Raw genomic sequence first — 109,234 nt, forward strand, 5'->3', positions numbered from 1 at the left:
CGTTGATCCGCGAACTCAAGCAGCAGGGAAAGACGAAATACACCGGCCTCACGCATTACCGCGAGGACGGCCAGGCGCAGCTCGCCGACGAGATGCGCAAACACAAGCCCGATTTCATCCAGATCAACTATTCGCCCGTGTCGCGCGGCGCCGAGCAGACGGTGTTCCCGCTCGCGCAGGATCTGGGCTGCGCGGTGATGATCAACCGCGCCTTCGAGGACGGCCGGCTGATCTCGCAGGTGCGCGACAAACCGCTGCCGCCGTGGGCGAATGAGGTTGGCGCGGATTCGTGGGCGCAGCTGTTCCTGAAGTTCGTGCTGAGCCATCCGGCGGTGACGGTGGTGATTCCCGCGACGTCGAAGGTGAAGCACCAGGTCGACAACCTGCGTGCGGGCACGGGCGCGCTGCTGGACGCGAAGCAGCGCCAGGCGCTGATCGCGGCGCTGGCCTGAGCGCGGCGGCGGCATGGACTGGCGAGCGCGCATCGCACGCACCTTCGGCATCGCCGAGGGCGAAGCACAGCCGGTGCTGACCGGCGCCACGCTGTTCTTCGTGATGTTCGCCGGCTATTTCATGTTGCGGCCGGTGCGCGAAACGATGGGCGTCGCCGGCGGCGTGGACAACCTGCAATGGCTGTTCACCGGTACGTTCCTGGCGACGCTCGCGGCGATGCCGCTGTTCGGCTGGATCGCGTCGAAAGTGCCGCGCCGGCGCATCCTGCCGTGGACGTTCGGCTTCTTCGCGGTGAACCTGGCGCTGTTCGCGATCGCGTTCCAGCGCGATCCGGAGAACGCGTGGATCGCGCGCACGTTCTACATCTGGATCTCGGTGTTCAACCTGATCGCGATCTCGGTGATCTGGAGCGTGTGCGTCGACCTGTTCCCCAGCGCGCAGGCCAAGCGCCTGTTCGCGCTGATGGCCGCCGGCGCGAGCCTGGGCGGACTGGTCGGGCCGCTGCTGGGCATCGCGCTGGTCGGCCCGATCGGACACGCCGGCCTGCTGTGGCTCGCGGCGGCGCTGCTGCTGGTGGGCATCGGCATCGCGCGCCACCTGCAACGCTGGCGCGACGCGCAGCCGGTACGGGACGAACTCACCGCGCAGGCGCGCGCCCGGCCGCTGGGCGGGCATCCCTTCGCCGGCGTCACGACGGTGCTGCATTCGCCGTACCTGCTCGCCCTCTCGCTGTTCGTGCTGCTGCTGGCGAGCGTGACCACGTTCCTGTACTTCGAACAGGCGCGACTGGTGGAGCTGAAGTTCCCCGATCGCGAGGATCAGACGCGCGTGTTCGGCACGATCGACGCGATCGTGCAGAGCCTGACCATCCTCTCGCAGTTGTTCATCACCGGCCGCCTGGTGCAGCGCCTGGGCCTCGCGGCGCTGCTGGTGATGGTGCCGGTGGTGATGATGCTGGGCTTCGTGTGGCTGGCGTTCGCGCCGACCTTCGCGGTGCTGGCGGTGGTGATGGTGGTGCGGCGATTCGGCGAATACGCCTTCGTGCGGCCGGGCCGCGAGATGCTGTTCACCGTCGTGCCGATCGAAGCGAAGTACAAGGCGAAGAACTTCATCGATTCGGTCGTGTATCGCGGCGCCGATGCGGTGAGCGGCTGGGCGAAGGCGCTGATCGACATGCTCGCGCAGCAGCCGGCGATCGCCGCGCTGCTGGGTGCGGCGATCGCGCTGGCATGGGCGCTGACGGGTGCCGGGCTGGCGCGGGCGCATTCGCGCGTTGCGGAGAAGGATGCGCTGCCGAAGGGGATCGATGTGGCGGGTGAGGGGATTCGGCGCTGAGGATTGCGTTGTCGCAGAGCTTCGTTCCAGCCGGGATGACGGTGAGGTAGCGGGCCGGTGCGGGCGTGCCCGCGCGTCATCACCGCAACCGCGCCATCGCCCGCACCGGAAACGTCCCCGCTCCGCGCACCTTCGGCGGCATCGCGCTGAACTCGAAGCCCTCGTCGGGCAATGCGCCCAGGTTGCACAAATGCTCGACGATCAGGATGTCCGCGCCGAGCAGCACCGAATGCACCGGACGCGACTTGCCGCTGGTGTCGTCGATGTTCATCGAATCGATGCCGACGAGCCGGACGCCGCAATCGCGCAGGTACTCCGCAGCATCCTGCGTGAGGAACGGATGCTCCACCGCGTACGAGGCCTCGCGCCAGTACGCGTCCCAGCCGGTGTGCACCAGCACCGCGCGACCGCGCAGCTCGCGCTCGCGGAACCAGGAGGCGTCGATCGCGCGCACCTGCCGGTGGTCCGCGCGGATCACGATCGCGTCGAGATCGCAGAACGCCTCCGGCCCGATCTGCGACAGGTCGTGCCCGTGTTCGTAACGATGGAACGGGCAATCCAGGTACGTGCCGGTGTTGGCGACCATCTCGATCCTGGCGATCTGGAATTCGGTGCCCGCCTCGTACACCTCACGCGACTTCCCGCGGCTGAGGTAATCGCAGATGCGCGCCGCGGGCAGGCCGGGATACGTGACCAGCCCATCCTCGATGACGTGGCTGAGTTCGAAGTAGCCACGGCGCGCGGGCGCGTCCTGCGCCTTGCGCTTGTGCGGCTCGACGATGATCTTCCTGTTGAGGATGCGCGCGGGGCCGACCATCAGCAGCCGCAGGTCGCGCACGATGTAGTCGACGAGCGCGGCGTCGTCGATGTCGTCGCCGTCGATGTCCAGGCGGAAGTCCTGCCCCTGGATGCCACCGCCGTTGGTGAACTCGATTTCGAAGTCGAAGACGACGCGTTTTTCGGTCATGGCTCATACCGCCGCGAAATGAACTCCCACTCCTGCGAATGCAGGGGTGAGGAGGAAGGTTTGCGCCCCAGTGGCGCGCGTCCCGACGATGGCCATCGGACCATGCCCGATGGCCGCGGGGCCGGGAAGGGATGCACAGCGCGGGTGCCTCGACGCAAGCATCAGCATCGCTGCATCGCACGCCCTACCCTCACCCAACCCCTTTCCCGACGGGAGAGGGGCCAGAACCATGCTCACCGGGAAGCACGCTGGCTGAACGCCACGCTCCCCAGGATCATCGCCCCGGCGATGCCCATCTTGATCGTCAGCGGCTCGTCCAGCAGCAGCCACGCCCACGCGACGCCGAACACCGGGATCAGGTACGTCACGGTCGACGCGCGGCTCGCGCCGATGCGGGCGATCAGCCGGTAATACATGACGAACGCCAATCCCGTGCAGACCACGCCAAGCATGCCGGCGGAGAACCATGACTTCATCGGGATCGGGTTCGTCGGCCAGTACGCGATGGCGAACGGCAGCGTCAGCAGCGCCGAGGCGCCCAGCGTCGCCGACGCGACCGCCGCCGGCGGCAGCCCGGTCAGATGACGCCGCACCAGGTTGATGCCGATGCCGTACAGGAACGACGCCGTCGCGCCCGCCGCCACCGCCCAGCCGACCTGGTCGCCGCCGGCGGTCTTGTCGCCGGCCAGCACGACCACGCCGAGGAAACCGGCCACCAGCGCCACCGCGCGACGCGCGCCGATCTTCTCGTGGAAGAACAGGAAGCCCACCAGCGCGGTGAACAGCACGGTCATCGCATTGGCGATCGCGCCGATGCCGGCCGGCGCACGCTGCGCGGCCCAGGCGAACAGCAGGAACGGCACGGCCGAGTTGATCGCGCCGATGATCGCCAGCTTCGGCCACAGCCGCAGCGGGAACTGCGCGCGTGCGCGCCACAGGAACGGCAGCAGCACGAGCGAGCCCAGCGCCAGGCGCACTTCCACCAGCGCCAGCGCGCCGAAGTCCTTGGCGGCCACGCGCATGAACAGGAACGAGGCGCCCCAGATCGCGCCCAGCAGCGCCAGTTCGAGCGGGGTGAGCCAGCCGCGTTCGCGCGAGTCGGGCAGTGCGGGAGCGGTCACAGCGGTGTTCATCGCAAAACCTCGTGGGGTGAGGATGTCGGACGCGGGGTCAACCCTGCGTGGGGTGGTAGCAGTGCGCGATCGATTCCGGGCTGCCCCCGGCGGCCAGGAACGCGGCGTCGCCCAGGTTCAGGCCGATCAGGCGCACGCCGGTTTCGGTGTGCGGGCGGTGCCGGCTGTCGGGCGCGAAGTACACGTAGGTGCCCGGGCCGAAGCGCGCGTCGCCTTCGATCACCTCGCCTTCGATGACGTAATACGACTCGCCCGTCTCGTGGTGGTCGAACACCGGCCACTGCGCGCCCGGCGCCATGTCGACGATCCACACGCGCACGCCGGGGCCGGCGGGAAGGTCGCGGCGCGTGCAGCCTTCGCCTATTTCGAGCGCGGGGATCGCGTCGACGTTCCAGGCCTGCATCGGCACGGGCGCGGCGACGCGTTGGATGGCCTCGGCCTCATACGCGGTGTCGTCGAAGGCGATGTCGTTTCGGTCCATGGGGGCTCCGCTGCATCGCCCGGGCGGGGGCGGGCGATGGGATCTGGGATCGGATGGGAAAGCAGGACTTTTGCCGGAACGGCTATTTTCGTTCAGCCGCCAAGCCTTACAAGCGCATACTTTCGCGGTCAGACACAAACAGGATTTGAGGCTCACATGGCCCTGCGCGCGGACTGGCTGCCGGCCCTCACGGCGTTCGAATCGGCGGCCCGCCACCAGAACTTCGCCCACGCCGCCGAGGAACTGCACCTCACCGCGAGCGCGGTCAGCCACCACGTCCGCAAGCTCGAGGCGCGGCTGGGCGTGGCGTTGTTCCAGCGCCATGCGCGCGGGGTCTCGTTGACCGTGGAAGGCCGCCAGCTCGCCGACGCCGCCGGCACCGCGCTGGCCGACGTGGACGGCGTGCTGCGCAGCCTGCGCGGCGCGCGCGAGGACGAGGGCCGCGTGCGCATCACCACGCTGCATTCGCTGGCCTACACCTGGCTGCTGCCGCGCCTGCCGGACTTCGCGCACGCGCACCCGGGCGTCCGGCTCAACGTCGATACCGAAATCGCCCTGACCCGTTTCAACGACGGCGGCCCCGACCTGGGCATCCGCCACGGACCCGGCCACTGGCCCGGACTGACGGCGCATTTCCTGATGGACGAATCGCTGTTCCCCGTGGCCTCGCCGGCGTATGCGGCGGCGGCCGGGATCGCGTCCGCGCGCGACGTCGCCGCGCACCCGCTCATTGCCGACCACGCGCGCCAGGGCTGGCACGACTGGTTCCGTGCCGCGCACGTGCACGGCGCGAAGTTCGAGGAGCGCTACACCTTCAGCGACACCACCGACGCGATGAAGGCCGCCGCCGAAGGGCTCGGCATCGCATTGGCGCGGTCGCGCATCGCCGTGCCGTACCTCGAACGCGCCCAGCTGGTCCGCCTGCCCGTGCCGGCGATGCCGGCGCGCTGGGGGTATTACGTGGTGTATCCGGCGCACCGGCGATTGCGGCCGGCGGCGCGGGCGTTCGTGGACTGGCTGCTGGGAAGCCTGCCGCGGTGAGTCGCCCAAGGCCTTTGCAGCCCGGGTAAGCGAAGCGCACCCGGGTGGGCGTATCCGCGTGGATGCGCAGGAGCATCCCGGGTGCGGCTTCGCCGATCCCGAATCCCGGAAAAATTTTTCCGGCCCCGTGTCGATTTCCCCCGCGCTCCTTCGTCGTCTCCACAAGAGCGCGCAATTCCGCGCGCGAACATGGAGAGACGACGATGAAATTCATGGTGATCGTCCATGCCACGCCCGAAAGCGAAGCGGGCGCCCCGCCGAGCGCGGAACTGATCGAACAGATGGGCCGCTACAACGAGGAACTGGCCAAGGCCGGCGTGCTGCTCGATGCGGCCGGGCTGTACGCCAGCGCGAAGGGCGCGCGCGTGCGCTTCGACGGCGACCGCCGCAGCGTGATCGACGGCCCCTTCACCGAATCCAAGGAGCTGGTCGCCGGCTTCTGGCTGTTCCGCACCGCATCGCTGCAGGAAGCGATCGAATGGGTGAAGCGCTGTCCGAATCCGGGCTGCGGTCCCAGCCAGATCGAGATCCGCCAGGTATACGAGGACGGCACCTGCGGCGGCGAACTCCCGGCCGAATCGCACGCACGCAACGAACGCATCCGCGAGCACCTCGAAGCCCGCGCACAGTGAACCCCACCAGGAACCCGGACATGTCGACCCAGATCTTCGTCAACCTTCCCTGCCACGACCTCCCCCGCTCCAAGGCGTTCTTCGAAGCCATCGGCTACCAGAACAACCCGCAGTTCACCGACGACAAGGCCGCCTGCATGGTGGTCAACGACAGCATCCACGTCATGCTGCTGACGCGCGAGTTCTTCGGCACGTTCGTCAGCAAGCCGGTCGCCGACACGCGCGCGGTCGTCGGCGCCATCAACTGCATGTCGCTGGACAGCCGCGAGGCCGTCGATGCGATCCACGACAAAGCGGTGAAGGCCGGCGCTAAATCCGCCGGCGACGCGCAGGACCACGGTTTCATGTACTCGCGCGCGTTCGAGGACCTCGACGGCCACCATTGGGAATTCGTGCACATGAGCGGCATGCCCGACGCCGCCGCCTGATCGTCCACCCGCACAGGAGACATGCCATGCGTTTCATGATGCTGATGATCCCCAGGGGCTACGAGGACGCGAGGCCCGGCACGATGCCGCCCGCCGACCGCGTGGCGGCGATGATGAAATACAACGAATCGCTGCAGAAGGCCGGCGTGCTGCTCGCGCTCGACGGCCTGCACCCGCCGTCGATGGGCGCGCGCGTGAGCTTCGAGGGCCGCCGGCCGCACGTCACCGACGGCCCGTTCGCCGAGGCGAAGGAAGTGCTCGGCGGCTACTGGATGATCCAGGTGAAGTCGCGCGAGGACGCCATCGCATGGGCCTCGCGCTGCCCGGCCTCGGAAAACGAAGTGATCGAAGTGCGCCAGGTGCAGGAATTCGACGACTTCCCCGCCGACGTGCAGGAAGCCGCCGCCGGCTTCGAACAGATGCTGCAATCCCAAAGCAACAAGCCCAACCACTGAGGAAGACCATGTTCAAGATCATCGGACTGATCGTAGTGATCGTCATCGTGGCCGCGCTGCTGTACGCGACCACGCGCCCCGACACCTTCCGCGTCGAGCGCAGCATCGTGGTGAACGCGCCACCGCAACGCGTGTTCGAGCAGTTGAACGACTTCAACCGCTGGCGCGCGTGGTCGCCGTTCGAGACGCTGGATCCGGCGATGAAGCGCGAGATCGCGGGCAATCCGCAGGGCGTCGGCGCGGTGTACTCGTGGGACGGCAATTCCAAGGCGGGCGCGGGGCGCATGGAAATCGTGGAATCGGTGCCCGCCTCGGCGGTGCGCATCCGCCTGGATTTCACCCGCCCGATGGAAGCGCACAACACGGCCGAATTCCTCATCGCCCCCGAAGGCGACGGCGCCAGCCGCGTGACCTGGGCGATGCACGGCCCGCAGCCCTACATCGGCAAGCTGATGTCGCTCGTGTTCAGCATGGACCGGATGCTCGGGAAGGATTTCGAGCGGGGGCTGGTGAGTTTGAAGAGCGTGGCCGAGGGCAAGGGCTGAGCCCGCGATGGGCTGTCGAGCCCCTCTCCCGACGGGAGAGGGGTGGGGCGAGGGGCAACGAAGCGTCAATAGAAACCGCCCGTGCACAGCCGCACTGCCGGTCCCGCGCCATCGCTCCGGTGCTCTTCATCCGCCCTCCGGGCAACCTAGACGACGCCTTTCGCACTTGCACCGTCGTCGCACCGATGCTCTCATCCGTCGCCATGACGGCGACCGACATCCATCGCACCATCGATGCCGTCTGGCGCATCGAATCCGCCCGGCTCATCGCCGCGCTCGCGCGCATGCTGCGCGACGTGGAGCTGGCCGAGGAACTGGCCCAGGACGCGCTGGTCGCGGCGCTGGAGAAATGGCCCGAAAGCGGCGTTCCCGACCAGCCCGGCGCGTGGCTGATGGCCACCGCCAAGCACCGCGCGATCGACCGCCTGCGCCGCAGCAAGCTGCAGCAGCGCAAGCACGAGGAGATCGCGCGCGAGCTGGAGGACGAACAGGCGCACGCCGACGACGCGCACCTGGACGCGCTCGACAATCCGTTCAACGACGACCTGCTGCGCCTGGTGTTCACCGCATGCCATCCCGTGCTGCCGACGCACGCGCAGGTCGCGCTGACGTTGCGACTGCTCGGCGGCCTCACCACGGACGAGATCGCGCGCGCCTTCCTCGTGCCCGAACCGACCATCGCCCAGCGCATCGTGCGCGCCAAGCGCACCCTGGCCGAGAAGCAGGTGCCGTACGAAATGCCGCGCGGCGAGGAGCTGAACGAGCGGCTTTCCTCGGTGCTCGCGGTGATCTACCTGATCTTCAACGAAGGCTACGCGGCCACCGCCGGCGACGACTGGATGCGCCCTGGCCTGTGCGAGGACGCGCAGCGGCTGGGCCGCATGCTCGCCGAACTCATGCCGAACGAGCCGGAAGTGCACGGGCTGGTCGCGTTGATGGAAATCCAGGCGTCGCGCTCGGCCGCGCGCATCGGGCCCGACGGCGACCCGGTGCTGCTGCTCGAACAGAACCGCGCGCGGTGGGACCAGTTGCTGATCCATCGCGGCCTTGGCGCGCTGGAACGCGCGCAGAAACTCGGCTCCGCACGCGGCACCGCGCCCGGCGGGCCGTATGCGCTGCAGGCGGCGATCGCGGCCTGCCATGCACGCGCGGCCACGGCGGAGGACACCGACTGGGCGGCGATCGTCGGCCTGTATGGCGCACTCGCACGCATCACGCCGTCGCCGGTCGTCGAACTCAATCGCGCCGTCGCGCTGTCGATGCTGTTCGGTCCTGAATCGGGCCTGGCGGTGGTCGACGCGCTGACCGGCGAGCCCGCACTGAAGGACTACCACCTGCTGCCGGCGGTGCGCGGCGATCTGCTGAGGAAGCTGGAACGCTGGAGCGAGGCGCGCGACGAGTTCCAACGCGCCGCGCAGATGACCCGCAACGCGCGCGAACAGGCGCTGCTGCACCGGCGCGCCGCCGAATGCGCGGCGGCGGCCGGTGCGGACGATGCGACGGCGGTTACTCGGCCGTCATCGAAACGATCGGCTTGAATCCGCCCCAGAACATGCGGCGGCCATCGAACGGCAGGGACTTGGGATCCATCCCGGCCAGGCGCGGATCCTTCATCACCTGCGCGTTGATCTTGTCGCGCGCCTTGCGCGACTTGTAGACGATCCACGAGAACACCACGACCTCGTCCGGCTTGAGCTTCACCGCCTGCGGGAACGAGGTGGTCTTGCCGGGCTGCACGTCGTCGGCGACGCACTCGTGGTATTCCAGCGCGCCGTATTCGAGCCAGATCTTGCCCGCCATGCGCGCGAGCTTCTTGTAGGCGTCCACGTTGTCGCGCGGGACGGGAAGGACGAATCCATCGACATAGAAGGCCATGCGTTCACTCCTGTGGTGGCGGCGGGAAGCCGCAGGATGGGGAATGGCGTGTTAGCGGAAGGTTTTTCTGCTTCTGCTCCCTCCCCCGGCTCGCAGGGGAGGGTCGGGGAGCGGTACGAAGCCGCGAAGCGGCGAGCCTCACGGCGTGCGCGTGGCTTCGACCTGGATGCGCAGCGAGACCGTCATGTCGAACCCGTAGTCCTTGCCGGCATCGATGCCGAACGCATCGCGCTGGAAATCGCCGTACGCATCGGCGCCGCACAGCTCGCGCTTGTTCAGCGGATGCGGGATGCACTTGAAGCGCCCGATCGTCAGGTCCACCGGCTTCGTCACGCCGTGCAGCGTCAGCTCGCCCTTCACGCGCGTGGGCGCGCCATCGCGGAAATCGGCGAGCGTGCCCTTGTACGTGGCCTGCGGGAACTTCGCCGTATCGAGCAGCGTGTCGTTGCGCGCGTGCTCGTTCATCGCGTCCAGGCCGTAGTCGATGCTCGTGGTGTCGATGACTACATCGACCGTGCCGGTCTGCGCCTGGCGATCGAGGGTGATCTGCCCGCTGCTGCGGTTGAACTTGCCGCGCCACACGGAAATGCCCATGTGGTCGGCTTCGAAGCTGGGGAACGTGTGGGCCGGGTCGATCTCGTACACGGCCGGCGCGGCGGTCGCCACGGCGGCGGTGAGCGACAGCGCGGCGGCGAGCAGCGCGCGCGGGAACGGGGGGCGGCGGGTGGACATCGGGTGGCTCCTCGGGGTCGTCGTGGCCGCGGCGGTCTGGCGGCCTTCTTGGGTTCGACGAATGAGGAATCGGGAAATCGACATGGCCGCCCGAAGCACGGCGGTCGTTGCAGCACGAGGCTGCGGCCTATTTCCCCCGCCCCGCCCTGCGCGCCGCGGCGCGCGCCAGCTCCGCCCATGGGCGCATCGCCTCGGCGGATTCCAGCGCCTCCCCGGGCACGGACCAGTAGCTCATCGTGATCGGCTCCGCCTGCCCCAGGTAGACGTACGGTTCGCTGCCGGCCGCTTCGAAATGCAGGCGCGTCTCGGCATCCACCTTCAGGTAGAACGCGTCTTCCATCACCACGCCGATCAGCTCGCCGTCGAGGTACACGCCATGCCCCCCGAACATCGCACGCGAGGTCACGCTGCCGAGTGGATCGAGCAGGTCGTGGAGGTGGGCGAGCAGTGCGTTGGCCATGGAAGTTGCTAAGAACGAGAAACGAGAAACGAGGAACCGGGAATGAGGAGTGAGAAACAAGCCGTCCCACCCGTTTCCCGCTCCTGTCCACTCGTTGCTAGAACCGATGCCACAGGCGCACGTACCACGAGGCGCCATTGAGGCCGAACTGCACGCTCTCGTAGATGTGGCCGTTGTCGGTTTCATCCGGGTTCTGGCGCGTGGGGAACTTGTCGAACACGTTCGCGCCGCCGACGGTCAGCTTGGTGTTCCCGGCGAAGGCATAGGTGAGGCTGACGTCGGCCGAGGCCTTGCTCGCGTAATGCTGGTTCGGCACGCCGGCGGCGGTGCCGGAGAAGGTGCCCAGCTCCTGCTCGCCGAAGTAGATGCCCTTCACGCTCGCCTCCCACGCGCCGCGCGCGTAATCCACGCCCAGTACCGCCTTGCTGCGCGGCGCGCCGTTCTCGATGAACAGGCGGTCGCGTTCGGGCAGCAGCACGTCCTCGCGGCCCACCAGCGCCGGCGGCGTGTTCACCTGCGTCACCTCGGTCTTGCTGTAGTTCGCGCCCAGGTACGTGCTCCACTTCGCGTCGGCCCAGTCGAAGTCGTAGTTGACCGTGAGGTCGGCGCCCTCGGTGCGCGTGTCCACCGCGTTGAAGAAGAAGCGCGCCAGGCCCACGTCCATCGCTTCCAGGATCGGCCCGATCGACGGGTCGCTGGTGTCGAAATCGCCGCTGAGCACGACGCGGTCGTCGATGTCGATGCGGTACAGGTCCAGCGTCATCGACACGTTGTCGCGCGGCGTCCAGGTCAGGCCGAGCGTCGCGCTCTGCGAGGTCTCCTCGGTGAGGTTCGGCACGCCCGCAAGCCGCGCGAGTTCGCTGTCGTTGGAGGCGATCACCACGTCCACCGGCTCGCCGCTGATGAAATCGGTGATGGTCGAGGAGAAGTACTTCTGCTGCAGCGACGGCGCGCGGAAGCCGGTGCTCACCGAACCGCGCAGCATCACCGTGTCGGTCGCGCGCAGGGCGGCGGCGATCTTGCCGTCGAGCGTGCTGCCGAAGTCGCTGAAGTCCTCGTAGCGCACCGCGTAGCCCATCATGAAGCGGTCGGTGTAGTTCACTTCCACGTCGACGTAACCGGCAGTGCTGTCGCGCGACTTGTCGGTGACGTCCCCCGGCTGGAAGCCCGGGAAACCCTGGCTGCCCGGATTGCCGCCCTCGCCCGCGCCGTCGTAATCGAGGTACGAACCTTCCTCGCCTTCGCGGATGCGGTAGCGTTCCTCGCGCTGTTCCAGGCCGAAGGCGATGTTGACGCCGGCCAGCAGGCCGTCGAAGTAACGCGACACGTCGAAGTTGCTGGTGTTCTGCTGGAACGAGAAACCGCCGGCGTCGAAGCTCGCCGGGCTGATGCCGGCGCCGCCGTTGAGCAGGTCGAGGTTCGCGAGCGACGCGTTCAACGTGTTGTTGATCGTGTAGCGCAGCTCGTTGTAGCCGTAGGTGTGCGACAGATCCCAATGCCACTGCGCGATGTCGCCGCGCGCGCCGATGATGCCGTAGCGGTCTTCCAGCTCGCCGTCGATGAAGGGCACGAAGCCGTCGGGATACATCGCCGCCGAGTTGCGCGAGGGAATGTCCTCCGAACCGATGCCCTCGCGCGCGAACGCGGCCGAGGACGCATCGCGCGACTGCATGCCGGCGGTGAAGTACACCTCGGCGGGCGCATCCCCGAGCGGCGAATCGCCGTTGAGGTAGACCGTGCGATTGGTCACTTCCGAGTCGCCGATGATGCGCGGGCTGCCCTTGGGCACGGAGCGGTCGGAACGGCCGCGGTCCTGCCATTCGCCGGTGACGGTGAACATGCCACCGGTGGCGAGTTCCGCGCCGCAGTACGCGCTGGCGAGCCAGTTCTCGCCGTCGCCCCGGGTGTATTCGCCGTAGCCGGCGACGGCTTCGCATCCCTTGTCGCGCTTGAGCGAGATGTTCATGACGCCGGCGATGGCGTCCGAACCGTACTGCGCGGCGGCGCCATCGCGAAGGACTTCGACGGAATCGACCGCCATCAGCGGGATCGAGTTGAGGTCGGTGCCGGTGTTGCCGCGATTGCGCGCGCCGTAGATGTTCACCAGCGACACGGTATGGCGGCGCTTGCCGTTCACCAGCACCAGGGTCTGGTCGGAGCCCAGGCCACGCAGCGCGGCGCCGTCGATCAGGTCCGCGCCGTCGGCGCCGGTCTGGCGGGTGGAGGTGAACGAGGGCGAGGCGTACTGCAGCGTCTGCGCGAGGTCGAACTGCGCGCCTTCCTCGACCGCCTGGTCCATCGGCAACACGTCCACGGGCGACATGGATGCCGTGTCGGACGAGCGCTGCACGCGGCGAGAGCCGAGGACGGAGACGGTTTCGAGGGTCGTCGCGCGGCCGGTTTCCTCGGCGCGCGCTTCGGCGGCGGTTTCGGGCTCGCCGGTGACCGGCGGAGCCTGCTGGGCCAGCGCGGCGCTGCTGCCGAGCAGCCCGCCTCCCAGCCAGAGTGCGGTGGTCACTGCGCGGAACAGACGGCTGCGGTGCTGGCTCATGGGCACTCCCGGCGTTGGCGTGCCCTGAGCCTATAACGAAATGTTAAGAATTTGCCAATTTTGTTTTGTCGGTTTGCGGAGCGCGGTGTCCGGACAAGCACCCGGATGCGCGATCGGGCCCCGGGTGCGCGTCGCTTACCCGGGCTGCAAGGGCAACCGCGCGTCGTGACATCCGCCCCATGACACCGGCGACAATGGCCGGCCCTCCGCCGCCATCGCCACACCCGCATGACCCCGACCCGCAAGGCGCAACTGCAAATCCATTTCTGCGTGCTGCTGTGGGGGTTCACCGCGATCCTGGGCAAGCTCATCACCCTGCCCGCGCTGCCGCTGGTGTGGTGGCGGATGTTGCTGGTGGTCGCCGCGCTCGCGCTGGTGCCGCGCGTGTGGCGCGGACTGCGCGCGATGTCGCCGCGCACGATGCTCGCCTACGCCGGCATCGGCGCACTCGTCGCGCTGCACTGGCTCACCTTCTACGGCGCGATCAAGCTGTCGAACGCCTCCGTCGGCGCGACCTGCATGGCGCTGGGCACCGTGTTCGTGGCGATGATCGAACCTTGGCTGACGCGCACTCGGTTCTCCAAGCGCGAACTCGCGCTGGGCCTGATGGTGTTGCCGGGCGTGGTACTGGTGGTCGGCGGCGTGCCGGCGGGCATGCGCGCGGGCATCGCGGTGGGTGCGGTGTCGGCGTTGCTGGTGGCGGTGTTCGGTTCGCTCAACAAGCGCATGGTCGAACATGGCGACCCGCTCACCGTCACCGCGCTGGAACTCGGCGCCGGCGTGCTCATGCTGACCCTGCTCGCGCCGCTGATGCCACTGTTGTTCCCGGCCTTCGCCGGCCCGCTGCTGGTGACGCCCAGCGCGCACGACGTCGCGCTGCTGCTCGGCCTCGCATTGGCGTGCACGCTGCTCCCGTTCAGCCTGTCGCTGGTGGCGCTGCGCCACATGAGCGCGTTCGCGCAGCAGCTCGCGGTGAACCTGGAACCGGTCTACGCCATCGTCCTGGCCGCGCTGCTGCTGGGCGAACAGCGCGAGCTGACGACGCTGTTCTACGTGGGCGTGGCGATCATCCTCGCCGCCGTGTTCATCCATCCGCTGCTGGGCCGGCCGCACCCGGTCGATCCGGAGGTGCTGGGGACGGCAGAGGCGAAGGGCTAGGAACGAGTGAAACAGGAACGAAAAACGAGTGAAGGCGCCGGCCGCAACTCGTTTCTCGTTCCTCGCCGCCCGTTTCTCGCTTACCCTGCCCGGAACTCCGCAGTCGCCCGCCGCCCATGTACCTCGAGCACTACGGCCTGACCGAGCCGCCGTTCTCGATCACGCCGGACCCGCGCTTCGTGTTCCTCAGCGAACGCCACCGCGATGCGCTGGCGCACCTGCTGTTCGGCATCACGCAGGGCGGCGGCGGCGGGTTCGTGCAACTCACCGGCGAGGTCGGAACCGGCAAGACCACGCTGTGCCGGTTGCTGCTGGAACAGGTGCCGGAGAACGCGCGCGTCGCGCTGGTGCTCAATCCCCGCGTCACGCCGGTGGAACTGCTCGAATCGATCTGCGAGGAACTGCACATCGACCTGGACGGCCGGCGCGGCAGCACGAAGGCGCTGGTCGATGCGCTCAACGTCTACCTGCTCGATGCCTACGCGCAGGGGCTGCGCGTGGTGCTGGTGATCGACGAGGCGCAGAACCTGTCGGTCGAGGCGCTCGAACAGGTGCGCCTGCTCACCAACCTGGAAACCCCGACGCAGAAGCTGCTGCAGATCGTGCTGCTCGCGCAGCCGGAACTGCGCCGCATGCTCGCGCGCGAGGACCTGCGCCAACTCGCGCAGCGCATCACCGCGCGCTTCCACCTCACGCCGCTGGATGCGTCGGAAACCGGCGATTACCTGCGCCACCGTTATCGCGTCGCCGGTGGCACGCGGTTTCCGTTCGACGGCTCGGCGCTGAAGCGCATCCACGCGCATTCCGGCGGCGTGCCGCGCCTGATCAACGTGATCGCCGAACGCAGCCTGCTCGCCGGTTACGCGCACGACGTGGCGATGCTGGATGCGCGCTGGGTCGATCGCGCGGCGGCCGAAGTGCTGCCGGCATCGAAGCCGCGCATGCGCTGGACGTGGATGTTCGCGCTGCCGGCGGGGGCGGTCCTGGCCGCGGCGGCGTTCGCCTTCGCCGGCGGATGGTGGACGCGCGCGCCGGTCCGCGCCGACGCCGTCGCGAAACCCACGCCCGCGCCCGCCAGGCCGGTCAGGGTCGCGGCGATGGCGCCTGCGGACACCACCATGCGCCTGGACGCCGAAACCTTCGCCGCCGCGCTGCGAGACGCGCCCCTGCGGCAGGGCGCGACGGGCGTGATGGTGGAGTGGATCGCACGCCGCCTGCGGCCCGCGTACCTGCCGGCCTCGACCGCGCCGGCGGTGTTCGACACGACGATGCAGGACGCGGTGCGGCGTTTCCAGCACGACGCCGGCCTGGTCGCCGATGGCGTGGTCGGCCCCGCCACGCTGATGGCGCTGGCGGCGCGGGACGACGCGCCGCAGCGGCTGGGCTCGCTCGACACCACGTCTGCGCAGGGAGTGAAGTGACGCGATGTCGTTGATCCTCGATGCCCTGCGCAAATCCGAAGCCGAACGCCGCCGCGGCGAAGTCCCCGACCTGCGCGCGGAACTCCCGCCGCCGGGCCGGCCGCCAGGTGGACCGCGCGGTCGCGGGCCGTTCTGGTTCGCCGGGATCGCGGCGCTTGTCGTGGTGATCGCGGTGGCGTGGTGGTTGTGGGACCGCCCCGCGTCCGCGCCCGAAAGCGCGCCCGCGGTGACGCAGGACGAAGCGCCCGCGCCGACGGCGATGACGGACGTAGCGCCGCCGGAAGTCGCCACCCTGCCGCCAACGAACGCGCCCGCGCCGGCGCCGCTTCCCAGACGCCCGGTGCCGGGCGCTCCGCCGGAACCGGTGCAGCCCGTCGAAGGCGACGTGTATGCCGGCGCGTCCGACATCGCGACGGTCCGCCCGACGCCGCCGCAGACCACCGCACCGGCCACACCCTCCGCGCCGGAACCGGTCGCACCCACGGGGACCGTGGATCGCTACGAGCAGGCCATCGCGAATGCGACGCCGGCCTCGGAACCGGCGCGCGCGCCCGCAGCCGTGCCGGCACCGGTCGAGCCGATGCCCATGCCGCCGCCCGCCACCGGTGCGCCGGTCGGTCTGTCGGACCTGTCGCCCGGCGAACGCGAGCAGTTGCCGGCGCTGAAGATCAGCATGCACATGTTCGGCCCGACGCCGGCGCAGCGCTTCGCGATCATCGACGGGGCGCGCGTGGGAGTGGGCGATCGTGTCGGCGAAGCGGTGGTGGAGGAGATCGCGCCCGATGGCGTGGTCCTCAACTGGCACGGCCGCCGCCTGTCCCTGCCCCTGCGCTGACGGTTGCGCCGGGCGCGGCGGCAGCGGACCATCCGCCTGTCCGACCAACCCGGGGTACCGCCATGAACAGCAGCACCCAGCAAGACATCGGCAAGCTGATCCTCCGCATCGCGCTCGGCGTACTGGTTTTCCTGCATGGGCTGAGCAAGCTCGAAGGCGGTCTCGACGGCATCTTCAAGCTGGTCGAAACGCAGGGCTTCCCCGCGTTCTTCGCCTACGGCGTGATCATCGGCGAGGTGATCGCACCGCTGCTGGTCATCACCGGTTTCTTCTCGCGCATCGGCGGCATCCTGATCGTCATCAACATGCTGTTCGCGCTGTACCTGGTGCACCTGGGCGACATCGGCCACCTCAACGAACAGGGCGGCTGGGCGATCGAACTGCAGGTGATGTTCCTGGCGACCGCGGCGGCGATCGCGCTGCTGGGACCGGGAAGGTGGGCGTTCAACCAGCGGTGATCGCACCGCATAGTCGGCCGAAAAACACCGGGCTCTTGTAGCCCGGGTAAGCGAAGCGCACCCGGGTCGGGGGAAGCCGCGAGCTCCCGGGTGCGCTTCGCTTACCCGGGCTACAAAAGCTGGATGACGGCGGCGGTTCGCCTTACATCCGCCCCACCCGGAACTTCCTTCCCTTGATCTTCCCCTCGCGCAGGCGCGTCAACGCCTGCGCCGCCTGCGCGCGTGCGACCGCGACGTACGAACGCGTCGGGAATACATCGATCTTGCCGACCGCATCGGCCTTCAAGCCGGCGTCGCCGGTCAGCGCGCCGAGGATGTCGCCGGGGCGCAGCTTGTCGGTGCGGCCGGCGTCGATGCGCAGCGTCACCATCGCCGCGGGAGGAACGTTCGACGGCTTGCCCGACAGCGGCGTCGCCTTGTACCAGGCGAGCGGCGCGCCCTGTCGTTCCTCGATGGCGGACACGCGTCCCTGCTCGCGCGGCCCCACCAGGGTCAGTGCGAGGCCGTCGCGGCCGGCGCGACCGGTACGGCCGATGCGATGCACGTAGGTGTCCGCGTCGCTGGGGACGTCGAAGTTCACCACCATCGCCAGCTCCTTCACGTCGAGCCCGCGCGCGGCGACGTCGCTGGCGACGAGCACGTTGCAACTGCGGTTCGCGAAACGCACCAGCACCTCGTCGCGATCGCGCTGCTCCATGTCGCCATGCAGCGCCAGCGCGGTGAAGCCGTAGTGCGAGAGCGAGCCGGCCACCTCGTCCACGTCGCGGCGCATGTTGCAGAAGACCACGCACGATTCGGGCTTCTCCTGCAGCAGGAGCGCGGCCAGCAGCTGCGTCTTGCGCGAAGGGTCCACTTCGTAAAACCGCTGCTCGATCGCGGCGTGACGTTCGCCGCCTTCCACGGTGACTTCCGCCGGATCGCGCAGCATCGCGCGGCTGATTTCGCGCACGGAATCGGGGAAGGTCGCCGAGAACAGCAGGCCCTGGCGCGAGGCGGGCGTGGCGCGCACGATCTCGCGGATCGGCTCCTCGAAGCCCATGTCGAGCATGCGGTCGGCTTCGTCGAACACCAGCGTGCGCAGCGCGGACAGGTCCAGCGCGCGCTTGCGCAGCAGCTCCTGCAACCGGCCCGGCGTGCCGACCACGATCTGCGGCGCGTGCTGCGCCAGCGAATCCAGCTGCGGCTGCAGCGGCATGCCGCCGCACAGGATCGACAGCTTCAGGTTGGGGATCGCGAAGGCGAGCTTGCGCAGCTGGCGGCCGACCTGGTCGGCGAGTTCGCGCGTCGGGCACAGCACCAGCGCCTGGGTGGCGTTCGCGGCCGGATCGAGCCGGTGCAGCAGCCCCAGGCCGAACGCGGCGGTCTTGCCGCTGCCGGTGGGCGCCTGCGCGATGAGGTCGCGGCCGTCGAGGATCGCCGGCAGCGCATGCGCCTGCACCGGCGTCATCCGCGCGTAGCCCAGCGCCTGCACGCCCTGCAGCAGCGCGGGCGTCAGCGGGAGGCGGTCGAACGCGGCGTCGGGGGCCGCGGAATGGGGAGACTCGGTCATGCCGCCATGATCGCAGCTGCCGGCGTGAATGCGCCACGCCGCGGCGATGACTATGCTCGCGGCATCGGCCAGAAGGCTCTCCGGGGCGCGCCATGGACACGACCGCCGTCGCCAACGACCCGCAGTTCGCGCACATCCGCATCGTGCTGGGCATCGTGCTGGGCCTGGCGCTCACCACGCTGCTCAAGGGCATGGCGAAGTTCGTGCAGCATCCCGGGCGCGAACGCATCTACGGCGTGCACCTGGCATGGGCGCTGTCGATGTTCATCCTGCTGGTGCACTTCTGGTGGTGGGAATTCGGCCTGGTGCGCGTGCACCCGTGGAGCTTCACCTCGTACGCGTTCCTGATCCTCTACGTGGTCGTGCTGTTCCTGCTGTGCACGCTGCTGTTTCCCGACGACCTGGCCGACTACAGCGGCTGGCGCGATTACTTCCAGTCCCGGCGCAGCTGGTTCTTCGGGATCATGGCCGCGCTGTACGTGATCGACTTCATCGACACGCTGATCAAGGGCAAGCCGTATTACGAGCACTTCGGCATCGAATACCCGATCCGCAACGGGTTGCTCGTGGTGCTGTGCCTGGTCGCGATGAAGGTGTCGAACGAATGGTTCCACCGGGCGTTCGTGGCGTTCGCGATCGTCTACGAGCTGTCGTGGATCTACCGGCTGTACGATTACCTGCCATGACCACCGACACCGCCGCGCCCTGGTTCGTCTACCTGCTGGAATGCCGCGACGGCAGTCTGTACACCGGCATCACCACCGACGTCGCGCGCCGCTACGCGCAGCACGTGGCCGGCAAGGGCGCGCGATACACGCGATCGCGTCCGCCGGTGCGGTTGCTGGGGCAGTTCCCGCATCCGGACCGCGCATCGGCCAGCCGCGCCGAACACGCGATCAAGCAGCTTCGGCCCGAGCAGAAGCGCGCGCTGTGCGCGGGCGGATGAGCGGCGTATCCTGAGCGCCCTCGCCCGCCGGCCCGATCCATGCAGCACATCGATTTCGAACTCGACCGCGACCACGTCGAACTCAACCAGCTGCTCAAGCTGGTGGGCCTGTGCGACAGCGGCGGCGCGGGCAAGGCGATCGTCGCCAGCGGTGCGGTGACGGTGGACGGCGAAGTCGAGCTGCGCAAGACCTGCAAGATCCGCGCGGGCCAGGTGGTGGTCGTGGACGAGGTGGAAATCCGCGTGGTGCAGGCGTGAGAAGCGAGAAGTGAGAAGTGAGCGAGTTGTTCCTCCTCGCTTCCCGCTCCTCCACACTCGCTCCTGCTCCACTCACACGAGCATCGAAAGCAGCTTCTGCAGCAGCTCGTCCATCGGCATGACCAGCAACACGAGCGGCAACAGCGGCAGCGCCGTCGCGCCGACGAACTGCAGCAGGATCCAGCGCTGCACCGGCACCGTGCCCATGCGGTTGGCGGTGGCGTAGACGGCGGTGAGATCGGCCAGCGCGGAGGAATCGCCCGCGTTGAGGATCGGCGCCGCATCGCGCCGCGCGCGTCCCAGCCAGCGGTTCTCGAATTCCTCTGCCGTGTCGGTGCCGAGCGCGCCGTACGCCAGCAGGCTGTTGCGCTTGAGCGCGGCGAGTTTCGGCGTGAGCAACAGCAGCGGCGCGAGCAGGAGCGCGATCGCCATCACCACGTAGGCGCCGAGCACGACGTGCAGCGCGCTCAGGCGCACGCCGAGGTAGTCCATCTCCACCGCGCAACTGCCGGCGACGAGCAGCCCGCCCGCGAACGGAAGCACCAGGAACGACGCGTGCGCGTAACCGAGGAAACCGACGCCGCCGCAGCCGTCGGGATGTGCCGCGTGCAACGCCAGTTCGAGCCGCGAGAACCGCGCCAGCAGGCACACCCACAGCGTGAAACGCCACAGCCACAGCAGCACGAGGAAGCGGAACACCGGGAAGCCGACCCACGTCAGCCACAGCCCCGCCGGCGTGAGCTGCGCGCCGTCGTTGCGCCAGCTGGTGACCTGTTCGTACAGCGGCAACGTCGGCGCGATGAACGCACCCGAGACGGCGATGGCGAACAGGAGCAGTTCGGGCCACACCGCATCGCGCCAGCGGCGCAGGCGTTCCAGCGCGCGCTCGAACTTCGCCTGGTCGCCGGGTTCCACCAGGCTGCGCAGATGGTCCAGCGCGCGCCACATGCGTTCGTCGGCGAGCGGCGCGGCGAGCACCAGCGCCGGCATCGCGATGGCGAAGCGTGCCCAGACGTTGTAGTCGCGCCCCAGCGGCACGGTCGCACCGGCGAGCAGGCGCCCATCGAGCGCCGACAGCACCGCGACCGGCACCAGCACGACCATCAGCAGCGCGAAGGCGATCCAGGGCGCGTAGGCGCGCTCGGTCCACGGCGCGCCGCCGGCATGCGTGAGCCGGTACAGCAGCCCTCCGCGCATCAACGAGTAACGCTCGTCCATGGCGCTCCCACGTCTACGGGTGGATTGCGGCGAACAGTAGCAGGCGCGGGTGGAGGGCGTGAGAAGCGGGCTTTTCCGCGGCCTTCCGTCAGAACGGCTTGGCGAGCACCAGGAACACGATCGCCACCAGCAGCAGCACCGGCAGTTCGTTGAACCAGCGCAGCGCCCTGGACGACGGCAGCGCGCGGCCCGCGTCGACGCCCTTCAGCCAGCGCCCGGCGACGGTGAAATGCACGAGCATCAGCACCACCAGCGCGAGCTTCGCGTGCAGCCATCCGGCACCGGGACCGACCATCGTCGGAAAGCCCGGGAACACCCTGTAGCCCAGCCACAGCACCAGGCCGAACACGAAGGCCATTCCGAACATCATATGCCCGAAGCGGTACAGCCGCCGGCCCATCAGCACCAGCCGCGCACGCACCGCCGGTTCGTCGCCGGCTTCGGCCAGGTTGACCAGGATGCGCGGGAGGTAGAACACGCCGCCCATCCAGGCCATCACGAACACGAGGTGGGCGGTCTTGATCCAGAAATAGGCCATGGGTTCCTCGACGGGAGCGGATTCGCGAACGGCGCATAGGATTGCACAGGGTGGAGGTGCTCGAGCCGCCGGCGTCGCGGTGGTCGGACGGTAAAATCCGGCCATGAGCAAACACTACGACCAGGCCTACTTCGAACGCTGGTACCGCGATCCGTCGAAGAAGGACCACGCCGTCGGCAGCGCCGCGCGGCTCACCCGCAAGGTGGCGCTCGCCGTGGCCACCGCCGAATACCATCTCGAACGCCCGATCCGCACCGTCCTCGACATCGGCTGCGGCGAAGGCGCATGGCGCGCGCCGCTGCTGAAACTGCGGCCGAAGGCGTCCTACCTCGGCTTCGACAGCAGCGAGTACGCGGTGCGTCGCTTCGGTGCGCGGCGCAACGTGCATTTCGCGCGCTTCGCCGATTTCGCCCGGCTGCGCCCCTGCCCGCCGGTCGACCTGCTCGTGTGCAGCGACGTCATGCATTACCTCGACACGCGCGAACTCGATCGCGGCCTGCCGGGCGTGGCCGAGTTGTGTGGCGGCGTCGCGTTCCTGGAAACCTTCACCGGCGAGGACGAGACCGACGGCGACGACGTCGGCTTCCATCCCCGGCCGGCGCGCTTCTACCGGCAGCGCTTCGCGAAGGCCGGCTTCGTGCCGCTCGGGTCGCACCTGTGGCTCTCCCCGGCGCTGTCGGACCGGCTGGTCGCGCTGGAACGACCCGCCTGAACCGCCCTGCCCGAGCCGGACGCCGCCTGTTAACCCGCCGCGCCGGCCGTTCCGCTATGCTGCGCCGCAGCATGCGGCCCGCCCGGGCCCGCCACGGATTCGAACCGATGCTCTACCAGATGCACGAACTGGGCCGCGCGTGGATGGCCCCGATGACGTACTGGGCCGAAGCCTGCGCCAAGATGTTCGGCCAGCAGGGCGGCTGGCTGTCGTCGCTGCCCGGTGCCGCGCAGACCGCGGCCGGCTGCGAGCTGCTGTACCGCATCGGCAAGGATTACGAGAAGCCCGAGTTCGGCATCCATTCCATCGACATCGACGGCACCGTGTATCCGGTGATCGAGCGCGAGATGGCGCGCAAGCCGTTCTGCCGCCTGCTGCGCTTCAAGCGCTACGCCGACGATGCCGGCAACCTGCGCGACCTGAAGGAACAGCCGCCGGTGCTGGTCGTCGCGCCGCTGTCGGGCCATCACGCGACGCTGCTGCGCGACACCGTGCGCACGCTGCTGCGCGACCACAAGGTCTACATCACCGACTGGATCGACGCGCGCATGGTCCCGGTGGCCGACGGCGAATTCTCGCTCGACGACTACATCGCGTACGTGCAGGACTTCATCCGCCAGATCGGCGCCGACACGCTGCACGTGGTGAGCGTGTGCCAGCCGACGGTGCCGGTGCTCGCGGCGATCTCGCTGATGGCCGCGCGCGGCGAAACCACGCCGCGTTCGATGGTGATGATGGGCGGCCCGATCGACACGCGCCAGAACCCGACCAAGGTCAACGACCTGGCCACGCACGAACCGCTGTCGTGGTTCGAGGACAACCTGATCCAGCACGTGCCGGCGAACTATCCGGGCCACGGGCGTCGCGTGTATCCGCGTTTCCTGCAGCACGGCGGCTTCCTCGCGATGAACCCCGAGCGGCATTTCCAGTCGCACTGGGACTTCTACATGCACCTGGTGAAGGGCGACCTGGAAGACGCCGCCGCGCACCGCCGCTTCTACGACGAATACAACGCCGTGCTCGACATGCCGGCCGAGTACTACCTGCAGACCGTGCGCGTGGTCTTCCAGGACCACCTGCTGCCGCGCGGCGAGTGGGACGTGGACGGCGAGTGCGTGGACCCGTCGAAGATCCGGCGGACCGCGCTGCTCACCATCGAGGGCGAACTCGACGACATCTCCGGCCAGGGCCAGACGCGCGCCGCGCACACGCTGTGCACGGGCATCGCCGAGGCCGATCGCGAACACCTCACCGTGCAGGGCGCCGGCCATTACGGCATCTTCAGCGGCCGACGCTGGCGCACGCAGGTGTACCCGCAGGTGCGCGATTTCATCGCCCGCCATGCTGAACGAGGCGTTCCGGAAGCGACTTGACTCATCGGCCCGGCGCCCTGAGAACATGGGTTTCCCCCGAACGAGGAAACCACCATGGACTGTCCCGTCTGCCGTGGCGTGAAGCTGGCGATGACCGATCGCCAAGGCATCGAGATCGACTACTGCCCGCAATGCCGTGGCGTCTGGCTCGATCGCGGCGAACTCGACAAGCTGATCGAGCGTGCGTCGGCCGATACGGCTCCGCAGGTAACACGTGCCGCGCCGCCTCCGCCGCCGGTGCACGACCCGCGCGGCCATGGCCATCACGACGATCGCTACAAGAGCGATTACAAGTCGGACTACAAGTACCGCAAGAAGAAGAACCTTCTTGGGGAGTTGTTCGATTTCTGAGCGGGTGCGGCGCGAGGCGTCGCGGTCGCGTATGCCGTTGCCTTGTCCGTTGCAGCCCGGGTAAGCGAAGCGCACCCGGGCAACGCTGCGGTGACGCCTGACCCGGGTGCGCTTCGCTTACCCGGGCTACAAGAGCTGCGCTACAAACGCGAGCGCACCTCACGCCCGCAGCTGCGTGAACTCCTCCGCCGTCACCGGATGGCCCAGCCAGTAGCCCTGCGCGAAATCGCACCCGCGTTCGCGCAGGATCGCGTACTGGCCTTCCTTCTCCACGCCCTCGGCCACCACCAGGATGCCCAGCGAATGCGCCATCGCGATGATCGCCGTGGTGAGCGCCAGGTCGTCCGGGTCGCGCAGCACGTCGGCGACGAAGCTGCGGTCGATCTTCACCCCGTCCACCGGCACGCGGCGCAGATGACTCAGGCCGGAGAAGCCGGTGCCGAAATCGTCCAGCCACACGCGCACGCCCATGCCGCGCAGTTCCGACAGCAGCGCGCTCGCGTGCAGCTCGTCGCCGATCACCGCCGTCTCGGTGAGTTCCAGGTGCAGCAGGTCGGCGGCCAGGCCGGTGTCGCGCAGGCAGGCCGATACCACTTCCGGCAGGTCGCCGCTGCGCAGCTGGCGCGGTGAGACGTTCACCGCGACGAACATCGGCTCCGGATCCCTGCGCGTCTTTTGCCACGCGACCGCGTCGGCGCACGCGGCGTGCAGCACCTGCGGACCGAGCGCTTCGATCAGTCCGCTCTGCTCGGCCACGTCGATGAACACCGACGGCGCGACGAAGCCCAGTTCCGGATGGCGCCAGCGCAGCAGCGCCTCGGCGCCGATCATCGCGCCGTCGACGAGGCGGAACACCGGCTGGTACACCAGGCTCAGTTCCCCGCGATCCCATGCGCCGCGCAGTTCCTGCTCCAGGTGCACGCGCCGTTCCACCGCCTGGTTCATCGCGCGACTGTAGAAGCGGAAGCAGTTCTTGCCGGCGACCTTCGCCTGGTACATCGCGATGTCGCCGTTCTTCATCAGCGTAGTGCCGCTGGCCGCGTCCTCGGGGAACAGCGTGATGCCGATCGACGTGCCCAGGAACACCTGCCGCCCCTGCACGTCCACCGGTTTGCCCAGATCGACCACCAGCGCCTCGGCGAGCTTCGTCGCCAGCGTGCGCACCTCATCGTGCGGATCGTCCGCGGCCTGCACGAGGATCACGAACTCGTCGCCGCCGAAGCGCGCCAGCAGCGCGCCCTCGCCGCCCACGCGCGCGACCGCGTCCTCGATGCGGTGCGCGCATTGCAGCAGCACCTCGTCGCCGGCGTCGTGGCCGAGCGTGTCGTTGACGCGCTTGAAGTCATCGATGTCGGCGAACAGCAACGCCAGTTGGCGGTTGTTGCTCTGGCCCAGGCGTTCGTCCAGCGTTTCGCGGAACGCGAGGCGGTTCGCCAGTCCGGTCAACGCATCGGTGTAGGCCATGCGGCGGATCTCGCGATCGTGCCGCGCCAGGCTCAGGCTCATGCGGTCGAACGCGCGCATCAGGTCGCCGACTTCGTCGTTGCGGCCGTCGGCGGGCGTGGTGGTGTCGAAGTGGCCGGCTTCGATTTCCTGCGCCGATTCGGCCAGGCGGCGGATCGGCCGCACCAGCAGACGCTGGATCAGCCATAGCGACAGCGCGCCGAACACCAGCAGGCCGGTGCCGAGCAGGCCGATCCAGATCACGTGCCGCTGGCCGAGCGTGTCCAGCCGCCCGCGCAGCGTGCCGACCGCATCGTCCTGCAGGCGCCGCATCGCCTGCATGTCGTAACCGATGCGCACGCCGCCGACACGCTGCTGGCCGATCAGGATCGGCATCGAGACATCCATGACCTGGTCGTCGAACTGCGTGTGAAGCGCGCGCGATGCGATGACTTCGTCCGCCATCGCATCGTCCATGCGATGGCCGTACGGCGCGATGTCCTCGCTGCCGTCGTGCACGACCTTGCCGTCGCGGTCGAACACGATGACGTAGCGCACGTCCGGCGCGGCCAGCGCGGAACGCGCGAGCGCGCCGACCGCGTCCAGGTCGGAGTAATACAGCGGATTGGTCAGCGCGCTCGCGAGCTGCGCGACCGCGACCTCGCCATGGCGACGCAGGTTCTCGCCGATCATCGTGCGCATCGCCTGCCGGCTGACGCCCTCGACCTCGCGGCGCATCTGTTCCTGCCGGTTGAGCAGCAGCGCGACCAGCGCGAACACGACCAGCAGCGCCACGCCCATCAGGACGAGGAAGCGCGCCTGCAGGCCCATGCGCAGTTTCATTCGACCTCCGCGCGCACGCGGGCCACGCCGTCGGAGATGCGGTCGAGCGCCCTGCGCGATTCGGCATCCACCGGCATGAAGCGCGTGGTGTTGAAAAAGCGCATCAGCGCGTCGCCGGCGTCCGGATCGCCCGCCGCGTCCAGCAGCACTTCGCGCAGGCGCGCTTCCACGCGCGGATCGAGGCCGTCGCGCACCATCTCCACCGCGCGCGGGTAGTCGGCGGTCGCGCCGATCACGGTCAGGTCGTCGCGGAACGCGGGCGGCATGCGCTGCGGGTTCGCCCAGTCGAGATTGCTCATGACGCCGACGTCGGCCAGCCCCTTGTGCACCCAGGTCGAGATGTTCAGCTCCGACCAGGCGAACAGGTAGCCGACCGCGTCGCGCTCGATGCGGTCTTCCGGGGAGAGCAGGATCTCCAGCGCGAAGCCGCGCCGCAGCAGTTCGGCCGCCGGTACGAAGTAGGCGCTGGTGGAACTGGGGCGCTGGAAGGCGATGCTGTGGCCGCGCAGGTCGTCCAGCGAGGACAGCCCGCTGTCGCGCCGCGCGAAGAAGATGCTGTGGTAGTGGCTGACGCCATCGCGTTCGGTCAGCGCCAGCGTCCGCGCGCCGCCGCGCTGGCGGAGGAGCATCGCGGTGCCGGTGGTTTCGGTCACCCAGTCGACCCGGCCGCGACGCAGATAACTGGCCATCTGCTGCGAGTCCTTGGCCATGAGGATGCGGCCCTCGCGGATGCCGACGTCGGCCAGGCGCGGCACCACGTAGTCCAGCAGCGGCTTGAGCTGCTCGTAGTGTTTCTTGGGATCGTCGCTGATGCGGCCGAGCACGAGCACGCCCGCGTCGTCGGCCGCCTTCGCCGGAAGCGCGACGGCGGCGGTGGCCAGCAAGCACAGGATCAGCAGGACGTTACGGCGCAGGCTGGCGATCAAGAACGACGATCCATCGGGATGCCGCCGGGCAGCGTAATCGAAAGCCCGCCGGGCCGGAACGGCAAACCGACGGGCGTCACGCAGATCAGCGTTTTGATCCGGCGAGCATCGCCATGCGCTGGGCGTCGGCGAGGATGCCGCGCAGGATCCGCACCTCGCGCGCGTCCAGCCCGGCGCGCAGGTAGAGCCGGCGCAGCTTGCGCATCGCCGATTCGGGCGCGCGGCCCTTGTGGAAATCGATCGCGTCGAGCGTCTGCGCCAGTTGCGCGAAGAAGCCTTCCATCTCGGCGTGCGAGGCGGGCGGATCGCGGCGTTCGCCGGCTGCGTCCATGGCATCGCCCGACGACGCGTCCAGCAGCGCCAGGCGCAACTCGTAGCTGAGCACCTGCACGGCGGCGGCGAGGTTCAACGAGCTGTAGTCCGGGTTGGCCGGAATGTGCACCGACGCATGGCACAGCTGCAGCTCGTCGTTGGTCAGGCCGGTGCGCTCGCGGCCGAACACCAGCGCCACCTCGGCGCCGGCCGCGGCCTCGGTCACGCTGCGGGCCGCCGCATCGCGGGGCAGCAGTTCCTCCAGCTGGACGCGCCGGCTGCGTGCCGTGCAGCCCAGGACCAGGCGGCAATCGGCGACGGCGTCGGCCAGCGTTTCGCAGATCAGGGCATCGCCCAGGACGTCGTCGGCGCCCGCGGCCAGGGCGTAGGACTCCTCGTTGGGGCGCCTTTCCGGCGCCACCAGGACCAGGCGCGCCAAGCCCATGGTCTTCATGGCGCGGGCGGCCGAGCCCATGTTCCCCGGGTGCTGGGTGCCGACGAGGACGATGCGCAGGCGCTGCGCGGCCGGATGGGAAGGATTCACGGATCTGGATTCGGAACTCATGGCGCGCAATGGTAAACTCCGCGCCCCGGCCGCAGCGCCGGTGCCGCTCTTTCACCCCCGCCAGTCCATCCTCTCCCCGTCCCCCGAACGAGGCCCTTCGCCCATGCAGAAACCCGCCGTCACCCTCATGGTCAAGGCCGCCCGTGCCGCCGGCAACGTCCTGTTGCGCCACATGAACAAGCTCGACGCGCTGAACGTCGTCGAGAAGGACCGGATGGACTACGCCAGCGAAGTCGACGGCCTGGCGGAGAAGGAGATCATCCGGGAATTCCGCCGCTCCACGCCCGACTACGCGATCCTCGGCGAGGAAAGCGGTTCGATCGGCCATAACCGCTTCACCTGGGTGATCGACCCGCTCGACGGCACCAGCAACTACCTGCACGGCATTCCGCATTTCTGCGTGTCGATCGCGCTGGTGGAGAACGGCGAGCCGATCCACGCGGTGATCTTCGACCCGCTGCGCAACGACCTGTTCACCGCCAGCCGCGGCAGCGGCGCGACGCTCAACGAGCGCCGCATCCGCGTGACCGAGCGCAAGGACCTCAATGGCGCGATGGTGCTGACCGGCTTCCCGCCGCGCGAGCGCGCGCGCGTGTCCGCGCAGCTGAAGACCATCGACAACCTGCTGCTGGAGGCGGAGGACATCCGCCGCACGGGTTCGGCTGCGCTGGACCTGGCCTACGTCGCCTGCGGTCGCGCCGATGCGTATTTCGAAGCCGGCGTGAAGCCGTGGGACATCGCCGCCGGCGTGCTGCTGGTGCGTGAGGCCGGCGGCAAGGTCACCGACTTCCGCGGCCGGAGCACCGGCCCGATGGACAACCGCGGCCTGGCGACGCGCCAGATCGTCGCCGCGAACCTGAAGGTGTGCGACGCCCTGCAGCAGAAGATCGTCAACACGGGGTATGCGGCGGCGTTCGATCAGGCCTGATCGCCGCGCGGTGTCGCATGCGTCACGGAGAAGCCGCGCGATGCGCGGCTTTTCTGTTTCGTGCGGGGGGAATGGCCGCGTTGCGTCCTGCGACACCCGCGCCTTGCTGTTGTAGCGCGGGTAAGCGAAGCGTACCCGGGACGCGCGGCAGCCTCCCCGCGTGCGCTTCGCTTAACCGTCATCCCGGCGAAGGTGAAGTACTGCGCCGGAGACGGGATGCCCAATGCGAGGAGGCAGTGCGCACGCGTTACGGGGCGACCCGCACGCCACGAAGCCGGATTCCGTCCAGCCACTCCCGCACCCGCGCGATGACCCGATCGGCATGTTCCCGGTGCGGCACATGGCCGCAGCCCTCGAGCTTTTCGATCTCCGACGGCCCACCGCACAGCGCGACGATACGCTCCGGATGTCGCATCGAACCGAATTCGTCGCGATCCCCGCGCAATGCGAGCAGCGGGCAGCGCACGCGACGCAGTTCCCCGTCCAGCGTCCACGTCGCGAAGCCGGGGGCCAGCCACGTGTCCGTCCACGCATGCAGCACCCACTCCGCCTTGTCGCCGTGGTAACGGCGCAGGCGTTCGATGCGCCCTGGCTGCGCGAAATCCGCCTTCGCCGCGACGATGCCCTGCACCGTGCGGTCCTCGACGAAGGCCTGCGCCGATTCGGTGACGACACCGTCGCAGTGCGAGGCATGCGCCGCCGCGCACGCCACGGCCATGCCGCCGCCGACGCTGTGGCCCAAGGCGATGAAGCGGTCGAGCCCCAGGCTCTCGCGCACGCGCGCGAAGGTGGTCGTCGCCTCGCGCGCGATGAAGTCGGCGGCGAGCGTTCCCGGATGCGGATCCGAACGCCCGAAACCGAGGCGGTCGTAGGCGATCACGCGCCGCCCCGTGGCATCGCACAGGCGTCGCGGGAAATCGCGCCAGGTCTCCACGCAGCCCAGCGAATCGTGCAGCAGCACGATCGGCGGCCGCGCTTCGACGCTGCCCGTCTCGGGTTCCCATCCACGGCAGAAGACGCGGCCTTCGCCCGTGTCGATCAGGACGTCGCGGTGCGGTCCGCTCACAGCGCTTCGTTCGCGTCGTGCGTCACGAGCGCGCGCCGAACCATTCGCCCAGCGGCACCAGCACCTGTGCCTCGCGCGGGCGTTGCAGCAGCGGCTCGATGAGCGCGTCGTACTGCACGCGATACGGCTTCATCTGGTTGCGCAGGAACGCCTCGACACCAGGCTCGGCCCAGCGCTCGTACAGCGTGAACTGGTTCGGGTCGGACGCATCGACGTGCAGGTGGCAGGAGACGAATTCAGGCTCCTTCGCCATGGCCTGCGCGATGTCGTCGAACGCGCGCCTCCATGCGTCCACGCATTCGGGCTTCACGTGCAGCTTCACGTAGAAGACGAGGTCGTCGTTGGCCATGCGGGGGGCTCCGGTCGCGGGAATGGCCCGATTGTCCCGCAGCCGCGCTTTGCCTTTCCAGCCGGCTCCGGCACGCCAAAGAGAAAGGGCCGCGATGCGGCCCTTTCCAAAACCACGTTGCGATGGATCCGTTACGGCCGGCGCGCCAGCGCCGCCTCGTCCTTCGCCTTCGGCATGAGGTCCTGCTTGCTGACCTTGAACGGCCCCAGCGACAGCATTGGCACCGCGACGAAGATCGAGGAGACCACCACGACCACCGCGCCGATCATGTGCGTCAGCGCCAGGCCTTCCATCGACGAACCGCCGTACAGGTACAGCGCGAACGCCGACAGGAAGAACATCACCGCCGTGATCACCGTTCGCGACAGCGTCTGGTTGATCGAACGGTTCAGCACTTCCATCGAGTCCACGCGCAGCGTGCGGAAGTTCTCGCGCACGCGGTCGAAGACCACGATGATGTCGTTGATCGCGAAGCCCATCACCGACAGCAGGCCGGCCAGCACGGTCAGGTCGAACTCGCGGCCGGTGCCGTAGACGTAGGCGGCGGTGACGATCAGGTCGAAGAACGCCGTCAGGCTCGCCACCACCGCGAACTTCCATTCGAAGCGGAACGCGATGTAGATCAGGAAGCCGATCAGCATGAACAGCGTGGCGTAGATGCCGTCGCGCACCAGGTCGGCACCGACCTGCGGGCCGACGAACTCGCTGCGCAGCACGCGCGCCGGGTTCTCCGCGGTGGACACGGCCTTGACCACCTGGTTGGCGATCGAGTTGCTGCCGGTGGCGTTGTTGCTCTCGCCATGCGGCTGCAGGCGGATCATCAGGCCGTTGCCGCCGCCGAAGGCCTGCACCTGGGCGTTATCGAAGCCGGCGGTGGCCAGCTGCTCGCGGACGCTGTCGACGTCGGCCGGACGCTCGAACGTGGTTTCCACCAGCGTGCCGCCGGTGAACTCCAGCGCGTAGGCCTCCTTGCGGAAGCCGAACGTGGCGATGATCACCAGCGATGCGACGAACAGCAGCACCGTGATCGCCATCGACACGTAGCGCGTACGCAGGAAGTCGATCCTGGTGTCGTTCGGGATGAGATGAAGCGGGAAAAGTTTCATTGTTTCGTTCTCACCCGGTCAGATGGCCACGGACTTGAGCTTCTTGCGGTTGCCGTAGATCAGCTGCGCCAGCGCGCGCGACACGGTGATCGCGGTGAACATCGAGGCGAAGATGCCGATGATCATCGTCAGCGCGAAGCCCTTCAGCGGGCCGGTGCCGAACACGTACAGCGCCACGCCCACGATCAGGCCGGTGAGGTTGGCGTCCATGATCGTGCCGCCCGCCTTCTCGTAACCGGCCGCGATCGCCGCCTTCGGCGGTACGCCGTGGCGCAGCTCTTCGCGGATTCGCTCGTTGATCAGCACGTTGGCGTCGACCGACAGGCCGACCGACAACGCCAGGCCGGCGAAGCCCGGCAGCGTCATCGTCGCGCCGAACATCGACATCACCGCCACCACGATCAGCAGGTTCATCAGCAGCGCGACCGAGGTGATCACGCCGAACATGCGGTAGTAGATGGTGAAGAAGGCCAGGGTGAACACGAACGCGTAGACGACCGCGGTGATGCCGCGCTCGACGTTCTCCGCGCCCAGGCTCGGGCCGATGATGCGCTCCTCGACGAAGTCCATCGGCGCGGCCAGCGAGCCGGCGCGCAGCAGCTTGGCGAGGTTGTCGGCTTCGGTCTTCTCCAGGCCCGTGGTCTGGAAGTTCTTGCCGAACACGCCGGCGATGCGCGTGGGCGACAGCGCTTCCTCGCGCACGCGCACGCCGCGCACTTCCTTGCCGTCGACCATGGTCACGGTGGGGATGCGCTCGATGTAGACCACCGACATCAGCTTGCCGACGTTCTCGCTGGTGAAGTCGAACATGCGCTGGCCCGCGATGCTGTTCAGCGTGATGTCCACCGCCGGCAGGCCGTTCTGGTCGACGCCGACCTTGGCGTTGACCATCTGGTCGCCGGAGGCCAGCACGCGCTTGCTCAGCAGCACCGGGGCGCCGGTGTCGCGGATGGTGAACAGCTTGGCGCCCGGCGGCACGCGGCCGGTGGTCTTGGCGTCCATCGCGTCGCCATCGACGACCGCGCGGAATTCCAGCGTCGCGGTGGCGCCGATCAGGCGCTTGGCCTCGGCGGTGTCCTGCACGCCGGGCAGCTGCACGACGATGCGGTCCTCGCCCTGGCGCTGGATGATCGGCTCGGCCACGCCCAGCTCGTTCACGCGGTTGCGCAGCGTGGTGATGTTCTGCTCGATCGCGCTGGAGGCGATCAGGCGCAGTTCGGCTTCCGGGATCGTCACCACCACCGTGTTGCCGCTGACGTCGTAGCTGAGCGTCGGCATCAGGCGGGCGAGTTCGTCGCGCGCGCGCCCGGCGGCGTCCGCACCGGCCTCGGCGGCCAGCGTGGCGACGATGGTGTTGTTCGGGCGACGCTCCACCGACTGGTAGGCGATGCGCGCGTCGCGCAGGCTGACGCGCATGTCCTCGGCGTAGGCGTCCATGCGCTTGTCCAGCGCGGCGCGCTGGTCGACCTGCATGACGAAGTGCACGCCGCCCTGCAGGTCCAGGCCCAGCACCATCGGCTTGCCGCCGAGGTTGGCGAGCCAGTCCGGCACGGTCGAGGCCAGGTTCAGCGCGACGGTGTAGTTCTCGCCCAGCGTGGTGCGCAGGGCGTTGTTCGCCTTGCTCTGCTCGGCCAGCGAGGTCAGGCGCACCATCAGGTTGTCGCCCTCGATCTCCACCGAGCGCGGCGTGACGCCGGCCTTGGCCAGCTCGGCCTTGACGCGGCTGCGCAGGGCATCGTCGAGCTGGCCGCTACGGTTGGCCGTGATCTGTACGGAAGGATCCTTCTGGTAGGCGTTGGGCAGTGCATACAGCACGCTCAGGCCCAGGACGAGCAGGATCAGGAAATATTTCCACTTAGGAAATTCAAGCATCGCGGCATTCCGCGCGCGCCGGCCGGCGCACGCTCAGGTGGGATCGGGAAAGCGGCCTCAGGCCGACTTCAGGGTGCCCTTGGGCAGCACGTTGGCGATGGCGCCCTTCTGCACGCGGATGCGCACGTTGTCGGCGATCTCCACGGTGATGAAGTTCTCGCCGATGTCGCTGACCACGCCGGCGATGCCGCCGTTGGTGATCACTTCATCTCCCTTGGAGAGCTTCTCCAGCATCGCGCGGTGTTCCTTCTGGCGCTTCATCTGCGGGCGGATCATGAGGAAGTACATGACCGCGATCAGCAGGATCGGGAACAGCAGCGACATGCCGAAGCCACCGGCGCCGGGTTGCGGGGCGGCCTGCGCGTAGGCGGGGGAAATCACGAGGTCGAGCAGATTCATGACGGTCGTCCTGATCGAAAAATAGCGGGGGATTATGCCACGGGGCGGCAGCCGGGCCCGGTCCGGCCGGCAGATCCGCCCCGTCCCCTGCCCTGCGCCGCTCCGCCCGGGCCCGGGCGGATCGCCTATTCCGGCGCCCGCGCGGCGTAGAAGGACTCGCGGAAGGCGGCGAAGGTTCCCTGCCCGATCGCCTCGCGCATCTGCGCCATCAGGCGCTGGTAATACCGCAGGTTGTGCAAGGTGCCCATGATCGGCCCGAGCATTTCGTTGCAGCGGTCCAGGTGGCGCAGGTAGCTGCGGCTGAAGCCGTTGCGGCAGGTGTAGCAGTCGCAGCCTTCCTCGATCGGGCGCAGGTCGCGCTCGTATTTGGCGTTGCGCACGCGCACTGTGCCGAATGAGGTGAAGTAATGCCCGTTGCGCGCGTTGCGGGTCGGCATCACGCAATCGAACATGTCGATGCCGCGCGCGACGCCTTCCACCAGGTCCTCCGGCCGGCCCACGCCCATCAGGTAGCGCGGGCGGTCGGCGGGCAGCTGCGGGCAGGTGTGTTCGAGCATGTGGTTACGCTCGGCCTCCGGTTCGCCCACGGCCAGGCCGCCGATGGCGTAGCCGTCGAAGCCGATGTCCATCAGCGCGCCGGCCGAACGCGTGCGCAGTTCGGGATACACGCCCCCCTGGACGATGCCGAACAGCGCCGCGTCGTTGCCCTCGTGCGCGCGCCGGCTGCGTTCGGCCCAGCGCAGGCTCAGTTCCATCGAGCGCCGCGCGACCTCCTCGGTGGCCGGGTACGGCGTGCATTCGTCGAAGATCATGACGACGTCCGAATCCAGCACCTTCTGGATGCGCATGCTTTCCTCGGGGCCGAGGAACACCTTGCTGCCGTCGGTGGGCGCGGCGAAGGTCACGCCCTGCTCGGTGATCTTGCGTTTGTGCGCGAGCGAGAACACCTGGAAGCCGCCTGAATCGGTGAGGATCGGCCCGTTCCACCGGGTGAAACCATGCAGGCCGCCGTGGTCGCCGATGACGTCCAGCCCCGGGCGCAGGTAGAGGTGGAAGGTGTTGCCCAGGATCATTTCCGCGCCGAGTTCGCGGACCTGCTCGGGCAACACGCCCTTCACCGAGCCGTAGGTGCCCACCGGCATGAAGGTCGGCGTTTCCACCGTGCCGCGCGGGAAGGTCAGCCGGCCGCGGCGCGCGGCGCCGTCGGTGCGCAGCAGTTCGAAGGACAGGCGGCTCATGCGTGCGCTCCTGGATTCGCCGGGAACAGCAGCATCGCGTCGCCGTAGGAGAAGAAGCGGTAGCGCTCCGCGATGGCGTGGTCGTAGGCGGCGAACACGCGCGCCTTGCCGGCGAAGGCGGAAACAAGCATCAGCAATGTGCTCTCGGGCAGGTGGAAGTTGGTGATCAGCGCGTCCACCGAACGGATGCGGTAACCGGGCAGGATGAACAGCCGGGTTTCGCCGGCGTAGGGATGGAGTTCGCCTTCGTGCATCGCGCTTTCCAGCGCGCGCACGACCGTGGTGCCGACCGCGATCACGCGCCCGCCGGCCGCGCGCGTGCGGCGGATCTGTTCGATCAGCGCGGCGCCCACGTTCAGCCATTCGCTGTGCATGACGTGCTGGTCCAGTTCGTCCACGCGCACCGGCTGGAACGTGCCGGCGCCGACGTGCAGCGTCACGTGCCCGAAGTCGACGCCGCGCGCCTTCAACGCATCCAGCAGCGCCTGGTCGAAATGCAGCCCGGCGGTGGGCGCGGCGACGGCGCCGACCTCGCGCGCGAACACGGTCTGGTAGCGCGTGTCGTCGTCGTGGCCCGCTTCGCGCTGGATGTACGGCGGCAGTGGCAGGCGGCCGGCGTGCAGCAGGTATTTCTCCAGCGATTCGGCGACGTGGAAGTGCAGGCGGTAGAACTCGCCCTCGCGGCCGAGCACTTCGGCCTCGCCGCCGGCGTCGAGCGCGATGCGCGCGCCTTCCTTCGGCGACTTGCTCACGCCCAGCTGCGCGCGCACCTCATGGCCGCCGAGCAGGCGTTCGATCAGGATCTCCACCCGCCCGCCGGTGCTTTTCTGTCCGTACAGGCGCGCCGGGATCACGCGGGTGTCGTTGAACACCAGCAGGTCGCCGGGTTGCAGCAGCTCGGGAAGTTCGCGGAAGACGCGATCCTGGAAGCCGCGATCGAAGGCGTCGCCATGCGCCGGCGGAACCACCAGCAGCCGGCTGGCCGAACGCTCCGGCAGCGGCGCCTGGGCGATCAGCTCGGGCGGCAGGTGGTAGTGGAAATCGGATTTCTTCAAGGCGTGAGGCCGGCGAGACAGGCCGGTCGGAGTGCGGGCGGGATTCGACATTGTAGAAGGAACCCTCAGCCGCCACGCTTCGCCTGTCCGGGCTGCAGGAGCGGATACCGCGGGCGCCGGCGTCGCCGCGCATCCCGACCCTCACCCCACTCCCGGTGGGAGAGGGGCCAACGCCGCACGCCCTGCCCGGCTCACGACCGCCACGCCATTCCTGCACGAGCGCTCAACCGGCTCTCACCGCTCGAACTTCGCCGAAAGAACAATCGCCGACGTCGTCCGCTCCACCCCGTCGATGGCGCCGATGCGGTCGGTCAGCTCGTCCATCGCCTCCACGGACGGCGCCACGCCCAGCGCCACCAGGTCGAACGGGCCGCTCACCGAATGCAGCGCCCGCACTTCCGGCATCGCGTGCAGCGCGGCGGCGACCGACGGCGCCCGCTTCGGCAGCACGGTGATCATGATGTGCGCGCGGATGTGCCCGCGTTCGGCGGCGTCGTGCACGCGCACCGTGTAGCCCTGGATGACGCCCTCGCGCTCCAGGCGCTCGATCCGGCTGTGCACGGTGGTGCGCGACAGCTTCAGGCGTCGCGCGATGTCGGCGGTCGAGGCCCGGGCGTTCTCGCGCAGGACCGAGAGCAGCTGCTGGTCGGCGTCGGTGATCTTCACATTCCGCCCTCGGATTTCGTCGAAACGACGAAATTATCCATAATTTCGTACAAATCCGCACTGTCGATCGACGAATTAATCCAGATAATGGACGGGTTGTCGCCAGATTCGACCCCGGAGGACCCCATGGCCGTCATCGACCGTCTCGCCCCCCTGCGTGCCCACGGAGGCCGCCGCCGTACCCATGGACTGGACGACGCGACCATCGCGCGCTTCGCCCACACGCATGCCGAACTGATCGAGGCCATCGAGGCCGCCGAGCAGGAATACCAGCGCGTGAAGGACGAATTCGCCGACCTGCTCGACCTCGACGAGGACGCGCAGGTGCACGCCGTGCAGGGCGGCTACGTGAACTTCTATCCGGACGACGCGGTGAACCCGTACGTCGCCCTCGCCGCGCGCGGCCCGTGGGTGGTCACGCTGAAGGGCGCCGTGCTGCACGATTCCGGCGGCTACGGCATGCTCGGCTTCGGCCACGCGCCCAAGCACGTGATCGCCGCGATGGCCCGCCCGCAGGCGATGGCCAACATCATGACCCCGTCGCTCTCGCAGCTGCGCTTCGACCGCGCCCTGCGCGCGGCGATCGGCGCCGAGCGCGGCGGCTGCCCGTACGAGAAGTTCTTCTGCCTGAATTCGGGTTCCGAATCGGTCTCGCTCGCCGCGCGCATCGCCGATGCGAACACCAAGCTGATGACCGACACCGGCGGTCGCCACGCCGGCCGCACGATCAAGCGCGTGGTGGTGAAGGGCAGCTTCCACGGCCGCACCGAACGCCCGGCGCTGTATTCGGATTCCTCGCGCAAGACCTACCTGCAGCACCTGGCGAGCTTCCGCGGCGAGGATTCGCTGCTCACCGTCGAGCCCTACGACGTCGACGCGCTGAAGCAGGTGTTCGCCGATGCCGACGCGAACGGCTGGTTCATCGAGGCGATGTTCCTGGAGCCGGTGATGGGCGAAGGCGATCCGGGCCGCAGCGTGCCGCCGGCGTTCTACGCCGCCGCGCGCGAACTGACGCGTTCGCATGGCGCGCTGCTGCTGGTGGACTCGATCCAGGCCGGCCTGCGCGCCCACGGCGTGCTGTCGATCATCGACTACCCCGGCTTCGAGCAGCTCGATCCGCCGGACATGGAAACCTATTCGAAGGCGCTCAACGCCGGCCAGTACCCGCTGTCGGTGCTCGCCGTCGGCGCGCAGGCCGCGCAGCTCTACAAGAAGGGCCTGTACGGCAACACGATGACGACCAACCCGCGCGCGCTCGACGTCGCGTGCGCGGTGCTGTCGCAGGTGACGCCGCAGCTTCGCGAGAACATCCGCGCGCGCGGCGCCGAGGCGATCCAGAAGCTGGAGAAGCTCAAGGGCGAACTCGGCGGTCTGATCACCAAGGTGCAGGGCACGGGGCTGCTGTTCTCGTGCGAACTCTCGCCGCAGTTCAAGTGCTATGGCGCCAATTCCACCGAGGAATGGCTGCGCGAGCACGGCATCGGCGTGATCCACGGCGGCGTGAACTCGCTGCGCTTCACCCCGACCTTCACCATCGCGAGCGAGGAAATCGACCTGCTCGTCGCGATGATCGCGCGTGCGCTGCGCGAAGGTCCGCGCGCGCAGCAGGCAGCGGCGGCCTGATCCTCCCCCGACGCCGCCGCGAAGACGACGGGTGCCCCCACACCCGCCGTCTTCGCCTTCTGTAACGCCACTCCCCTGATTTTCTTGTCGCGCCGATCGGCGCATGGCCTTGATAGCCCGGGTAAGGCCGGAGGCCGCACCCGGGGTTGACGGCCGATCACGCGTGATCCCGGGTGCGCTTCGCTTACCCGGGCTACAAAGGCACTAACGCGTTACTTTCCCTCGCACGCCGGCAACGACAACGCACGCGCCACGTCGCGCCAGTCGAACGCCGCCACCGCCTGATCGTCGTCCACCGCGTAGAACACGCCCTGCGGGAAGCGTTTGCCGGCCGTCTGGTCGAGCCACACGCCGTCGGTGTTCGCCGTCTTGTTGCCGGCGAACGCGCCCAGGTGCCTCAGCGTCGCGCGATCGAACACGTGGAACAGGCTGCGGTCCTTGTACTGATCCGTCGCGATCCAGTAACCCGCGCCGCCCTCGCAGCGGTACAGCGCCATGCCTTCGGCCTGCGCCTTGAACAGGTCGGCGCCGATGTCGCGACCGCGATACCTGCCGTCCAGGCCGTACTCCCGCAGGCGCGTACCGGTGGCGACGTCTTCCTCGGCGAGCAGCAGCCGGTCGTGATCGACATCGCCGAACACCGACTCGGCGATGCGGATCGCGCCCGTCTCACCGGTGTCGCCGAAGGTTTCCATCAAGCGCGCTTCCCAGCCCTCCGCCGCCCGGCGCAGCTGGTAACGCTTGAAGCGCTTGTCGAGTTCGGCCAGCGGCGGCGGCACGTCCTCGTTCTGCGGCGACATGTAGTTGTCGCTGACGATCACTTCATAACTGTCGCGCTGCGCACGCACCCACAGGCCGTAAGGCTGCTTCAGATCTTCCGCGCCGAACACGAGCAGCGGCTTGAAATCCGGCAACTGGAACATCTGCACGCGATGGTTGTCGCGTTCGACCACCAGCACGTGATCGCCGATCACGGCGATGCCGTTGGGACGCTGCAGCTGGCCGAGCGCGGTGCCGGGGCCACCGACGGTGCGCAGCGTCGCGCCGGTGTCGCCGTCGTACACGATCAGCCGGTCGCTCGCCTTGCCGGTCGCGATCAGCCAGCGCTTGCCATCGGACGTGCGCCAGCTGGCGGGCGAATCGACGTTGTCCTCCGGCGTCGCGGCGGTGAGGAACGCCTCGGCCACCACCTGATGCGCGATGTTCGCCTGCGCGAGCAGCGGATCGACTTCCATCGTTTCGTCGGGCTCGCGATCGTGCTGCGTTGCAGGTGCGACCGGTGCGTTCCCGGTGGCCGAGCAGGCGGCAAGGCAGGACGCGAAAGCGAGCGTGGCCAATCGCAGCGACATGGATTCCCCTGGAGTCGGTTCGACAAAGCGCGAGTTTGTACGCACCGATTGTGACCGTCGCGTGTCACGGCGCCAGGCATGCGTCGTCATATTTCCGCCATGCCGCATGCGTACAAAGCGCCGTTCAAGCACTCGCTTGCCATGCATGGGGATGCAACTTCGATGAAACGTAACGTGCTCGCCGCGACGATGTCGCGGGCGCTGTGGTGCGCGCTCGTCGCACCGGTGGGCCTGGCCGCTTCCTTCGGTACCGCGCTGGCCAACGAGGCGCCGGCCGATGCCTCGCCCGATCCGAAGCAGCTCGACTCGGTGGTGGTGCAGGCGGACATCGCCTACCGCAATCGCACCGATTCGGTCGCGCCGGTGCTGTCGTACGATCTGGAATACTTCCAGCGCTTCGAACCGCTCACCGTCGGCGACATGCTCAAGCGCGTGCCGAGCGTGGTGTTCGTGTCCGACGTGCTCGAATACGACGGCGCGCAGCTGCGCGGCCTGGATCCGGGCTACACGCAGATCCTCATCAACGGCAAGAAGGTGCCCGGCGCGGGCAACGACCGCTCGTTCTTCGTCGACCGCATCCCGGCCGAACTGGTCGAACGCATCGAGATCGTGCGCAGCACCAGCGCGAACCGTTCCGGCGACGCCGTCGCCGGCGCGCTGAACATCGTGCTGCGCGACGCCTACGAGTTCGACGGCAAGTACGTGCGCGTGGGCGCGCTGCGCTTCGACGACGGCGAGGTCAAGCCGACCTACGGCGCGGTCGCCAGCGGCGAAGTCGGCGGCGGGCGCCTGCTCGGCGGCTTCAACGTGCAGGGGCGCTACAACCCCAAGCGCAAGCGCAGCGACCGTTTCGAGGAACCCGGCGGCGGGTTCGTCGATCGCGAGGACCAGGACGACACGCGCGACGGCGACGATTACTCCGCAAACCTGTCGTACACGCGCGACATCGGCACCGGCCGGCTTTCGGTGGATGGCTTCTACGTGCGCACCGACCGCACCGAAACCGAGCATTCGGTCGAGTACAACGATCCGGGCAGCACCAGCCGGGACAACCTGCTGTCGATCAACGACCAGGTCGAGACAATCAGGCAGGACAACTGGTCGCTCGGCGTGGAATACGCGTTCGACATGGCCGGCGGCCGTACGGAATTCGATATCGATTACGCGCGCTTCGATGACGACACGCGCTCGACCGAGGAGGAAAGCGGTTTCGACGACGAGGACACGCCGCCCTCGTTCGACGAACGCGAAGGCACGCGCACGCTGACCGGGACGCGCGACAGCGAAGGCACGTTCAAGCTCGCGCACAAGCGCGGCGTGGGCGGTGCGACGATGGAATTCGGCGTGGATTTCATGGACAAGCGCCGCGAGACCACGCTGCAGGTCAGCGAGGTCGACACCGACGAGGAAGGCGCCGCGCTGCCGCCGTACGACGAGTTCGACCGCAACGACAGCCGCATCGACGAAACCCGCGTAGATCCGTACCTGATGTTCACCGGCACGGTCGGCGCGCTGGCATGGGAAGCGGGCCTGCGTTACGAGACGACCGACGTCGACATCGCCTTCGACGACGACGCGGCCAGCAACGACTACAACACGCTGCTGCCGTCGGCGCACCTGAAGTGGGATTTCACCAGCGCCGACCGCCTGCTGTTCTCGGTGGGCCGCACGGTGCGTCGCCCGAACTTCGACCAGATCCTGCCGCTCACGCTGGAGGAGGAGTTCGGCGACAACGACTTCACCGGCAATCCCACGCTCGATCCCGAGCGCGCCTGGGGCGTGGATTTCGGCTACGAGCGCCGCCTCGGCACGCGCGGCGTGTTCGGCGTGAACGTGTTCTATCGCGCCGTGAAGGACCTGATCGAGATCGTCAACACCGGCGAGCCGAGTTCGACCGCGCTGGGCGATTACGAGGACGAGGTGGAGGAGTTCCTCGACGCAAATCCCGATGCGACGCCGACCACGCCGGGCTATCCGGAGTTCGATCCGGACAGCTTCGTCTACACCGCGCGCAACGTCGGCGACGGCAGCGTGTACGGCATCGAGTTCGACCTGTCCACGCCGCTCACCGCGCTGGGCCTGCCGGACACGGGCCTGTTCGTGAATTACTCGTGGCTGGACAGCGACGTCGAGGACGATTTCGGCGAGCGCCGCTTCAACAACCAGGCGAAGTACGTCTACAACGTCGGCTTCATCCATGACGTGCGCGACTGGGGCATGTCGTTCGGTGCGAGCTATCGCCGCCAGGGCGACGCGTATGCGCGCCTGCTCGCCGAGGAAGTGACGACGACGTACGACGGCGACCTGGAAGTGTTCGTCGAGAAGCGCTTCGGCGACAACCTCTCGCTGCGCCTGACCGGCTCGAACCTGCTCGATGCGAACAAGGACGAAGCCTTCCACAAGTTCGACAACGCCGCCGACCAGCTCGATCGCGATTACGACGAGTTCGAGCTGGAAAGCGAATCGTCCGGGCCGGTGTACCAGCTGATCATGCGGTATTCGTTCTGACCTGGGGCGGCGCGGCCCCTTCCGCACGGGAGGGGCTGCGGCGATCACGGCGCGTGAGGCACACTGGCGGCCTCCTGCGCCGGGGGTATCGCCCATGAAGATCGTCGAAGTCCGCCATCCCCTCGTCCAGCACAAGCTCGGCCTGATGCGCGTCGGCGACATCAGCACGAAGGCGTTCCGCGAGCTGGCGTCGGAAGTCGCCACGCTGCTGACCTACGAGGCGACGGCGGACCTGGAAACCGAGGAAGCCATCGTCGAGGGCTGGGCCGGCCCGGTGAGGACGCGCCGCATCAAGGGCGCGAAGGTCACGCTGGTGCCGATCCTGCGGGCGGGCCTGGGGATGCTGCCGGGCGTGCTCGAACTGATCCCCGCGGCAAAGGTCGGCGTGGTCGGCCTGCAGCGCGACGAGAAGACGCTGCAGCCGGTGGGCTACTACGAGAAGCTGACCGGCCGCATGGACGAGCGCACCGCGATCATCCTCGATCCGATGCTCGCCACCGGCGGCACGCTGGTGGCGACGGTGGACATGCTCAAGGCCGCCGGCTGCAAGCGCATCAAGGGCCTGTTCCTGGTCGCCGCGCCGGAAGGCCTTCGCGTGCTGGAAGCGAAGCATCCGGACGTGGAGGTCTACACGGCGTCCGTCGACGAGCGGCTCAACGATGTGGGCTACATCCTGCCGGGACTCGGCGACGCGGGCGACAAGATCTTCGGGACGCGGCACGGCTGAGGAGGCGGGGCCGAGCTGCTTCGGATGCGCCCTCGCCGATGGCCATCCCCACTGCGCCATCCCGGCGAAAGCCGGGCTGCAGGGCTGGGCCGCGCCCGCCACCGTCATGCAACACGCATGGATTCCCGCCTTCGCGAATGACGGTCGGAGATGCGGACCTCGCTTACCAGTTGTTCCGCCCGTCCATCTTCTCGACGGTGATCTTCGACCAGTCCAGGTCGTCCACCAGCCGCAGGTTGATGCCATAGATCCGCTGCGTCGGGACGGTGCCGGGGGTGAAGCCTTCCTTCGCGCTGCCATCGGCGTTGTAGGCCGAGGCCCAGTCCGGCGAGTCGCCCCAGGTCTGCATGCCGCAGCGACCGCAGAAATGGTGCTGGTTCATCCCGCGCGCCGAATACGTGCGTTCATCCTCCGTCGACAGGAACGCCAACTGGTCCGGCGCGTAGTACGCCCAGACCGCGCCGGTGCGTGCGCAGAAGCTGCAGTTGCATTCCTTGGCGGAAGTCGGCGCTTCGGGGGCCTGGATCTTCGTGGCGCCGCAATGGCAGGACGCGATCATCGACATGGCACGGCTCCTTTCCTCTGGAGCCGCGATCATGGCACGGGCTGCTGACAGCGGTTGGCAGCAGGGTTGGCAGCATCTCCTGGCGCGGTCCCCGGGTGCGGCCTGCGGCCTTACCCGGGCTACAAAAGCGGCTGGCGGTTGTAGCCCGGCAAGCCAGCGCACGCGGGATCCCCTCACGCTCCCTACTTCGACGCCCCGGCGTCCGGCGTGAACAACAGGTCCTGATAGTCGTAACTGAAATCCGCGATGGGCGAGGCGGCCTTCATCGTGATCCGCTCCACCTTCCCGTCCGCGCCCAGCGCGAAGGTGACGTACGCCGGTTCGATCGTCGCGTCGTCCCACACCGTGCGGAAGGTGTCGTGCTGCACGTGCTCCAGCGAGCCGGCCATGCCGGGCGTCTGCAGGAAGTCGATGCGCAATGCGCCCTTGCCGCCCTTGATGTCGATCGGTCCGTACCACGGATCGCGGTAACGCCCCGCGTACTGCGCCAGCGGCAACGACGGCTTGCCGCCGCCCGTCGGCCGCGACTTCGCAGCCGCCGCCAGCGCCTTCAGTCCGCCCTCGATGCGCGCATCCATGAACTCGTCGAACGCCGCGACCCAGTCGGTCTCCGGCGCGCCGATCGCATGGTCGATGATCTCCAGCGCGACGCCGCGCATCGCCTGCGTGTCCTCGGAATTCATCAGCACGGCGATGCCGAAATCGCGATCCGGAATCATGGCCACGTACGCCTGCACGCCGAACACCGCGCCGCCGTGGTCGAGCAGCTTCTCGCCGCGGTAATCGCGCACGTTCCAGCCCAATGCATACGACGAGAACTTCGGCGCGGCCGACGCCAGCTTGCCCGGCCACGCCGGCGTGGGCGTGAGCACGGCCGGCGTCCACATCTGCTTCGACTGCGCCTCGCTGAACACCTTCACCGGCGCGCCGGCGTCGTTCGTCCACGTGCCCTTGCCGAGCTGCACCTGCAACCACTGCCCCATGTCGTTCGCGCTGGACGACAGGCCGCCCGCCGGTGCGCCGTTGTCGCCGAGCGTCTTGCGTTCGTCGAGCACCGCCTGCGCGCCGATGCCGCGCACGGCGCCGCCGGTGCGCGCATGCGGCCAGGCGCGGTTCGGGTTCGCGAAACGCGCGGACTGCTCCGTCACCGAGTCGTCCATGCCGGCCGGCTTGAGCACGCGCTCACGCGTGAAGACTTCCCACGTCTGCCCGCTCACTTCCTCGATCAGTTGACCGGCCACCGCGTACAGCAGGTTGTCGTAGGCGTAGCCGCTGCGGAAGCTCGTCGCCGGCTTGATGTGGCGCAGCGCACGCACCGTGTCGGCGCGACTGCGCGAGGACGCCGGCACGAACATCAGGTCGCCCGCACCCAGGCCGAGCCCGCTGCGATGCACGAGCAGGTCGCGCACCGTCATCTCGTTCGTCACCCACGGGTCGTGCATGCGGAACCACGGCATGTGGTCGATGACCTTGTCGTCCCAGCGCAGCTTGCCGTCGTCGACCAGCACGGCGAGTGCCGCCGCCGTGATCGCCTTTCCGGTCGAACCGGTCGGGAAGATCGTGTCGGCGTCCACGCGTTCCGGCAAACCCAGCCTGCGCACGCCGTAGCCTTTCGCCAGCACGGGCTTGCCGTTCTCGACGATGGCGATGGCCATGCCGGGCACGCCGTGTTCGCGCATCGCCGCGTCGACGCGCGCGTCGAGGTCCGCCGGAGGCGCGGCGAATGCGGGCATCGCGAGCAGCGCCGCCGCAAGCAACGCCAGTCGCAGGGATTCGATCGGACTCATGTGGATTGTCCTCGTGAGGCTCATGACAGGCATGCATCGACCAGGCGTTCGAATGACGCGCCGCCGCGCATCGGATCGGCGACCGGCAGGCCGAGGCGGTCGGACTCGGACGCGAGCAGCCGCAACGCCGCGGTTTCTTCGAGCCGCGAGGTGTTGAGCCCGACGCCACCGCAACGGATACGCGGATTCGTGCGGGCGCCCAACCGCAGGGCGAGATCGATCGTCTCCTCGATGGAAGGCAATGCGTACGCGGGATGACCCAGCACGCGTTCGCGCCCCGCTTCGTGGCAAGCCACGATGACGTCCGGCTGGCTGCCGTGCAGCAACGCGAGCGACACGCCCGCGTACGCCGGATGGAACAGAGAGCCCTGCCCTTCGATCACGTCCCAATGGTGTTCGGCAGCATCGGGCGAGAGCATTTCCGCCGCACCGGCCGCGAAATCCGCGACCACCGCGTCCATCGGAATGCCGCCTCCTGCGATGAGGATGCCGGTCTGGCCGGTCGCGCGGAACGTCGCATCGATGCCGCGCGCGACGAAGGCATGCGTCAGCGCGAGCGCCGTGTACTTCTTGCCGAGCGCGCAATCGGTGCCGAGCGTCAGCAGGCGTTTGCCCGTGCGCGGTTTGCCGGTGGCGATGGGAATGGCCGATGGCGGTTCACGCACGTCGATCAGCCGGCGCCCGAGGCGCGCTGCGGCTTCGCGCAGCACGTCGATGTCGCGAAGCCGCGCGTGCATGCCGCTGACGACGTCGAGCCCCGCTTCCATCGCGCGCACCAGCGCAGGCCACCATGTCGCGGGAATGAAGCCGCCGGAGTTCGCCACGCCGATCACGATGGCCTTCGCACCGGACGCCGCCGCCTGTTCCGGCGTCATTCGCGCAAGGCCGGTGACGACCGTCGCGCCGTCGATCGCGTATTCGCCGACGCAGCGCCCGCCGGCCCAGTCGCGCAGGCCGAAGGCGGTTTTCGCGTAGCCGGGCTCGGTCGTGTCGCCGAGGAACAACAGGTAGGGTTGCGGAAGAACGACGTCGGACTTCAAGTGATTCATCCTGGTACAGGCGCGCCGCAACGCGCGGGCGGCTCGCGGGCCGCCCGCGTCCTGCCGGTTCAGAAGCGGTAGTCGACTTCCACGCCGAAGGTGCGCGGCTGGATCGGCGAGGCCGCGGTGTGGTGCGTGATGCCGGTGACCTGGTCGACGATGTCGTTCATCGTCGAATACGCGCGCTCGTCGGTGGCGTTCTTCAGGTACGCGCGCAGCGTCCAGTTGGTGTTGGAGAACGCGGCGTACAGGTCGAACGCGTAGTAGCTGTCGATCACCAGCGGTTCGGTGATCTGCTCGTCCAGCACGGTCGGCGGATCGAGCAGGCGCACGATCTGGCGTTCGGTCGTGCCGTTGGTGCGGTCGTCGACCCAGCGCACGCCGCCGCCGAAGGTGGCGCTCCAGTTGCCGCCCAGCGGGACGAACCAGTCGGCCGTGATCGACCACGTCAGGTCGGGCACATACGGCATGCGGTCGTTCTTGAGGCCCGTGTTCACCTCGACCTGCGCGGGGCCGGCGGGGACGATGATCGCCGGGAAATCCTCGTCGATCTTCGCGTCGTTGTACGCTGCGTTGACGCCGAGCGTGAGGCCGTCCACCGGACGGAACACGGCCGAGGCCTCGATGCCGCGACTGGTCGCTTCGCCGCCGTTGACCAGGCCGCTGATGCCGTTCACCTGCGACGCCACCTGGATGTCTTCCCAGTCGATCTGGTAGGCGGTGAGGTCCAGCACGACGCGGTTGCCGGCGAAGGCCGACTTCATGCCGATCTCGTAGCTGGTGAGCATCGAGGAATCCACCACCGGCGGCAGGCCGGGGGCGAGCACGTTCGGGCCGCCCGGCTGGTAGCCGGTGGCGGCCTTCGCATAGAGCATCACGTCCTCGTTGAGCTGGAACTGCGGCGTGACGCTCCAGGTGAAGACGTCTTCGCTGGAGTCGTTGGTGCTCGTACCGATCGGCAGCAGGATGCCGTCGCTGACGATCTGCGCGAAGTCCTGCTCGTTGCGCGAGAAACGCACGCCGGCGCCGAGCTTGAACCAGTCGTTGAACTTGTAGGAACCGTTGGCGAAGACCGCCGTTTCCTCGTACGTGCTCGGGATCGCCAGGTCGCCGAGCGTGGACAGCCCCGGGATCGGCGATCCGTCGAACTGCGTGATCGGCACCGTCTGCGCGTTGTCGCCGTCCTCGTCGGAATAGAACGTGCCCACCAGCCACTCGAACGGCTGGCCGGACTTGGAGGTCAGGCGGAATTCCTGCGTGATCTGGTTGAGGTCCAGCGCATAGGTGAGCGACGCCCGGCCCGGCGGAAGCCCGAACAGCGCGGTGAACGGGCCGTAGGTCAACGTCTGGTCGCTGGTGATGACGGTGTGCGTGTCGGAGTAGCTCGTCGCCGAGACGAAATCGGCGAAGCCCAGGTCCCAGTCGACCGTGAGCGCGTAATGGTCGAGCTCCTTGATGAACGGCTCGTCCTCGTAGATGTAGTTGCTCAGGCCGGCGATGGGCTCGTGCGTTTCCGGATCCAGCGCGATGGTGCCGTTGTTCTCGCTGTCGATCTCCTGCCGCATCACCGCGAACTGGGCGCTGACGACGTCGCTTTCCCACAGCAGCGCCGCGCGTGCGCTGGTCTGCTCGCCTTCGTTGATGTCCTTGCGGCCATCGACGAGGTTGTCGACGTAACCGGCGATGTCGTTGCGCGCGTAGCTCACGCGCAACGCGAGGGCGTCCTGCACCAGCGGCAGGTTCATGCCCACGCGATAGTTCGTGCCCAGGTCGCCCGCGCCCTCGGTGTCGGACACACCGCCGCCGATGCGGAACTCGCGGGTGGAGGTGTCCGGCTTGCGCGTCATGTACTTGAGCAGGCCGCCCATCGCACCGGCACCGTACAGCGTGCCCTGCGGGCCGCGCAGCACTTCGATGCGCTCGATGTCGTACGGGAACAGGTCCAGCGAGAACAGGGTGGCCTGCTGGTAGAGGCTGTTGGAGCCGACCGGCGTTTCGTCGAGGTAGGTGCCGACGGTCGAGCCGGGCGACATCGCCGCGATGCCGCGCATCGACACCTGCGTCTGGCCCGGCGTGCCGTTGGACTGCAGTTGCAGGCCGGGCACGTAGCTGGCGTAGTCGGACATCTGCGTGGCGTTGAAGTTCTCAAGCTGCTGGCCACCGAGCACGGTGATCGCGGCGGCGACCTCGCGGATGTTCTCCTCGCGCTTGTTCGCGGTGACCGTCATGTTGTCGAGCGTGGTGATCGACGATTGCGCGGCGACGTCGTCCGCCGGCGTCGTCGACGCGCCCTGCTCCTGTGCCATGACCGGCGCGGCCAGCGCGAAGGCCAGCGTGACCGCCAGCGACCGGTGGATCGCCTTCGTCAGCGGGCGGCGCCGCATGGCGGTGTCGTCGCGCTTGTCGTGCATGTGCATTCCCCTCTCCCCAGAGTTCGCCGGTTGCGACCGGTCTGTCAGCCCAGGACGTCGCGGCGCGGGCGGCCCGGGCCGTCCGTCGCGGGTGCGATGTCGATGCAGGAACGACCGCGGTGCGAGGCCGCGGTCGCATCGTTGAAGTCGTTCGGACGCGCGGCGGTGGTGCGGTCGGATCGCGGCGCCGGATGCGGAAGGTCCACGGCGAGGCCCGCCACGCGGGGCCGCTGCCGTCGATCGCTGAAGGGTAAGCCAGTCGTCATGCTGCGCTCCTTCACTCCGTATCAGGATCTAAACATCCTGATTGGAAACATGTCAATCGAATCGGGCGTGTTCAGCCGCAAACTTCGCGTCGGGATCGTTGCCGGCTTCGGCCCGGCGCACCGCACCGTCCAGCAGGCGCAGCAGCGTGCCGGCCGCCGCGGCCACCATCGCCATCGCGCCGAAGAACGCCGACGGCCCGATGCCGGTCCACAACATGCCCAGCACGCCGGCCAGCAGGTTTCCGCCGAAGGAAGCGAAGAACCAGCCGGCGATCGTCGTCGCGCCATGCCCCTTCGGCGCCAGCCGCGCGAACAGGCCCAGCCCGATCGGCAGGATGAACAGCTCGCCCGTGGTGAGGACGAGGAAGAACAGCGCGAGCCAGATCCAGCTCGCCTGCCCGTGCGCGGACGCATCGACGAAGGCGAGCATCGCGAACGCCGCACCGACGCCGAACGCGCCCATCGCCATCTTCCGCGCCGGGGTCGGTTCGCGACCGCTCCGTGCCTGCCGTGTCCAGTGCGCGACCAGCAACGGCGTCAGCGCGATCACCAGCAGCGGATTCAGCGCCTGGAACCAGGTCATCGGAATGACGACGTCGCCGGCCAGATGACGATCGATGCCCGCATCGGCCCACAACGCGATCGTGTTGCCGGTCTGTTCGTACGCGCCGCGGAACAGCATCACGCACAGCGCCACCGCGACCAGCGCGATCACGCGTTGACGCAGCGCGTGGTGCGGCGTCGTGCCGCCGCTCGTTTCGACATCCTGCGAACGGGGCGCCGCCGTTTCCGCCGGCAGCCAGCGCTGGCCGAGCACATACAACGTCAGTCCGCCGAGCATGCCGATGCCCGCCGCGCCGAAGCCCCAGTGCCAGCCGTACACCTCGCCGAGCGTGCCGCACACCAGCGGCGCGAGCAGCCCGCCGAGGTTCGTGCCGACGTAGTAGAAGTTGTACGCCGATCCGCGCCGCGGATCGTCCTTCGCATACAGCCCGTCGATCTGGCTCGGCAGGCTCGGCAGGAACAAACCGTTGCCCAGCGCGATGGCGGCGAGCGCGAAGAAGAACAGCGATTCGGACGCCATCAGGAAATGACCGAACGCCATGATCGTGCCGCCGATGATCACCGCGCGTCGCCGGCCCAGCCAGCGGTCGGCGATGACGCCGCCGACGATCGGCGTGAAGTACACCGTTGCGGTGTACAGGCCGTAGATCATCGACGCCTGCTGTTGGCCGATCAGCAACTGCTTGGTCATGTAATAGACCAGCAGCGCGCGCATGCCGAAGTAGGAGAACGTCTCCCACATCTGCGTGAGGAACAGGATCGCCAGCCCCGGCGGCTGCCCGAAGAACCGGCGCGTGCCGGCGCTGGCGCGCGGCGCGGCGGCGATCACGCGACCGCGTCCGGCGTGCCCCATACCGCATCGGGGCAATCGACGTGGCCGTCGGCGTAGACCACGCCCGGCGTGCGGTCGCGGTCGAGGAACAGCGGGCCGTCCAGATCGACGATGTCACAGAACTGGCCGAGCAGGAACGCCGGCGCCATCGCCAGGCTCGTGCCGACCATGTTGCCGACCATCACGCGCTTGCCGAGTTCGCGTGCGCGCTGCGCCATCATCAGGCCTTCGGTCAGGCCGCCGCATTTGTCGAGCTTGATGTTGACCACGTCGAACCAGCGCGCGCGTGCTTCCAGTTCGTCCAGGTCGAGGATGCTTTCGTCGGCGGCGATGGGCACGGTGCGATCCACGCCGTCGAGTTCGGCCTCGTGCCCGCGTCGGCAGGGTTGTTCGAGCAGCGACACGCCTTCATCCGCCAGCACCGGCAGCAACTGCGAGAGCGTGTCGGGCACGTAGCCCTGGTTCGCATCGACGCCGAGCCACACGTCCGGGCGCGCTGCCCGCACCGCGCGAAGGCGCGCGATGTCGAGATCCGCCTCGCCGGTGAGCTTCACCTTGATCGCCCGCGCATGCGTGTACGCGCGGGCACGATCGGCCATGACCGCAGGCTCGTCCGCGCCGACGGTGAAGGTGGTGAGCAACGGCCGGGGCCGATCCATATTGGCGAGCTGCCAGGCGGGCACGTCGGCCAGCGCCGCCTCCAGTTCCCACAACGCGCAGTCCACCGCGTTGCGCGCGCCGCCGGACGGCAGAAGCGTGCGCAGTTCGTGCCGGCCGACGCCGTCCTGCAGGACGTCGCGCAGGTACTCGATGGCGGGCAGCATCTTCGCCGGGGTGTCCTGCGTGTAGTACACGCCGGCCGCTTCGCCGCGCCCGGTGCGCCCGTTCTTGCGCAGGGTGACGAGCGTCACCGGCGAGACTTCGAAGACATGTCCGGAGATGCGGAACGGAGCGGACAGGCGCAGGTCCTCGTTCCGCAGCCCGAGCTGGACGCGGTGGGTCTTGGTCACGACGATGCTCCCGGAAGTGCGCGGCGGCTCATGCCGCCACGCAGGTGGGTTCGATCAGTAGTTGGCGCTGAAGCCCATGAGGTGCGTGGCAAAGCCGATCCACAGCAGCGCCAGGCACGAAACCGCAAGCACGATGCTCCACAGCTTCGCCCACCACGAGCGCGGGCTGCGCAGCACGACCCACGCATTCCACAGCGCGATCGCCGCGCCCAGCGGCAGCACGATCGCCGCGAGCACGCGCAGTGCGATCACGTAGACGTCGCTGGCCGGCGACATCATCGCCAGGTCGGACATCATCGCGAAGACCATGCCGATCATCGCGCCCATCGAGGCGAGCACGGCGAGCGAGGCGATGCGAACCCAGCGGTGCGCGCGCGCGTCGGTTCCGGTCAGCGGATAACGCGCACCGTAATGGCGGCGCACCATCGCCGACACCGGCCATGCGATCACCGTGAACAGCAGCGCGGCGAGGCTGCCGACCAGCATGGTCAGGAACACGCCCGGCGTCTGCCACCACGCGGCGCGCTGGAACACCATGATCGCGGCGATCGGCTCGGCGCTGAAACGCACCACGCGGCCGTCGACGACTTCCGCCGCGAGGCGGTCGCCGCTGCCGGTGTCCTGCCACACGAAGGGGGCGATCTCGCGCCACTTCTTCGGCGCGCCGCTGTAGCCTGCGAGCATCGGCACGCTGATGGTGCCGTCCTCGTTCGCGACGACCTTCGCCTGGCCCAGCATGTAGACCAGGTTCATGAAGTTGGAATCGGCGCGGCGGCTGCTGTTGTACGCGCCGGCGATAAGCTGCGCGTGTTCCTTCGCGGTGGCCTCGTCGATGCCCTTGGCGACGTTCGACGGGCCCGGCAGGTAGCGGTTGGCGAAACCGGTGACCAGTCCGTCGCGGATCAGGCGTGCGCTGCCGTCCTTGCCGGCGCTGTTGGTCGACACGAAGATGCCGATGCCGTCGTCCGGGAACAGCTGCAGGTCGCTGTGGAACCACTGCGTGTCGCCGCCGTGGGCGATCGCGCGATGGCCGTTCATCGTGGTCTCGTAGAAGCCCAGCATCATGCGGTTGAGCGGCTTGATCGAATCCTGGCCGGTCTCGTGCATCTCGCGCGCGGTGGCTTCGCCCAGGATGCGCGACTCGCCGAAGGCGCCGTTGTTCAGGTGCGCGATCATGAAGTTGCCCATGTCCGCGGCGGTCGATGCGAGGCTGCCGGCGGGCGCGAGGTTGATGTACTCGTACGGCTGCGGCTTGCCGTCGGACGCGGTCTTGTAACCCTTCGACACCAGCGGCTGCAGGTGCTTCTCCAGCGGCTGCGAGAAGCTGGAATGCCGCATCTGCAGCGGCTTGAAGATGTGGTTGGCGACGTAGGCCTCGAACGGCTCGTCCGACACGCGCTGCACGACGTAACCGGCCAGCGCGGTGGCGTAGTTCGAGTACGCGGGCGTGGTGCCCGGTGCGTAGACGCGCTCGGGGATCCAGTGCTTGAGCGTGGAGTCCAGCGGCGCGATCTCCTTCTCGCTGTTGGCGATCAGCCCGCGGATCACTTCCTCCATGCCGGCGGTGTGCGTCATCACGTTGCGCAGCGTGACCGGCTTGCCTTGAAACGGCGGGATCTCGAAGTCGAGGTAGGAGTTGATGTCCTTGTCGAGATCGAGCTTGCCCTGTTCGACCAGCTGCATCACCGCCGTCCAGGTGAACAGCTTGGACACCGAGCCGGGGCGGAACAGCGTCTTCGCCGGATCGACCGGCTTGCGCGTGGCGAGGTCGGAATAGCCGTAGCCCTTCTGGAACAGCACCTTGCCGTCCTTCACCACGACGACGACGGAACCGGCGACGTCGGTCTGTTCCAGCGCGTAGGGCATGAAACCGTCGACCCAGGCTTCCAGGTCCGCGGCGGTGAGGCGTTCGTCGGCGGCGGGCACCGGCACGGCGACGGCGGACGCGTCGCCCGCGAGCGGCGCGGGTTCCTTGGGCGGCGGCGGCGTGGGCGCCTGCCCGGCGGGCGCGGCAGCGATGGCGGACATCGACGCGGACAACAGCGTCAGCGACAGCAGCGCCGCGGTAATCGGGCGCCAGCGGAAACCTCGCTTCGCATCCTGCGCAATCGGACTCGTCTTCAAGGAACGCACTCCCCACCAGTGAATACAGCCCCGTGCGGCAGGCACGGCCTGACACCAACTGACCCCGTTGGAGATAATGATCCTGATTGGAAAATTGTCAACCGGGTCCGGACGTCACCTAGAATTACAGGCCAACGGCCCGTTCGAGGCCGTCCGGGTCCCGGCCCCGCCCCACCGCCGGCCCATGCAGGAGCATTCATCGGCATGACCCAGCAGCACCCGACCATCGGCAGCCTCCTGCGCGCCCTGCGCGCCCGCAACGAATGGACGCTCAAGGAAATGAGCCAGCGGTGCGGCATTCCGCTGTCGACGCTGTCCAAGGTCGAGAACGACCGCCTCACCCTGACTTACGACAAGCTGCAGCAGATCAGCCAGCGCCTGAACATCCGCATGTCGGAACTGTTCGCCGAGGACGACAACACGCCCGAGCCGCCGGTCACCGCGCGGCGCAGCATCGGGCGGATCGAGGACGCCGTGCGCGTCACCACGCCCAATTACGACTACTTCTATCTGTGCCCGGAACTGCGCCGCAAGCGCATGATCCCGGTGATCACCCGCGTGCGCGCGAAGAGCATCGAGGAGTTCGGCGCACTGGTGCACCACTCGGGCGAGGAATACATCCACGTGCTCGAAGGCCGCGCCGAGGTGCACACCGAGTTCTACGATCCGATCGTGCTGGAAGCAGGGCAGTCGGTGTACATCGATTCGAACATGGGCCACGCGTACATCGCCGCCGACGGCTGCGAGGAAGTGGTGCTGCTGGGCGTGTGTTCGAGCGCCGACGAGCAGCTGATGGAATCGCTGATGCATCTGCACGGCGACGTGCCGCGCACGGGCACGCGCTGACGCATCCGGCCGCCCACCCCGGGTGCGCTTCGCTTACCCGGGCTACAACGACAGGGAATCAGCGAGCCGCTTCGCGGCGCCGACGCACGCGGCGCCAGACGAGCCCGACGACGACCACGACCGTCGCGCCACCAAGCAGCCAGGGCAGCAGCGCGCGATCCTGGTCGGCCGGCAGTTCGACGGCGTTGGACGCGCTCGCCGCGCTGAGCGCCGCCTGCGCCGCGTCCGGCGTGAGATGCCAGCGCCCTTCGCGCAGTTCGACCTTGCCTTCCAGCGGCGGCAGATGGAGTTCGCGCCAGTGGATGCGCAGGTCGCCCACGCGCGGTTCCAGCGGATTCTCGGCGCTGCCCAGGCCGTCGCCTTCAGGCTGGAACGATGCCGCGAGATTGGCCGGCAACCGCGAGAAATTCGGCCGGAACACGCGCCATTGGCCGAGCGTGCGCAACACGTTCACGTCGATGGGATGGCCGTCGAGCGTCGCGTCCATCGCCCACCAGCGACGGTTCTCGATCGGCTTGCGCGGGTTTTCGTGGCCCGGCGCGAAGCCGGACGAATCGATGCGCGCCGCGTTCCACACCTGCGTGTAGCCGTCGCCCCGTGCGCGCCACTGGTACATCTCGACCTGGCGATCCAGGCCGAACTGGCGCGTGGTCACGCCGAAGTCGCGATCGCGCAGGCCCTTGGCCGATTGCGGCGTGCCCAACGGTTCCTCGCCCGTATCTGCGCGCACGTCGGTTTGCCCGAACGCCACGGCGCCCATCGCGAGCGCGCACGAGAACGACAGCGCGAGCGCCGCGCGCGGAAACCTCATGCCGCCAGCGCCCTCGCGTGCAGCTCGGGCACTTCATGCGCAGTGCCGAACTTGCCCTTCTCGTCGCGCACCACCTGCGCCAGCGCGCACTGCGGATCGTGGGTGAAGAACAGATGCACGTTGCGGCGCAGCTTGTCGGCGAGGAACGCCTTCTTCTCGTCGATCAACAATTCCGCGTTACGGTCGTAGCCCATGGTGATGGGCACGTGCACCCACGGACGGCCCGGGATGAGATCTGCGCAGAACACCACGCCGCCGTGCGTTTCGCCGTCCACGCGATCTGGGCCGACGATTTCCGACAGCATCAGCCCCGGCGTGTGCCCGTCGCTGTAGTGGAAACGCACGGTATCGCCGAGCGCGTTCGAGTATTCGCCATCGACCAGTTCCAGGCGGCCGGTGGCTTCCAGCAGCGCGGGAAGTTCGGGAATGAAACTGGCGCGGTCGCGCGGGTGCGGTTCCAGCGCGCGCTCGTAATGGCGACGACCGACGACGTAGGTCGCGTTCGGGAACAGCAGCTTCGGCGCCTGCCCTTCGCTCCACGGCGCGAGCAGGCCGCCGGCGTGATCGAAATGCAGGTGGGAGAGGACGACGACGTCGATGTCCTCGGGCTTGAAGCCGGCGTCATGGAGCGAATCGACCAGCACGTGGCGGTCTTCCACCACGCCGTAGCGTTCGCGCAGCTTCGGCTCGAAGAACGCACCGATGCCGGTTTCGAACAGCACCGTCTTTCCGTTCAGCGGAGTGGCGAGCAGCGCGCGACACGCGAGGTCGATGCGGTTCTCGTCGTCCGGCGATGCCCAGCGGGCCCACATCGCGCGCGGCGCGTTGCCGAACATCGCACCGCCGTCGAGCTTCTGGCTGTTGCCGAGGATGGACCAGAGTTTCATGGCGTCACCATTGCGTCGTTACGGCTCGATTTTAGCGCTGCGGGCGGGGAAATCGAATGGCACTTCAGGGGTCGTTGGCAGGTGCCGGCGTCGCAGCGGCCACTACTTTCCGGCACCCCGGCGAAGGCTTGAATTCAGGCCGTAACGCCTGAACGCTCCAACATCGGCAAACCACAGCGCCGTCATTCCAGCGAAAGCCGAAACCCATCTCGATGTTGCTGGTTCGTGAGGCGCGAAGGACGTGAGCCATGCGAAGCGAAAGCATCGCAAGAACCGGCGCTCATCGGCCTGGATCCCGGCTTTCGCCGGGATGACGTTCCGGCAAAGCCGCGTCCGCGTTGCGAACGCGGGCCAGATCGTCACTTCACCAGCACATCCGCCTTCCCCACCGGATTGCGCGGATCCGTGCCGCCTTCCAGCGTGTTGGCGCGCTTGTCCCACGACACCGTCTGCAGGTTGCCCCAGGTGCGTTCGCCGTCATTGACCTTGTGGCCCATCGCTTCCAGCGCCTTCACCGTTTCCGGCGACAGGGCATCGGGTTCGGCCGAGATCACGTCGGGCATCCACTGGTGATGGATGCGCGGCTTCGCGGCGACCTGTTGCGCGGTCAGGCCATCGTCGTAGGCGAGGATGCCGATCAGCACCTCGGTGATGATGCGGCTTCCACCCGGCGCGCCGAGGATGGCGAGCTCATCCTTCGATTCGATGAAACTCGGCGTCATCGAGCTGAGCATGCGCTTGCCCGGCGCCGGCGCGTTCGCCTCGAAACCCATCACGCCGAACGCGTTCGGCGTGCCCGGACGCAGCGCGAAATCATCCATTTCGTCGTTGAGCAGCACGCCGGTGCCGGGCGCGACCAGGCCCGAGCCGTACAGCAGGTTCACCGTCTGCGTGGTCGAGACGCGATTTCCCTCGGCATCGAGAATGGAGAAGTGCGTGGTCTCGTCGTCTTCCAGCGGCGCGGGCTGGCCGGGCAGCAGGTCGCTCGGCGTGGCTTTCGACGGATGGATGCCGGCGCGTTGGCCGGCGGCATAATCGGCGCTGGTCAGGCGCGCGAGCGGCATCTTCACGAAGTCAGGATCGCCGAGGTAGATCGTGCGGTCGCGGAACGCGCGGCGCATCGATTCGGCGATCAGGTGCGTGCGCTGCGCTTCATCGAGCGACTTGAGGTCCCAGCCCGACAGCATCTGCAGCATCTGCGCGATCGCCACGCCACCCGACGACGGCGGCGGCGCGGTGGTGATGCTCCAGTCTCGGTACTTGAAATGCAGCGGTTCGCGTTCCTTGACGCGGTAACCGCTGAGCTCCTCCGCGCGCCAGCGCCCGCCCTCCTCCTTCACCGCGGCCAGCAGCTTCTTCGCCACTTCGCCCTTGTAGAAACCGTCGAACCCCTTCTCGCCCAACAGTTCCAGCGTGCGCGCGAGGTCCGGCTGCCTGAGGACCTCTCCCGCCTTCGGCGGCGTGCCGTCGGCGAGGAACACCTCGCGCGTGCCGCGATAGCGTTCCATCACTTCGCGACGGCTGGCGTAGCCGCGTTCCAGGCGCGGATAGACCGCGAAACCTTCGCGCGCGACGCGGATCGCCGGCGCCAACGCGGTCTTCAGCGGCAGCCGGCCGTACTTGCCCGAGACGTGCACGAGCGCGGCCGGCAAACCCGGAATGCCCGCCGACCACGGGCCGTTGGTCGCGCGGTCGTTGTCGAGCTCCCCGTTTGGCGTGAGATAGGCCTGCGGCGTGGCCGATTCGGGCGCGGTTTCGCGCGCGTCGACGAACACGTCCTTCCCGCTCTTCGCATCGTGCAGCAGGAAGAAACCGCCACCGCCGACGCCGGAGCTGATCGGCTCCACGACCGAGAGCATCGCCGACACCGCCACCGCCGCGTCGAACGCGTTGCCGCCCTGGCGGATCATTTCCATGCCGGCGTCGGTGGCGAGCGCGTGCGCGCTGGCGATCGCGGCACCGGGCGGATGGGTGGTGGTGGCCTTGTTCGCCGGCGCTTGCGCGGGGGCGGCCTGCAGCGGAGACGTCGCGAGGAACAACAGGCTTGCGGTCAGGAGGGTTCGGCTGGCCAGCACGCGCAACGTCTTTCGCATCAGGGGGTCTCCTGTCGCAGTCCGGCCAGTTTGGCCAGCAGCTGTTCCTGGGTTTCGGGATGGTCCGGGTCGGGGTCGATGCACTCGACCGGACAGACGACCACGCATTGCGGCTCGTCGAAATGGCCGACGCATTCGGTGCAGCGCGCCGGATCGATCACGTAGATCGTTTCGCCCTGCGAGATCGCCTGGTTCGGGCAAGCCGGTTCACAGACGTCGCAATTGACGCAGAGCTCGTTGATCTTGAGGGACATGCGGACATTGTCTCATGCCCGGCACGCCCGCCGGTCACCCGCGCCCGATGCCCAGCCCGGCCACCGCCTTCGGGTTGCCGAACACTTCGATCTGCCCCATGTGCACCGAGCGCACCAGGGGCAGCCCCAGACGCCGCCACCGTGAGCGCGGAGGGCCGGTTGAGCACGGCCTGCTTCACCTGCCCCATGTCGATGCGCTTGCATGGATAGAGGCGGCGACCACGTCGTGCCCGGGGGTAATCGAACATTCGCACCAGGTCTTCGGCGACGACGCCCATGTCGTCGTCCCAAACAGCATGTGCGAGGCGCTGGAGTTGAACAGGAACCCGTTGGCGAGCGTCGTTGCGCGCCAGGAGCGCAAAACGCACGGGCCCGCTTTCGCGGGCCCGCTGGATCCCGGCTTTCGCCGGGATGACGTCCGGGCAAAGCCGCGTCCGCCGAGCGGACGCGGGCCGGAACGTCACTTCGCTTCGATGAACTCGAACTTCGCGCCCGACGGCTCGACGGCGGCCTTGACGCGGTCGGTGTCGGCCGGCGCGCCGATGAACATCACACGCACGCCCTTCATCGTGCCCGGCTGGGCCTGGGCGAAAGCGGCGATGGCAAGGTCGGCCGACTTGGCCGAGTTCTGCGAGCCGAACGCCAGCAGCGTGCCGTCCACGCCGCCACGGGCCACGTCGCCCGTCGCCTTTTCCAGCTGGCGGTCGTACTCGCCCTGGAAGTCGGCGCCGGCCGGATCCGGCAGCGTGTACAGGTAGACGTTGGTCGCGCCTTCGATGTTGCGCTTGACGACTTCGGTCAGGTACGTGTCCCACGCCGCGCTGTCGTTGGTGGTCGGCGCGGCCAGCGGGGCCTCGGCGACGGCGGCGGTCTTTTCTTCCTGCTTGTTGCAGGCGGCCAGGAGCGGCATCGACAGGCAGGCGATCAGCAGCAGGCGGGTGGTGGTCTTCATCGGATTCCCCTCGGTTCGTTCCGGGTGTTGGTGGTGATGGAGCGTCCGATCCGGCGGCGCCGGATCAGCGTGGAGCACGTTGCCACTGCGCCTGCAACGCGGCGTCGACCGCCGGCGGCACGAAGCCGGAGACATCGCCGCCGAGGCGGGAGATCTCGCGCACCAGCGAGGAGGAAATGAAGCCGTACTGTTCCGCGGGGGTGAGGAACAGCGTCTCCACGTCCGGGATCAGATGGCGGTTCATGCTGGCCAGCTGGAATTCGTATTCGAAGTCGGACACCGCGCGCAGGCCGCGCAGCAGCACGCCCGCGCCGACCTGCGCGACGAAATGCGCGAGCAGGCAGTCGAAGCCGCGCACTTCCACGTTCGGATGGTGGGCGACGGCCTTCTTCGCCAGGTCCACGCGCAGCGCGAGCGGCAGCGCGGGCCCCTTGGCCGGGCTTTCGGCCACGCCGATGACCAGGCGTTCGAACAGCGGAGCGGCGCGGTCGACCAGATCGATATGGCCGTTGGTGATCGGGTCGAAGGTGCCGGGGTAGACGGCGATTCGGTTTCGGGCCGCGGTCATTCGAAGGTCAGGCATGGGCGCCGGAATCCGGGCTGGCCGGCGCGGCCGGCAGTGTAGCAGTGGCGGAAGCGCCCCGCCGGTAGAGCCCGTAGCGCACGTCACGGGTGCGGCCTTCGCGGTGCGGGAGCCAGTCGACGGACAGATCGAACGCGGCCTCGTGCGGGGCTTCGACGTAGAGCCAGCCCCCCGGCTTCACGACCCGCGCCACACCCGGCAGCACCGCGTCCCACAACCCCGCCGCGAACGGCGGATCGACGAACGCCAGGTCGAACGTACCCGTCGCCTGCGATGCGAGCCACGCCACCGCGTCGGCCTGCGCGATCGTCGCCGCGTCACCGCCCGGCAGGCGCGCGGCGGTGGCGCGCAGTGCCGCGGCCAGCGCCGGATCGCGTTCGACCAGGACGGCCGCCGACGCGCCGCGCGACAGGGCTTCCAGCCCGAGCGCCCCGCTGCCGGCGAACAGGTCCAGCACGCGCGCGCCGGGGAGCATCGGCATGAGCCAGTTGAACAAGGTTTCGCGCACGCGGTCGGAGGTCGGCCGGAGGCCGGCGACCTCGGGCACGCTCAGCCGCGTGCCGCGCCAGCGACCACCGATGATGCGGACCTTGCCGGTTCCGCCGGACGGCGCGGCGGGTGGGCGTCGGGGCGCTTTGTTCATCGGGGGCTCTCGAGGGCCGGTGCTAGCATGTGCGCATTCTCGCGCATTCCCCCACGCCGCCTCGATGTTCGACTTTTTCCGTCGCAAGAAAGACCAGACCCCGGCCGATGCGGCAAAGCCCGAAGGCGCGCAGGAGCGCTACAGCATCGAGGAACTGGCCGCGGCGTTCCCATCGCGCGAGGCCGAGCCCGAACCCGCCCCGCAGACGGAAGCGGTCCCGGCGGATGTCGCGCCCGCATCGCCGTCCACGGCGGAACCGGTCGCCGCGCCGGCCGAACCCGAGCCCGTTCCCGCCGAAGTGATCGCCGCCGCGCTCGACGTCGAACCGGTTGCCGCCGCGGCCGATCCCGACATCGCCGCCGCGGCACCGATCACGCCGACGGTTCCGGTCGCCGAGCCCGCCGCCCCCGGGAAGACCGGCTGGCGCGAACGCCTGCGCGGTTCGGCCTTCGCGCGCAGCTTCAGTGGGTTGATCTCGCGTCATCCGCGCCTGGACGACGACCTGCTCGACGAAATCGAAACCGCGCTGATCACCGCCGACGTCGGCGTGGGCGCGACCACGCAGCTGGTCGAATCGCTGCGCAAGCGCATGAAGGCGCGCGAATTCGCCGACGCCAACGCGCTGCTCACCGCGCTGCGCGCCGATCTGATCGCGATGCTCAAGCCCGTCGCGCAGCCGCTGCAGATCGACACGAATGCGAAGCCCTTCGTCCTGCTCACCGTCGGCGTCAACGGCGTGGGCAAGACCACGACCATCGGCAAGCTCGCCAAGCGCTTCAAGGACGAGAACCGCCCGCTGATGCTCGCCGCCGGCGACACCTTCCGCGCCGCTGCCGTCGCGCAGCTGCAGGCGTGGGGCGAGCGCAACGGCGTGCCGGTCGTCGCGCAGGGGCAGAATGCCGATGCCGCCTCCGTCGCGTTCGACGCCTTGCAGGCCGCCCGGGCGCGCGGCACGCAGGTGCTGATCGCCGATACCGCCGGCCGCCTGCACACGCAGCAGGGCCTGATGGCCGAGCTGGGCAAGATCAAGCGCGTGCTGCAGAAGATCGACGCGTCCGCGCCGCATGAGGTGCTGATGGTGATCGACGGCACCACCGGCCAGAACGCGCTCTCGCAGCTGCGCCAGTTCCATGCGGCGGTGGGCGTGACGGGACTGGTGGTCACCAAGCTCGACGGCACGGCGAAGGGCGGCGTGGTGTTCGCGCTCGCGCGCGAGTTCGGCATTCCGATCCGCTTCGCCGGCATCGGCGAGCGCCCGGAAGATCTGCGCGTGTTCGACGCCGAAGCCTTCGTCGACGCGCTGCTGCCCGAATCCCTCGGCGCCTGACGCCGCGCCGGCACCGCATGGCCGCGCCGGAACCGCAACCTTCCCCGCCGCGCCGGCGCCGCATCGCGCTGCTGGTGCTGACCGTCGCACTGGCGCTGCTCGCCTTCGCGCTGCACTGGATGTCGCGACCGGACCGCGTCGCCGCGTTGATCCTCGCGCGCGTCGGCAGCGCGCTGGGCCTGGAAATCACCGCCAGCGGCGCCGCCGAATACCGCCTGCGAGGCACGCCGATGCTGGCGATCCGCGACGTCGTCGCGCGCAAGCCGGGCGATCCGACGCCGCTGCTACGCGCCGAACGCATCCAGCTGGAACTGCCGTGGTCGACGATCCGCGCGCTCGGCGCCGACCTCACCGTGCGTCGCATCGAACTGGACGCGCCCGAACTCGACCTGCCCGCCCTGCAGCGCTGGATGGCGACGCGTCCGCCATCCACGCAGCCGCCGCGCATGCCGACGCTGACCGACGGCCTGCGTATCGTGCGCGGTCGCGTGATCGGCGACGGCTGGCGCGTGGAGGCGATCGACGCCGACCTGCCGTCGTTCGCGCCCGATCGCGCGGTGCGTGGCCGCCTGCTCGGACGCTTCGCCACCGGCGCGGTGCGCGTCCCGTTCGACGTGCATGCGGCGCTGACACGCCCGGCCGCGCGCGCAGGACTCGGGGTGGTCGGCAACGTCACCGTGCAGTCGGCGCCGTGGGCGATGCCGATGCGGACGCAGCTTTCCGGACGGCTGCACAACGGCGCCGACGGCATCGGCCTGGACGACATGCGGCTGGGCGCCGACGCGACGTACCGCAACGGCGACACCGATCTTGCGTTCACCTACGGCCTCGCCGGTCCGCTGCGCGTGCGCGCAGGCACGTTGCGCATCGCGACGCTGGGCGCGGTGGTGTACGGCACCGGCGTGGTGCCGAGCCTGCATTCCTCCGGCGCGCTCACTTTCGGCGATGCGCTGGGCCTGCGGCTCGACGGCACGTTGTCGTCGTGGCCACGCGCGTGGCCGGCGTTGCCGTCGCCCCTGTCGGAATCGACCACGCCCCTCCCCTTCGAACTCGACTATCGCGGACGCGCCGATCTGTCGGACCGCACCGCGCTGCGCCTGGCGCGCGACGACACGCGATTCGACGGTTCCTTCCGCCTGCCGGCCATCCTTGCGTGGATCGACGCATCGGCTGGCGGTTCGCCGCTGCCGCCGCTGGACGGCCGACTCGGCAGCCCACGACTTGAAATCGCCGGCGCCACGCTCGAAGGCGTGGACGTCCAGTTCGGCGAAGACGCATCACCATGACCGCACGCACCACCCCGCCCGATTTCGCCGCCCGCCTGCTCGCCTGGTTCGACGTGAGCGGTCGCCACGACCTGCCCTGGCAGCATCCGCGCACGCCGTATCGCGTGTGGCTGTCGGAAATCATGCTGCAGCAGACGCAGGTGAAAACCGCCGCGCCGTATTTCCAGCGCTTCGTCGATGCATTGCCGACGTTGCGCGACCTCGCCGCCGCGCCGCTCGACGACGTGCTCGCGTTGTGGTCGGGGCTGGGCTACTACGCCCGCGCGCGCAACCTGCATGCCGCCGCGAAGCAATGCGTCGAACGGCATGGCGGCGATTTGCCGCGCGATCTCGATGCGCTCACCGCACTGCCCGGCGTGGGACGCAGCACGGCGGCGGCGATCGCCTCGCAGGCGTGGAACGACCGTCACGCGATCCTCGACGGCAACGTCAAGCGCGTGCTGAGCCGTTATCACGGCATCGATGGATATCCGGGGCTGCCGGCGATCGAGAAGCAGCTGTGGGCGCTCGCCGAGGCGCACGTCGCCAGCGCGCAGCTGCCCGGCAGGCGCATGGCCGATTACACGCAGGCGCAGATGGACCTCGGTGCGACGCTGTGCACGCGCGCCGATCCTGCCTGCGTGCTGTGCCCGCTGCAGGAGGACTGCGTCGCGCGGCGCGAAGGCCGCACCGCCGAACTGCCCACGCCCAAGCCCGGCAAAACACCGCCGCAGAAATACGCGCACGTGCTGTGGGCCGAGGACGCGCAGGGCCGCATCCTGATGCTGCGCCGCCCGCCGACCGGCATCTGGGCCTCGCTATGGACGCTGCCGCAGGCCGACGACGCCGACGCCGCGCGCGGATGGTTCGATCAGCACCTGTCCGGCGACTACGCCAGCGCCCGCGCGCTGCCGCCGATCGACCACGCCTTCAGCCACTACAAGCTGCAATTGCAGCCGCTGCGCCTGCGTGCCGAAGCGCGTTCGTGGATCGGCGACAATGACGACCTGCGCTGGGTCGCGCGCGAGGAATTGGCATCGCTCGGCATTCCCGCTCCGATCCGCAAACTGCTCACGAACCAAGGCGCCTGACATGCCCCGCACCGTCTACTGCGAATACGAGAAGCGCGAAACCGAAGGGCTCGATTTCGTGCCCTGGCCCGGCGAATTGGGCAAGCGCGTGTTCGCGCACATCGGCAAGGGCGCGTGGGCGGCGTGGCTCGCGCACCAGACCATGCTCATCAACGAGAACCGTCTCTCGCCGATGAACCCGCAGCATCGCGCCTTCCTCGAAGGCGAAATGACCAAGTTCCTCTTCGGCGGCGACGCGGCCAAACCGGCCGGCTACGTGCCGCCGGAGCAGGAAAGCTAGGATGTCTTCTCGCGCTCGGCCGTCTGCGCCTCGCGCTTTTCCTGCTCGGCGGCCTTGAGCGACTTCACGTTGATCGGGCGCATTTCGCGGATCCAGCAGGGCATCTGGTTCGGCCCGCGGCCGAGCACGATGACCTTGTCGAAGTTGGCGTACACGCGCCCCATCTGGTTGGTCACGGTGATGGCGTTGGCGAAGTCCAGGTCCTGGCAGCGGCCCTTCAGTTCGATCAGGTAGGCGGTGCTCGGCTTGGTCCACACGGCGAGCGCGGAATCGCCCAGCGGCGTCCAGCCGTCGAGCCTGCCGAAGTACTGGAAGTTGGCGACCGGCGCGCCGGCGTTGGCGCGATAGAGCGCGAGCCGGTCGGCATCGCTGATGCGCGCATCCGTCGCGCAAGCGGTGAAGGCCAGGGTCGAAAGCAGCGCTGTGAGAAGGGCTTTCATCGAGGATTCCTTGCAGCCGACCGGGCTGCGGCATGGACCGTCGCCCCATCATGCACCCGCCCGCCGCACCCGCCGGACCGCCCCACCCGACCCGTTCAGCACACATCCGGCTTGCGCAGCCCGACGGCCATCCGTATCATTCCGCTTCTCGCACGGCCAGCCCGTTGCGGAATGGCCGGGTAGCTCAGTTGGTAGAGCAGGGGATTGAAAATCCCCGTGTCGGGGGTTCGATTCCCTCCCCGGCCACCATGATCAAACGCAAGCCCAGTAAGGCTCTCAGGCCCTACTGGGCTTTTGTTTTGAGGCTAGGCCCGGATCGTGGGTAGCACCTGGGTAGCACGGCGGAACGATCAGCGCCCTTCGTACAGCGCGACCGGATCGTTTCGGAGCCGCCACGCGTTCCATGTGCCGACTGCAAACATCACGAGCCCGGCAACTGCGAACAGGCGCGGCGCCCACATGAAAGTCTCGAAGATGGGCTGAGCGAGATCCGATGCGGACGCGCCAACGCTCTTCAGGAAGCCGCCGAGGATGATGGCGACCAGCACGAGCACGCCTGCCTGCAACTGCATGGCCGTCGCCCTGCGCTGCGCCTTCCGATACCACCGTTCGAAATCCATTGCTCACTCCGTTGAGGTTGGGGAGGTGGCATCAGACCTGCCCCCGATCTCACCGGTTGCGACCCGGTCCCAACCGGCCTGCAAATCATCGAGGCTGGCCCCTGGCCTTGGGCGATTCGCCGACGTAAGCTGACGACCTGCAAGACGCGACCGGCCCGCTATGGCCGACACTTGAGAAAGTGACGCGACTGAGTAGGGCGACCCGTTCCCGTCATTTCGCCCGCTACGCCTGGCGCAGAGCCGCTGAGGCGTTGATGGATGAGATTGTGAAGTTGCCCAATCAAGGCGAATCGCCACTGTTACCCCCTGTTCTCAGCGGCGCCGAGCACCACAGAGACGAGCCCGGGTCTCCTTGATATCTGTTGTTAGCAGTGGCAGCTTGGCCCGCGTTGCGCGGTCTCTTTGGGGCCTGAAAAAACGCTGCGCCCAATCGGTCACACATGTCCACAAACGTCCACCCTGCTTCCCAAGGACCGGACATGCCATTCCACCGATCCTTGCCGCATGCGAGCATGGATCAATCGGTTGAAGGGCGACACCATGTCCGATGAAGGCGAATCCATGCTTGAGCTCTTCGGGGCGCTCACCAACTGCCTCTCCCGTGCGATCGCCCAGATGACGCTTCGCCAGCTCGATGCCTACGAGGCAGAGGTACTTGAGATGCTCCGCTCGCGTGACGACGAGTCGCCCGCGGCGAATGCGTTCCGGTCGGTGATCCGGGACATCGAGAGCCGCCGAGCGCACCTCTTTCTTCAGTAGCTCTCACGCATCGCGAGGGTCCTCCATGCGAGTCAAGCCCCAAGCGGAAAAGGAGTCCTGCGTAAACGACTTCCTGGACCTGGCCCGTGTCCGGCAGGACATGAGGTCAGATCGGGAGCTCGCGATCGCTCTTCAGGTCGGATCGCCCGCCCTATCGAACTGGCGCCGCGGGAATAGCCATCCGAGTCCAATGACCTGCATGAAGCTCGCGCAATTGGCTGAGCTTCCCCTCGGGCTTGTCCTCGGAACGATTTGCGAAGCGAATGCGCCAAATGAAGAGGAGGCGGCGGTTTGGCGCAAGCTCGCCGAGGAATCCGTCGCTGCCAAAGGCATGGACGCGGCACGTCACCTATCGAATCGCTAAATCGGAGTTGATCGGTCACCACGTGAGGGCGCTACTTCTAGCACCCAGCGGCCCCTCACGTCTTCCCGCCAACGCCCGGACCTGACACTGCGACCTGCCGCGTCTTCAACCTCGACGAAGCGCCCTGCTCGTTCACCTGGCACAGCGGGCGGACCATCCAGGACGAAGCGGAGCACCGGTTGCTCCGGAACCCACGCCCAGACGAAGGCCTCCCAAAGGCGGCTCTTCTCCAGGTCTGGGAGGCGGTCGTAGCCCCGCGCATCCAAGAACGTGGCGAACGCCCTTCGGGCTCTCGGATCGTCTTGCGCTTTCATCGGCCAATCCCTGTTTGGCTTGGCCTAACCGTATCGGTCTACTCGCCTTGAGCCTGTGACCGAGGAGAGACGCACGCGTGAAGGTCCATCGACCTCAGGCGCAGGACGGGCGCAGGTGGTACGTGTGGAAGGTGTGCAGGCGGCGCACGTAAAGCTCTAGGCGGGCGTGCCCTGTTGTTTGGGTGCGGTAGACCTGCGTCGGCGCTCCACGTATGGCGAGCGCCCCCAGAGTTTGGAACTGGAGTTCACTCCGCAGAGCGGCGAGCCGCTTTACATCCCCGTGCTCTGGTACGCGTGGACGGATGGCATCGAAGAACTGCTCTCCTGCGCGGCCATTACCGACAACCCGGAACCAGAGGTAGCGATGACTGGCCACGATCGGACGATCATCAACATCAAGCCCGAGCATGTAGACGCCTGGCTCAACCCGGACCCGAAGAACCTCGCCGCAATGGACGAGATCCTTGAGGACAAGCGGCATCCGTTCTATGAGCATCAAGTAGCGGCTTAGGCCCCTCTCTATCAACAACTGTAGTACGCGGAGGACGGGGAATGGCCCAGGCATGTGATGGATGCGGGAAGCTCTTTGCTACGTCCGCCCTTCTGCAGTTGCACATGTTCGAAATGCACGGAGCAGCAACTGCTCCTAAGGCACTTACCCGCATCCGTTCGAGGCCACTGAAGAACGAAGTACCTAGCACTCCTAGCGAAGCTCGGAAATCTGACAAAAAGGCACGTCCGAAAAAGTCAAAGTCCGTTCGGACCGTACCCGGCGGACGCAGCCTCACCAAGTTCCGGTGACAGATCTTCGCGACGAAGAATGCTGTCACCAATCGTCAGTTTTGCCGATGCTCCTCCGGCACATAACCCAGGTCAATCAGGATGTCCGTGATCTCGATGCTCGCGTCATCAATGCAGTCATCGTTCGCCGCATCCCGGACCGCATCGGCCAGGTCGGCGACCCGCGGGAAGATCTGATCCTCTTCCGGGAACCGCGCCTTCAGATCGTCTGCACACAGGCGTAGTTGCTCAGGCGTAGCTCAATCTCCGCCCACGAGAATTGAGCGCGTTAGCGATGGATCACTTCGGACCCAGAATCCGTGATGGCACGACGGATCCGAGTCTTGCGAGCTTGCCCGGGTGGCGTAGAGAGTATATCGCGGTGATCTTCACCCCATCGGTATCAATCCACATTGCGCCCGTGACTACCCCCAGCTCGAGCCAGAACACGGCCGGCAGGCCGTTGAGCGTGCCGACCTCGTATCGGGTAGCCGGGGGCAAGTGACGCGCGATCTGGAGGTACAGGCGCGCCAAACGATCTGCGCCGCACAAGGGATGCAGCGAGGCGCGGACAATACCTCCGCCATCGCTGATGTGGATGGCGTCCTCAGCAAACAGTGCTCGCAAAGTTTCGAGTGATGGTCGCGCCATCGCGTCGATGAAGCGATTCAGCAGGCGGCTGTGTACCGCGGCGTCGACTTCGAAGCGCGGTCGGCCATCGCGTAGCCGGACTTTGGCGCGGTGGGCGCGTTGCCGGCAAGCATCGTCGGCAATGCCTAGAATCTTTGCGGCCTCACCATGGCTGTATTCGAAAACGTCATGCAGCAAAAAGGCCGCACGTTCATCGGGGCTCAGCCGCTCCAGTAGCAGTAGAAAAGTAAGGCTCAGGCTCTCGTCACGTTCGTGGACAAGCTCGGGCTGGTCGGACTCCGGCGCCAAGGGCTCCGGCAACCATGGCCCCACGTAATGCTCCCTCTCCGCCTTCGCCCGCCTCAAGCGATCTAGGGATAGGCGGCTTGTCACAGTAATAAGCCATCCTTCGGGGTCTTCAAGCTCCTCCAGGCTATGGGCCTGAAGGCGGAGCCATGCATCGTGCAGAACATCCTCGGCATCCCCAAGCGTCCCTAGCATCCGGTACGCGATGCCGAACAGCCGAGCACGATGTCGCTGAAACACAAGGGTGGACTGGTCCATGTAGTTCTCCTGCTCCTACCCAGGACGTAACGGCGCTGCAAAGTGTGACCACCCGCGCCTTGCACGCCTAGCCCCATCTGAGGCGCGCCACTGGACCCTGGCGGAAAGCACGCTTGGGCACCTCCAACTCACATAGTTCGTTAAGGACAACCGACACCCGACGTCTGCACGCGCGGCCGCTGAGCTGCCAGGCTGTCACGAATTGCGGGGCTTGGACGTCCACAGGATTGATGGGCTGGCAACGGGCCAGCTCAGCAACTTCAACAAGGACTTCCACACCATGAAACGCGCTAACTGGTTTACGGTTTCCCCCGAGGGTGCCAAGGCAATTGGGGCCCTGCACCACTTCGTCACAACGGGCACGGCCCTGCCGGCCAAACTTATCCACTTGGTGTTCTTGCGGGTCTCGCAGCTGAACGGGTGTGCCCACTGCATCGACATTCATACACGCGATGTCATCAAGGAAGGGATGTCGGTGGACACCGTCGTCCTTGTTCCGGTCTGGCACGAAGCCGAGTACCTGTTCTCGGAGCAGGAGCGGGCAGCCTTGGCGTGGGCCGAAGAAGTCACGCGCGTAAGCGAGACGCACGCCTCAGACGCGGCGTACGCTGCGGCCGCAGCGGCATTCTCCGAGAAGGACTTAGTGGAGCTGACACTGACTATTGCGGCGATGAATGCGATCAACCGCTTGGGGATCAGCTTCCGATTGAAGCCTCGCGCGAAGGCAGACGCATAGCGCGATCTCTGGGGGAGTCTGGCCGGATCCTTGCACTGGTCTCTCCGGTGCTCCGCCCGTGATGTCCGCTATCGGCCCATGAGCGGAGGTCAGTCTCACACTGTGAGACGGGGCCCCCTTAGCGTCCCCACCCCTTTCTCAAGGAGGACACAACTTTGAAGACCCAGTACTACACGTCGTCTAGCCTCGATGGCTTTCTTGCCACTGAAGACGATTCACTGGAATGGTTGTTTCCGCTCGGCGACATCAGCGAGACCAGCTATCCGTCCTTCATTGAGGGCGTCGGCGCGATCGCGATGGGATCGTCGACCTACGAATGGATCCTGCGCAATGCAGGCACCGTCTCCGAACAGACCGGAACGGCGTGGCCATACACTCAACCGACCTGGGTCTTCACAAGCCGCAAGTTGCCCACGATGGAAGGTGCCAACGTAACGTTCGCCAACGGCGACGTGCGCGCGGCTCACTCTCAAATGCTCGCAGCTGCCAACGGTAAGAATGTGTGGGTCATGGGCGGCGGCGGCCTCGCCGCGCAGTTCCATGACGCCGGATTGCTGGACGAGATCACGGTGCAAATCGGCTCCGCGACGCTTGGATGCGGGAAACCGCTGTTCCCGCGACGACTCCTCAGCCCCGGCCTTGCCCTGATCTCGGCAACGCAGGTTGGCACCGGCTTTGCAGAACTGACCTACAACGTTCTGAAGGATCGCCGCTAACCTGATTCGCGAATGCTGATGTCCGCTTCGGGTCGGAAGCGGACATTACCATCTGCGCGGACTCGGCTAGTTCTCTTCTCTGGGCTGCTCCAGAACGAGGAACCCATCCTCCTCGCCGTGGCTGCGCAGACGGTTCCTTCGACCGCACACCGGGCACATGAAGTGCAGGCCGAAGCTATCGACGTTTGCCTCGGCTTCGTCGGCCTCGAACTCGGTTCCGCAGCGGATGCACTTCCACATGCCGCGAGCGTACGCCGTGCTAAGGCTTACGAGCGGTGGTCCCTGTAGGCGCCCGCTTGATCAGAGCATCCCAGTTTGGCGTGGCCTTCGGCTTTGCCGGCTTCTGAGCCCCCTTCAATACAGCCACTCGTTCCACGAGCGGCCGGCCCACCGCGTTCGGCCGGAACGGCACGCCCATCACCGCAAGCGCGCGGCACTGTGCAGACCAGCGCTTTCGCGCGGTCAGCTCCTCTACCTCATCAGGGGTCAGCCAAGTCTCAGACATCGCCCCCTCTCTTCTTGCGCGGCTTGTACGGCCTCAAGCGTCCGGCGCGGAGGTTCGGATACGCATCGAGTGTTATCGAGCGAACTCCGACGCTGGAAGCTTGGATCGGGTCCCAGTGCGGGGAACTGTCGATGGCTCGAAACAGGTCAGAACGAGAATAGAGCTTCCTTCCCATGAAGCGCCGGGGCACGATGCCAAGCTCGCGGTATCCCTCGCGGAAAGTGGACAGGGCGACGCCGCAATACTCTGCGGCCTCAGCCTCGGTAAACCAATCCTTGCCTTCGAGGTGAAGGCGCTCATTTGCCATCAGCGCGCGCCGTCCTGCGCGCATTCTGGCGATTGCTGTTCCGGTACTCCACGACCTCGCCGGCTCTCCAGGTCGCCGGCTTGAAGGTCAGCCGATCCGGGAACCCCGGCTTGCAGGCTACGGTCGCCAAGAAATGCTCCGGGGTGATTCCCCAGAGCTCGGCGCATTCGGCCGCGGACAAGGCTAGCTCCGTCCATGGAACCTTCTCGGCCACCGTCATCGGTCGCGCTTCCTGCGAACATGGAACCGATTCGTGTCACGCCATTCGACTATCTCGCCAGCCTTCCACGCTGCCGGCTTCAAGTTGATTCGCTGAGGAAACGTAGGGAGGCAGGCTACCGTTCGGAGAAAGCGGTCCTTCGATAGGCCAAATAGCTGCGCACACTCATCCGCAGCCAAGGCGAGCTCTGTCCAGGGCAGTTTGTCGAGTGCTGACACGCGCATCTCCAACAGCTCTGCAAGTCAAACGAAGTCACCCAGCATCTGAGGCCAAAGACTCGGCTTGGAATTTACCGAACAAACCCGCAAAGCTGGTTGACTCAATCCGTAACGCCTTGATCCTGCTGCGCGAATTGCCTCAGGTTCGCCAGCGCCCTAGCCCGCCCCTCCGTGGTTCTAGGCCCAGTGCTGCACCCGCCGTGCCACTTACACCGTCGCTTCCCTGGAAGGCTCTTCCCGCGGCACGGATGACCGGCCCGGGTCTTGGCGCCGCACACCACCCGTTTCTGATTGGCCCTGCCCTGCGACCCGGACGCCACCGAAGTCATTCGCGCGCACATAGCGTCCAATAACTCCGGCACCCGCCCCGAACCCATGGGGTTTGATTTCCGTTGATTGTTTATTCCGGTCAGCTCGGCCCACTCGGCAATGATCGCGTCGATGATCCCGCTGTTGGTGTTCAGCGGGTAGCACCGTCCCCGCTTGTTGCCGATAGCAACCAAGGACTCCGGACAGGGGTAGTAGTCGATCCGCGGATTACTGGCGCGCCTGGCGCGCTGGGACGTGTTGGCCCCTTCGTGTCGCTCTGCCATCTCTAATTTGCTCTGTTATAGAACCAAGGCTCTTGCCCGAGCTGCCATGCAGCGCCGGGAGCGCCCGCGCCACCGGACCGGGGCCATCGCACGATTGCAAGCGAAATGGCCCCGGCTCCAGCTGAGTCAGTACGCCTTGTTCACGAAAACCCGCAGAGTGCCGCTATACGTCCGGCCAGGAGTAAGACGGAGGACGCCACCCTCGGCGCGATCAAGCGCCAACTGCATCTTTGCTGCGTCGTCCGTAACGCCGTCCCCAAGGCACCCGGACTGCTCGGGGCTGACGACTCGGCGGTAAGCCGTGAGGATCTCTTCGGCCAGTGCACCGTTGCCGGTCTGAAGGACGCCCACACGGGAGCCGCCGTCCGACGCCTCAAGGTCGCCGCGCAGCACCGTATCTTCTGACTCGGCGCTGACTCCAGAGCGGGTCCAGATCAGTGCATCATTCGAGTCACGCAGAACGTAGTCGTAGACCTGCCCGGGCGTGAGGTAAAGGACTGCCTCACCTCGGGCATCGAGGATGACCGGGTTGGCGTTCGGCACGGAACCGGCACGGTTGGTGAACGTTGCCCGCGGCGTGGTCGTGTTGGCCGCATAGGTGTAGAGCTTGAAACCGGCGGCGGGCTGGCCTGCGTTGTCGAGAAACTGCTGTTTTGCATTGGGGCTAAGGATTGCGGGCATTTCTGTCTCGTCCATGAGGTTGTTGCTGGCTCCACGTCCTGTGGAGTACTTCCGTCCATGAAGAAGGGGCCGACCCTTTCGAGTCGGCCCCTTCGGGCTACCTATCTGCTGGCAGCACGCAATCCGCGGCTCATGGACGGAGAAGCCGGGACTACGTTCGCTTTAAGTTTCTAACACCGACGTAGTAGACTCGCGCGCCAGCACGAATCCTTAAGGCACGAAACCAGTGACGACTGATCGTTTGTACTACCACGTCACTCACCGGGCGCACTCGCCTGGCGAAATTAAGCCGCGCGGGACGTTCGGAAAGTCGCTTATGAAGGAGGACGTTGCCGACGAGCTTGGCGAGCGCCTGCGGGAGGAGGTCAGGTTTGAGCACTACCCTCACTTGCCGAGTCGATTCAATAGCAGCTTTGTTTTTGAGAACATTGAAGACGCCGTTCTCTTTCGCGACGGATTCCGGCCCGGGGCATCCATCTACCGGGTACGGTTCGTAGAAGATCCGCCAGCACTACATCGCGTCTGCTACACCGCGTGGCAACCCCATCCGAACCCTCTGTACTTGGCTCATCAGTTCTGGGGAAATCCACCTATCTACGACACAAGAACTGAACTATTCGCCGAGGTGGATATTGAGGTTGTGGATGTAGTGGAACTTGGGTCCGAATCAACACGTACTCACCAAAGACATGATCAACAAACTGATTCTTCGCCAGTCTGATTCGGACTACCCCGATCACCACTGCTTCATTACTCTGTCCATCGAATCAGATTTCGCTCCGAGATACTTGAGTTCGTTTGCCCACGGATACGCGACCATTGCGGGAGGCCCCATGGAAGGCCAGAGCGAAGGTCACGTAACTCCAGCTAGTTACGACAACCGGCACCTCGAATTTCCCGTCGGCAACTCTGTCGCGACACTTCACCCGAGCTTTTCGCGGAGTGCAGATGGCCTTGTGCTCACAGAGATGCCTTTGGCGATCGGTCTGGCTGTCACTTATCGGATCGGCGACCGCACCATGGACTACGAAGTTTTTGGAGCAACTTGGCTGTAGCGACGTGCGGCTACGGCGTACTGGCCGACTCCGGGAGCTTTCAGCGGGGAGCGGATTGCTCCCTATATAGGGCAGCGGCAGGGTGGCATTCCGTCCCGACGTACGGAGCGCCACCGACTCATTGGAAGCCTAGACTCGCTGCTCCGAAGGCATCGGAGCGGAGCCATGTACTATCGCGACCAGCAACAAGCACTCGCCCACATTCGGCTGCGCGCCGCGAGTGGTGGGAACCACGCGTTCTACGACAGCTTGGTCAGCGAAGTCGATCATGTAGCAGGCGGCTGGGAGGCTGGGCCACTGACGAAGGATGAATTTTCAGAACTGATTGCCAGCAAGTTCAGGCTTCTCGAATTCATTAAGGAGCGTCGGAGGGAGCGCACTTAGCCAACTGCCTGCCATTGGCGCGGGCGTCCCACCAGGACGCGGACCGAAAGCCATTTCCCTGGCTGCCGCTTGCCGCCGGAAGTCGAAGACACTCGCAGTGGACCCGCTCTAACTCGGCGACAGCCTCCAGGTAAGTGGCTCCCGCAATGGACAGCTGGTCCCGAAGTGCCTGCTCGTAAGCGCGCGTTACCTCTCGGTACGTCTGGATTTTCACGGACAGCAATCGAGCACGCGCCTCGATGCCGGCTGCACGGGAGCCGAACATGACGCGTGCCATGGCGTCCCGCAGGGCGATCCGCCAATGCGGCGACACGGCGCAGGCAGCGAAGTAGGCTTCCACCTTCAGCCATTCGGCTGCCGACTCGACCGAGAACGCTACCAAGAGAGAATCCAGCGGCTTCTCTAGGCATGTGAGCGCAGCCAGACCAATGCGATCCGTATTCGTGGCGGCGATCGCCAACCATCGGCCACCGCCCACTGCCGACCATTGGCGAAAGGCGCGCTGAGTGACCCTCCCATTCTCGTCCCGAACCGCAAGCGCTTCTGTCCTACCGCGCCGAGCGATGCGCATCGCGTCCACAAATGCAGCGCCTTCACCCTCCGACTCCATCCGTTCGGCGTCAGCCTGATATAGGGTCGGCGCCCATGCAGAGCCGTAGCCGTACGACCTAAGGACACGGCGCGCAGCCTTTTCCAGGCGCATTGCGTCAGCAGGCTGAAAGCGCTCACGGCGGTCTCGTGAACGGCGTGGTTCGGCATGCGACCGACGAGGCCTAGCGCGGCGCTTCGGAGCGACATCCGACAGCGCCGTCATGGGCACCACCATAGCGTGGCGTTACACGTAACGCTCATGTAACGGTTCGAGCGTGACACCAGGCGATCGCATGCCAAACGCTTGCCGAGCGCATGCCAGTGGCATCGGGTGTTTCCATGGAGATCAGACACATAGGCCGAGTGTTGCTGTACGCATCCGCGCGCAATTGCTAGCAGAGTGCTAGCACCGGGCCGGCAGAGGACGCGTCCGCACGCGTCGAGCACGCGTCGATTCGTTGGAAGCCCCTTCGAAGCCCCTTCCAAGCCCCCTTGAAGTTCCCTTCCCCACCAAGCATCGGAAGCGAGGAGAAGCACGCAAGAGCACGCAAGGGCTTCGCCCTTGGTAGATATAGAAAGGAGGCCTGTTATGGGGCCACCAAAAGTGCCAAAAAGAGGCTGATAGGCCCTGTAGTGGGGCCAATTAAAGGCAAACGGCATCATCGCTTGCCCTCTGGTGGGGCCACATTGGCCCCCTTATGGGGCAACAGTTCGCGTTTTTCCCAAAGGCGCGAAGCCTTGTGCTCGGGCGCGTACATGATGTCCTTGCCTACGTCGTCGATCGGTTCCCAGGTGATCGCGTACAAGTTGCAACGGTGGCGACCACCATGACGCGTCACCACGGCAAAGCCGGCTTCCACAGCCTCGTCCGCGGCGCGGTCACGCGTCCCGCCACTCCGCCAACCACGCGTCTTCGCCTGACTGCGGGTGAATGAGAGATCCCCGTTGTTGGAGCCGTCGAATGCTGAAGCTAAGGCGAGCAGGAACTTGACCGCGTTCCCAGAGAGCGCGTCCCACTGCGGGGACTTGATGACGTAGTGCGGCAGCCGAAGGAACGTGTGTTCCGTCCTGCGGCCGTGCTGGCGCTGCCGGCGTCGCTGATCCTTCTTCGTGTGCATTCCGCCCCCCGGCGCTCAACGACCTGCCGACGGACTGCCTCGAAGCAGTCCGGCCCGGAGCCGTTCGACATGCATGGAGACCTCCCGCAGCGCGGCCAGCATCTGGTCGCAGCGGCCGGCTCCGAGGTCACGGGACAAGTCCATGAGCTGACCGTGAGTACGGTCAGCCAGTTCGGCCAGGGAAGCCCTCCCATCTGCGGAATTAAGGGCCATGTGGCACCTCCGCTAGGTAGGTAGCGCCCCCACCCTGCGAGCCCTGTTTATCTCCCTCCGTGATGGCTGGAAATGGCCTTGTGATCCATGCGCCAGCACCATTCCTACTCCAGCCGGCAGCAAGCAACTCCTGCTCGGTCAGACACCGGCGTGAACTCAGCCCGCCGATGCCGGCGAAGGCGCCAACCCTGTGCCGATCAAAGGCTGATTCGCTGTTGAAGAGGTCACCGCAGGCAGTGCATTCGCAGCGGCGGCCGGTCAGGTTGGGGTGAGCCATTAGCCCACCTCCTTCGGGGTACGACGCCGCGGGCGACGACCGCTGCGACGTGCAGGACGAACCGAAGCCGAGCCATCACGATGGCAGCAGATGTGCCGCCAACTGCGCCCTGCCCGAGCATCGCGAACGGTGCGAGGATCGAGCCCGAGCTCCCTCGCCCAGGCCCGCGTGCTGATCTGCTTCGCTGTGCGGCGGATCTCGCACACCTGCTCCGCTGTGAGCTTGGCGTCGGAACGAAGGTCGCCCGTGGGCACACGGCCCTTGTCCAAAGCGCGAAGCAGGTTTTCCGCCGGCGTCACCGCCTCCAGGTTTGAGACGCGGTTGTCCGCCCGCTTTCCGTTGACGTGATCTACATAGTGCCCGTCGGGTATCGGCCCGTGGACCGTCTCCCAGATCAGCCGGTGCGCGTACTGGTGACCGGCGCGGCCAGCACCCCAGCCCAGCCGGATGTAGCCGTCCCCTTAATTGCGGCCCATCACCTTAGCGAGGCGACCGTAGACGAGACCGCGCGCCGGATCGACGATGTAGCGGGATTGGCAATGGAGGATCAGCCCCACGACGTGGGCGGAGACATTCACTCCGAAACCGAGCGCCAAAGTGGTGCACGAAGCGCAACAGGCAGTCATTCGACACCGCCTTTGGGCTGCACCCGACAAGACGCCTCGAAGGCGTCAAGGTCATCAGGGTGGTATCCCGGTCGCCGCGCTATCCCACACATCGCGCGGAGCCATGTTCGGGAACTTTCGACGAATGAACTGGCAGGCCTTCCGCATCTCGGTCTGCTCCTGACGGTTCCGGTAGATGCGTTCCGGTGGAAACGAGACGACGATGGCGGTCATCGGCCACCTCCCGCAGCACGGGCGCCGGCCAAGTGCGCCATCGCCGTCCGCACTAGGGCCTGTTCGGCCGGGCTGAGCTCCAGAAACGCGGCCAGGAACGAGGCTTCGTCTGCCGTCAGGGTGATTAGCGTGCCCATGAGACCCTCCCGATCAGACCGGCGAGGAACTCGACAAGGGTCACGGGCGAAGACTGGATCGGCTTGGCGGGCGCGGCCGCGATCGCCTCGGCATACCCGCGGACCCGCAACTTGTCCCTAGTCGAAAGGTCCCTATAGATCTTCAGAAGTCGTTCTTCTTCCTGCCGGTTCGCTGTAGTCCAGACGGTCATGGCTACCTCCTGCCCCTTAGGGCCACGGCCGCCTTGCTCGGGGCCGTTTCTGCAATTACACTAAATCTCCTTTTTTGCAATTGCAAGAACTTTATGGCGAGACCACCCCTGCCCGAATCAGAACGACGTACGGAAGTCCTCCAGCTCCGGCTGACAAAGGGGGAGCGAAAGGACTTGGACGAGGGCGCAGAAGCGTCAGGGGAGCAGGTGTCGGAATTCATCCGAACGGCCGCTCTGGAGAAGGCCAAGCGTGTTAAGAAGAAGGCCGGGGAGCCCAATCAGGGCTGAGGAGGTGATCGATGCGCGCGATAGCTATGGCTGCGGCCATGGCTTGGCTGCTGACTGGCTGCGGCCCAAGCCTGAAGGATCAGGTTGAACACGCCCAACACACGGCCGAGGAAGCGCTGAGTATTGCGCAAAGTACGGCATCAGCCTTAGATGATGGCACTGCGTCGGGGAACACGTTGGCGTCTGAGGTCGAAGAAGCCAAGCAGGCGGCGGACGCAGCACTCGCTGCCGCGGAAGCGACATCGGCCCACGCGGAGGCACTTGAGGCCAGAATTGACGTGATCTGCTCTAGAGCGCCGGCTGCGTGCTACTGAACTTGCTCGCTAACTTAGCCATGGTAGTGCCCATGAAGGTAGCTATTCTCTCCGCCGCCCTAGCCGTGAGCTGGTCCGCGCAGGCGGCTGACGTCGCTTCTTGTTCGGATCCAGTTGGGCAAGGGTACTTCCCAGAGATCGGCCTTATAGGAAAGAAGGATGCCGGCTGGTCAGAAGAGAGAATCACTGGCGGCATCACGAAGCTCGTTAAGACCGGAGAGAGTGACCTTGACATCCTGTTTGTGGACGCGCGTAAGGATATCGTTTCTGCTCGCGACGACGGCGGGCGCGTTTCACTCCTGACCAAGGGAGAGAATGCCTTTTCCGTCATTGTCGTTTACCCAGGCACGACCGCAGAGGTTTACACGTTCCTAAAGAACAGCTCAGGGCATCTCGAGTATCTTCACACCCTCAGCAGATCTGGAGACGGAGTGCTGATCACGAAAGCCTCCGTGATGCGCGGGGACTGCAGCTACATCCGCGATCGTCACCGTGATCGCAAGACTCGCGATATACGCGCCCAGGCGAAGGTGGAGACGGCTTTGTCCCGGAAGCGCATCAAGGCCAGCCCTGCACGCGCGGACGGCGCTGTACGCGCGCTGCGGGCCGTCGTGAACTATCTGAGGGCTGAGCGGGGCCTAGATCTCCCTGACGTAGCCAAGCGCATCACAGCGACGAAGGGGTGGGGGAATGTCGCCCGTCGAAAGCGGGCCCTCATCGGCGACACCCTCCCTGAGTTTGTGGCTGCGGTCCGCTCGCTGCCCGAGGATCTTCCGCCTGACCTGAGTGGGACGCAGCGCGACCTGACCTTGTTCCTGCTGTGCACCGCCCTTCGGTGGACGGCCGGCGCGGGACTCGAATGGTCAGAGATCGACTTCAAGGCCAAGACGATCACCATTCCCAAGGAGCGCATGAAGGGCAAGGTGGCGCACTCGCTCCCGTTGGGGCCGCAGATGCTGGCAATGCTTAAGCAGCGGCAGAAGGACGGGCGATCGGACCGTTACGTGTTCCCGGGGCTGGGGCGCGATGAGAAGGGGAGGATCAACTTCGACGCGCTGTAGCGACCGGAGCCGCCGACAAGGATTGATATGGCGAACAGCTTCATCTACGAGCTCACAATGGCCCTCGTTCCAGGCGCATTAGCGGGCTACTACTTCGGCCTGCTCATGGCGAAGCAGGCAAAGTTCAACGCCCTAAAGCACGAAGCACTCAGATGCGTCAGGGTCATTGACTACATGGGTGACGAGCGAAGGACGGACTTTCAACACACCGAGCGAGTCAAGGAACTGCACTTGATCGCCTCAGAACTCTTTCACCTTAAGCATCGTGGTGCAGGAGAAAAACTGTTGATCATCGTCCGACAGGTGACCGACTTGATTGCGTCATCCAGGGAAGTTCCTGTCGAAACGACAGCCTCCAACTTCGCCCGGTGGCAGAAAGAACTACGAGCGCTACGCCCGGGATGGCGCTTCATCCTGCCTTGGGGACAGATCTAAATCTGCCAACAGCCCCGAGGCGTCTGGGCATCCACCATGTTGCGTGCCGTGCTAGTTCGCCGCGCCGAGACTTGATAACTCGCGACACGATACTTTCGCAGTGCCAGAGGAATTGCACTACGGCAGAAAGTAATCGATTCGCCGTTTCGTCTGACAAACCCGCCGAGGGCGTCGATCGAGGTGGCGCCTCCGGCGGGACCCTGCCATTACCCCACGGCGCAATGCTGCTCGTGCTCATGTCGAAAAGTTGTGAGCGGTGCTTCCAGCTTAGTCGGCACGAGCAGTAACGGTTATTGTCGGTAGATCAGCTCGCCGAGCCACGCCGGAGCGGAATGATCTTCCTGCCCTGTCCGCCGAGAATCCTTTCCTCTAGACGCTCCATCGGGCTCCGTAGGCGCTCCACGTCGTCCGTGAGGTAGCCAGCCGTCACGTCAGCAAGCTGGCTGTGCGCCGCAATGGCCTTGAGCGCATACGCAGACACGTCCATCGCTTCCAGCAGCGAAAGCGCGGTGCGCCGCAGGTCATGCGGTGACCAGGTGATGCGTGCACCCTCGGCGTCCTTGATTTTGTCTAGGAAGCGCTTCGAAAGCCTGTTGATAGGCTGATAGACGAAGCGAAGCGACGGCGGCGGCGGCAACACAGCAACAGCGGCGCACAACGACAAGGGGCAGCCAGGCGAAGACTCCGTTGGACGGGACCACTGGCCGTCCGCCCACCCACACGCGACCACCCCAAACCAGAGTTGCGCTCCGGATGTAGGAATTTTCTTACCCCGAGTAGCGCAATCGCCCGATGGCATCACGGCAGGTTCAGGCGCGATTCTGGCGTCCGCCCCGGCAGCCCGGTCAATGCGCAAGCATGGATGCTGCTCAGCAATGGAATCAGGCCGTCACCGTGAGCGGGTGAGCTTGCTGGGCCGGGGCGCTTCTTCTTTCTTGCGGGACATTGGCAGGGCTTCAGGGGAACCAGGGTGGGAACGACTTACGCCAGCGGTTCCTCGCGGGATTCGCGCGCCGTGCGCGATTCCGATGCCCTCCCCTCCGCCAGCCCCGATGCGTCCCGACTCGTCCGCCGCCGCACGGCGCGCCGGGCGGCGTTGCGCTATCTCATCGTCTGGAGCACGGTCGCGGCGCTCGCCCTGATCGCGCAGGTCATCGCGCCGGCCGCGGCGACCTGACCGCCCGCGAGATTCGCTTCGACCTGCTCCCTCTTCAGGCCCCGCCACGCTGGCGGAGCCCACCGTGCGCCGTAGTATGCTCGCCCTCCCATCACGACGGAGCGGCGGCATGAAGGCGATGCACTGGACACGTTGGACCGCATTGGCACTGGCCGCGTTGTTGCTGGCCGGCTGTTCCAGCGGGCCGGTCCGGCGCGTCTCCGAACCGTCCGCGCGCATCCAGCAGCTCACCGTCCGCGCCGATGGCAGCTGGTCGGCGGAACTTCGCATCGAAAACTTCAGCAGCATCCCAATGCGCTTCGAGAACGTCGACCTGGCGGTCAAGGTGGCCGATGCCGAAACCGGCCGCCTTCGCGCGCAGCCCGCGCTGTCGATCGGCCCGGAATCGGCCGACGTCATCACCGTCAACATGACGCCCGACGCCGCCGGCAAGTTCGCCGCGGCCGATGCGCTGTCGTCCGGTCGCAGCCTGTCCTACTCGCTGAGCGGGCGCATCGACGCGACGCCGGACGAAGGCAAGCAGCGCAGTTTCGACCTCGACCGCAGCGGCGTACTCAGCCCCGCGCCGGGCCTGCCCGGCGTGCTGCGCTGATCGCCCTCCCGTCTTTCCACCGACCGCCCTCCACGACCGCCGCAGCGCGCGTCCCGCACGGAATTCCACATGAGCAGTTACAAAGCACCCCTTGGTGACATGCGCTTCGCGCTGTTCGACGTCCTCGGCGCGGAAGCGCAGTTCCAGCGGCTGGGATTCACCGATGCCACGCGCGACGTGCTCGACGCCGTGCTCGATGAGGCCGCGCGTTTCACCGAAACCGTGCTCGCGCCGCTCAATCCGGTGGGCGACCGCGAAGGCTGCAAACTCGACACGGCGACCGGCGCCGTCACCACGCCAGCGGGCTTCAAGCAGGCGTACGCGCAGTTCGTCGACGGCGGCTGGGCGGGGCTGACCTCGCCGGTCGATTTCGGCGGACAGGGCCTGCCGCAGTTGGTCGGCGTGCCGCTGAAGGAAATGATCGACGCGGCGAATCTCGCGTGGGGCAACTTCCCGCTGCTCTCGCACGGCGCCATCGAAGCGCTGCTGCACCACGGCGAGAGCTGGCAGCAGGAAGCGTTCCTCAAGCCGCTGGTCGAAGGCCGCTGGACCGGCACGATGTGCCTGACCGAACCGCATTGCGGCAGCGACCTGGGCCTGCTGAAGACGCGCGCGGAACCCAACGGCGACGGCAGCTATTCGATCACCGGCACGAAGATCTTCATCACCGCCGGCGAGCACGATTTCACCGACAACATCGTGCACCTGGTGCTGGCGCGGCTTCCCGACGCACCGGCCGGCAGCAAGGGCATTTCGCTGTTCGTGGTGCCGCGCGAGCGCGTGGCGCAGGACGGGTCGATCGGCGAACGCAACGCGGTGCGCTGCGGCAGCCTGGAACACAAGATGGGCATCCACGGTTCGGCCACGTGCGTGATGAATTTCGACGGCGCGCAGGGCTATCTGGTCGGCGCGCCGCACAAGGGTCTCATGGCGATGTTCACCATGATGAACTCCGCGCGGCTGGGCGTCGGGTTGCAGGGGCTTGGGCTGTCGGAACGTGCGCTGCAGAACGCGCTGCGTTACTCGCGCGAACGCCTGCAGATGCGCGCGCTGTCGGGCGTGAAGTTCCCGGACAAGCCGGCCGATCCGATCATCGTGCATCCCGACGTGCGCCGCATGCTGCTGACGTGCAAGGCGCTGATCGAAGGCGGTCGCCTGATGGGTTACGACGCCGCAATGCAGGGCGACATCGCGGCGAATTCGAATGATGCCGCCGAACGCGAACTGGCCGATGCGCAGGCGGGTTTCCTCACGCCGATCGTGAAGGCGTGCCTGACCGAATGGGGCGTGGAGTGCACGTACAACGCGCTGCAATGCTTCGGCGGCCACGGCTATATCGCCGAGCATGGAATGGAGCAGCTCGCGCGCGATGCCCGCATCACCACGCTGTACGAAGGCACGACCGGCATCCAGGCGCTGGACCTGCTGGGCCGCAAGATCATGGCGATGCAGGGCGTGGGACTGAAGGCGTTCCTCGCGCGCGTGCAGCGGTTCTGCGAGGAGAACGCGGGTAACGAGGCCCTGGCCGAATTCGTCGGCCCGCTGCGCGAGACCGCGTCGCGCTGGCAGCTGCTGACCCAGCAGATCGGCCAGCGCGCGGCCGGCAATGCCGACGAGATCGGCGCGGCATCGTACGACTACCTGATGTACTCCGGCTACGCGGTGCTCGCCTACTGGTGGGCGCGCGCGGTGGCGGCGGCCGATGCGTCGTCGCATCCGGCGTCGTTCAAGGACGACAAGCGTGCGACCGCGCGCTTCTACTTCGCGCGCATCCTGCCGCGCACCCTCACCCACGCGGCGGCGATCGACAGCGGCGTTGCGGGGTTGCCGGAGCTCGCCGTCGAGGCCGGCTGAGTGCGACGGCCCGCGGCGGGACACCCCCGCGGGCCGCAAGTACACAAAATGTAAACAATGGCGTATAAGCTGGTGTCCCGATGGAGACCGATAGAGCGAACCTGCGCCTGGTCCGAACCGGAACCGATCTGGATCCGGCGTCGCCTCCCTTCGTGCCACGCGGCGCGATAGACCGACTCAATTCGGTCCGATTACTGTCACTGGACGCGCATGGTCGCGTCCTCGACTGGATGAGCTGGCAGGACGCCACCTGCCTCTACGTGCGCGGTGCGGTCGCCTGGACGCTGGGCGATCCCTGCCTGCAGGTGCATGGCGGCATCAGCCGCTTCACCGGCGAGCGGAGCGTGATCGAACTGCATCCCATCGTCGCCGCGCGCAGCCATGCGCGCACGCACGCGCTCGATCCCACGCCCGCCCTGACCAACGCCGCGCTGTTCGCGCGCGACGGTTACCTGTGCATGTACTGCGGCCACGACTTCAGCCGCCCGCACCTCACGCGCGATCACGTCGTGCCGGTGTCCAAGGGCGGTCGCGACCTCTGGGAGAACGTGGTCGCGGCCTGCTTCCACTGCAACTCGCGCAAGGGCAACCGCACGCCGCAGCAGGCGGGCATGCCGCTGCTGGCCGTGCCGTACCGGCCAAGCTGGGTCGAGCACCTGATCCTGTCCAACCGCAACATCCTCGCCGACCAGATGGCGTTCCTGCGCAGCCACCTGCCGAAGAACGCGCGCATGCAGGCGTGAGCCGCCATCGCGTGACGCGGTTCGCGATTTGATCGGATCGCACTTCTCGCCCCGGGCCATCTGACCTAAAAGGTTCAGATGCGACGCTCCGCGCGCGTTGACGACCGTAAGGGCGTCCGTAACACTCGCCAACCATTGCAAATTCACGACGGATTCACGATGCGCCTGACCCTCGGTCTGACCGGCATGGACCCGACCACGGAGTCCGCCCTGCAGGCGGCGATCCAGGCGGCCAACAGCCGCATGGGGAACGCCTGGAGCCTGGTGCCCGATACCGAGGCCGAGTACGTCATCGTCGACATGGACAGCATGTACGGCCCGATGAGCTGGTTGCGCCTGCACGCCGCCGGCAAGAGCGTGGTGGCGCTGACCGCCGCGCAGCGCACACAGGCCGATTTCCGCCTGGGCCAGCCGTTCGACGCGAACAGCGTGGGCAACCTGCTGCGCGATATCGCGTCGCAGGCGGGCATCACCTTCGATGCGCCGGCCGCGCCGGAACCGAAGCCCGCGCCGGCACCTGCCGCGCCCGCGCCGGTCGCACCTGCACCCGCGCCGGTCGCTGCCGAGCCCGCATCCGCGCCGGAACCCGCACCCGTGGCTCCCGTCGTCGAGGCGGCGCCTGTCGTCGAAAAGCCCGCCATCGAAACGCCCGTGGCCGCCGAGCCGGTCGCCGCCGCCGCACCTGCGTCGTCGATCGTCGAAGGCTCGCTGCTCGACTGGATCGCCAACGACCGCCTCAAGGGCCGCGTGCGCCTGCGCGGCGCCGACGACGGCCTGCTGCTCGATCTCGACCAGCGCGTCTATCACGGCCCGGCCGCGCTCAAGCCGCTGGCGCGGCATTTCGAAGGCCGGCTGGACTCGGCCGAATTCGTGCCCGTCGACGCGGCCACCTGGGCCAGCGAAAGCGCGCGCCTGGGCGCCGCGATGCCCCTGTCGCGACTGGTGTGGTTCGGCAACCTGCTGGCCGGCAAGGGCGCGCTGGCGTCCGAACACGACCCGTCGCGCCGCTACCTGATGGTCAAATGGCCGCAAACCGAGCGCGAATATCCGAAGCACTTCCGCATCGCGACGGTGATGATGAAGGGCCCGGCGCTGGTGTCGGAGATCGCCGAAGCCAGCGGCGTCACCCAGGCCGAAGTGGCGGACTTCATCAACGCCAACCTCGCCACCGGTTTCGCCGAGGTCGAGCGCGAGCCCGAGCCGGTCGATCCCGGCAAGACCGGCAGCGGCCTGTTCGGCCGCCTGCGCGGACGCTGATCGCCGCCACTGGCGTGGCGGACGGGCCGCATCTGAACAGGGCGTCGTGATACGGCCCGGTTCGATCCTTGCCCACCCCGGACGACGGCGGGACAATGGCGAACTTGCCGTCTGACACCGTCGTGATGATCGACCCGCAACGTTATCCGCGCCTGTCCCGCATCGAGGTTCCCGCCGACCTGCGCCAGTTCCCCGAAGAGGAACTGCCCGCGATCGCCGACGAGCTGCGCGCCTACCTGATCGAACAGGTCGCCCTCGTCGGTGGCCACTTCGGTGCGGGCCTGGGCGTGATCGAACTCACCGTCGCGCTGCACTGGCTGTATGAAACGCCGGTGGATCGTCTGGTGTGGGACGTCGGCCACCAGACCTACCCGCACAAGATCCTCACCGGCCGCCGCGACATCATCCACACGGTGAAGCAGGCCGGCGGCGTCGCGCCGTTCCCGAAGCGCGAGGAAAGCGAGTACGACACCTTCGGCGTGGGCCATTCGTCCACGTCGATCTCGGCGGCATTGGGCATGGCGATCGCGCTGCAGCAGCAGGGCGACGACCGCAAGGTCGTGGCGGTGATCGGCGATGGCGCGATGACCGCGGGCATGGCGTTCGAGGCGCTGAACCACGGCGGCGGCATGGACCCGGAGCCGAACCTGCTGGTGATCCTCAACGACAATCAGATGTCGATTTCCGAGAACGTCGGCGGCCTCACGCAGATGCTCGGACGCCTGACCGGCAGCCGCACGCTCAACGCGATCCGCGAAGGCGGCAAGCGCCTGCTCGGCGACAAGAACAAGCCGGCGGCGAAGTTCGTCAAGCGCTGGGAAGAACACTGGAAGGGCATGTTCGTGCCGTCCACGCTGTTCGAGGAAATGGGCTTCCACTACACCGGCCCGATCGACGGCCACGACCTGCCCGCCCTGCTCTCCGCGCTGAAGACGCTCAAGGGCCTGAAGGGTCCGCAGCTGCTGCACATCATCACGACCAAGGGCAAGGGCTACGAGCTCGCCGAGGGCGACCAGATCGGCTACCACGCCGTCGGTCCGTTCGATCCCGAGAAGGGCCTGATCAGCAAGCCCGGCGCGAAGAAGCCGACGTACACCGACGTCTTCGGCGACTGGCTGTGCGACATGGCCGCCGCCGAGCCGCGCCTGCAGGGCATCACGCCGGCGATGCGCGAAGGTTCGGGCCTGGTGCGCTTCAGCCGCGAATATCCGCAGCGCTATTTCGACGTCGCCATCGCCGAGCAGCACGCGGTGACGCTCGCCGCCGGCATGGCGTGCGAAGGCGCCAAGCCCGTGGTCGCCATCTATTCCACGTTCCTGCAGCGCGGCTACGACCAGCTCGTGCATGACGTGGCGATCCAGAACCTCGACGTGCTGTTCGCGATCGATCGCGGCGGCGTGGTCGGCCCGGACGGTGCGACGCACGCGGGCAACCTCGACCTGAGTTACCTGCGCTGCGTGCCGAACATGGTGGTGATGGCGCCGGCCGACGAGAACGAGTGCCGGCAGATGCTGAGCACCGGGTATCACCACGAAGGCCCGGCGGCCGTACGTTATCCGCGCGGTACCGGTCCGGGCGTGGCCGTGCAGCCGACGCTCGACACGCTGCCGATCGGCCGCGCCGAAGTGCGCCGCAGCGGTTCGAAGATCGTGCTGCTGGCGTTCGGTTCGGTCACCGCCGCCGCCGAAGCGGTGGGCGCGGAGCTGGGCCTGACGGTGGTCAACATGCGCTTCGTGAAGCCGCTGGATCGTGCGCTGATCCTTGAGCTGGCGCATGCGCATGCGGGCTTCGCGACGATCGAGGACAACGTCGTCGCGGGTGGCGCGGGCTCTGGCGTCGCGGAACTGTTGAACGCCGAAGGCATCGCGCTGCCGATGCTGCACCTGGGCCTGCCGGACGAGTTCCAGCACCACGCGAGCCGCGAGCAGTTGCTGGCCGAATCCGGGCTGGATGTCGCCGGCATCCGCGCGGCGGTGCTGCGGCGCTGGCCGGATCTGGGACGGGCGAATGTGGCGGTGAGCGCGGCGGGTTGACGTCTCGCACGACGCCTGCTTCATCCTCGTCCCGCGACGCCCGGAAAAACCACATCACCGTCATCCCGGCGAAGGACGGGATGACGGGTCATGGGCGCTACGGAACCGGCACCGGCTCCTCCACGACATACCCCTTCGCCTTCAACCGCGCGAGAAACCCATCCGCCCGCGTCAGCTCGCGCATCGGCAACACCGCGAACGTCGTCGCGTTCTTCGCCAGCGCCGCCTCCGCCGCACCGAGCCACCGCGCGGCGACCTGTTCCTCGATGTCGCCCGTGCGCTTGCGCAGTACGCCCGACTGCGCGGCGGCGCGCAGGCACGCCTCGTTCTGATCCGTGTACGGGAGTGCCTTGAGCGCTTCCAGGTCGCCCACGGCCCACGCGTTGGCGCGATCGCGCATCGTGCCCAGGTCGGATTCCAGCCGCTGCAGCGTCTTGGCGAAGCAATCCAGATCCGCCAGTCGCGAGCTGCGGAACTCGTTCAGCGCGACCTTCGGATCCTCGATCATCACCGTCACCATCGGGTCCGTGCGCGGCACCTTGTGGCGCTTGGCGAGCTTCTCCACGACCGGCCACACCACCCCGCCCTGTCGCAGGCCGACGTCCTCGATGGCTTCCTGGTACAGCTCCATCGCCGCGAGGATCGGCCGGTAACTCTCCACGCCCTGGTCGCGGCCGATGTATTTCTCCTTCAGCACGCGCCAGCGCGCGTACATGTCCGGCGGCACCACCTGCTGCAGTGTCTGGCCGTCCGGGTTCTTGCGCGCGCCGAAGGCTTTGGGCGCGAGCGCCAGGGTTCCGAAGAAACCCAGGTCGGTGTCGATGCGCAAGCCCGGCGGCTCGATCACCTCCTGCGACTGCGCGATGACCTGCTCGACCTCGCGCGATTCCCAGTCCATGCGGCGCGGCAACGGCGACACGGTGCCGAGCACCCACAGCGTGTGCCCGCCCCTGTGCACTTTCCACAGCCCGGGCCCGGGCTGGACGCCGCTGACCACCAGCGGTTCGAGGTCGCGGATCGGCGGCTCGACCGGCGGCGCACCCTGCGCGTGGGCCGCGCCCGCGGCGGCGAACAGGAGTGCGGACAGCAGCATGGCGGTTCGATGGAGCATTCGGCATTCCCTTGGCTGGCGATGCGCGGACATTCCTGCCCCGCGCGGATCGGGATGGACCGCCTCCGCGATCACGAGTTCCCGTTCATGCCGGCGACCACGCGCCAGCCTCACGCAGGGCCTGCGCGACCGCACTTGCCGGATCGAGCAACGCGAAGCCGTCCCAGACGAATCCCGGCGCGACCGTGCACGCGACCAGCGTATACGCAGACAGCGGGCGCGCGGCCTGCCAGCGCCCCGCGCGCACGACGTGCATCGCCGGGCCGCCTCGCGCGGCGCTGTCCAGCCGGATGGTGCGAAGCACGCCATCGTCGGCGTCGAATTCCTGCAACTCCAGCGGCCCGCCGTCCTGCCAGTGCCAGGTCTCGTCGGCGTCGACCCGGTGCCAGCGGCTCGCCTCGCCCTCCGCCAGCAGGAACTGGATGGCCGTCAGCGCCGGGCGCCGATACCCGCCATGTTCGACCGGCAGCGCCGATTCGTACACGCGGCGGTAATGGCCGCCCTCGGGATGCGGGACCAGTTGCAGGTCGGCGATGAGACGGCGCGCGGTCGGTCCGGAGGTGTCCATGGCCCCATCGTAGCCGCGCTGGCCGCCGCGCGTTCCAAGTCGAAAAACCTGCGGAACCAGGCGATCCGGCAAGCCAGACCCGCGCATGCCGCAACCGTCCCTCGCGCCGCACGCGATCCTGTCTGAGGGTCCGGCGCGCTCGCGGCGAACGCGTCGGCCACTTCACCACCTCCTCACCGTGCATCGCGGAGATTGCGCACCTCATCCGCATGAGGGGCAGGAGATGGAGAAGTCGGCAGAACGAAACGCGTTGTGGCAGGACCACGTGGCCGTGGGATTCGACGTCGTCAGCAACGACGGCATCCTGCAGGGCTATGCCTGCAACGCGCCGTTCGTGATCGGAGCTTTCGCCGACGAGCCGGCTCGGGAAAGCGCCGTCGCAGGGAGAGAGGCGCTGGCGCTTTCCTGAGCGGCATGTTCCGGGGCGGCGTGCAGCTGGCCGCTCCCGCAGGCGGTGCTATCCTCCGGCGCGTCCCGCGTTGTAAGGATGAGCCCGGATGCCCGCCAAGACGACCTCCAGGAAAGCGAGTTCCGTCGTGAAGAAGGCCGCCAGCAAGGCGGCCGCGAAAACCACCGCGAAGAAGGCGGTCAGCAGCACGTCCCCGCGCAAGGCGGCGGCTACGAAGCAGGACGGGCCGAAACTGCTTTCCGGTGGCAATCCGCAGATACCCAAGGGCCATGGCGATGAGCCCGTGCAGGCCTACATCGCGGCCATGCCGGGCTGGAAGCGCGATGCGTGGCGCCGCCTCGACGCGCTGATCGAGAAGACCGTCCCCGACGTGCGCAAGGCGGTGAAGTGGAACTCGCCGCTCTACGGCGCACCTGGCGATGAAGGCTGGTTCCTCGGCGTGCACTGCTTCACGCGCTACATCAAGGTGTCCTTCTTCCGCGGCGCGTCGCTCAAGCCTGTGCCGCCGGGCGAATCGAAGATGGCGCACGTGCGCTACCTCGACATCCACGAGGACGACGCCGTGGACGAGGTGCAGTTCGCGACGTGGATCCGCCAGGCCAGCAAGCTGCCCGGCGAAAAAATGTAGCGGCTGGCGCGATCGCCGACCAATCCGACGAGACCATCTTATGAAGAAGCAGAACGGCAACGGCAGCACGGACGCGCACGCGGACGCCTCGCGCCTCATCGATGCGCGCATCGAAGAACTCGGCGACTGGCGCGGCAAGACGCTCGCGCGCGTGCGCAAGATCATCCGGCAGGCCGACCCGGACGTGATCGAGGAATGGAAATGGCGCGGCGTGCCGGTGTGGTCGCACGATGGCATCCTCTGCACCGGCGAAACCTACAAGCAGCACGTCAAGCTGACCTTCGCGAAAGGCGCGTCGCTGGACGATCCGGCCGGCCTGTTCAATTCGAGCCTGGACGGCAATACGCGACGCGCGATCGACCTGCACGAAGGCGACGAGATCGACGAGGACGCACTGAAGACGCTGATCCGCGCCGCGGTCGCGTTGAACGCGACGAAGAAGACACGCAGGAAGAGCGTGGCCGCAGCGAAGTAACCACCCAGAAGAAAAACGCCGCGGGTGTTCCGCGGCGTTCCCGGAAAACATGTGCGCCCTCGCCCCGGCGACGGCGCACATCACGGCTTACATCGCATACTGGTTGGTCGTGACGCGGATGTTCGTCGTCGTGCTGGACTTCTGCACGTGCGGATCGTTGCCCTTCGGCATCGGGCCGGGAAGGATCCCCGTCATCGTCACCAGCGGCTTGTCCACGGTGTTGAGGCCGAAGATCTTCGTGTAGTTGTTGCGGAACACGTTGCCGCTGGCCTGGTAGTCGTTGGTGGTCGAGCTGAACATCAGGCCGCACAGGTTGTTGTGCAGGAAGCGGTTCTGCGCGATGTAGCCGGAGACCGCACCGACGGTCAGCAGGCCGTAGCCGCCGTTGTATTCCATCGTGCACGACTTGACCGTCACGCCCTTGACGCGCTTGTACACCAGGATGCCATTGCCCTTGTTGTTGCGGATCAGGCAGTTCTGGATGTGCACGGTTTCGGTCGTGCGCAGGTCGTTGATGTCCGGCTCGATGTCGATGCCGCACTCCGGCGCGATGCCGTTGGAGTTGCTGAATTCGCTGTCGTACACCTTCACGGTGCGCGAGCAGCCGATCGTCAGCGCCTGGCGGCGGTTGTTGGTCGAGACAATGTTCGCGACGACCACGTCCACCGACGGAATCGTCGGCGCATTGGTCTGCATCGCGCCGCCGATCGACATTCCGTCGCCCCAGCAGTTGGAGATGTGGATGTCGCGCACGGTCACGCGGTTGGCGCCGCGCACCATGATGCCGTGGCCCCATTCGCCGGTCGTGCCCAGGTGCGTGTCGCGATCGCCGATGATGCGACCGCCGGAGATCTCGACGTCGCTCACCATGTAGACCATGAGCACGTAGGCGCGCTCGGCGGCGTTGCTCTTGGCCTTCAGGATCGCATTGGGATCCATCTGCAGGCGCATCTTGCTGCGCAGGCGCACGTTGACGGTCGGATCGATGATGTAGGTGCCGGCCGGCACCGTCACCGTGCCGCCGGTCGACGGCAGCGCGTTGATCGCCTTCTGGAACGCGGCAGTGTCGTCATGCACGCCGTCGCCATAGGCGCCATGGTTCTTCACGCTTACCACCGCGGTGCCGCGCGCGCGCACCGGCGGCGCGTAGGTGTTGGCGGTGGTGGCACCGGCCGCGAACACCTTGCCGATACCGGCAAAGCCGAGCACCGGCGGGACCGACAGGATGAGGGACTTCTGGATGAATTCGCGGCGCGGCATACCGGCCGCGCGGGTCGCACGGTTATCGTTCACGTTCGTTTCCGGAGTAAAAATCAGCGAGAGCTGGGCAGGCACGGAGACGAAGCGAAGAACATGTGTGCTCACACCGTCTTCGCCTGGTCATCACGTCACGATGATGTTCGTGACTGGTGCGCACCTTAGCTCACGCCACGCTGACGGAGATGAACATGCGTGCGTGACTTTGCGTATTTGTGGTTTAGCTCAAGAAATATCGGGCGAATCGGTCAGACGCGTTGCCTCTTCACGTTTCTGACTGCGCCTGCGAGCGATTCTTCCGTTCCCGGGATTGGAGTCGCTTGGCTCTTCACATGCATGACGGGGTCGCTCACGCATCGCGGGCTACGCTTGCGATCGGTTTCCGGAGATCCCTCATGAGCGACGACCCGAACACCCGCGGCGAGCCCGACCGTTCGCGCATCAACGTCAACCAGGAACACGAACTGCGCTATTGGACGCAGGCGCTCGACGTCACCGAAGAGGAGCTGCGCGAGGCCGTGCGTGCGGTCGGCGCGTCGGTCTCGGAGGTACGCGAATACCTCCGCAGCCGTTGAGGGCGCTGTCGCACAAGCGGACTCTTCAGGGCGGAGCCCGCCTTCAGCGCGCGCATTCCCCGGAAGCGCCCGGCGTGGAGATCGCGGAAAGGATGTCCTCGAAGCGGTAGGGCTTCTGCAGGACGGGAACATGCGCGGGCGCCCCGCTGCTTTGCGCGTCGTATCCCGTCGCCAATACCACCGGAAAACCCGGCCTGATCCGCTGCATCGCGCACGCGAGTTCAACGCCGCCCATGCCGCCGGGCAGTTCGACGTCGATCACCGCGCAGTCGAAGTTTTCCTGCTGGAACAACTGCAGCGCGGCTTGCGCGTCGGGCACCGCGCGCACGTCGAGTCCGGCCGCACTCAACGCCTGCACGGCGGTCTGCGCCAGCAGGTAACTGTCCTCGACGAAGAGCATGGAACACGAGCGGCGCATCGGCGTCTCCCAGTCATGTAGCCCCCTGCGGACCGATGCTAACCCGCCGTTGTCGGAAAAGCGTCGAAGCGGCGTGTAGCGCCAGTCACCCCACCGAACCGAACTCGAGCACCACGTGTGAACGCATGCGCCGTGCGTGGCTGGCTTCACGTGGAAGCCGCGTTTGTTCATATAGGGTCATAGCGAACTGTACAGGGAGCAGTCCGAATGAATCTGGCCATCCAATGCCTGCCGCCAGGCTGGCGACTCGAAGCATTGCCGCCTTCGCGCGAACGTCGGGAATGCTGTCTTCGACTTACGACCCCACACGGACAGGAGATCACCTTTACCCACAAGCCATTCCAGTTCGCCTGCGACATCACGCGCGAGTTCGAGGCCGACCTTCGCGCTTTGCAATCGCCTTGCGAACAGGCCGATCCATCGCTTCGCATCGCACGACCGGAACAGATCGGGAAGGACGGCTTCCCTTCACTGCAGCGGATCGCCGGCTGCGAGTGAGAACACACGAAGCCGTTTCCGTCCACGCCAACATCGAAGGGAGCCCACCATGACACAGCCCTTGCATACGTTGCCGCCCGACTGGAGGCTGGAAGTGCACGGCCCCGCATGCGGATGGCCGAACTGCACCATCATCATCACCAGCCCGCACGGACTGCAGATCCGCTTCGTCCACAGCCCCGACGAAAGCGCCTGCAAACTCACCGAACAACTGCAGGAAGCGATGGGGTATCGACAGGACGTTTCCACCTGGCAGTAACAAGGGGAATGCACTCTCGCGGCACCGACGACCGGGGCGACTGACGCTTCAATGCAGCCAGCCGCCCCGCACGTTCCTGGGGATGGCAGACGATGTTCCGGACGCGCCGTGGGCCATGCCGGCGGCGCGCAGGAAGCGTGTGCAGTTGGATGGTAATGTCACGCCTTCGTCCTCACGCAAGGCAGCCTGCCTCTCGATCGCGATCGACGCGGCGGGTACGAAAGGAGTCGCGCATGGAAGTCTCAACGAGGGATCTCGTGGCGTTCGCTCACGTGGCCGATGTGGAACGGACCATCCGGTTCTATTCCGACCTGGGCTTCCACGTTGCGAACAGCGTCGTGCAGGAAGGCAGCACGGTTCCCGTATGGGCGTGGCTTGAAAGCGGGAAGGCGAACCTGATGGTGGGCGCGGCATCCGCGCCCGTGGAGGCGAGCCAGCAGGCGGTGCTCTTCTATCTGTACTACGGCGACATCAGGCAGGTGCATGCAACGCTGCTGGCTCTCGGCCACGAGCCGGGCGAAATCAGGCATCCGTTCTACATGCCCGGCGGCGAGTTCCGGCTGTGCGACCCGGACGGTTATGTCCTGATGTTGGCTCAGGCGCAGATCCGGCGAGCACGGGGCATCGCAATGAACCGGCAGTAGCTCCGCTACGTTAGCCGGCGAATGCGTACTGCCCGCGGTCGCGTCGATCGTCGTCCTAGGGCATCGCCCGTGCGCAGCGTGTGCTCGAGCAGCCGTTTCCTGAGGGGCGGGGAACAAGCGCGATGTCATGTGGATGGCGCCTCAGGAGCTCCATCCGGCGGGTACGGGGGTGACACGGCCGCGCGCGTCGCGTCGGCCGAGGGAGTGCTAATGTCCGCTTCCGAACCATGGCGGACATACGCATGTTTGGTGACGCATGAGCAATGACCCCACCGCCAAGGTGCTATTCCGCATCCCTGAAGATGATGGATCCGCGTCAGTCGAGACGCTGTGGGCAGTTCCACTCGGCAACGATCTGTACAAGTTGGACAACTCGCCGTTCTGCGCCTACGGAGTCTCCTGGCAAGACACGGTATACGCCCCCTTCGATCCCCAGGAAGGAATGCCCACCTTCCAGTCTGTCGTGGAGAGGTCTGGTAATCGAACCGTTCGCGTTATCCTCGTCCCCTCCGCATCAGCCGGTAGCGGGACGGAGGGCGTGCTACAGGGCTTGATCAATCTCGGTTGCAGCGACGAAGGGATGGCGCCGGGTTGACCCAGTAGTTCCTCAGCAGTCTCCTGCGCATGCTCGCTGAGGAAATAGAGCGCCGCGAACAAACCCTCGGTGATCGACACATCCAAGGGTAGCTGCTTCAGGGGTGGCTCTTGGCTGCTCTCGAGCTGCCCCCGGAACGCGTCGCTGTTGGCCAGTACGCGTGCCAGCGCATGCACGCCCATCAGCATCCCGGTCAGCGCTGCCAGCGTGTGATCGCGCGGCTCAATGCCCTCGTAGGTCCAGAACTTTCGTCCCAGCGGGGAGACGTGCCGGCGCTGTGCTTCGATTGTGTCCATCCATCAACTCCTGTACAGGTGAAGTCGACACATTCATGCCTTCAGTCGCGCGAAGCATTCAAGTCGCCGATGAGCTCTAATCCCGCACCAGTTCCATGCACACTAGAGAACGACACGCGCGCGAGTTGAAGTGTTGACACGGGGCTGTTCGGCCGCCTGTCCTCGGCAAGACCGGTTCGTGTCCCTGTAACTCGTTCGATCCTGACCGACCTGACTTCAGATATCTCCGCCATGAGGACGAACGCGGCGTTGATGATGAAGGGCCTTGACAAGTTCATGGCCAGCGCAGCGACCGTCAGCGCGATGGCGCTGAGCGGCCTACCCCCGACTGATACGCACAGAATCACCAATGCCGACACAAGAATCGAGAGCGTAACAAGCAACACTCTGCGCGCTCCGAACCTGTCGGCGGCAGCCCCTGCGAGTCCCTGCAATAGGAATGAGGCCAGGAACTCGCTGACATACACAAACGTAAAGGCCCACAGGTCGCCCGTGAGCTTGTACAAGAGCATGCCAAGCGTCAGCGTGAACAGGCCTCGGGCGACATTCACGGCGAGTTCGGCGATTGCTATCTGGTACATCGACAAGACCTTGCTGATTAGCTTTCGCCAGAGGCGGGACGTGGCGGCGACGCGCCATCTCCAAGCACGTCGGCTGCGTGCGCGACTCTCGCGCCCCTTCCGCGCACCCCCAGTTCAGCCACGCCAAACATGAAGCCCGCCGGGACCTGCTCAGCACTCGGACATCAACTGGAGACGCAGCAAGGCGCTGCCCGCCTTCGCAATCTCGATAGCCGTATCCGGATCATCTGAAAGCGCGATCACTTTTGCGATCCGATCGAACGAGTTTTGCACGGGCCCGACCTTCTCGCCGCGATCCTTCAGAATGCTGACGTCGTAAACGCCATCCAGAACCTCGGCTGCGCGCACATTGGTCACGTCATACAAGCGTCCCTCGACCCCCTCGTCGGGGAACAAAAACCAGATCGCTGCGGATTTCGCTTGCGAATCACTGGCAATCACAGAATCTAGAACAGGCTCGCCAACTGATTGCCTAGCCGTGATTGAAGTGAGGTTCACGCCCGTGCTCAACCTCACCAGTTCCCAGATGTAATCACCGCCGCCCCTCGTATGGGTTTCGATGAACCTAGGCCCATCCTTGGTGAGGATGATCTCCGTGTGGGTCGGGCCGTCTGTAATGCCGAGAGCCTCGATCACATCAATGACGTAATTCTTGACTTGCTCCTCATCCTCGACACTCAGGCGGGCCGGAATCACGTGCCCGATTTCCACTCGCGAGCTTTGATGGACATACTTCCGGGTAATAGCAAGGATGCGATGCACACCGCCTTCAGAGAAGCCCTCGACGCTGAACTCAGGGCCTTCATGGAACCGCTCCAGCATTGCTGGGTAGCCGCCCTTGGATCTCCTATAATAGTCAGCGGCCAGCGCAACCTCCGCGACGTTCATGATGATGGAGACGCCCGAGCTCGCGGTCGCATCATGCGGCTTCATCACCAGCGGAAAGCCAAGCTGCTCAGCCTTTGTAAGGAGCTGCTGTTCGGTGTCGACTAACATGAATTCGGTCGAGTCTAGTCCTGCCGCTCTCAGGACTGCGCGCGCCCTGTCCTTGTCCATAATGTTGCGCAGAGTCTCTAAGCTCAACTTCATATCGATCGCGAGAACTTCTGCAACGTTTATCGCGATCTCTTGATAGCCATCATGGAAACAGCAGATTGCGTCAAACGGCCTTTCTGCGTGCAGCAGCTTCGCGAGCCTGACGTAGTCCTCAACACCTTCTTCATCGGCGAACAGGTGAACGTTCTCGTAGGGGAACTCCAAGTCTGCTTTAGCCATGTAGCTATTGAATGCGTACGCGCTCTTCCTCGTGAAGAGCACGATTCGCTGACTGATGTCCCTCAAACCTTCGTGGCACTGCCTTGCACCGCCCAACAGCAAAACATTCATAAACCGTCTTCCATCGCAGATTGATTAGCTTAGTGATATCGAGGTCGTGGGCTCATACAACTGGGTGGCCCAGCGACTCACCAGGGGATCCAGATAACTGATGCCCTTGTCCCTGACCAAGTCGATCAAACGCGCTTGCTGATCCGCGATGACGGGGTGGTCAGGGATGCTGCTCAGAATGTTGTTGACTACTTTGAGAGCAGAAGCACTAGCGGCAATCTTCACCGAGCACCGGCTGCGTGGCGGCCGTGACCGCGCCCTGCGTGGCACCGGACACGGCGCGTCCAAGCACGCCCGCAGCGCGGGTGGCAGGCAGCACGGCACCGGCGACGCGTGTGCCCAGCGCCTGCAACGCCCGCGTCGGTGCCAGGTACGGCAGCACACTGCCGACCACGCCACCCACATCGCCGCCGAAGCTGCCCTGCGTGCGCTGCTGGTAATCGAGTTCGCGCTGACGCAGCGCGGCATCGTCGGCGGCCACGGTGTCGTTGACGTACTGACGCAGGCGTTGCGGCAGGGTCTGCGGCTCTGCAGCCCTTCCGGTCACCAGGCCGGACAGGCTCGGCGCCGGCTCGTTCACCAGCGCATTCACGCCGGCCTGCACGCCGTGACCGACCAACTGCGCCACGGGACCGCGAACGGCGAAGTCCCCGCGCACGGAGATAACAGCGGAGGAGAGAGCGCATTAAGAGGAGAAATCGGCATCAGGCCGAAAGCGCGAAGTCCCATCGACTCGCGCAACACCTTGCGAACAAAGTGGAAACTGCACTCCCGCATGCAGCGGGAGAAAAATTCGATTCCGCAAGATGGTCGGGACGGCCGGATTCGAACCGACGACCCTCTGCCCCCCAGGCAGATGCGCTACCAGGCTGCGCTACGCCCCGACGTGTTGCTTGTGCCGCCCTTGCGAGCGGGCGGCAAGTATAACGGTTGAACCCTCGCCGCGGCCACCGCGGCGTTTCCTCGCGGCGATTCAGCGTCGCAGCAGCTGCAGGACTTCTTCCAGCTCCATCCGCACCTGGCGGATGATCTGCGAGCTCAGCGCGGACTCGTCCTTCGCCGTCTCGCCTTCCAGGCGCAGACGCGCGCCGCCGATGGTGTAGCCCTGCTCGTACAGCAGGCCGCGGATCTGGCGCACCATCAGCACCTCGTGGCGCTGGTAGTACCGTCGGTTGCCACGACGTTTGACCGGGTTGAGCATCGGGAACTCGGTTTCCCAATAGCGCAGCACGTGCGGCTTCACGTCGCACAGCTCGCTGACCTCACCGATGGTGAAGTAGCGCTTGGCCGGGATCGGCGGGAGTTCGCGATTGCTGCCGGGGTCAAGCATGCTCAGCTCCGGAATAGGCTTCCACGCGTTCCTTCAGTTTCTGGCCGGGGCGGAAGGTCACCACGGTGCGGGCGGAGATCGGGATCTCCTCGCCGGTCTTCGGGTTGCGGCCCGGACGCTGGTTCTTGCGGCGCAGGTCGAAGTTGCCGAACCCGGAAAGCTTCACCTGGCGACCGTGCTCCAGCGCCTCGCGCAGCGCGTCGAAGAACGCGTCCACGAATTCCTTCGCCTCCCGCTTGTTCAGCCCGACTTCGTCGAACAGGCGTTCGGCCATCTCGGCCTTGGTCAATGCCATCGTCGCTTTCCTCAACCTCAGCCGCGGATCGTTGCCCCGTACTCCCGCTGCAGCGCGTCGGTCACGCACGCCACTGCGGAATCGACGTCACGGTCAGTCAGGGTGCGCGATTCATCCTGCAGAATCAAGCCCATAGCGAGACTTTTGAAACCCGGTTCAACGCCCTTGCCCTGGTAGCGATCGAACAGCACCAGATCGCGCAGGAACGGGCCCGCGGCGGTCTTCACGGCCTGGCCGATGGCGGCCCATTCGACGTTCTCCGGGACGACGAACGCGAGGTCCCGGCGGACGGACGGGTATTTCGACAGGGCACCGGCGCGTGGCACGGCGCGGCTGAACAGGGGCGACAGGTCGAGCTCGAAAGCGATCACGTCCACGTCCAGTTCCAGCGCGCGTTGCAGGCGCGGGTGCAACTGGCCGATCCAGCCGAGCTTCACGCCGTCGCGGTACACGTCGGCCGAACGCCCCGGATGCGCCCAGGCGGGCTGGGAGGCGCGGTAGTCGAGCGAGGCACCGGCAAGCGCGGCGAGGCTGTCGAGGTCGCCCTTCAGATCGTGGAAGCCGATGGTACGTGCCGTGGCCCCCCACTGCTCCGCATGCACGTCGCCGCACGCGGCGGCGGCGATGCGGCCGGTTTCGATCGGCGCATCGCCCGCGTTGGCGCGGAACACATTGCCCAGCTCGAACAGGCGCACGCGCGGCTGCTGGCGCGCGGCGTTGCGCGCGAGCGCGGCGACCAGGCCCGGCAGCAGCGCGGTGCGCATGACACCGAGTTCGCCGCTGAGCGGATTGGCCAACGGCACGCTGCCGTCGGTGAGGCCCCACGTCGCGAGCAGGTCGGCATCGACGAAGGCGTAGTTCACCGCTTCCAGGTAATCGCGCGAGGCGAGCTGGCGGCGCGCGGTGGATTCGTCGACGCGGGTTTCGCTCGGCGCCACCAGGCGCGCGGCGCCGGCGGGCAGCGTCGTCGGGATCGTGTCGTAGCCGTGGATGCGAGCGATTTCCTCGATCAGGTCCTCTTCGATTTCCAGATCGAATCGACGGGTTGGCGGCACCACGCGCCAACCGTCGGCGACGGTTTCGACCTGCAGGCCAAGCGCGCTCAGGATGCGTTCGACCTCGGCATCGGCGACCGTCAGTCCCAGCACGCGTGCCAGGCGCGCACGGCGCAGTACGATCGGCTGCGGCTTGCGCAGGTGTTCGGTGAGCGTCACGTCCAGCGTCGGGCCCGGCACGCCGCCTGCGATGTCGACGATCAGCTTCGTCGCGTATTCCACCGCGATGCGCGGCAGTTCCGGATCGACGCCGCGTTCGAATCGGTGGCCGGCGTCGGTGTGCAGGCCGAGCTTGCGGCTGCGGCCGATGATCGCCGACGGAATCCAATGCGCGGCTTCGAGGAACACGTTGCGCGTGGTGTCGGTCACCCGCGTGTCGTAGCCGCCCATGATGCCGCCCAGTGCGACGGCGCGCGCACCCTTGCCACCGGTGCTGTCGGAAACGACGAGGAAATCGTCGTCGAGTTCGACGGTGCGCCCGTCGAGCAGCTTGAGCGATTCGCCGGCACGGGCCGGGCGCACGACGACGTCGCCTTCCAGCGTGTCCTTGTCGAAGGCGTGCATCGGCTGGCCGAGTTCGAGCATCACGTACTGCGTGACGTCCACGAGGAAGCTGATCGGCCGCACGCCGCTACGGCGCAGGCGCTCGGCCATCCATGCCGGCGTGGACACGGTGGCGTCGACGTTGTCGATCACGCGGCCTGCAAAGCGTGGCACGCGCGGTCCGGCGTCGAGCTCGACGCGGATCGTCGCCCCGCTCTGCGCGGAAACGTCGGTGGCGTCGAGTGGCTTCACTTCACTGCCGAGCGCGGCGGCCACGTCGTACGCGATGCCGCGCACGCTGAAGCAGTCGGCACGGTTGGGCGTCAGCTTGATCTCGATGCTGGCATCAGGCAGGCCGAGGTACTGCGCGAGCGGCGTGCCGACCGGGGCGCCGTCGGGCAGTTCGAGCAGGCCCGAGGCGTCCGGATCGACGCCCAGCTCCTTCGCCGAGCACAGCATGCCGAACGATTCCACGCCGCGCAGTTTGGCCGCCTTGATCGCGATACCGCCCGGCAGGTTCGCACCGACGGTGGCGAGCGGCGCCACCAGGCCCGCGCGCGCGTTCGGCGCGCCGCAGACGATCTGCACGGTGCCGTTGCCGGTGTCGACTTCGCACACCTGCAGGCGGTCGGCTTCGGGGTGCCTGCTCGCGCTGACGATGCGCGCCACGACCACGCCGTCGAGCGAGTCGCCCAGCGGCGTGACCTCTTCGACTTCCAGGCCGATCGCGGTCAGCGTCGCGGCGAGTTCGTCGCGCGAAGCGGTGGTCGGAACGTGGTGGCGCAGCCAGTTTTCGGAGAATTTCATGGTGAAAGCCGGGAATCGGGAATGGTGAATCGGGAACCGGAATGCGGTGATGGGTTTCGCTTCTACGATTCCCCATTCCCCATTCCCGGTTCCCGCTTCAGGCGAACTGCTTCAAAAAACGCACATCGTTGTCGAAGAAGCTGCGCAGGTCGTCGACCCCGTAACGCAGCATCGCGAAACGCTCGACACCGAGGCCGAACGCGTAGCCGGTGTACTTCTCCGGATCGATGCCGACGTTGCGCAGCACGTTCGGATGCACCATGCCGCAGCCGAGCACTTCCAGCCAGCGCGTGGAACCGTCGGGCTGCTGCCAGGCGATGTCCACTTCGGCCGAGGGCTCGGTGAAGGGGAAATAACTCGGACGGAAGCGCATCTCGAAGTCGCGCTCGAAGAACGCGCGCACGAATTCGGCGAGCGTGCCCTTGAGGTCGGCGAAGCTGGCGTGCTCGTCGACCAGCAGGCCTTCGCACTGGTGGAACATCGGGGTGTGCGTCTGGTCGCTGTCGCTGCGGTACACCTTGCCCAGCGCGATCATGCGCAGCGGCGGCTGGTGTTCCTGCATGTAGCGCACCTGCACGCCGGAGGTGTGCGTGCGCAGCAGGCGGCCGTCGCCGAAGTAGAACGTGTCGTGCATCGCGCGCGCCGGATGGTGCGGCGGGAAGTTCAGCGCTTCGAAGTTGTGCCAGTCGTCCTCGATCTCCGGCCCGTTGCTGAGCTCGAAGCCCAGGCGGCCGAAGATGTCGGCGATGCGCTCCATCGTGCGGCTGACCGGATGCAGGCCACCGCGCGCGGAGTCGATGCCGGGCAGCGTGACGTCGATGCTTTCCGACGCCAGGCGCGCATTGAGCGCGGCGTCGTCGAGCACGGTGCGGCGCTGCGTCAGCGCGGCCGTGAGCTCGTCGCGCGCCTTGTTGATCGCTTCGCCGGCGGTCTTGCGCTGGTCGGCCGGCAATGCGCCCAGCTGCTTGAGCTGCGCGGTCACGCTGCCGTTCTTGCCCAGCAGCGACACACGAAGGGCTTCGATCGCGTCCGGCGTTTCCGCCGCGGCGATGTCGGCCAGCGCCTGCTGGGTCAGTGATTCGATTCCGGTCATGTGCTGCCGAACCTTTTCGATCGTTGTGTTGCGTTGAAGCCCGTCGTTCACCGCTATCGGCCGCGCGCGCGGCATTGACGATACCGGCGCGCAGTTCGCGATGCGGGCGCCCAAAACGAAACATGGGGAAGGACTTGCGCCCTTCCCCATGCGTGTATTGCGTTGTGCATTCGACCGGCGCCGACCGTGGCCGGCGCGCGGTGAAGCGAACAACTTACGCTGCGAGCGCGCCCTTCGCCTTCTCTGCCAGCGCCGCAAAACCCTGCGCGTCGTGCACGGCGATGTCCGCCAGCACCTTGCGGTCGAGGGTGATGCCGGCCTTCATCAGGCCGTTCATGAAACGGCTGTAGCTCAGGCCGTTGATGCGGGCAGCTGCGTTGATGCGGGTGATCCACAGCGAACGGAAGTTGCGCTTCTTCTGCTTGCGACCGATGTAGGCGTACTGCAGGGCCTTCGTGACCGCCTGCTTGGCGACGCGGAAAACCTTGCGACGGGCGTGGTAGTAGCCCTTGGCCTGCTTCAGGATCTTCTTGTGACGACGGCGCGCCTGCACGCCACGCTTGACTCGTGCCATTGTTCAGCCCTCCTCAGAGATACGGCAGCATGCGATCGAGACGGCCTGCGTCTTCGGCACGAACGTGGTTCGTCTGCCGCAGGTTGCGCTTCCGCTTGGTCGCCTTCTTGGTGAGGATGTGGCTCTTGTTGGCGTGGCCGCACTTGTACTTGCCGGAAGCGGTCTTCCGGAAGCGCTTGGCCGCCGCCCGATTGGTCTTGATCTTGGGCATTGCGATGTCCTTTCGGATTTCGATGACTGGCGTGGGCGGTGGCATGGCCACTCTTTCCGTCCTGCCCTGCCGGCTTGTAAGTCATTGATCCTCAAGAAAATACGCGGAGGATCAAGACAGGTTCCGTGATACAGCAACAACAAACCCGGCGAACCGGGCCGCACATTATGCGGGGCCGACGGGCGGGTTGCAAATCTTTTCTTTGAAAATCAGCGGGTTTGGCGCGAAGGCGGCGCTGCGGGTCGATTCTGTCCGATCCGCCTGCCGGCCGGGGCCGCAGCCCGCCCCTGCAAAGCGAAGGGCGCCTTCCGGCGCCCCTCTCTCATTGCCTGGCCCGCTCCCGCCGGCGGGAGCCGACGCGAGGCTCACTTCTTCTTCGGCGCGATCATCATGACCATCTGGCGGCCTTCCAGGCGCGGGCGCGACTCGATGACGATGTCCTCGCCGAGGTCGGCCTCGATGCGTGCGGCCATCTCGCGGCCCAGTTCCTGGTGGCTCATCTCGCGGCCACGGAAGCGGATGTTGACCTTGACCTTGTCGCCCTCTTCCAGGAAGCGGCGCATGTTGCGCAGCTTGATCTGGTAGTCGCCCTCGTCGGTCACGGGACGGAACTTGAGTTCCTTGATCTCGACCTGCTTCTGCTTCTTCTTGGCCTCGTTGGCCTTTTTCTGCTGCTCGAAGCGGAACTTGCCGAAGTCCATGATCTTGCAGACCGGCGGATCGGCGTTCGGCTGGATCTCCACAAGATCCAGATCCTCGTCCTCGGCCATGCGCAGCGCTTCGTCGCGCGTGAGCACGCCGATCATCTCGCCATCGCTGCCGATCACGCGCACGCGCGGGACGCGGATTTCCTGGTTCTTGCGATTCGGCTTCTCGGGGGTACTGATGTTGCAATCTCCGGTATGGAACGTGCCGGCCGCCGTGGCGGCCGGGGTCAGGTCTGGCTGCAGGCGCTACTGTACGCCTTCACTGCGCAAACGCGAGGCGAAATCGGAGACGGTCATCGTCCCCAGATCCTCCCCTCCCCGCGTGCGGACGGCGATCTGGCCGTTTTCCTTCTCGCGGTCGCCGACTACCAGCAGGTAAGGCACGCGCTGCAGCGTGTGCTCGCGGATCTTATAGCCGATCTTCTCGTTGCGCAAATCGGAATGGACCCGGAAGCCTTGATTTGCAAGGGTTTTCCGGACTTCGTCGACGTAGTCGGCCTGGGCGTCGGTGATGTTCATGACCACGGCCTGGACCGGGGCCAGCCAGGCGGGGAACTGGCCGGCGTGGTGCTCGATCAGGATGCCGATGAAGCGCTCCATCGAGCCCACGATGGCCCGGTGCAGCATCACCGGGTGGCGGCGCTGGCTGTGTTCGTCGACGTATTCGGCGCCGAGGCGGCCCGGCATCATGAAGTCCACCTGCATCGTGCCCAGCTGCCAGGTGCGGCCAATGGCGTCCTGCAGGTGGTATTCGATCTTCGGGCCGTAGAAGGCGCCCTCGCCCGGCAGCTCCTGCCACTCCACGCCGGCGGCACTGAGCGCCGAACGCAGCGCGTTCTCGGCCTTGTCCCACGTGGCGTCGTCGCCCAGGCGGGAGTCCGGGCGCAGCGCGATCTTGATCTGGATGTCGGTGAAGCCGAAATCGCCGTAGACCTTCAACGCCTGCTCGTGGAAGGCGCGCACTTCGGATTCGATCTGGTCCTCGGTGCAGAAGATGTGGCCGTCGTCCTGCGTGAAGCCGCGCACGCGCAGGATGCCGTGCAGCGCGCCCGAAGGCTCGTTGCGATGGCACGCGCCGAACTCGCCGTAGCGGATCGGCAGGTCGCGGTAGCTGTGCAGGCCCTGGTTGAACACCTGCACGTGGCCCGGGCAGTTCATGGGCTTCAGCGCGTAGGTCCGCTTCTCGGACTCGGTGAAGAACATGTTGTCCTTGTAGTTGTCCCAGTGGCCGGATTTCTGCCACAGCGACACGTCGAGGATCTGCGGGCAACGCACTTCGCCATAGCCCGTCTCGCGGTACACGCGACGCATGTACTGCTCGACGACCTGCCAGATCGACCAGCCCTTCGGATGCCAGAAGATCAGGCCGGGGCCTTCTTCCTGCAGGTGGAACAGGTCCTGTGCCTTGGCGATCTTCCGGTGGTCGCGCTTCTCGGCTTCCTCCAGCTGCGTCAGATACGCCTTGAGGTCCTTGTCGTTGAGCCACGCCGTGCCGTAGATGCGGCTGAGCATCTCGTTGTTGTGGTCGCCGCGCCAGTACGCGCCAGCCACCTTCATCAGCTTGAACGCGCGCAGCTTGTCCGTGGACGGCACGTGTGGGCCGCGGCACAGATCGGTGAACTCGCCCTGGCTGTACAGCGAGAGGTCTTCGCTCGCCGGGATCGATTCGATGATCTCCGCCTTGTACGCCTCGCCCAGGCCGCGAAAGAACGCCACCGCGTCGTCGCGCGACTTCACGCTGCGCGAGACCGGCAGCGATTCCTTGACGATCTTCTGCATCTCGGCCTCGATGGCCGGCAGGTCTTCCGGCGTGAACGGGCGCTCGTAGGCGAAGTCGTAGTAGAAGCCGTTGTCGATCACCGGACCGATGGTGACCTGCGCGCCGGGGTACAGGCGCTGCACGGCCTGCGCGAGCAGGTGCGCGGTGGAGTGGCGCAGGACGTCGAGCGCGTCGGGATGCTTGTCGGTGACGATCTCGAGCGAGGCGTCGTTGGCGATGCGGTAGCTGGTGTCGACCAGCTTGCCGTCGACCTTGCCGGCGAGCGCGGCCTTCGCCAGGCCGGCGCCGATGGAGGCGGCCACTTCGGCCACGGAAACGGGATTTTCGAACTCGCGGCGGCTGCCGTCGGGGAGCGTGATGGCGATCATGGGATGCGGGCGCGCGGTGCGCGGCTGGCTGATATGGGGAACCGGAAAACGAAAAACGGCGCCGCGGCGCCGTCTGGAAGGGCGTCGTGGGCGCTCAGCGGTGGGCGATGGTAGTGCTCATGTCGCACGCTCGGCCGGCGGTTTGCCGCGGGCCACCTTCGTTTCGTGTTTCGGGCGATCGCCCGGGAATGCGGGAAGTGTTGGGGCTGCTGGCGGCCAAGTCAACGCCGGCGATCGCTGGCTGGCCCGGAAAAGAAGAACGGCGCGCCCCGTGAGGATCGCGCCGTTCGAACCACTGTGTAGTGGTGGGCGGTACAGGGTTCGAACCTGTGACCCCTACCATGTCAAGGTAGTGCTCTACCGCTGAGCTAACCGCCCGGAATTTCGCCGGACTTCATCCGGATTCCCCCCCGCCGCGAACCGCTCGTCGAGGGGCGCGCAGTGTAAACCGTCGGCCCCGCTGCGGCAACAGGTCGGCGGCACCGGACCGCTGCGGCCGGTTCAGGCGGCGAATCCGGCGTCCTTCAGCTGCCGCAGCTGGTCGCGCACGGCCGCGGCCTCCTCGAACTCCAGGTTTTTCGCGTGCTCGTACATCTGCTGCTCGAGCGCCTTGATGCGCGCGGCGAACTGCGCCGGGGTGAGCTTGGCGTAGTCGGCCATGCTTTCGGCGACCTTCTTCCCCTTGCCGCGCCCCTTCGCGGTCTCGCCGGGCTCGGCGCGTGCGCCTTCCATGATGTCGACGATGGGCTTGGCGACCGATCGCGGCGTGATCCCGTGCTCGAGGTTGTGCTGGACCTGGCGCTGGCGACGGCGATCGGTCTCGTCGAGCGCCGCCTGCATCGACTTCGTGATGCGGTCGGCGTACAGGATCGCCTTGCCGCGCACGTTGCGCGCGGCGCGGCCGATGGTCTGGATCAGTGAGCCCGCCGAACGCAGGAAGCCTTCCTTGTCCGCGTCGAGGATCGCCACCAGCGACACCTCCGGCATGTCCAGGCCCTCGCGCAGCAGGTTGATGCCGACCAGCACGTCGAACTTGCCTAGGCGCAGGTCGCGGATGATCTCCACGCGCTCCACCGTGTCCACGTCGGAGTGCAGGTAACGCACGCGCACACCATGTTCGCCGAGGTATTCGGTGAGGTTCTCCGCCATGCGCTTGGTGAGCGTGGTGATCAGCACGCGATCGCCCATCTTCACGCGTTCGTTGATTTCGCCCAGCACGTCGTCGACCTGCGTGGCGACCGGGCGGATCTCCACTTCCGGATCGATCAGGCCGGTGGGCCGTACCACCAATTCGACGATCTGGTCCTCCGACTTGCGCAGTTCGTACGGACCGGGCGTCGCGGAGACGTAGATCGCGCGCGGCGAACGGCCTTCCCATTCCTCGAATCGCAGCGGGCGGTTGTCGAGCGCGGACGGCATGCGGAAACCGAATTCCACCAGCGTTTCCTTGCGCGAGCGGTCGCCCTTGTACATCGCGCCGATCTGCGGGACGGTCACGTGCGATTCGTCGACCACCAGCAACGCGTCCGGCGGCAGGTAATCGAACAGGCACGGCGGGGGCTCGCCGGGCATGTGGCCGGTGAGGTGGCGGCTGTAGTTCTCGATGCCGTTGCAGTAGCCCACTTCGGCCAGCATCTCCAGGTCGAACTGCGTGCGCTGCGCGAGGCGCTGCGCTTCGACGAGCTTGTTCTGCGCGTAGAGCTGCTCCAGGCGTTCGCGCAGTTCTTCCTTGATGGTTTCGATCGCGTCGAGCACGGTGCGCCGCGTGGTCACGTAATGCGAACCGGGGTAGATGGTGTAGCGCGGCACGGTGCGCAGCGACTCTCCGGTGAGCGGATCGAACAGCGTGAGGCGTTCGATCTCGCCGTCGAACAGCTCGATGCGCAACGCCTCGGCATCGCTTTCGGCCGGATGCACGTCCACCACCTCGCCTCGCACACGGTAGGTCGCGCGACGCAGTTCGGTGTCGTTGCGGGTGTACTGCATCTCGGTGAGGCGACGGATCAGCTCACGCTGGTCGATGCGCTCGCCACGCACCATGTGCAGCACCATGCGGAAGTATTCGTTCGGATCGCCCAGGCCGTAGATCGCCGACACGGTGCAGACGATCAACGCGTCGCGGCGCTCCAGCAGGGCCTTTGTGGCCGAAAGACGCATCTGCTCGATGTGCTCGTTCACCGAGCTGTCCTTCTCGATGTACGTGTCCGAGGACGGCACGTAGGCTTCCGGCTGGTAGTAGTCGTAGTAGCTGACGAAATACTCCACCGCGTTGTTCGGGAAGAATGCCTTGAACTCGCCGTACAGCTGCGCGGCGAGCGTCTTGTTGGGCGCCATCACGATCGTCGGCTTCTGCACCTGCTGGACGACGTTGGCGACGGTGAACGTCTTGCCCGAACCGGTCACGCCCAGCACCGTCTGCGCCGCCAGCCCGTTCTCGAAGCCCGCCACCAGCCGCTCGATCGCCTGCGGCTGGTCGCCGGCGGGCTGGTACGGCGAGACGAGCTGGAATCCGGCGGGATGGAGGCTGTCGTTCATCGGCATGGCTCCGGAAAATTCCTCAGTGTAGTGGGCTTTATGGATGGGGGCGGGAACGGCGTTTCCCTACCCTTCGCCGGGCGCTCGCCCGCTGCCGTCGGCGATGGCTCGTACGAATACTGGTTTCCGTTTATCTGAACGGATTTGAACCATGGCAGCACGCGCGAACGGCCTCACGCTGCTGGAATTGCTGGTGGTCGTCGCCGTCACCGCCGTGCTGCTGACGCTGGGCGTGCCCGCCTTCATGGGCGCGCTGGAGCGCGTGCGGGTGCATGGCGCATTCAGCGCCCTCACCACGTCGCTGGCGCACGCCCGGCTTTCGGCAGTCAGCCGCCGCATCACCGTCGGCGTCTGCCCGAGCCGCGACGGACGCCAATGCCGGAAGGACCTGATCTGGGATCAGGGCTGGATCACCTTCATCGACCGCGCGCGGAACGGCGTGCCGGCGGGGACGGACGCAATCCTCCAGCACGCGACACCGGATCTGTCCGGCATTTCGGTCCGCAGTACCGTGGGCCGACACCTGGTTCGCTACCAGCCGAGCGGCTTCAGCGCCGGCAGCAATGTCACCCTGCGAATATGTCGCCTCGGGGACCATCGCGAACTCGGCAGGGTTGTCGTCAACAACGGCGGACGAGCACGTTCCGAGCGCCCGACCAGGCTCCAGGAATGCGCACCAGAACCGTAAGGGGCAGGCTTGACCCTACTGCTGGAGGCAT

The 109,234-nt window shown here is 66.9% G+C and carries 118 protein-coding genes, 3 tRNA genes and 1 pseudogene (1 of these 122 cut by a window edge); 54 read left to right on the plus strand and 68 right to left on the minus strand.

Annotated features, from left to right (window positions below; genetic code table 11):
- Nucleotides 1–452, plus strand: partial view of an aldo/keto reductase gene (locus I4U41_RS11350; RefSeq protein ID WP_206861217.1) — the 3' portion only. The gene continues 511 nt to the left of window position 1, outside the view; only the last 452 of its 963 coding nucleotides appear in the window; the start codon falls outside the window, past its left edge; the stop codon is at nt 450–452.
- A 13-nt stretch (nt 453–465) separates the two neighbouring features.
- Nucleotides 466–1,788, plus strand: a complete 1,323-nt coding sequence (locus I4U41_RS11355) for an NTP/NDP exchange transporter (RefSeq protein WP_206861218.1) — start codon at nt 466–468, stop codon at nt 1,786–1,788.
- 79 nt (nt 1,789–1,867) lie between these two features.
- Here the strand turns inward: I4U41_RS11355 and I4U41_RS11360 are convergent, their stop codons facing one another.
- The 3 genes from I4U41_RS11360 to I4U41_RS11370 all read right to left on the minus strand — a co-directional run bounded on the left by I4U41_RS11360 (nt 1,868) and on the right by I4U41_RS11370 (nt 4,369).
- Complete coding sequence (locus tag I4U41_RS11360; RefSeq protein WP_206861219.1) at nt 1,868–2,755, minus strand: cyclase family protein; 888 nt, start codon at nt 2,753–2,755, stop codon at nt 1,868–1,870.
- 233 nt (nt 2,756–2,988) lie between these two features.
- Nucleotides 2,989–3,888, minus strand: a complete 900-nt coding sequence (locus tag I4U41_RS11365; RefSeq protein WP_206861220.1) for a DMT family transporter — start codon at nt 3,886–3,888, stop codon at nt 2,989–2,991.
- 37 nt (nt 3,889–3,925) lie between these two features.
- Nucleotides 3,926–4,369 (minus strand): cupin domain-containing protein, encoded by a 444-nt coding sequence (locus tag I4U41_RS11370; RefSeq protein WP_206861221.1) that lies wholly within the window; start codon nt 4,367–4,369, stop codon nt 3,926–3,928.
- Nucleotides 4,370–4,525: 156 nt separating this feature from the next.
- Between I4U41_RS11370 and I4U41_RS11375 the strand changes: the two genes are divergently transcribed.
- The 6 genes from I4U41_RS11375 (at nt 4,526) to I4U41_RS11400 (ending at nt 9,008) form a co-directional block, all read left to right on the plus strand.
- Complete coding sequence (locus I4U41_RS11375; protein ID WP_206861222.1) at nt 4,526–5,410, plus strand: LysR substrate-binding domain-containing protein; 885 nt, start codon at nt 4,526–4,528, stop codon at nt 5,408–5,410.
- A gap of 203 nt (nt 5,411–5,613) precedes the next feature.
- Nucleotides 5,614–6,042 (plus strand): YciI family protein, encoded by a 429-nt coding sequence (locus I4U41_RS11380; protein WP_206861223.1) that lies wholly within the window; start codon nt 5,614–5,616, stop codon nt 6,040–6,042.
- Between the two features lie 20 nt (nt 6,043–6,062).
- Nucleotides 6,063–6,470, plus strand: coding sequence for a VOC family protein (locus I4U41_RS11385; protein WP_206861224.1), 408 nt, complete (start codon nt 6,063–6,065; stop codon nt 6,468–6,470).
- Nucleotides 6,471–6,496: 26 nt separating this feature from the next.
- Nucleotides 6,497–6,925 (plus strand): YciI family protein, encoded by a 429-nt coding sequence (locus I4U41_RS11390; RefSeq protein WP_206861225.1) that lies wholly within the window; start codon nt 6,497–6,499, stop codon nt 6,923–6,925.
- Nucleotides 6,926–6,933: 8 nt separating this feature from the next.
- Nucleotides 6,934–7,470 (plus strand): SRPBCC family protein, encoded by a 537-nt coding sequence (locus tag I4U41_RS11395; protein WP_206861226.1) that lies wholly within the window; start codon nt 6,934–6,936, stop codon nt 7,468–7,470.
- A 203-nt stretch (nt 7,471–7,673) separates the two neighbouring features.
- Entirely contained in the window at nt 7,674–9,008 is a 1,335-nt protein-coding gene (locus I4U41_RS11400; protein WP_206861635.1) for an RNA polymerase sigma factor, read from the plus strand.
- Here the strand turns inward: I4U41_RS11400 and I4U41_RS11405 are convergent.
- From I4U41_RS11405 to I4U41_RS11420, 4 genes are all read right to left on the minus strand, one after another.
- Nucleotides 8,977–9,345, minus strand: coding sequence for a DUF1428 domain-containing protein (locus I4U41_RS11405; protein ID WP_206861227.1), 369 nt, complete (start codon nt 9,343–9,345; stop codon nt 8,977–8,979). The genes I4U41_RS11400 and I4U41_RS11405 overlap by 32 nt on opposite strands.
- Nucleotides 9,346–9,483: 138 nt before the next feature.
- Nucleotides 9,484–10,077, minus strand: coding sequence for a YceI family protein (locus I4U41_RS11410; protein WP_206861228.1), 594 nt, complete (start codon nt 10,075–10,077; stop codon nt 9,484–9,486).
- A 127-nt stretch (nt 10,078–10,204) separates the two neighbouring features.
- Entirely contained in the window at nt 10,205–10,537 is a 333-nt protein-coding gene (locus I4U41_RS11415) for a TfoX/Sxy family protein (RefSeq protein WP_206861229.1), read from the minus strand.
- Between the two features lie 97 nt (nt 10,538–10,634).
- Complete coding sequence (locus I4U41_RS11420; RefSeq protein ID WP_206861230.1) at nt 10,635–13,088, minus strand: TonB-dependent receptor plug domain-containing protein; 2,454 nt, start codon at nt 13,086–13,088, stop codon at nt 10,635–10,637.
- Between the two features lie 228 nt (nt 13,089–13,316).
- Here I4U41_RS11420 and I4U41_RS11425 point away from each other — a divergent pair, with 228 nt between their 5' ends.
- The 4 genes from I4U41_RS11425 to I4U41_RS11440 all read left to right on the plus strand — a co-directional run bounded on the left by I4U41_RS11425 (nt 13,317) and on the right by I4U41_RS11440 (nt 16,960).
- The gene (locus tag I4U41_RS11425; protein WP_206861231.1) at nt 13,317–14,246 is read left to right on the plus strand and encodes a DMT family transporter; all 930 of its coding nucleotides are present in this window, start codon (nt 13,317–13,319) and stop codon (nt 14,244–14,246) included.
- A 116-nt stretch (nt 14,247–14,362) separates the two neighbouring features.
- A complete protein-coding gene (locus tag I4U41_RS11430; protein ID WP_206861232.1) occupies nt 14,363–15,667 on the plus strand; it encodes an ExeA family protein in 1,305 nt (434 codons plus the stop codon).
- 4 nt (nt 15,668–15,671) lie between these two features.
- Nucleotides 15,672–16,502, plus strand: a complete 831-nt coding sequence (locus I4U41_RS11435) for a general secretion pathway protein GspB (RefSeq protein WP_206861233.1) — start codon at nt 15,672–15,674, stop codon at nt 16,500–16,502.
- 62 nt (nt 16,503–16,564) lie between these two features.
- A complete protein-coding gene (locus I4U41_RS11440; RefSeq protein ID WP_206861234.1) occupies nt 16,565–16,960 on the plus strand; it encodes a DoxX family protein in 396 nt (131 codons plus the stop codon).
- Nucleotides 16,961–17,102: 142 nt separating this feature from the next.
- Here the strand turns inward: I4U41_RS11440 and dbpA are convergent, their stop codons facing one another.
- The gene (dbpA, locus tag I4U41_RS11445) at nt 17,103–18,509 is read right to left on the minus strand and encodes an ATP-dependent RNA helicase DbpA (protein ID WP_206861235.1); all 1,407 of its coding nucleotides are present in this window, start codon (nt 18,507–18,509) and stop codon (nt 17,103–17,105) included.
- A 92-nt stretch (nt 18,510–18,601) separates the two neighbouring features.
- On the opposite strand from dbpA, the gene I4U41_RS11450 reads away from it, so the two are divergent.
- From I4U41_RS11450 to I4U41_RS11460, 3 genes are read left to right on the plus strand one after another with little or no spacing between them, the layout of a single operon-like run.
- The gene (locus tag I4U41_RS11450) at nt 18,602–19,195 is read left to right on the plus strand and encodes a hypothetical protein (RefSeq protein ID WP_206861236.1); all 594 of its coding nucleotides are present in this window, start codon (nt 18,602–18,604) and stop codon (nt 19,193–19,195) included.
- On the plus strand, nt 19,192–19,455 hold the full coding sequence (locus I4U41_RS11455; RefSeq protein ID WP_206861237.1) for a GIY-YIG nuclease family protein: 264 nt from the start codon (nt 19,192–19,194) through the stop codon (nt 19,453–19,455). Before I4U41_RS11450 ends, I4U41_RS11455 begins: the two co-directional genes overlap by 4 nt.
- 39 nt (nt 19,456–19,494) lie before the next feature.
- Nucleotides 19,495–19,713: an RNA-binding S4 domain-containing protein gene (locus I4U41_RS11460; protein WP_206861238.1), complete on the plus strand. Its 219-nt coding sequence runs from the start codon at nt 19,495–19,497 to the stop codon at nt 19,711–19,713.
- Between the two features lie 72 nt (nt 19,714–19,785).
- Here I4U41_RS11460 and I4U41_RS11465 read toward each other — a convergent pair whose 3' ends face one another.
- Together I4U41_RS11465 and I4U41_RS11470 are read right to left on the minus strand one after the other, a co-directional pair.
- Entirely contained in the window at nt 19,786–20,931 is a 1,146-nt protein-coding gene (locus I4U41_RS11465) for a hypothetical protein (RefSeq protein ID WP_206861239.1), read from the minus strand.
- An 88-nt stretch (nt 20,932–21,019) separates the two neighbouring features.
- The gene (locus tag I4U41_RS11470) at nt 21,020–21,469 is read right to left on the minus strand and encodes a CopD family protein (protein ID WP_206861240.1); all 450 of its coding nucleotides are present in this window, start codon (nt 21,467–21,469) and stop codon (nt 21,020–21,022) included.
- A gap of 103 nt (nt 21,470–21,572) precedes the next feature.
- Here I4U41_RS11470 and I4U41_RS11475 point away from each other — a divergent pair, with 103 nt between their 5' ends.
- The 3 genes from I4U41_RS11475 to I4U41_RS11485 all read left to right on the plus strand — a co-directional run bounded on the left by I4U41_RS11475 (nt 21,573) and on the right by I4U41_RS11485 (nt 23,905).
- Entirely contained in the window at nt 21,573–22,181 is a 609-nt protein-coding gene (locus I4U41_RS11475; RefSeq protein WP_206861241.1) for a class I SAM-dependent DNA methyltransferase, read from the plus strand.
- 107 nt (nt 22,182–22,288) lie between these two features.
- Nucleotides 22,289–23,554 carry a polyhydroxyalkanoate depolymerase gene (locus tag I4U41_RS11480; protein WP_242525125.1) on the plus strand — a complete coding sequence of 422 codons (1,266 nt, stop codon included), beginning with the start codon at nt 22,289–22,291 and terminating at the stop codon, nt 23,552–23,554.
- 54 nt (nt 23,555–23,608) lie between these two features.
- Nucleotides 23,609–23,905, plus strand: coding sequence for a TFIIB-type zinc ribbon-containing protein (locus I4U41_RS11485; RefSeq protein WP_206861243.1), 297 nt, complete (start codon nt 23,609–23,611; stop codon nt 23,903–23,905).
- Between the two features lie 159 nt (nt 23,906–24,064).
- On the opposite strand, the gene I4U41_RS11490 is transcribed toward I4U41_RS11485, so the two are convergent.
- The 3 genes from I4U41_RS11490 to I4U41_RS11500 all read right to left on the minus strand — a co-directional run bounded on the left by I4U41_RS11490 (nt 24,065) and on the right by I4U41_RS11500 (nt 27,994).
- Entirely contained in the window at nt 24,065–26,191 is a 2,127-nt protein-coding gene (locus tag I4U41_RS11490; RefSeq protein ID WP_206861244.1) for a putative bifunctional diguanylate cyclase/phosphodiesterase, read from the minus strand.
- On the minus strand, nt 26,188–27,114 hold the full coding sequence (locus I4U41_RS11495) for a phosphate/phosphite/phosphonate ABC transporter substrate-binding protein (protein WP_425492576.1): 927 nt from the start codon (nt 27,112–27,114) through the stop codon (nt 26,188–26,190). Before I4U41_RS11495 ends, I4U41_RS11490 begins: the two co-directional genes overlap by 4 nt.
- Before the next feature lie 88 nt (nt 27,115–27,202).
- Nucleotides 27,203–27,994 (minus strand): RNA methyltransferase, encoded by a 792-nt coding sequence (locus tag I4U41_RS11500; RefSeq protein ID WP_206861245.1) that lies wholly within the window; start codon nt 27,992–27,994, stop codon nt 27,203–27,205.
- A 103-nt stretch (nt 27,995–28,097) separates the two neighbouring features.
- On the opposite strand from I4U41_RS11500, the gene I4U41_RS11505 reads away from it, so the two are divergent.
- The gene (locus I4U41_RS11505; RefSeq protein WP_206861246.1) at nt 28,098–28,922 is read left to right on the plus strand and encodes an inositol monophosphatase family protein; all 825 of its coding nucleotides are present in this window, start codon (nt 28,098–28,100) and stop codon (nt 28,920–28,922) included.
- A gap of 247 nt (nt 28,923–29,169) precedes the next feature.
- Here the strand turns inward: I4U41_RS11505 and I4U41_RS11510 are convergent, their stop codons facing one another.
- The 8 genes from I4U41_RS11510 to I4U41_RS11545 all read right to left on the minus strand — a co-directional run bounded on the left by I4U41_RS11510 (nt 29,170) and on the right by I4U41_RS11545 (nt 36,673).
- Nucleotides 29,170–29,988: an alpha/beta fold hydrolase gene (locus tag I4U41_RS11510; RefSeq protein ID WP_206861247.1), complete on the minus strand. Its 819-nt coding sequence runs from the start codon at nt 29,986–29,988 to the stop codon at nt 29,170–29,172.
- Nucleotides 29,989–30,010: 22 nt separating this feature from the next.
- A complete protein-coding gene (locus tag I4U41_RS11515) occupies nt 30,011–30,337 on the minus strand; it encodes a putative quinol monooxygenase (protein WP_206861248.1) in 327 nt (108 codons plus the stop codon).
- 131 nt (nt 30,338–30,468) lie between these two features.
- Nucleotides 30,469–31,443: a protein translocase subunit SecF gene (secF, locus tag I4U41_RS11520; protein ID WP_206861249.1), complete on the minus strand. Its 975-nt coding sequence runs from the start codon at nt 31,441–31,443 to the stop codon at nt 30,469–30,471.
- A gap of 18 nt (nt 31,444–31,461) precedes the next feature.
- Nucleotides 31,462–33,315 (minus strand): protein translocase subunit SecD, encoded by a 1,854-nt coding sequence (secD, locus tag I4U41_RS11525; protein ID WP_206861250.1) that lies wholly within the window; start codon nt 33,313–33,315, stop codon nt 31,462–31,464.
- A 57-nt stretch (nt 33,316–33,372) separates the two neighbouring features.
- Complete coding sequence (gene yajC / locus I4U41_RS11530; protein ID WP_206861251.1) at nt 33,373–33,714, minus strand: preprotein translocase subunit YajC; 342 nt, start codon at nt 33,712–33,714, stop codon at nt 33,373–33,375.
- A 125-nt stretch (nt 33,715–33,839) separates the two neighbouring features.
- The gene (tgt, locus tag I4U41_RS11535; RefSeq protein ID WP_206861252.1) at nt 33,840–34,952 is read right to left on the minus strand and encodes a tRNA guanosine(34) transglycosylase Tgt; all 1,113 of its coding nucleotides are present in this window, start codon (nt 34,950–34,952) and stop codon (nt 33,840–33,842) included.
- Complete coding sequence (gene queA, locus I4U41_RS11540; protein ID WP_206861253.1) at nt 34,949–36,058, minus strand: tRNA preQ1(34) S-adenosylmethionine ribosyltransferase-isomerase QueA; 1,110 nt, start codon at nt 36,056–36,058, stop codon at nt 34,949–34,951. Before queA ends, tgt begins: the two co-directional genes overlap by 4 nt.
- A 183-nt stretch (nt 36,059–36,241) precedes the next feature.
- Complete coding sequence (locus tag I4U41_RS11545; protein WP_206861254.1) at nt 36,242–36,673, minus strand: Lrp/AsnC ligand binding domain-containing protein; 432 nt, start codon at nt 36,671–36,673, stop codon at nt 36,242–36,244.
- 126 nt (nt 36,674–36,799) lie between these two features.
- Here I4U41_RS11545 and I4U41_RS11550 point away from each other — a divergent pair, with 126 nt between their 5' ends.
- Nucleotides 36,800–38,296 carry an aminotransferase class III-fold pyridoxal phosphate-dependent enzyme gene (locus tag I4U41_RS11550; protein ID WP_206861255.1) on the plus strand — a complete coding sequence of 499 codons (1,497 nt, stop codon included), beginning with the start codon at nt 36,800–36,802 and terminating at the stop codon, nt 38,294–38,296.
- A gap of 212 nt (nt 38,297–38,508) precedes the next feature.
- Here the strand turns inward: I4U41_RS11550 and I4U41_RS11555 are convergent, their stop codons facing one another.
- A complete protein-coding gene (locus tag I4U41_RS11555; RefSeq protein ID WP_206861256.1) occupies nt 38,509–39,645 on the minus strand; it encodes a phytase in 1,137 nt (378 codons plus the stop codon).
- Between the two features lie 162 nt (nt 39,646–39,807).
- Between I4U41_RS11555 and I4U41_RS11560 the strand changes: the two genes are divergently transcribed.
- Both I4U41_RS11560 and upp read left to right on the plus strand, forming a co-directional pair.
- Nucleotides 39,808–42,153 carry a TonB-dependent receptor plug domain-containing protein gene (locus I4U41_RS11560; protein ID WP_206861257.1) on the plus strand — a complete coding sequence of 782 codons (2,346 nt, stop codon included), beginning with the start codon at nt 39,808–39,810 and terminating at the stop codon, nt 42,151–42,153.
- Between the two features lie 94 nt (nt 42,154–42,247).
- Nucleotides 42,248–42,880: a uracil phosphoribosyltransferase gene (gene upp / locus I4U41_RS11565; RefSeq protein WP_206861258.1), complete on the plus strand. Its 633-nt coding sequence runs from the start codon at nt 42,248–42,250 to the stop codon at nt 42,878–42,880.
- A gap of 163 nt (nt 42,881–43,043) precedes the next feature.
- Here upp and I4U41_RS11570 read toward each other — a convergent pair whose 3' ends face one another.
- The 8 genes from I4U41_RS11570 to I4U41_RS11605 all read right to left on the minus strand — a co-directional run bounded on the left by I4U41_RS11570 (nt 43,044) and on the right by I4U41_RS11605 (nt 53,479).
- Complete coding sequence (locus I4U41_RS11570) at nt 43,044–43,445, minus strand: GFA family protein (RefSeq protein WP_206861259.1); 402 nt, start codon at nt 43,443–43,445, stop codon at nt 43,044–43,046.
- Nucleotides 43,446–43,627: 182 nt separating this feature from the next.
- Nucleotides 43,628–45,232 (minus strand): serine hydrolase, encoded by a 1,605-nt coding sequence (locus I4U41_RS11575; RefSeq protein ID WP_242525126.1) that lies wholly within the window; start codon nt 45,230–45,232, stop codon nt 43,628–43,630.
- Between the two features lie 20 nt (nt 45,233–45,252).
- Entirely contained in the window at nt 45,253–46,272 is a 1,020-nt protein-coding gene (locus tag I4U41_RS11580) for an N-acetyltransferase DgcN family protein (RefSeq protein ID WP_425492546.1), read from the minus strand.
- A gap of 68 nt (nt 46,273–46,340) precedes the next feature.
- Nucleotides 46,341–48,683, minus strand: a complete 2,343-nt coding sequence (locus I4U41_RS11585) for a TonB-dependent receptor (protein WP_206861261.1) — start codon at nt 48,681–48,683, stop codon at nt 46,341–46,343.
- A gap of 44 nt (nt 48,684–48,727) precedes the next feature.
- On the minus strand, nt 48,728–48,949 hold the full coding sequence (locus I4U41_RS11590; RefSeq protein ID WP_206861262.1) for a hypothetical protein: 222 nt from the start codon (nt 48,947–48,949) through the stop codon (nt 48,728–48,730).
- Between the two features lie 52 nt (nt 48,950–49,001).
- On the minus strand, nt 49,002–50,366 hold the full coding sequence (locus tag I4U41_RS11595) for a peptide MFS transporter (RefSeq protein ID WP_206861263.1): 1,365 nt from the start codon (nt 50,364–50,366) through the stop codon (nt 49,002–49,004).
- A complete protein-coding gene (locus I4U41_RS11600; RefSeq protein WP_320415180.1) occupies nt 50,339–51,355 on the minus strand; it encodes a dipeptide epimerase in 1,017 nt (338 codons plus the stop codon). The genes I4U41_RS11595 and I4U41_RS11600 overlap by 28 nt, the downstream gene beginning before the upstream one ends.
- 54 nt (nt 51,356–51,409) lie before the next feature.
- Nucleotides 51,410–53,479, minus strand: coding sequence for a serine hydrolase domain-containing protein (locus I4U41_RS11605; RefSeq protein ID WP_206861264.1), 2,070 nt, complete (start codon nt 53,477–53,479; stop codon nt 51,410–51,412).
- Nucleotides 53,480–53,683: 204 nt separating this feature from the next.
- Here I4U41_RS11605 and I4U41_RS11610 point away from each other — a divergent pair, with 204 nt between their 5' ends.
- Entirely contained in the window at nt 53,684–54,325 is a 642-nt protein-coding gene (locus tag I4U41_RS11610; RefSeq protein WP_206861265.1) for a helix-turn-helix domain-containing protein, read from the plus strand.
- A 58-nt stretch (nt 54,326–54,383) separates the two neighbouring features.
- Here I4U41_RS11610 and I4U41_RS11615 read toward each other — a convergent pair whose 3' ends face one another.
- From I4U41_RS11615 to rsmD, 7 genes are all read right to left on the minus strand, one after another.
- Nucleotides 54,384–55,136 carry a TMEM43 family protein gene (locus tag I4U41_RS11615; RefSeq protein WP_206861266.1) on the minus strand — a complete coding sequence of 251 codons (753 nt, stop codon included), beginning with the start codon at nt 55,134–55,136 and terminating at the stop codon, nt 54,384–54,386.
- Nucleotides 55,133–56,023 (minus strand): MBL fold metallo-hydrolase, encoded by an 891-nt coding sequence (locus I4U41_RS11620; RefSeq protein ID WP_206861267.1) that lies wholly within the window; start codon nt 56,021–56,023, stop codon nt 55,133–55,135. Before I4U41_RS11620 ends, I4U41_RS11615 begins: the two co-directional genes overlap by 4 nt.
- 359 nt (nt 56,024–56,382) lie before the next feature.
- On the minus strand, nt 56,383–58,116 hold the full coding sequence (gene ggt / locus I4U41_RS11625; RefSeq protein WP_206861268.1) for a gamma-glutamyltransferase: 1,734 nt from the start codon (nt 58,114–58,116) through the stop codon (nt 56,383–56,385).
- Nucleotides 58,116–58,370: a YfhL family 4Fe-4S dicluster ferredoxin gene (locus I4U41_RS11630; protein WP_206861269.1), complete on the minus strand. Its 255-nt coding sequence runs from the start codon at nt 58,368–58,370 to the stop codon at nt 58,116–58,118. Before I4U41_RS11630 ends, ggt begins: the two co-directional genes overlap by 1 nt.
- A 460-nt stretch (nt 58,371–58,830) precedes the next feature.
- Complete coding sequence (locus I4U41_RS11635) at nt 58,831–59,322, minus strand: hypothetical protein (protein ID WP_206861270.1); 492 nt, start codon at nt 59,320–59,322, stop codon at nt 58,831–58,833.
- Nucleotides 59,323–59,386: 64 nt separating this feature from the next.
- Nucleotides 59,387–59,890 carry a pantetheine-phosphate adenylyltransferase gene (coaD, locus tag I4U41_RS11640; RefSeq protein WP_206861271.1) on the minus strand — a complete coding sequence of 168 codons (504 nt, stop codon included), beginning with the start codon at nt 59,888–59,890 and terminating at the stop codon, nt 59,387–59,389.
- Between the two features lie 7 nt (nt 59,891–59,897).
- Nucleotides 59,898–60,548, minus strand: a complete 651-nt coding sequence (gene rsmD / locus I4U41_RS11645) for a 16S rRNA (guanine(966)-N(2))-methyltransferase RsmD (protein ID WP_206861272.1) — start codon at nt 60,546–60,548, stop codon at nt 59,898–59,900.
- A gap of 64 nt (nt 60,549–60,612) precedes the next feature.
- Here rsmD and ftsY point away from each other — a divergent pair, with 64 nt between their 5' ends.
- Genes ftsY through I4U41_RS11665 form a run of 4 tightly spaced genes read left to right on the plus strand, consistent with a single transcriptional unit; the run spans nt 60,613 to nt 64,511 of the window.
- On the plus strand, nt 60,613–61,875 hold the full coding sequence (gene ftsY / locus I4U41_RS11650; protein ID WP_206861273.1) for a signal recognition particle-docking protein FtsY: 1,263 nt from the start codon (nt 60,613–60,615) through the stop codon (nt 61,873–61,875).
- Between the two features lie 17 nt (nt 61,876–61,892).
- Nucleotides 61,893–63,161 carry an AsmA family protein gene (locus I4U41_RS11655; RefSeq protein ID WP_206861274.1) on the plus strand — a complete coding sequence of 423 codons (1,269 nt, stop codon included), beginning with the start codon at nt 61,893–61,895 and terminating at the stop codon, nt 63,159–63,161.
- Nucleotides 63,158–64,231, plus strand: coding sequence for an A/G-specific adenine glycosylase (gene mutY / locus I4U41_RS11660; RefSeq protein WP_206861275.1), 1,074 nt, complete (start codon nt 63,158–63,160; stop codon nt 64,229–64,231). The genes I4U41_RS11655 and mutY overlap by 4 nt, the downstream gene beginning before the upstream one ends.
- A 1-nt stretch (nt 64,232) precedes the next feature.
- On the plus strand, nt 64,233–64,511 hold the full coding sequence (locus tag I4U41_RS11665; protein WP_206861276.1) for an oxidative damage protection protein: 279 nt from the start codon (nt 64,233–64,235) through the stop codon (nt 64,509–64,511).
- Here the strand turns inward: I4U41_RS11665 and I4U41_RS11670 are convergent.
- Nucleotides 64,508–64,951, minus strand: a complete 444-nt coding sequence (locus I4U41_RS11670; RefSeq protein ID WP_206861277.1) for a DUF6491 family protein — start codon at nt 64,949–64,951, stop codon at nt 64,508–64,510. The genes I4U41_RS11665 and I4U41_RS11670 overlap by 4 nt on opposite strands.
- A gap of 173 nt (nt 64,952–65,124) precedes the next feature.
- On the opposite strand from I4U41_RS11670, the gene I4U41_RS11675 reads away from it, so the two are divergent.
- Nucleotides 65,125–65,200, plus strand: a tRNA-Phe gene (locus I4U41_RS11675).
- Nucleotides 65,201–65,301: 101 nt separating this feature from the next.
- On the opposite strand, the gene I4U41_RS11680 is transcribed toward I4U41_RS11675, so the two are convergent.
- Nucleotides 65,302–65,571: a hypothetical protein gene (locus I4U41_RS11680; protein ID WP_206861278.1), complete on the minus strand. Its 270-nt coding sequence runs from the start codon at nt 65,569–65,571 to the stop codon at nt 65,302–65,304.
- A 504-nt stretch (nt 65,572–66,075) separates the two neighbouring features.
- On the opposite strand from I4U41_RS11680, the gene I4U41_RS11685 reads away from it, so the two are divergent.
- The 4 genes and pseudogenes from I4U41_RS11685 to I4U41_RS11700 all read left to right on the plus strand — a co-directional run bounded on the left by I4U41_RS11685 (nt 66,076) and on the right by I4U41_RS11700 (nt 68,033).
- The gene (locus I4U41_RS11685) at nt 66,076–66,330 is read left to right on the plus strand and encodes a hypothetical protein (protein WP_206861279.1); all 255 of its coding nucleotides are present in this window, start codon (nt 66,076–66,078) and stop codon (nt 66,328–66,330) included.
- 199 nt (nt 66,331–66,529) lie between these two features.
- Nucleotides 66,530–66,694: a hypothetical protein gene (locus tag I4U41_RS11690; RefSeq protein ID WP_206861280.1), complete on the plus strand. Its 165-nt coding sequence runs from the start codon at nt 66,530–66,532 to the stop codon at nt 66,692–66,694.
- Nucleotides 66,695–67,249: 555 nt separating this feature from the next.
- Nucleotides 67,250–67,519, plus strand: a pseudogene (locus I4U41_RS11695) (SOS response-associated peptidase family protein); the annotation flags it as partial.
- A gap of 331 nt (nt 67,520–67,850) precedes the next feature.
- Nucleotides 67,851–68,033 (plus strand): hypothetical protein, encoded by a 183-nt coding sequence (locus I4U41_RS11700; protein ID WP_206861282.1) that lies wholly within the window; start codon nt 67,851–67,853, stop codon nt 68,031–68,033.
- 55 nt (nt 68,034–68,088) lie between these two features.
- Here the strand turns inward: I4U41_RS11700 and sigJ are convergent, their stop codons facing one another.
- Nucleotides 68,089–68,982 (minus strand): RNA polymerase sigma factor SigJ, encoded by an 894-nt coding sequence (sigJ, locus tag I4U41_RS11705; RefSeq protein ID WP_206861283.1) that lies wholly within the window; start codon nt 68,980–68,982, stop codon nt 68,089–68,091.
- 211 nt (nt 68,983–69,193) lie between these two features.
- Between sigJ and I4U41_RS11710 the strand changes: the two genes are divergently transcribed.
- Both I4U41_RS11710 and I4U41_RS11715 read left to right on the plus strand, forming a co-directional pair.
- A complete protein-coding gene (locus I4U41_RS11710) occupies nt 69,194–69,718 on the plus strand; it encodes a carboxymuconolactone decarboxylase family protein (RefSeq protein ID WP_242525127.1) in 525 nt (174 codons plus the stop codon).
- A gap of 155 nt (nt 69,719–69,873) precedes the next feature.
- Complete coding sequence (locus I4U41_RS11715; protein WP_206861284.1) at nt 69,874–70,434, plus strand: dihydrofolate reductase family protein; 561 nt, start codon at nt 69,874–69,876, stop codon at nt 70,432–70,434.
- 259 nt (nt 70,435–70,693) lie between these two features.
- Here I4U41_RS11715 and I4U41_RS18665 read toward each other — a convergent pair whose 3' ends face one another.
- The 5 genes from I4U41_RS18665 to I4U41_RS11735 all read right to left on the minus strand — a co-directional run bounded on the left by I4U41_RS18665 (nt 70,694) and on the right by I4U41_RS11735 (nt 72,973).
- A complete protein-coding gene (locus I4U41_RS18665; RefSeq protein WP_206861285.1) occupies nt 70,694–70,939 on the minus strand; it encodes a DUF4224 domain-containing protein in 246 nt (81 codons plus the stop codon).
- Nucleotides 70,932–71,246: a hypothetical protein gene (locus I4U41_RS11725; protein WP_206861286.1), complete on the minus strand. Its 315-nt coding sequence runs from the start codon at nt 71,244–71,246 to the stop codon at nt 70,932–70,934. The genes I4U41_RS18665 and I4U41_RS11725 overlap by 8 nt, the downstream gene beginning before the upstream one ends.
- The gene (locus I4U41_RS11730) at nt 71,236–71,466 is read right to left on the minus strand and encodes a hypothetical protein (RefSeq protein ID WP_206861287.1); all 231 of its coding nucleotides are present in this window, start codon (nt 71,464–71,466) and stop codon (nt 71,236–71,238) included. The genes I4U41_RS11725 and I4U41_RS11730 overlap by 11 nt, the downstream gene beginning before the upstream one ends.
- 319 nt (nt 71,467–71,785) lie before the next feature.
- Complete coding sequence (locus I4U41_RS18670; RefSeq protein ID WP_425492550.1) at nt 71,786–72,277, minus strand: HGGxSTG domain-containing protein; 492 nt, start codon at nt 72,275–72,277, stop codon at nt 71,786–71,788.
- Between the two features lie 126 nt (nt 72,278–72,403).
- Nucleotides 72,404–72,973, minus strand: a complete 570-nt coding sequence (locus tag I4U41_RS11735; protein WP_206861288.1) for a hypothetical protein — start codon at nt 72,971–72,973, stop codon at nt 72,404–72,406.
- Nucleotides 72,974–73,647: 674 nt separating this feature from the next.
- On the opposite strand from I4U41_RS11735, the gene I4U41_RS11740 reads away from it, so the two are divergent.
- Complete coding sequence (locus I4U41_RS11740; protein WP_206861289.1) at nt 73,648–74,013, plus strand: hypothetical protein; 366 nt, start codon at nt 73,648–73,650, stop codon at nt 74,011–74,013.
- Between the two features lie 165 nt (nt 74,014–74,178).
- Nucleotides 74,179–74,397 (plus strand): hypothetical protein, encoded by a 219-nt coding sequence (locus tag I4U41_RS11745; RefSeq protein WP_206861290.1) that lies wholly within the window; start codon nt 74,179–74,181, stop codon nt 74,395–74,397.
- Nucleotides 74,398–75,647: 1,250 nt separating this feature from the next.
- Here the strand turns inward: I4U41_RS11745 and I4U41_RS11750 are convergent.
- From I4U41_RS11750 to I4U41_RS11765, 4 genes are all read right to left on the minus strand, one after another.
- The gene (locus I4U41_RS11750) at nt 75,648–76,106 is read right to left on the minus strand and encodes a hypothetical protein (protein WP_206861291.1); all 459 of its coding nucleotides are present in this window, start codon (nt 76,104–76,106) and stop codon (nt 75,648–75,650) included.
- A 489-nt stretch (nt 76,107–76,595) separates the two neighbouring features.
- Complete coding sequence (locus I4U41_RS18680) at nt 76,596–77,045, minus strand: HNH endonuclease signature motif containing protein (RefSeq protein ID WP_206861640.1); 450 nt, start codon at nt 77,043–77,045, stop codon at nt 76,596–76,598.
- A 231-nt stretch (nt 77,046–77,276) separates the two neighbouring features.
- Nucleotides 77,277–77,435 carry a hypothetical protein gene (locus I4U41_RS11760; RefSeq protein WP_206861292.1) on the minus strand — a complete coding sequence of 53 codons (159 nt, stop codon included), beginning with the start codon at nt 77,433–77,435 and terminating at the stop codon, nt 77,277–77,279.
- A 124-nt stretch (nt 77,436–77,559) separates the two neighbouring features.
- Nucleotides 77,560–77,763, minus strand: coding sequence for a hypothetical protein (locus I4U41_RS11765; protein ID WP_206861293.1), 204 nt, complete (start codon nt 77,761–77,763; stop codon nt 77,560–77,562).
- A gap of 93 nt (nt 77,764–77,856) precedes the next feature.
- On the opposite strand from I4U41_RS11765, the gene I4U41_RS18685 reads away from it, so the two are divergent.
- The 3 genes from I4U41_RS18685 to I4U41_RS11780 all read left to right on the plus strand — a co-directional run bounded on the left by I4U41_RS18685 (nt 77,857) and on the right by I4U41_RS11780 (nt 79,861).
- Nucleotides 77,857–78,051 (plus strand): plasmid mobilization protein, encoded by a 195-nt coding sequence (locus I4U41_RS18685; protein WP_425492552.1) that lies wholly within the window; start codon nt 77,857–77,859, stop codon nt 78,049–78,051.
- Nucleotides 78,052–78,397: 346 nt separating this feature from the next.
- On the plus strand, nt 78,398–79,426 hold the full coding sequence (locus I4U41_RS11775; RefSeq protein WP_206861295.1) for a tyrosine-type recombinase/integrase: 1,029 nt from the start codon (nt 78,398–78,400) through the stop codon (nt 79,424–79,426).
- Nucleotides 79,427–79,453: 27 nt separating this feature from the next.
- A complete protein-coding gene (locus I4U41_RS11780; RefSeq protein WP_206861296.1) occupies nt 79,454–79,861 on the plus strand; it encodes a hypothetical protein in 408 nt (135 codons plus the stop codon).
- A gap of 304 nt (nt 79,862–80,165) precedes the next feature.
- On the opposite strand, the gene I4U41_RS11785 is transcribed toward I4U41_RS11780, so the two are convergent.
- Nucleotides 80,166–80,525 (minus strand): site-specific integrase, encoded by a 360-nt coding sequence (locus tag I4U41_RS11785; RefSeq protein WP_206861297.1) that lies wholly within the window; start codon nt 80,523–80,525, stop codon nt 80,166–80,168.
- A gap of 351 nt (nt 80,526–80,876) precedes the next feature.
- Between I4U41_RS11785 and I4U41_RS11790 the strand changes: the two genes are divergently transcribed.
- From I4U41_RS11790 to dxs, 6 genes are all read left to right on the plus strand, one after another.
- Entirely contained in the window at nt 80,877–81,038 is a 162-nt protein-coding gene (locus I4U41_RS11790) for a hypothetical protein (RefSeq protein ID WP_206861298.1), read from the plus strand.
- A gap of 118 nt (nt 81,039–81,156) precedes the next feature.
- Nucleotides 81,157–81,630, plus strand: a complete 474-nt coding sequence (locus I4U41_RS11795) for an LEA type 2 family protein (protein ID WP_206861641.1) — start codon at nt 81,157–81,159, stop codon at nt 81,628–81,630.
- Between the two features lie 69 nt (nt 81,631–81,699).
- Nucleotides 81,700–83,484 carry an acyl-CoA dehydrogenase C-terminal domain-containing protein gene (locus tag I4U41_RS11800; protein ID WP_206861299.1) on the plus strand — a complete coding sequence of 595 codons (1,785 nt, stop codon included), beginning with the start codon at nt 81,700–81,702 and terminating at the stop codon, nt 83,482–83,484.
- An 80-nt stretch (nt 83,485–83,564) separates the two neighbouring features.
- Nucleotides 83,565–84,227 carry an HNH endonuclease gene (locus tag I4U41_RS11805; RefSeq protein ID WP_206861300.1) on the plus strand — a complete coding sequence of 221 codons (663 nt, stop codon included), beginning with the start codon at nt 83,565–83,567 and terminating at the stop codon, nt 84,225–84,227.
- Between the two features lie 159 nt (nt 84,228–84,386).
- Nucleotides 84,387–85,484 (plus strand): helix-turn-helix domain-containing protein, encoded by a 1,098-nt coding sequence (locus tag I4U41_RS11810; protein WP_206861301.1) that lies wholly within the window; start codon nt 84,387–84,389, stop codon nt 85,482–85,484.
- Nucleotides 85,485–85,609: 125 nt separating this feature from the next.
- Nucleotides 85,610–87,517 carry a 1-deoxy-D-xylulose-5-phosphate synthase gene (dxs, locus tag I4U41_RS11815; protein WP_206861642.1) on the plus strand — a complete coding sequence of 636 codons (1,908 nt, stop codon included), beginning with the start codon at nt 85,610–85,612 and terminating at the stop codon, nt 87,515–87,517.
- A gap of 97 nt (nt 87,518–87,614) precedes the next feature.
- Here the strand turns inward: dxs and I4U41_RS11820 are convergent, their stop codons facing one another.
- Both I4U41_RS11820 and I4U41_RS11825 read right to left on the minus strand, forming a co-directional pair.
- Nucleotides 87,615–88,628: a TraB/GumN family protein gene (locus I4U41_RS11820; protein WP_242525128.1), complete on the minus strand. Its 1,014-nt coding sequence runs from the start codon at nt 88,626–88,628 to the stop codon at nt 87,615–87,617.
- Nucleotides 88,629–88,713: 85 nt separating this feature from the next.
- Entirely contained in the window at nt 88,714–89,196 is a 483-nt protein-coding gene (locus I4U41_RS11825) for a cupin domain-containing protein (RefSeq protein WP_206861302.1), read from the minus strand.
- A 223-nt stretch (nt 89,197–89,419) separates the two neighbouring features.
- Here I4U41_RS11825 and I4U41_RS11830 point away from each other — a divergent pair, with 223 nt between their 5' ends.
- The 3 genes from I4U41_RS11830 to I4U41_RS11840 all read left to right on the plus strand — a co-directional run bounded on the left by I4U41_RS11830 (nt 89,420) and on the right by I4U41_RS11840 (nt 90,708).
- Complete coding sequence (locus tag I4U41_RS11830; protein ID WP_206861303.1) at nt 89,420–89,605, plus strand: hypothetical protein; 186 nt, start codon at nt 89,420–89,422, stop codon at nt 89,603–89,605.
- An 88-nt stretch (nt 89,606–89,693) separates the two neighbouring features.
- Nucleotides 89,694–90,233 (plus strand): DUF1801 domain-containing protein, encoded by a 540-nt coding sequence (locus tag I4U41_RS18385; protein ID WP_242525129.1) that lies wholly within the window; start codon nt 89,694–89,696, stop codon nt 90,231–90,233.
- Between the two features lie 40 nt (nt 90,234–90,273).
- Entirely contained in the window at nt 90,274–90,708 is a 435-nt protein-coding gene (locus I4U41_RS11840; protein ID WP_206861304.1) for a DUF1801 domain-containing protein, read from the plus strand.
- A gap of 87 nt (nt 90,709–90,795) precedes the next feature.
- On the opposite strand, the gene I4U41_RS11845 is transcribed toward I4U41_RS11840, so the two are convergent.
- Nucleotides 90,796–92,001, minus strand: a complete 1,206-nt coding sequence (locus I4U41_RS11845) for a right-handed parallel beta-helix repeat-containing protein (protein WP_206861305.1) — start codon at nt 91,999–92,001, stop codon at nt 90,796–90,798.
- A 359-nt stretch (nt 92,002–92,360) separates the two neighbouring features.
- On the opposite strand from I4U41_RS11845, the gene I4U41_RS11850 reads away from it, so the two are divergent.
- Entirely contained in the window at nt 92,361–92,540 is a 180-nt protein-coding gene (locus tag I4U41_RS11850) for a DUF3606 domain-containing protein (protein ID WP_206861306.1), read from the plus strand.
- A gap of 43 nt (nt 92,541–92,583) precedes the next feature.
- On the opposite strand, the gene I4U41_RS11855 is transcribed toward I4U41_RS11850, so the two are convergent.
- Nucleotides 92,584–93,129: a response regulator gene (locus I4U41_RS11855; RefSeq protein ID WP_206861307.1), complete on the minus strand. Its 546-nt coding sequence runs from the start codon at nt 93,127–93,129 to the stop codon at nt 92,584–92,586.
- Between the two features lie 36 nt (nt 93,130–93,165).
- On the opposite strand from I4U41_RS11855, the gene I4U41_RS11860 reads away from it, so the two are divergent.
- The 4 genes from I4U41_RS11860 to I4U41_RS11875 all read left to right on the plus strand — a co-directional run bounded on the left by I4U41_RS11860 (nt 93,166) and on the right by I4U41_RS11875 (nt 94,954).
- Nucleotides 93,166–93,456, plus strand: coding sequence for a hypothetical protein (locus tag I4U41_RS11860; RefSeq protein WP_206861308.1), 291 nt, complete (start codon nt 93,166–93,168; stop codon nt 93,454–93,456).
- A 49-nt stretch (nt 93,457–93,505) separates the two neighbouring features.
- The gene (locus I4U41_RS11865) at nt 93,506–93,715 is read left to right on the plus strand and encodes a hypothetical protein (protein WP_206861309.1); all 210 of its coding nucleotides are present in this window, start codon (nt 93,506–93,508) and stop codon (nt 93,713–93,715) included.
- Between the two features lie 233 nt (nt 93,716–93,948).
- Nucleotides 93,949–94,359 carry a VOC family protein gene (locus I4U41_RS11870; RefSeq protein WP_206861310.1) on the plus strand — a complete coding sequence of 137 codons (411 nt, stop codon included), beginning with the start codon at nt 93,949–93,951 and terminating at the stop codon, nt 94,357–94,359.
- 256 nt (nt 94,360–94,615) lie between these two features.
- Nucleotides 94,616–94,954 (plus strand): DUF4265 domain-containing protein, encoded by a 339-nt coding sequence (locus I4U41_RS11875; RefSeq protein WP_206861311.1) that lies wholly within the window; start codon nt 94,616–94,618, stop codon nt 94,952–94,954.
- Nucleotides 94,955–95,291: 337 nt separating this feature from the next.
- Here the strand turns inward: I4U41_RS11875 and I4U41_RS11880 are convergent, their stop codons facing one another.
- The 14 genes from I4U41_RS11880 to uvrB form a co-directional block, all read right to left on the minus strand.
- Nucleotides 95,292–95,831 (minus strand): MFS transporter, encoded by a 540-nt coding sequence (locus tag I4U41_RS11880; protein ID WP_206861312.1) that lies wholly within the window; start codon nt 95,829–95,831, stop codon nt 95,292–95,294.
- A 150-nt stretch (nt 95,832–95,981) separates the two neighbouring features.
- The gene (locus tag I4U41_RS11885; protein WP_206861313.1) at nt 95,982–97,217 is read right to left on the minus strand and encodes an ATP-grasp domain-containing protein; all 1,236 of its coding nucleotides are present in this window, start codon (nt 97,215–97,217) and stop codon (nt 95,982–95,984) included.
- Between the two features lie 208 nt (nt 97,218–97,425).
- Nucleotides 97,426–97,845 carry a hypothetical protein gene (locus tag I4U41_RS11890; RefSeq protein ID WP_206861314.1) on the minus strand — a complete coding sequence of 140 codons (420 nt, stop codon included), beginning with the start codon at nt 97,843–97,845 and terminating at the stop codon, nt 97,426–97,428.
- A gap of 179 nt (nt 97,846–98,024) precedes the next feature.
- Nucleotides 98,025–98,101 (minus strand) — tRNA-Pro (locus I4U41_RS11895).
- An 89-nt stretch (nt 98,102–98,190) separates the two neighbouring features.
- Nucleotides 98,191–98,547, minus strand: coding sequence for a MerR family transcriptional regulator (locus I4U41_RS11900; protein WP_115842430.1), 357 nt, complete (start codon nt 98,545–98,547; stop codon nt 98,191–98,193).
- On the minus strand, nt 98,540–98,842 hold the full coding sequence (ihfA, locus tag I4U41_RS11905) for an integration host factor subunit alpha (RefSeq protein ID WP_115842431.1): 303 nt from the start codon (nt 98,840–98,842) through the stop codon (nt 98,540–98,542). The genes I4U41_RS11900 and ihfA overlap by 8 nt, the downstream gene beginning before the upstream one ends.
- Nucleotides 98,843–98,859: 17 nt before the next feature.
- On the minus strand, nt 98,860–101,247 hold the full coding sequence (gene pheT, locus I4U41_RS11910; protein WP_206861315.1) for a phenylalanine--tRNA ligase subunit beta: 2,388 nt from the start codon (nt 101,245–101,247) through the stop codon (nt 98,860–98,862).
- A gap of 97 nt (nt 101,248–101,344) precedes the next feature.
- The gene (pheS, locus tag I4U41_RS11915) at nt 101,345–102,340 is read right to left on the minus strand and encodes a phenylalanine--tRNA ligase subunit alpha (protein ID WP_206861316.1); all 996 of its coding nucleotides are present in this window, start codon (nt 102,338–102,340) and stop codon (nt 101,345–101,347) included.
- 214 nt (nt 102,341–102,554) lie between these two features.
- A complete protein-coding gene (gene rplT, locus I4U41_RS11920; RefSeq protein ID WP_206861317.1) occupies nt 102,555–102,914 on the minus strand; it encodes a 50S ribosomal protein L20 in 360 nt (119 codons plus the stop codon).
- A 13-nt stretch (nt 102,915–102,927) separates the two neighbouring features.
- On the minus strand, nt 102,928–103,125 hold the full coding sequence (gene rpmI / locus I4U41_RS11925; protein ID WP_027083463.1) for a 50S ribosomal protein L35: 198 nt from the start codon (nt 103,123–103,125) through the stop codon (nt 102,928–102,930).
- Nucleotides 103,126–103,490: 365 nt separating this feature from the next.
- Nucleotides 103,491–104,012: a translation initiation factor IF-3 gene (gene infC, locus I4U41_RS11930; protein ID WP_206861645.1), complete on the minus strand. Its 522-nt coding sequence runs from the start codon at nt 104,010–104,012 to the stop codon at nt 103,491–103,493.
- A 66-nt stretch (nt 104,013–104,078) separates the two neighbouring features.
- Entirely contained in the window at nt 104,079–105,980 is a 1,902-nt protein-coding gene (thrS, locus tag I4U41_RS11935; protein WP_206861318.1) for a threonine--tRNA ligase, read from the minus strand.
- 303 nt (nt 105,981–106,283) lie between these two features.
- A tRNA-Val gene (locus I4U41_RS11940) sits at nt 106,284–106,358 on the minus strand.
- A 123-nt stretch (nt 106,359–106,481) separates the two neighbouring features.
- Nucleotides 106,482–108,515, minus strand: a complete 2,034-nt coding sequence (gene uvrB / locus I4U41_RS11945; protein ID WP_206861319.1) for an excinuclease ABC subunit UvrB — start codon at nt 108,513–108,515, stop codon at nt 106,482–106,484.
- Between the two features lie 151 nt (nt 108,516–108,666).
- Here uvrB and I4U41_RS11950 point away from each other — a divergent pair, with 151 nt between their 5' ends.
- The gene (locus I4U41_RS11950; RefSeq protein ID WP_206861320.1) at nt 108,667–109,203 is read left to right on the plus strand and encodes a GspH/FimT family protein; all 537 of its coding nucleotides are present in this window, start codon (nt 108,667–108,669) and stop codon (nt 109,201–109,203) included.
- The last annotated feature ends 31 nt before the right edge of the window (nt 109,204–109,234 follow it).

It is taken from the genome of Lysobacter changpingensis, assembly GCF_017308985.1.
GTDB lineage: Bacteria > Pseudomonadota > Gammaproteobacteria > Xanthomonadales > Xanthomonadaceae > Lysobacter_J > Lysobacter_J changpingensis.

Coding starts and splice junctions, on each gene's coding strand:
- I4U41_RS11355 (WP_206861218.1), top strand. CDS start 466: ATGGACTGGCGAGCGCGCATCGCACGCACCTTCGGCATCGCCGAGGGC.
- I4U41_RS11360 (WP_206861219.1), bottom strand. CDS start 2,755: ATGACCGAAAAACGCGTCGTCTTCGACTTCGAAATCGAGTTCACCAAC.
- I4U41_RS11365 (WP_206861220.1), bottom strand. CDS start 3,888: ATGAACACCGCTGTGACCGCTCCCGCACTGCCCGACTCGCGCGAACGC.
- I4U41_RS11370 (WP_206861221.1), bottom strand. CDS start 4,369: ATGGACCGAAACGACATCGCCTTCGACGACACCGCGTATGAGGCCGAG.
- I4U41_RS11375 (WP_206861222.1), top strand. CDS start 4,526: ATGGCCCTGCGCGCGGACTGGCTGCCGGCCCTCACGGCGTTCGAATCG.
- I4U41_RS11380 (WP_206861223.1), top strand. CDS start 5,614: ATGAAATTCATGGTGATCGTCCATGCCACGCCCGAAAGCGAAGCGGGC.
- I4U41_RS11385 (WP_206861224.1), top strand. CDS start 6,063: ATGTCGACCCAGATCTTCGTCAACCTTCCCTGCCACGACCTCCCCCGC.
- I4U41_RS11390 (WP_206861225.1), top strand. CDS start 6,497: ATGCGTTTCATGATGCTGATGATCCCCAGGGGCTACGAGGACGCGAGG.
- I4U41_RS11395 (WP_206861226.1), top strand. CDS start 6,934: ATGTTCAAGATCATCGGACTGATCGTAGTGATCGTCATCGTGGCCGCG.
- I4U41_RS11400 (WP_206861635.1), top strand. CDS start 7,674: ATGACGGCGACCGACATCCATCGCACCATCGATGCCGTCTGGCGCATC.
- I4U41_RS11405 (WP_206861227.1), bottom strand. CDS start 9,345: ATGGCCTTCTATGTCGATGGATTCGTCCTTCCCGTCCCGCGCGACAAC.
- I4U41_RS11410 (WP_206861228.1), bottom strand. CDS start 10,077: ATGTCCACCCGCCGCCCCCCGTTCCCGCGCGCGCTGCTCGCCGCCGCG.
- I4U41_RS11415 (WP_206861229.1), bottom strand. CDS start 10,537: ATGGCCAACGCACTGCTCGCCCACCTCCACGACCTGCTCGATCCACTC.
- I4U41_RS11420 (WP_206861230.1), bottom strand. CDS start 13,088: ATGAGCCAGCACCGCAGCCGTCTGTTCCGCGCAGTGACCACCGCACTC.
- I4U41_RS11425 (WP_206861231.1), top strand. CDS start 13,317: ATGACCCCGACCCGCAAGGCGCAACTGCAAATCCATTTCTGCGTGCTG.
- I4U41_RS11430 (WP_206861232.1), top strand. CDS start 14,363: ATGTACCTCGAGCACTACGGCCTGACCGAGCCGCCGTTCTCGATCACG.
- I4U41_RS11435 (WP_206861233.1), top strand. CDS start 15,672: ATGTCGTTGATCCTCGATGCCCTGCGCAAATCCGAAGCCGAACGCCGC.
- I4U41_RS11440 (WP_206861234.1), top strand. CDS start 16,565: ATGAACAGCAGCACCCAGCAAGACATCGGCAAGCTGATCCTCCGCATC.
- dbpA (WP_206861235.1), bottom strand. CDS start 18,509: ATGACCGAGTCTCCCCATTCCGCGGCCCCCGACGCCGCGTTCGACCGC.
- I4U41_RS11450 (WP_206861236.1), top strand. CDS start 18,602: ATGGACACGACCGCCGTCGCCAACGACCCGCAGTTCGCGCACATCCGC.
- I4U41_RS11455 (WP_206861237.1), top strand. CDS start 19,192: ATGACCACCGACACCGCCGCGCCCTGGTTCGTCTACCTGCTGGAATGC.
- I4U41_RS11460 (WP_206861238.1), top strand. CDS start 19,495: ATGCAGCACATCGATTTCGAACTCGACCGCGACCACGTCGAACTCAAC.
- I4U41_RS11465 (WP_206861239.1), bottom strand. CDS start 20,931: ATGGACGAGCGTTACTCGTTGATGCGCGGAGGGCTGCTGTACCGGCTC.
- I4U41_RS11470 (WP_206861240.1), bottom strand. CDS start 21,469: ATGGCCTATTTCTGGATCAAGACCGCCCACCTCGTGTTCGTGATGGCC.
- I4U41_RS11475 (WP_206861241.1), top strand. CDS start 21,573: ATGAGCAAACACTACGACCAGGCCTACTTCGAACGCTGGTACCGCGAT.
- I4U41_RS11480 (WP_242525125.1), top strand. CDS start 22,289: ATGCTCTACCAGATGCACGAACTGGGCCGCGCGTGGATGGCCCCGATG.
- I4U41_RS11485 (WP_206861243.1), top strand. CDS start 23,609: ATGGACTGTCCCGTCTGCCGTGGCGTGAAGCTGGCGATGACCGATCGC.
- I4U41_RS11490 (WP_206861244.1), bottom strand. CDS start 26,191: ATGAAACTGCGCATGGGCCTGCAGGCGCGCTTCCTCGTCCTGATGGGC.
- I4U41_RS11500 (WP_206861245.1), bottom strand. CDS start 27,994: ATGAGTTCCGAATCCAGATCCGTGAATCCTTCCCATCCGGCCGCGCAG.
- I4U41_RS11505 (WP_206861246.1), top strand. CDS start 28,098: ATGCAGAAACCCGCCGTCACCCTCATGGTCAAGGCCGCCCGTGCCGCC.
- I4U41_RS11515 (WP_206861248.1), bottom strand. CDS start 30,337: ATGGCCAACGACGACCTCGTCTTCTACGTGAAGCTGCACGTGAAGCCC.
- secF (WP_206861249.1), bottom strand. CDS start 31,443: ATGAAACTTTTCCCGCTTCATCTCATCCCGAACGACACCAGGATCGAC.
- secD (WP_206861250.1), bottom strand. CDS start 33,315: ATGCTTGAATTTCCTAAGTGGAAATATTTCCTGATCCTGCTCGTCCTG.
- yajC (WP_206861251.1), bottom strand. CDS start 33,714: ATGAATCTGCTCGACCTCGTGATTTCCCCCGCCTACGCGCAGGCCGCC.
- tgt (WP_206861252.1), bottom strand. CDS start 34,952: ATGAGCCGCCTGTCCTTCGAACTGCTGCGCACCGACGGCGCCGCGCGC.
- queA (WP_206861253.1), bottom strand. CDS start 36,058: ATGTCGAATCCCGCCCGCACTCCGACCGGCCTGTCTCGCCGGCCTCAC.
- I4U41_RS11550 (WP_206861255.1), top strand. CDS start 36,800: ATGGCCGTCATCGACCGTCTCGCCCCCCTGCGTGCCCACGGAGGCCGC.
- I4U41_RS11555 (WP_206861256.1), bottom strand. CDS start 39,645: ATGTCGCTGCGATTGGCCACGCTCGCTTTCGCGTCCTGCCTTGCCGCC.
- I4U41_RS11560 (WP_206861257.1), top strand. CDS start 39,808: ATGAAACGTAACGTGCTCGCCGCGACGATGTCGCGGGCGCTGTGGTGC.
- upp (WP_206861258.1), top strand. CDS start 42,248: ATGAAGATCGTCGAAGTCCGCCATCCCCTCGTCCAGCACAAGCTCGGC.
- I4U41_RS11570 (WP_206861259.1), bottom strand. CDS start 43,445: ATGTCGATGATCGCGTCCTGCCATTGCGGCGCCACGAAGATCCAGGCC.
- I4U41_RS11575 (WP_242525126.1), bottom strand. CDS start 45,232: ATGAGTCCGATCGAATCCCTGCGACTGGCGTTGCTTGCGGCGGCGCTG.
- I4U41_RS11585 (WP_206861261.1), bottom strand. CDS start 48,683: ATGCACGACAAGCGCGACGACACCGCCATGCGGCGCCGCCCGCTGACG.
- I4U41_RS11590 (WP_206861262.1), bottom strand. CDS start 48,949: ATGACGACTGGCTTACCCTTCAGCGATCGACGGCAGCGGCCCCGCGTG.
- I4U41_RS11595 (WP_206861263.1), bottom strand. CDS start 50,366: ATGGGGCACGCCGGACGCGGTCGCGTGATCGCCGCCGCGCCGCGCGCC.
- I4U41_RS11610 (WP_206861265.1), top strand. CDS start 53,684: ATGACCCAGCAGCACCCGACCATCGGCAGCCTCCTGCGCGCCCTGCGC.
- I4U41_RS11615 (WP_206861266.1), bottom strand. CDS start 55,136: ATGAGGTTTCCGCGCGCGGCGCTCGCGCTGTCGTTCTCGTGCGCGCTC.
- I4U41_RS11620 (WP_206861267.1), bottom strand. CDS start 56,023: ATGAAACTCTGGTCCATCCTCGGCAACAGCCAGAAGCTCGACGGCGGT.
- ggt (WP_206861268.1), bottom strand. CDS start 58,116: ATGCGAAAGACGTTGCGCGTGCTGGCCAGCCGAACCCTCCTGACCGCA.
- I4U41_RS11630 (WP_206861269.1), bottom strand. CDS start 58,370: ATGTCCCTCAAGATCAACGAGCTCTGCGTCAATTGCGACGTCTGTGAA.
- I4U41_RS11635 (WP_206861270.1), bottom strand. CDS start 59,322: ATGAAGACCACCACCCGCCTGCTGCTGATCGCCTGCCTGTCGATGCCG.
- coaD (WP_206861271.1), bottom strand. CDS start 59,890: ATGACCGCGGCCCGAAACCGAATCGCCGTCTACCCCGGCACCTTCGAC.
- rsmD (WP_206861272.1), bottom strand. CDS start 60,548: ATGAACAAAGCGCCCCGACGCCCACCCGCCGCGCCGTCCGGCGGAACC.
- ftsY (WP_206861273.1), top strand. CDS start 60,613: ATGTTCGACTTTTTCCGTCGCAAGAAAGACCAGACCCCGGCCGATGCG.
- I4U41_RS11655 (WP_206861274.1), top strand. CDS start 61,893: ATGGCCGCGCCGGAACCGCAACCTTCCCCGCCGCGCCGGCGCCGCATC.
- mutY (WP_206861275.1), top strand. CDS start 63,158: ATGACCGCACGCACCACCCCGCCCGATTTCGCCGCCCGCCTGCTCGCC.
- I4U41_RS11665 (WP_206861276.1), top strand. CDS start 64,233: ATGCCCCGCACCGTCTACTGCGAATACGAGAAGCGCGAAACCGAAGGG.
- I4U41_RS11670 (WP_206861277.1), bottom strand. CDS start 64,951: ATGAAAGCCCTTCTCACAGCGCTGCTTTCGACCCTGGCCTTCACCGCT.
- I4U41_RS11680 (WP_206861278.1), bottom strand. CDS start 65,571: ATGGATTTCGAACGGTGGTATCGGAAGGCGCAGCGCAGGGCGACGGCC.
- I4U41_RS11685 (WP_206861279.1), top strand. CDS start 66,076: ATGCGAGCATGGATCAATCGGTTGAAGGGCGACACCATGTCCGATGAA.
- I4U41_RS11690 (WP_206861280.1), top strand. CDS start 66,530: ATGAAGCTCGCGCAATTGGCTGAGCTTCCCCTCGGGCTTGTCCTCGGA.
- sigJ (WP_206861283.1), bottom strand. CDS start 68,982: ATGGACCAGTCCACCCTTGTGTTTCAGCGACATCGTGCTCGGCTGTTC.
- I4U41_RS18665 (WP_206861285.1), bottom strand. CDS start 70,939: ATGTCTGAGACTTGGCTGACCCCTGATGAGGTAGAGGAGCTGACCGCG.
- I4U41_RS11725 (WP_206861286.1), bottom strand. CDS start 71,246: ATGGCAAATGAGCGCCTTCACCTCGAAGGCAAGGATTGGTTTACCGAG.
- I4U41_RS11730 (WP_206861287.1), bottom strand. CDS start 71,466: ATGACGGTGGCCGAGAAGGTTCCATGGACGGAGCTAGCCTTGTCCGCG.
- I4U41_RS18670 (WP_425492550.1), bottom strand. CDS start 72,277: ATGGCAGAGCGACACGAAGGGGCCAACACGTCCCAGCGCGCCAGGCGC.
- I4U41_RS11735 (WP_206861288.1), bottom strand. CDS start 72,973: ATGGACGAGACAGAAATGCCCGCAATCCTTAGCCCCAATGCAAAACAG.
- I4U41_RS11740 (WP_206861289.1), top strand. CDS start 73,648: ATGATCAACAAACTGATTCTTCGCCAGTCTGATTCGGACTACCCCGAT.
- I4U41_RS11745 (WP_206861290.1), top strand. CDS start 74,179: ATGTACTATCGCGACCAGCAACAAGCACTCGCCCACATTCGGCTGCGC.
- I4U41_RS11750 (WP_206861291.1), bottom strand. CDS start 76,106: ATGCACACGAAGAAGGATCAGCGACGCCGGCAGCGCCAGCACGGCCGC.
- I4U41_RS11760 (WP_206861292.1), bottom strand. CDS start 77,435: ATGACCGCCATCGTCGTCTCGTTTCCACCGGAACGCATCTACCGGAAC.
- I4U41_RS11765 (WP_206861293.1), bottom strand. CDS start 77,763: ATGACCGTCTGGACTACAGCGAACCGGCAGGAAGAAGAACGACTTCTG.
- I4U41_RS18685 (WP_425492552.1), top strand. CDS start 77,857: ATGGCGAGACCACCCCTGCCCGAATCAGAACGACGTACGGAAGTCCTC.
- I4U41_RS11775 (WP_206861295.1), top strand. CDS start 78,398: ATGAAGGTAGCTATTCTCTCCGCCGCCCTAGCCGTGAGCTGGTCCGCG.
- I4U41_RS11780 (WP_206861296.1), top strand. CDS start 79,454: ATGGCGAACAGCTTCATCTACGAGCTCACAATGGCCCTCGTTCCAGGC.
- I4U41_RS11795 (WP_206861641.1), top strand. CDS start 81,157: ATGCACTGGACACGTTGGACCGCATTGGCACTGGCCGCGTTGTTGCTG.
- I4U41_RS11800 (WP_206861299.1), top strand. CDS start 81,700: ATGAGCAGTTACAAAGCACCCCTTGGTGACATGCGCTTCGCGCTGTTC.
- I4U41_RS11805 (WP_206861300.1), top strand. CDS start 83,565: ATGGAGACCGATAGAGCGAACCTGCGCCTGGTCCGAACCGGAACCGAT.
- I4U41_RS11810 (WP_206861301.1), top strand. CDS start 84,387: ATGCGCCTGACCCTCGGTCTGACCGGCATGGACCCGACCACGGAGTCC.
- dxs (WP_206861642.1), top strand. CDS start 85,610: ATGATCGACCCGCAACGTTATCCGCGCCTGTCCCGCATCGAGGTTCCC.
- I4U41_RS11820 (WP_242525128.1), bottom strand. CDS start 88,628: ATGCTCCATCGAACCGCCATGCTGCTGTCCGCACTCCTGTTCGCCGCC.
- I4U41_RS11825 (WP_206861302.1), bottom strand. CDS start 89,196: ATGGACACCTCCGGACCGACCGCGCGCCGTCTCATCGCCGACCTGCAA.
- I4U41_RS11830 (WP_206861303.1), top strand. CDS start 89,420: ATGGAGAAGTCGGCAGAACGAAACGCGTTGTGGCAGGACCACGTGGCC.
- I4U41_RS18385 (WP_242525129.1), top strand. CDS start 89,694: ATGCCCGCCAAGACGACCTCCAGGAAAGCGAGTTCCGTCGTGAAGAAG.
- I4U41_RS11840 (WP_206861304.1), top strand. CDS start 90,274: ATGAAGAAGCAGAACGGCAACGGCAGCACGGACGCGCACGCGGACGCC.
- I4U41_RS11850 (WP_206861306.1), top strand. CDS start 92,361: ATGAGCGACGACCCGAACACCCGCGGCGAGCCCGACCGTTCGCGCATC.
- I4U41_RS11855 (WP_206861307.1), bottom strand. CDS start 93,129: ATGAACAAACGCGGCTTCCACGTGAAGCCAGCCACGCACGGCGCATGC.
- I4U41_RS11860 (WP_206861308.1), top strand. CDS start 93,166: ATGAATCTGGCCATCCAATGCCTGCCGCCAGGCTGGCGACTCGAAGCA.
- I4U41_RS11865 (WP_206861309.1), top strand. CDS start 93,506: ATGACACAGCCCTTGCATACGTTGCCGCCCGACTGGAGGCTGGAAGTG.
- I4U41_RS11870 (WP_206861310.1), top strand. CDS start 93,949: ATGGAAGTCTCAACGAGGGATCTCGTGGCGTTCGCTCACGTGGCCGAT.
- I4U41_RS11875 (WP_206861311.1), top strand. CDS start 94,616: ATGAGCAATGACCCCACCGCCAAGGTGCTATTCCGCATCCCTGAAGAT.
- I4U41_RS11880 (WP_206861312.1), bottom strand. CDS start 95,831: ATGTACCAGATAGCAATCGCCGAACTCGCCGTGAATGTCGCCCGAGGC.
- I4U41_RS11885 (WP_206861313.1), bottom strand. CDS start 97,217: ATGAATGTTTTGCTGTTGGGCGGTGCAAGGCAGTGCCACGAAGGTTTG.
- I4U41_RS11900 (WP_115842430.1), bottom strand. CDS start 98,547: ATGCTTGACCCCGGCAGCAATCGCGAACTCCCGCCGATCCCGGCCAAG.
- ihfA (WP_115842431.1), bottom strand. CDS start 98,842: ATGGCATTGACCAAGGCCGAGATGGCCGAACGCCTGTTCGACGAAGTC.
- pheT (WP_206861315.1), bottom strand. CDS start 101,247: ATGAAATTCTCCGAAAACTGGCTGCGCCACCACGTTCCGACCACCGCT.
- pheS (WP_206861316.1), bottom strand. CDS start 102,340: ATGACCGGAATCGAATCACTGACCCAGCAGGCGCTGGCCGACATCGCC.
- rplT (WP_206861317.1), bottom strand. CDS start 102,914: ATGGCACGAGTCAAGCGTGGCGTGCAGGCGCGCCGTCGTCACAAGAAG.
- rpmI (WP_027083463.1), bottom strand. CDS start 103,125: ATGCCCAAGATCAAGACCAATCGGGCGGCGGCCAAGCGCTTCCGGAAG.
- thrS (WP_206861318.1), bottom strand. CDS start 105,980: ATGATCGCCATCACGCTCCCCGACGGCAGCCGCCGCGAGTTCGAAAAT.
- uvrB (WP_206861319.1), bottom strand. CDS start 108,515: ATGAACGACAGCCTCCATCCCGCCGGATTCCAGCTCGTCTCGCCGTAC.
- I4U41_RS11950 (WP_206861320.1), top strand. CDS start 108,667: ATGGCAGCACGCGCGAACGGCCTCACGCTGCTGGAATTGCTGGTGGTC.